The 115,343-nt window shown below is 68.0% G+C and carries 102 protein-coding genes, 3 tRNA genes and 2 pseudogenes (2 of these 107 running past the window's edge); 23 read left to right on the top strand and 84 right to left on the bottom strand.

Annotated elements, in window-relative coordinates:
• A protein-coding gene (locus QSJ19_RS03995) for a heme ABC transporter ATP-binding protein (protein ID WP_286318534.1) crosses the window boundary here: on the top strand, positions 1-411 show its 3' portion. The gene continues 393 nt to the left of window position 1, outside the view; 411 of the gene's 804 nt are visible here — the last part of the coding sequence; its start codon lies off the left edge, out of view; the stop codon is at positions 409-411.
• Positions 412-488: 77 nt separating this feature from the next.
• Here the strand turns inward: QSJ19_RS03995 and QSJ19_RS03990 are convergent, their stop codons facing one another.
• The 6 genes from QSJ19_RS03990 to puuE form a co-directional block, all read right to left on the bottom strand.
• Positions 489-2,327, bottom strand: coding sequence for a penicillin-binding transpeptidase domain-containing protein (locus tag QSJ19_RS03990; RefSeq protein ID WP_286318434.1), 1,839 nt, complete (start codon positions 2,325-2,327; stop codon positions 489-491).
• A gap of 96 nt (positions 2,328-2,423) precedes the next feature.
• Complete coding sequence (locus QSJ19_RS03985) at positions 2,424-3,260, bottom strand: GNAT family N-acetyltransferase (protein WP_286318432.1); 837 nt, start codon at positions 3,258-3,260, stop codon at positions 2,424-2,426.
• A gap of 75 nt (positions 3,261-3,335) precedes the next feature.
• Positions 3,336-4,517, bottom strand: a complete 1,182-nt coding sequence (gene ispG, locus QSJ19_RS03980) for a flavodoxin-dependent (E)-4-hydroxy-3-methylbut-2-enyl-diphosphate synthase (protein WP_286318429.1) — start codon at positions 4,515-4,517, stop codon at positions 3,336-3,338.
• Between the two features lie 80 nt (positions 4,518-4,597).
• Positions 4,598-5,833, bottom strand: coding sequence for a M50 family metallopeptidase (locus tag QSJ19_RS03975; RefSeq protein WP_286318427.1), 1,236 nt, complete (start codon positions 5,831-5,833; stop codon positions 4,598-4,600).
• Positions 5,830-7,005, bottom strand: a complete 1,176-nt coding sequence (dxr, locus tag QSJ19_RS03970) for a 1-deoxy-D-xylulose-5-phosphate reductoisomerase (protein WP_286318425.1) — start codon at positions 7,003-7,005, stop codon at positions 5,830-5,832. The genes QSJ19_RS03975 and dxr overlap by 4 nt, the downstream gene beginning before the upstream one ends.
• Positions 7,006-7,092: 87 nt before the next feature.
• The gene (puuE, locus tag QSJ19_RS03965) at positions 7,093-8,049 is read right to left on the bottom strand and encodes an allantoinase PuuE (RefSeq protein WP_286318424.1); all 957 of its coding nucleotides are present in this window, start codon (positions 8,047-8,049) and stop codon (positions 7,093-7,095) included.
• A 149-nt stretch (positions 8,050-8,198) separates the two neighbouring features.
• Here puuE and QSJ19_RS03960 point away from each other — a divergent pair, with 149 nt between their 5' ends.
• Positions 8,199-8,462: a DUF2631 domain-containing protein gene (locus tag QSJ19_RS03960; protein WP_286318422.1), complete on the top strand. Its 264-nt coding sequence runs from the start codon at positions 8,199-8,201 to the stop codon at positions 8,460-8,462.
• 68 nt (positions 8,463-8,530) lie between these two features.
• Here QSJ19_RS03960 and rlmN read toward each other — a convergent pair whose 3' ends face one another.
• On the bottom strand, positions 8,531-9,637 hold the full coding sequence (gene rlmN / locus QSJ19_RS03955; protein ID WP_286318420.1) for a dual-specificity RNA methyltransferase RlmN: 1,107 nt from the start codon (positions 9,635-9,637) through the stop codon (positions 8,531-8,533).
• 30 nt (positions 9,638-9,667) lie between these two features.
• Between rlmN and QSJ19_RS03950 the strand changes: the two genes are divergently transcribed.
• The gene (locus QSJ19_RS03950) at positions 9,668-10,051 is read left to right on the top strand and encodes a LapA family protein (protein ID WP_286318418.1); all 384 of its coding nucleotides are present in this window, start codon (positions 9,668-9,670) and stop codon (positions 10,049-10,051) included.
• Between the two features lie 7 nt (positions 10,052-10,058).
• Here the strand turns inward: QSJ19_RS03950 and QSJ19_RS03945 are convergent, their stop codons facing one another.
• The 5 genes and pseudogenes from QSJ19_RS03945 to QSJ19_RS03925 all read right to left on the bottom strand — a co-directional run bounded on the left by QSJ19_RS03945 (position 10,059) and on the right by QSJ19_RS03925 (position 14,421).
• Complete coding sequence (locus QSJ19_RS03945; protein ID WP_286318417.1) at positions 10,059-10,952, bottom strand: phosphatidate cytidylyltransferase; 894 nt, start codon at positions 10,950-10,952, stop codon at positions 10,059-10,061.
• A gap of 35 nt (positions 10,953-10,987) precedes the next feature.
• A complete protein-coding gene (gene frr, locus QSJ19_RS03940; protein WP_286318415.1) occupies positions 10,988-11,545 on the bottom strand; it encodes a ribosome recycling factor in 558 nt (185 codons plus the stop codon).
• 53 nt (positions 11,546-11,598) lie between these two features.
• Entirely contained in the window at positions 11,599-12,339 is a 741-nt protein-coding gene (gene pyrH / locus QSJ19_RS03935; RefSeq protein ID WP_286318414.1) for a UMP kinase, read from the bottom strand.
• A 143-nt stretch (positions 12,340-12,482) separates the two neighbouring features.
• Positions 12,483-13,438 (bottom strand): annotated as a pseudogene (locus QSJ19_RS03930) (glucosyl-3-phosphoglycerate synthase).
• A 20-nt stretch (positions 13,439-13,458) separates the two neighbouring features.
• Positions 13,459-14,421 carry an alpha/beta hydrolase gene (locus tag QSJ19_RS03925; protein ID WP_502876092.1) on the bottom strand — a complete coding sequence of 321 codons (963 nt, stop codon included), beginning with the start codon at positions 14,419-14,421 and terminating at the stop codon, positions 13,459-13,461.
• Between the two features lie 420 nt (positions 14,422-14,841).
• Between QSJ19_RS03925 and QSJ19_RS03920 the strand changes: the two genes are divergently transcribed.
• On the top strand, positions 14,842-16,266 hold the full coding sequence (locus tag QSJ19_RS03920; protein ID WP_286318412.1) for a condensation domain-containing protein: 1,425 nt from the start codon (positions 14,842-14,844) through the stop codon (positions 16,264-16,266).
• Positions 16,263-18,065 carry an MFS transporter gene (locus tag QSJ19_RS03915; RefSeq protein WP_286318410.1) on the top strand — a complete coding sequence of 601 codons (1,803 nt, stop codon included), beginning with the start codon at positions 16,263-16,265 and terminating at the stop codon, positions 18,063-18,065. The genes QSJ19_RS03920 and QSJ19_RS03915 overlap by 4 nt, the downstream gene beginning before the upstream one ends.
• Here the strand turns inward: QSJ19_RS03915 and tsf are convergent.
• Positions 18,056-18,880, bottom strand: a complete 825-nt coding sequence (tsf, locus tag QSJ19_RS03910; RefSeq protein WP_286318408.1) for a translation elongation factor Ts — start codon at positions 18,878-18,880, stop codon at positions 18,056-18,058. The genes QSJ19_RS03915 and tsf overlap by 10 nt on opposite strands.
• A 95-nt stretch (positions 18,881-18,975) precedes the next feature.
• Complete coding sequence (rpsB, locus tag QSJ19_RS03905; RefSeq protein ID WP_286318406.1) at positions 18,976-19,794, bottom strand: 30S ribosomal protein S2; 819 nt, start codon at positions 19,792-19,794, stop codon at positions 18,976-18,978.
• A gap of 365 nt (positions 19,795-20,159) precedes the next feature.
• On the opposite strand from rpsB, the gene QSJ19_RS03900 reads away from it, so the two are divergent.
• Positions 20,160-20,714 carry a M23 family metallopeptidase gene (locus tag QSJ19_RS03900; protein WP_286318531.1) on the top strand — a complete coding sequence of 185 codons (555 nt, stop codon included), beginning with the start codon at positions 20,160-20,162 and terminating at the stop codon, positions 20,712-20,714.
• Here the strand turns inward: QSJ19_RS03900 and QSJ19_RS03895 are convergent.
• On the bottom strand, positions 20,662-21,606 hold the full coding sequence (locus tag QSJ19_RS03895) for a tyrosine recombinase XerC (protein WP_286318404.1): 945 nt from the start codon (positions 21,604-21,606) through the stop codon (positions 20,662-20,664). The genes QSJ19_RS03900 and QSJ19_RS03895 overlap by 53 nt on opposite strands.
• A gap of 129 nt (positions 21,607-21,735) precedes the next feature.
• Positions 21,736-22,599: a siderophore-interacting protein gene (locus QSJ19_RS03890; protein ID WP_286318402.1), complete on the bottom strand. Its 864-nt coding sequence runs from the start codon at positions 22,597-22,599 to the stop codon at positions 21,736-21,738.
• A 146-nt stretch (positions 22,600-22,745) separates the two neighbouring features.
• Here QSJ19_RS03890 and QSJ19_RS03885 point away from each other — a divergent pair, with 146 nt between their 5' ends.
• Positions 22,746-23,303, top strand: coding sequence for a TetR/AcrR family transcriptional regulator (locus tag QSJ19_RS03885; protein ID WP_286318400.1), 558 nt, complete (start codon positions 22,746-22,748; stop codon positions 23,301-23,303).
• Between the two features lie 40 nt (positions 23,304-23,343).
• On the opposite strand, the gene QSJ19_RS03880 is transcribed toward QSJ19_RS03885, so the two are convergent.
• The 32 genes from QSJ19_RS03880 to rsmD all read right to left on the bottom strand — a co-directional run bounded on the left by QSJ19_RS03880 (position 23,344) and on the right by rsmD (position 54,848).
• On the bottom strand, positions 23,344-24,618 hold the full coding sequence (locus QSJ19_RS03880) for a saccharopine dehydrogenase family protein (RefSeq protein ID WP_286318398.1): 1,275 nt from the start codon (positions 24,616-24,618) through the stop codon (positions 23,344-23,346).
• A 47-nt stretch (positions 24,619-24,665) separates the two neighbouring features.
• The gene (gene dprA / locus QSJ19_RS03875; RefSeq protein WP_286318397.1) at positions 24,666-25,802 is read right to left on the bottom strand and encodes a DNA-processing protein DprA; all 1,137 of its coding nucleotides are present in this window, start codon (positions 25,800-25,802) and stop codon (positions 24,666-24,668) included.
• Entirely contained in the window at positions 25,799-27,331 is a 1,533-nt protein-coding gene (locus tag QSJ19_RS03870; protein ID WP_286318396.1) for a YifB family Mg chelatase-like AAA ATPase, read from the bottom strand. The genes dprA and QSJ19_RS03870 overlap by 4 nt, the downstream gene beginning before the upstream one ends.
• Positions 27,328-27,750 (bottom strand): YraN family protein, encoded by a 423-nt coding sequence (locus tag QSJ19_RS03865; RefSeq protein WP_286318395.1) that lies wholly within the window; start codon positions 27,748-27,750, stop codon positions 27,328-27,330. Before QSJ19_RS03865 ends, QSJ19_RS03870 begins: the two co-directional genes overlap by 4 nt.
• A gap of 121 nt (positions 27,751-27,871) precedes the next feature.
• Complete coding sequence (locus tag QSJ19_RS03860) at positions 27,872-28,183, bottom strand: DUF2469 domain-containing protein (RefSeq protein WP_124706974.1); 312 nt, start codon at positions 28,181-28,183, stop codon at positions 27,872-27,874.
• On the bottom strand, positions 28,173-28,865 hold the full coding sequence (locus QSJ19_RS03855; protein WP_286318394.1) for a ribonuclease HII: 693 nt from the start codon (positions 28,863-28,865) through the stop codon (positions 28,173-28,175). The genes QSJ19_RS03860 and QSJ19_RS03855 overlap by 11 nt, the downstream gene beginning before the upstream one ends.
• Before the next feature lie 46 nt (positions 28,866-28,911).
• The gene (gene lepB, locus QSJ19_RS03850) at positions 28,912-29,793 is read right to left on the bottom strand and encodes a signal peptidase I (RefSeq protein ID WP_286318393.1); all 882 of its coding nucleotides are present in this window, start codon (positions 29,791-29,793) and stop codon (positions 28,912-28,914) included.
• An 18-nt stretch (positions 29,794-29,811) separates the two neighbouring features.
• Positions 29,812-30,153, bottom strand: coding sequence for a 50S ribosomal protein L19 (gene rplS, locus QSJ19_RS03845; RefSeq protein WP_187583705.1), 342 nt, complete (start codon positions 30,151-30,153; stop codon positions 29,812-29,814).
• 78 nt (positions 30,154-30,231) lie between these two features.
• Positions 30,232-31,206: a hypothetical protein gene (locus QSJ19_RS03840; RefSeq protein ID WP_286318391.1), complete on the bottom strand. Its 975-nt coding sequence runs from the start codon at positions 31,204-31,206 to the stop codon at positions 30,232-30,234.
• A gap of 95 nt (positions 31,207-31,301) precedes the next feature.
• Positions 31,302-32,360 (bottom strand): hypothetical protein, encoded by a 1,059-nt coding sequence (locus tag QSJ19_RS03835; protein WP_286318389.1) that lies wholly within the window; start codon positions 32,358-32,360, stop codon positions 31,302-31,304.
• Positions 32,357-32,707 carry a hypothetical protein gene (locus QSJ19_RS03830; protein ID WP_286318388.1) on the bottom strand — a complete coding sequence of 117 codons (351 nt, stop codon included), beginning with the start codon at positions 32,705-32,707 and terminating at the stop codon, positions 32,357-32,359. The genes QSJ19_RS03835 and QSJ19_RS03830 overlap by 4 nt, the downstream gene beginning before the upstream one ends.
• Positions 32,700-33,053, bottom strand: coding sequence for a YbaB/EbfC family nucleoid-associated protein (locus QSJ19_RS03825; RefSeq protein WP_286318387.1), 354 nt, complete (start codon positions 33,051-33,053; stop codon positions 32,700-32,702). Before QSJ19_RS03825 ends, QSJ19_RS03830 begins: the two co-directional genes overlap by 8 nt.
• 25 nt (positions 33,054-33,078) lie before the next feature.
• Complete coding sequence (gene trmD / locus QSJ19_RS03820; protein ID WP_286318386.1) at positions 33,079-33,816, bottom strand: tRNA (guanosine(37)-N1)-methyltransferase TrmD; 738 nt, start codon at positions 33,814-33,816, stop codon at positions 33,079-33,081.
• A 2-nt stretch (positions 33,817-33,818) separates the two neighbouring features.
• Positions 33,819-34,334, bottom strand: a complete 516-nt coding sequence (gene rimM, locus QSJ19_RS03815; RefSeq protein ID WP_286318385.1) for a ribosome maturation factor RimM — start codon at positions 34,332-34,334, stop codon at positions 33,819-33,821.
• A 17-nt stretch (positions 34,335-34,351) separates the two neighbouring features.
• Positions 34,352-34,594, bottom strand: coding sequence for an RNA-binding protein (locus tag QSJ19_RS03810; protein WP_286318383.1), 243 nt, complete (start codon positions 34,592-34,594; stop codon positions 34,352-34,354).
• On the bottom strand, positions 34,591-35,052 hold the full coding sequence (gene rpsP, locus QSJ19_RS03805; protein WP_286318382.1) for a 30S ribosomal protein S16: 462 nt from the start codon (positions 35,050-35,052) through the stop codon (positions 34,591-34,593). Before rpsP ends, QSJ19_RS03810 begins: the two co-directional genes overlap by 4 nt.
• A 508-nt stretch (positions 35,053-35,560) precedes the next feature.
• On the bottom strand, positions 35,561-36,655 hold the full coding sequence (locus QSJ19_RS03800) for an amidohydrolase family protein (protein WP_286318380.1): 1,095 nt from the start codon (positions 36,653-36,655) through the stop codon (positions 35,561-35,563).
• 105 nt (positions 36,656-36,760) lie between these two features.
• Positions 36,761-38,335, bottom strand: coding sequence for a signal recognition particle protein (gene ffh, locus QSJ19_RS03795; RefSeq protein WP_286318379.1), 1,575 nt, complete (start codon positions 38,333-38,335; stop codon positions 36,761-36,763).
• Between the two features lie 78 nt (positions 38,336-38,413).
• Positions 38,414-40,987 carry a [protein-PII] uridylyltransferase gene (locus tag QSJ19_RS03790; protein ID WP_286318378.1) on the bottom strand — a complete coding sequence of 858 codons (2,574 nt, stop codon included), beginning with the start codon at positions 40,985-40,987 and terminating at the stop codon, positions 38,414-38,416.
• 93 nt (positions 40,988-41,080) lie between these two features.
• Positions 41,081-41,419 (bottom strand): P-II family nitrogen regulator, encoded by a 339-nt coding sequence (locus tag QSJ19_RS03785; RefSeq protein ID WP_005176661.1) that lies wholly within the window; start codon positions 41,417-41,419, stop codon positions 41,081-41,083.
• A 49-nt stretch (positions 41,420-41,468) separates the two neighbouring features.
• Positions 41,469-42,812, bottom strand: coding sequence for an ammonium transporter (locus QSJ19_RS03780; RefSeq protein ID WP_286318376.1), 1,344 nt, complete (start codon positions 42,810-42,812; stop codon positions 41,469-41,471).
• 164 nt (positions 42,813-42,976) lie between these two features.
• Positions 42,977-44,527: a signal recognition particle-docking protein FtsY gene (gene ftsY, locus QSJ19_RS03775; RefSeq protein ID WP_286318374.1), complete on the bottom strand. Its 1,551-nt coding sequence runs from the start codon at positions 44,525-44,527 to the stop codon at positions 42,977-42,979.
• Positions 44,528-44,621: 94 nt separating this feature from the next.
• Positions 44,622-48,272 carry a chromosome segregation protein SMC gene (smc, locus tag QSJ19_RS03770; RefSeq protein ID WP_286318372.1) on the bottom strand — a complete coding sequence of 1,217 codons (3,651 nt, stop codon included), beginning with the start codon at positions 48,270-48,272 and terminating at the stop codon, positions 44,622-44,624.
• Positions 48,273-48,345: 73 nt separating this feature from the next.
• On the bottom strand, positions 48,346-48,627 hold the full coding sequence (locus tag QSJ19_RS03765; RefSeq protein ID WP_286318370.1) for an acylphosphatase: 282 nt from the start codon (positions 48,625-48,627) through the stop codon (positions 48,346-48,348).
• A 2-nt stretch (positions 48,628-48,629) separates the two neighbouring features.
• On the bottom strand, positions 48,630-49,103 hold the full coding sequence (locus QSJ19_RS03760) for an OsmC family protein (protein ID WP_286318369.1): 474 nt from the start codon (positions 49,101-49,103) through the stop codon (positions 48,630-48,632).
• A complete protein-coding gene (mutM, locus tag QSJ19_RS03755) occupies positions 49,100-50,062 on the bottom strand; it encodes a bifunctional DNA-formamidopyrimidine glycosylase/DNA-(apurinic or apyrimidinic site) lyase (protein ID WP_286318367.1) in 963 nt (320 codons plus the stop codon). The genes QSJ19_RS03760 and mutM overlap by 4 nt, the downstream gene beginning before the upstream one ends.
• A 13-nt stretch (positions 50,063-50,075) precedes the next feature.
• Positions 50,076-50,747, bottom strand: coding sequence for a ribonuclease III (rnc, locus tag QSJ19_RS03750; protein ID WP_286318530.1), 672 nt, complete (start codon positions 50,745-50,747; stop codon positions 50,076-50,078).
• Positions 50,748-50,924: 177 nt separating this feature from the next.
• A complete protein-coding gene (locus QSJ19_RS03745) occupies positions 50,925-51,587 on the bottom strand; it encodes a YceD family protein (protein WP_286318365.1) in 663 nt (220 codons plus the stop codon).
• 75 nt (positions 51,588-51,662) lie between these two features.
• On the bottom strand, positions 51,663-52,487 hold the full coding sequence (locus QSJ19_RS03740) for a DivIVA domain-containing protein (RefSeq protein WP_286318363.1): 825 nt from the start codon (positions 52,485-52,487) through the stop codon (positions 51,663-51,665).
• Between the two features lie 167 nt (positions 52,488-52,654).
• The gene (gene coaD / locus QSJ19_RS03735) at positions 52,655-53,143 is read right to left on the bottom strand and encodes a pantetheine-phosphate adenylyltransferase (protein WP_286318362.1); all 489 of its coding nucleotides are present in this window, start codon (positions 53,141-53,143) and stop codon (positions 52,655-52,657) included.
• A gap of 36 nt (positions 53,144-53,179) precedes the next feature.
• Positions 53,180-54,298 (bottom strand): NAD(P)H-dependent flavin oxidoreductase, encoded by a 1,119-nt coding sequence (locus tag QSJ19_RS03730; protein WP_286318361.1) that lies wholly within the window; start codon positions 54,296-54,298, stop codon positions 53,180-53,182.
• Positions 54,291-54,848, bottom strand: a complete 558-nt coding sequence (gene rsmD / locus QSJ19_RS03725) for a 16S rRNA (guanine(966)-N(2))-methyltransferase RsmD (protein ID WP_286318360.1) — start codon at positions 54,846-54,848, stop codon at positions 54,291-54,293. Before rsmD ends, QSJ19_RS03730 begins: the two co-directional genes overlap by 8 nt.
• A gap of 189 nt (positions 54,849-55,037) precedes the next feature.
• Between rsmD and ectA the strand changes: the two genes are divergently transcribed.
• From ectA to QSJ19_RS03705, 4 genes are all read left to right on the top strand, one after another.
• Positions 55,038-55,565, top strand: coding sequence for a diaminobutyrate acetyltransferase (gene ectA / locus QSJ19_RS03720; protein WP_286318359.1), 528 nt, complete (start codon positions 55,038-55,040; stop codon positions 55,563-55,565).
• A 137-nt stretch (positions 55,566-55,702) separates the two neighbouring features.
• On the top strand, positions 55,703-56,974 hold the full coding sequence (ectB, locus tag QSJ19_RS03715) for a diaminobutyrate--2-oxoglutarate transaminase (protein WP_286318358.1): 1,272 nt from the start codon (positions 55,703-55,705) through the stop codon (positions 56,972-56,974).
• Positions 56,971-57,408, top strand: coding sequence for an ectoine synthase (locus tag QSJ19_RS03710; protein WP_187583750.1), 438 nt, complete (start codon positions 56,971-56,973; stop codon positions 57,406-57,408). Before ectB ends, QSJ19_RS03710 begins: the two co-directional genes overlap by 4 nt.
• A 118-nt stretch (positions 57,409-57,526) precedes the next feature.
• Complete coding sequence (locus QSJ19_RS03705; protein ID WP_286318356.1) at positions 57,527-58,423, top strand: Sir2 family NAD-dependent protein deacetylase; 897 nt, start codon at positions 57,527-57,529, stop codon at positions 58,421-58,423.
• Here QSJ19_RS03705 and QSJ19_RS03700 read toward each other — a convergent pair.
• The 12 genes and pseudogenes from QSJ19_RS03700 to QSJ19_RS03645 all read right to left on the bottom strand — a co-directional run bounded on the left by QSJ19_RS03700 (position 58,407) and on the right by QSJ19_RS03645 (position 73,156).
• Positions 58,407-58,979, bottom strand: coding sequence for a class I SAM-dependent methyltransferase (locus QSJ19_RS03700; protein WP_286318354.1), 573 nt, complete (start codon positions 58,977-58,979; stop codon positions 58,407-58,409). The genes QSJ19_RS03705 and QSJ19_RS03700 overlap by 17 nt on opposite strands.
• A gap of 37 nt (positions 58,980-59,016) precedes the next feature.
• Entirely contained in the window at positions 59,017-60,132 is a 1,116-nt protein-coding gene (proB, locus tag QSJ19_RS03695; RefSeq protein ID WP_286318352.1) for a glutamate 5-kinase, read from the bottom strand.
• On the bottom strand, positions 60,129-61,601 hold the full coding sequence (obgE, locus tag QSJ19_RS03690; RefSeq protein WP_286318350.1) for a GTPase ObgE: 1,473 nt from the start codon (positions 61,599-61,601) through the stop codon (positions 60,129-60,131). Before obgE ends, proB begins: the two co-directional genes overlap by 4 nt.
• A 92-nt stretch (positions 61,602-61,693) precedes the next feature.
• Positions 61,694-61,957, bottom strand: coding sequence for a 50S ribosomal protein L27 (gene rpmA, locus QSJ19_RS03685; RefSeq protein ID WP_187583760.1), 264 nt, complete (start codon positions 61,955-61,957; stop codon positions 61,694-61,696).
• A gap of 36 nt (positions 61,958-61,993) precedes the next feature.
• Complete coding sequence (gene rplU, locus QSJ19_RS03680; protein ID WP_286318349.1) at positions 61,994-62,305, bottom strand: 50S ribosomal protein L21; 312 nt, start codon at positions 62,303-62,305, stop codon at positions 61,994-61,996.
• Positions 62,306-62,626: 321 nt separating this feature from the next.
• Positions 62,627-66,178: a translation initiation factor IF-2 N-terminal domain-containing protein gene (locus tag QSJ19_RS03675; protein ID WP_286318348.1), complete on the bottom strand. Its 3,552-nt coding sequence runs from the start codon at positions 66,176-66,178 to the stop codon at positions 62,627-62,629.
• Between the two features lie 417 nt (positions 66,179-66,595).
• Positions 66,596-67,012, bottom strand: a complete 417-nt coding sequence (ndk, locus tag QSJ19_RS03670; protein WP_286318347.1) for a nucleoside-diphosphate kinase — start codon at positions 67,010-67,012, stop codon at positions 66,596-66,598.
• Between the two features lie 49 nt (positions 67,013-67,061).
• Positions 67,062-67,478: a hypothetical protein gene (locus QSJ19_RS03665; protein WP_286318346.1), complete on the bottom strand. Its 417-nt coding sequence runs from the start codon at positions 67,476-67,478 to the stop codon at positions 67,062-67,064.
• 176 nt (positions 67,479-67,654) lie between these two features.
• The gene (locus tag QSJ19_RS03660; RefSeq protein WP_286318345.1) at positions 67,655-68,074 is read right to left on the bottom strand and encodes a DUF4233 domain-containing protein; all 420 of its coding nucleotides are present in this window, start codon (positions 68,072-68,074) and stop codon (positions 67,655-67,657) included.
• Positions 68,071-69,477 (bottom strand): bifunctional tetrahydrofolate synthase/dihydrofolate synthase, encoded by a 1,407-nt coding sequence (folC, locus tag QSJ19_RS03655; RefSeq protein WP_502876091.1) that lies wholly within the window; start codon positions 69,475-69,477, stop codon positions 68,071-68,073. The genes QSJ19_RS03660 and folC overlap by 4 nt, the downstream gene beginning before the upstream one ends.
• A gap of 300 nt (positions 69,478-69,777) precedes the next feature.
• Positions 69,778-72,471 (bottom strand): annotated as a pseudogene (locus tag QSJ19_RS03650) (valine--tRNA ligase); the annotation flags it as partial.
• Between the two features lie 76 nt (positions 72,472-72,547).
• Complete coding sequence (locus tag QSJ19_RS03645) at positions 72,548-73,156, bottom strand: molybdenum cofactor guanylyltransferase (protein ID WP_286318344.1); 609 nt, start codon at positions 73,154-73,156, stop codon at positions 72,548-72,550.
• 49 nt (positions 73,157-73,205) lie between these two features.
• Here QSJ19_RS03645 and QSJ19_RS03640 point away from each other — a divergent pair, with 49 nt between their 5' ends.
• Positions 73,206-75,578 carry an FdhF/YdeP family oxidoreductase gene (locus QSJ19_RS03640; protein WP_286318343.1) on the top strand — a complete coding sequence of 791 codons (2,373 nt, stop codon included), beginning with the start codon at positions 73,206-73,208 and terminating at the stop codon, positions 75,576-75,578.
• An 84-nt stretch (positions 75,579-75,662) separates the two neighbouring features.
• Here QSJ19_RS03640 and clpX read toward each other — a convergent pair whose 3' ends face one another.
• The 5 genes from clpX to QSJ19_RS03615 form a co-directional block, all read right to left on the bottom strand.
• On the bottom strand, positions 75,663-76,943 hold the full coding sequence (clpX, locus tag QSJ19_RS03635) for an ATP-dependent Clp protease ATP-binding subunit ClpX (RefSeq protein ID WP_187583771.1): 1,281 nt from the start codon (positions 76,941-76,943) through the stop codon (positions 75,663-75,665).
• A gap of 323 nt (positions 76,944-77,266) precedes the next feature.
• Complete coding sequence (locus QSJ19_RS03630; RefSeq protein ID WP_286318342.1) at positions 77,267-77,971, bottom strand: ATP-dependent Clp protease proteolytic subunit; 705 nt, start codon at positions 77,969-77,971, stop codon at positions 77,267-77,269.
• 43 nt (positions 77,972-78,014) lie between these two features.
• Positions 78,015-78,629 (bottom strand): ATP-dependent Clp protease proteolytic subunit, encoded by a 615-nt coding sequence (locus QSJ19_RS03625; protein ID WP_286318341.1) that lies wholly within the window; start codon positions 78,627-78,629, stop codon positions 78,015-78,017.
• A 298-nt stretch (positions 78,630-78,927) separates the two neighbouring features.
• Positions 78,928-80,301 carry a trigger factor gene (gene tig / locus QSJ19_RS03620; RefSeq protein WP_286318340.1) on the bottom strand — a complete coding sequence of 458 codons (1,374 nt, stop codon included), beginning with the start codon at positions 80,299-80,301 and terminating at the stop codon, positions 78,928-78,930.
• Between the two features lie 77 nt (positions 80,302-80,378).
• Positions 80,379-80,452, bottom strand: a tRNA-Pro gene (locus tag QSJ19_RS03615).
• A 211-nt stretch (positions 80,453-80,663) separates the two neighbouring features.
• On the opposite strand from QSJ19_RS03615, the gene QSJ19_RS03610 reads away from it, so the two are divergent.
• The 4 genes from QSJ19_RS03610 to QSJ19_RS03595 all read left to right on the top strand — a co-directional run bounded on the left by QSJ19_RS03610 (position 80,664) and on the right by QSJ19_RS03595 (position 83,317).
• Positions 80,664-80,734: transfer RNA gene (locus QSJ19_RS03610), tRNA-Gly, on the top strand.
• Positions 80,735-80,853: 119 nt separating this feature from the next.
• Entirely contained in the window at positions 80,854-81,039 is a 186-nt protein-coding gene (locus QSJ19_RS03605; RefSeq protein WP_286318339.1) for a hypothetical protein, read from the top strand.
• A gap of 138 nt (positions 81,040-81,177) precedes the next feature.
• Positions 81,178-82,362 carry a lipase family protein gene (locus QSJ19_RS03600; protein WP_286318528.1) on the top strand — a complete coding sequence of 395 codons (1,185 nt, stop codon included), beginning with the start codon at positions 81,178-81,180 and terminating at the stop codon, positions 82,360-82,362.
• Between the two features lie 286 nt (positions 82,363-82,648).
• Positions 82,649-83,317 carry a L,D-transpeptidase gene (locus QSJ19_RS03595; RefSeq protein WP_502876084.1) on the top strand — a complete coding sequence of 223 codons (669 nt, stop codon included), beginning with the start codon at positions 82,649-82,651 and terminating at the stop codon, positions 83,315-83,317.
• Positions 83,318-83,408: 91 nt separating this feature from the next.
• On the opposite strand, the gene sthA is transcribed toward QSJ19_RS03595, so the two are convergent.
• Positions 83,409-84,863, bottom strand: a complete 1,455-nt coding sequence (gene sthA / locus QSJ19_RS03590; RefSeq protein WP_286318336.1) for a Si-specific NAD(P)(+) transhydrogenase — start codon at positions 84,861-84,863, stop codon at positions 83,409-83,411.
• A 278-nt stretch (positions 84,864-85,141) separates the two neighbouring features.
• Entirely contained in the window at positions 85,142-86,089 is a 948-nt protein-coding gene (locus QSJ19_RS03585) for a PE-PPE domain-containing protein (protein WP_286318334.1), read from the bottom strand.
• Between the two features lie 173 nt (positions 86,090-86,262).
• On the opposite strand from QSJ19_RS03585, the gene QSJ19_RS03580 reads away from it, so the two are divergent.
• Entirely contained in the window at positions 86,263-86,397 is a 135-nt protein-coding gene (locus QSJ19_RS03580; RefSeq protein WP_286318332.1) for a hypothetical protein, read from the top strand.
• A 28-nt stretch (positions 86,398-86,425) separates the two neighbouring features.
• On the opposite strand, the gene QSJ19_RS03575 is transcribed toward QSJ19_RS03580, so the two are convergent.
• On the bottom strand, positions 86,426-87,244 hold the full coding sequence (locus QSJ19_RS03575; protein WP_286318331.1) for an Fpg/Nei family DNA glycosylase: 819 nt from the start codon (positions 87,242-87,244) through the stop codon (positions 86,426-86,428).
• A gap of 20 nt (positions 87,245-87,264) precedes the next feature.
• Positions 87,265-87,741, bottom strand: coding sequence for a ribose-5-phosphate isomerase (locus QSJ19_RS03570; protein ID WP_286318330.1), 477 nt, complete (start codon positions 87,739-87,741; stop codon positions 87,265-87,267).
• A gap of 22 nt (positions 87,742-87,763) precedes the next feature.
• Here QSJ19_RS03570 and QSJ19_RS03565 point away from each other — a divergent pair, with 22 nt between their 5' ends.
• Entirely contained in the window at positions 87,764-88,774 is a 1,011-nt protein-coding gene (locus QSJ19_RS03565) for a M48 family metallopeptidase (protein WP_286318329.1), read from the top strand.
• Between the two features lie 60 nt (positions 88,775-88,834).
• Here QSJ19_RS03565 and QSJ19_RS03560 read toward each other — a convergent pair whose 3' ends face one another.
• A complete protein-coding gene (locus QSJ19_RS03560) occupies positions 88,835-89,467 on the bottom strand; it encodes a DsbA family oxidoreductase (protein ID WP_286318328.1) in 633 nt (210 codons plus the stop codon).
• Positions 89,468-89,583: 116 nt separating this feature from the next.
• On the opposite strand from QSJ19_RS03560, the gene pepN reads away from it, so the two are divergent.
• Positions 89,584-92,184: an aminopeptidase N gene (gene pepN, locus QSJ19_RS03555; RefSeq protein ID WP_286318327.1), complete on the top strand. Its 2,601-nt coding sequence runs from the start codon at positions 89,584-89,586 to the stop codon at positions 92,182-92,184.
• Between the two features lie 45 nt (positions 92,185-92,229).
• Here pepN and QSJ19_RS03550 read toward each other — a convergent pair whose 3' ends face one another.
• Together QSJ19_RS03550 and QSJ19_RS03545 are read right to left on the bottom strand one after the other, a co-directional pair.
• Positions 92,230-92,925: a response regulator gene (locus tag QSJ19_RS03550; RefSeq protein WP_286318326.1), complete on the bottom strand. Its 696-nt coding sequence runs from the start codon at positions 92,923-92,925 to the stop codon at positions 92,230-92,232.
• Complete coding sequence (locus QSJ19_RS03545) at positions 92,922-94,568, bottom strand: sensor histidine kinase (protein ID WP_286318527.1); 1,647 nt, start codon at positions 94,566-94,568, stop codon at positions 92,922-92,924. Before QSJ19_RS03545 ends, QSJ19_RS03550 begins: the two co-directional genes overlap by 4 nt.
• Positions 94,569-94,715: 147 nt before the next feature.
• Here QSJ19_RS03545 and QSJ19_RS03540 point away from each other — a divergent pair, with 147 nt between their 5' ends.
• Complete coding sequence (locus QSJ19_RS03540) at positions 94,716-96,161, top strand: cation:dicarboxylate symporter family transporter (protein WP_286318325.1); 1,446 nt, start codon at positions 94,716-94,718, stop codon at positions 96,159-96,161.
• A 124-nt stretch (positions 96,162-96,285) separates the two neighbouring features.
• Here the strand turns inward: QSJ19_RS03540 and QSJ19_RS03535 are convergent, their stop codons facing one another.
• The 3 genes from QSJ19_RS03535 to QSJ19_RS03525 form a co-directional block, all read right to left on the bottom strand.
• Positions 96,286-96,783 (bottom strand): DUF5130 family protein, encoded by a 498-nt coding sequence (locus QSJ19_RS03535; RefSeq protein ID WP_286318324.1) that lies wholly within the window; start codon positions 96,781-96,783, stop codon positions 96,286-96,288.
• Positions 96,770-97,018, bottom strand: a complete 249-nt coding sequence (ctaJ, locus tag QSJ19_RS03530; protein ID WP_286318323.1) for an aa3-type cytochrome oxidase subunit CtaJ — start codon at positions 97,016-97,018, stop codon at positions 96,770-96,772. Before ctaJ ends, QSJ19_RS03535 begins: the two co-directional genes overlap by 14 nt.
• A gap of 121 nt (positions 97,019-97,139) precedes the next feature.
• Positions 97,140-97,784, bottom strand: coding sequence for an HNH endonuclease (locus tag QSJ19_RS03525; protein WP_286318322.1), 645 nt, complete (start codon positions 97,782-97,784; stop codon positions 97,140-97,142).
• A gap of 177 nt (positions 97,785-97,961) precedes the next feature.
• Between QSJ19_RS03525 and QSJ19_RS03520 the strand changes: the two genes are divergently transcribed.
• Positions 97,962-98,402 carry a globin gene (locus QSJ19_RS03520; protein ID WP_286318321.1) on the top strand — a complete coding sequence of 147 codons (441 nt, stop codon included), beginning with the start codon at positions 97,962-97,964 and terminating at the stop codon, positions 98,400-98,402.
• A gap of 452 nt (positions 98,403-98,854) precedes the next feature.
• On the top strand, positions 98,855-100,705 hold the full coding sequence (locus QSJ19_RS03515) for a glycoside hydrolase family 13 protein (protein WP_502876090.1): 1,851 nt from the start codon (positions 98,855-98,857) through the stop codon (positions 100,703-100,705).
• Between the two features lie 10 nt (positions 100,706-100,715).
• On the opposite strand, the gene QSJ19_RS03510 is transcribed toward QSJ19_RS03515, so the two are convergent.
• From QSJ19_RS03510 to QSJ19_RS03480, 7 genes are all read right to left on the bottom strand, one after another.
• Positions 100,716-101,411, bottom strand: coding sequence for a DUF8010 domain-containing protein (locus QSJ19_RS03510; protein ID WP_286318319.1), 696 nt, complete (start codon positions 101,409-101,411; stop codon positions 100,716-100,718).
• Positions 101,408-101,869 carry an acyl-CoA thioesterase gene (locus QSJ19_RS03505; protein ID WP_286318318.1) on the bottom strand — a complete coding sequence of 154 codons (462 nt, stop codon included), beginning with the start codon at positions 101,867-101,869 and terminating at the stop codon, positions 101,408-101,410. Before QSJ19_RS03505 ends, QSJ19_RS03510 begins: the two co-directional genes overlap by 4 nt.
• 81 nt (positions 101,870-101,950) lie before the next feature.
• Entirely contained in the window at positions 101,951-104,182 is a 2,232-nt protein-coding gene (locus QSJ19_RS03500) for a molybdopterin-dependent oxidoreductase (RefSeq protein ID WP_286318317.1), read from the bottom strand.
• 79 nt (positions 104,183-104,261) lie between these two features.
• On the bottom strand, positions 104,262-109,112 hold the full coding sequence (locus tag QSJ19_RS03495; RefSeq protein ID WP_286318316.1) for an NAD-glutamate dehydrogenase: 4,851 nt from the start codon (positions 109,110-109,112) through the stop codon (positions 104,262-104,264).
• 222 nt (positions 109,113-109,334) lie between these two features.
• Positions 109,335-111,008 carry an energy-dependent translational throttle protein EttA gene (ettA, locus tag QSJ19_RS03490; protein WP_187583830.1) on the bottom strand — a complete coding sequence of 558 codons (1,674 nt, stop codon included), beginning with the start codon at positions 111,006-111,008 and terminating at the stop codon, positions 109,335-109,337.
• A 200-nt stretch (positions 111,009-111,208) separates the two neighbouring features.
• The gene (locus QSJ19_RS03485; RefSeq protein WP_286318526.1) at positions 111,209-111,673 is read right to left on the bottom strand and encodes a single-stranded DNA-binding protein; all 465 of its coding nucleotides are present in this window, start codon (positions 111,671-111,673) and stop codon (positions 111,209-111,211) included.
• Between the two features lie 257 nt (positions 111,674-111,930).
• Positions 111,931-113,958: a bifunctional copper resistance protein CopD/cytochrome c oxidase assembly protein gene (locus QSJ19_RS03480; protein WP_286318315.1), complete on the bottom strand. Its 2,028-nt coding sequence runs from the start codon at positions 113,956-113,958 to the stop codon at positions 111,931-111,933.
• Positions 113,959-114,013: 55 nt separating this feature from the next.
• On the opposite strand from QSJ19_RS03480, the gene QSJ19_RS03475 reads away from it, so the two are divergent.
• Positions 114,014-114,087, top strand: a tRNA-Arg gene (locus QSJ19_RS03475).
• A gap of 20 nt (positions 114,088-114,107) precedes the next feature.
• Here QSJ19_RS03475 and QSJ19_RS03470 read toward each other — a convergent pair.
• Together QSJ19_RS03470 and QSJ19_RS03465 are read right to left on the bottom strand one after the other, a co-directional pair.
• Positions 114,108-114,425: a hypothetical protein gene (locus QSJ19_RS03470; protein WP_286318314.1), complete on the bottom strand. Its 318-nt coding sequence runs from the start codon at positions 114,423-114,425 to the stop codon at positions 114,108-114,110.
• Between the two features lie 212 nt (positions 114,426-114,637).
• A protein-coding gene (locus QSJ19_RS03465) for a uracil-xanthine permease family protein (RefSeq protein ID WP_286318313.1) crosses the window boundary here: on the bottom strand, positions 114,638-115,343 show its 3' portion. 566 nt of this gene lie beyond the right edge of the window; the window shows 706 of its 1,272 coding nt (coding positions 567-1,272); the start codon falls outside the window, past its right edge; its stop codon occupies positions 114,638-114,640.

Below are 115,343 nucleotides of genomic sequence, written 5' to 3'. Positions count from 1 at the left end.
GCCATCCTCGCGTGCGACCTCGCCGACATCGTCGACCGACCGTTCTCGCAGCTGTCCGGCGGGCAGCAGGCCCGGGTGTCGATCGCGCGGGCGATCGCCCAACAAGCACCCGTCATGTTGCTGGACGAACCCACGGCGGCACTCGACATCCATCACCAGGAATCCGTGCTCGACATCCTGCGAGGTGCCCGGGACGGCGGATCGGCGGTGCTGCTCGTCGTGCACGACCTGTCGCTGGCCGCGGCCTACGCCGATCGCGTTGCGCTCATGAAGGACGGGCACCTGCTGGCCGAGGGACCCACGCGTGAGGTGATGACCGCCGATCTGCTCTCCGACACCTACGATCACCCGGTCGAGATCCTCGATCACCCGGAGTCCGGTCAGCCGATCATCGTGCCTCGCCGCACCTGACCCCGGCGAGCCTGCCGATCCGCCTCACACCGATCGGGTCACGTCCACTGGCCACCGGGCGGCCTCCGACGCGCCGGTCAGGACCGCGCAGCCGCGTAGTACCCGGGTGGCAACGACCCGAAGAAGTCACGCGTCACCGCGACGGCGTTGTTCGAGTCGCCGCCCCCCACCACGAGCGTGGCGAAGGCCAGGTCGCCGCGGTAGCCCGCGAACCACGCATGCGATCCGCCGGCGAACTCGGCCTCACCGGTCTTCCCGAGCACATCACCCTGCCCGGCGATCACGGTGCCGGTGCCCTGCTGGACGACGGCACGCATCATCGGCCGCAGTTCGGACACCACCCCTGGCGACAGCGATGGCTGCGGCCCGGTCACCTTCGTCGGCTTACCCAGGATCAATTGCGGGACTGGGGCTTTGCCATTGTGCGCCACAGTGGCGGCGACCAGGGAGAGGCCGAGCGGACTGACCAGGACCTTGCCCTGACCGAAACCGTCTTCGCTGCGCGCCACCAGCTCCGGCGCGATCGGCACCGACCCGGACACCGCGTCGAGACCGGCGATGTCGTACTGCTGCCCGATCCCCATCGATGCCGCGGTGTGAGCCAGGTCCGACGGCCCCATCTCGCTGGCGAGCTTGGCGAACGTGGTGTTGCACGAACTCGCGAAGGCCTGCAGCATCGGCACGGTTCCCAGGGAGAAGCGATCGTAGTTCGGGATACGGCGTGGACCGATCTCGATCTCGCCCGGGCACGGCACCATTGTCTGCGGGTGGGCGAGGTTGCGACTGATCGCCGCCGCGGCGGTCACCATCTTGAACGTCGAACCGGGCGGGTAGAGGCCGGTGGTGGCGATGGGACCGCTGCGGTCGGCGGCCTTGTTCTGCGCGACCGCCAGGATGTGACCCGTCGACGGCTGTACCACCACCATCGCGATCTGGAAGCGATTGGTGGCGTCGACGGCGCGCTGGGCCGCCGTCTGCACCTGCCGGGACAGGCTCAGCGAGACGGCGGGCGCCGGCTCGGGCGCGTGATCGGCGAGTACGTCGGCGTCGAGACCGTTGGGGTTGACGGTCACCACACGCCAGCCGACCCGCCCGTCGACCTCCTTGTCGACGACCTTCTTCACCTCGGTCAGCAGCGCGGGAGCGAAACCGGGGTTCTTGGCGACGAGTTCGGCCTGTTCGTTGTGCACCACCCCGGGGATCGCCAGCTGATCGCGGAGTCGATCGAAATCGCGCTGCGAGAGACGTGCGATCGGGTACGGGGCGCCCGATGCGGTGCTCTCCTCGGCGATCTTCTGGGCGGACAGGGCGGGATCGAACGGGCGCAGGACCGAGACGAGCCGGGTCACCGAGTCGGCGACCGAACCACTCGCGGCTGCGGTCGAGGCGTCGAAGTTGATTCCGACGACCGTTCCGTTGACCATCACCTCCGACCCGTCGGCCTCGTTGACGGTGGCCCGCGGCGCTTCCAGGATTCGCAGTGAAAGACGTTGGTTGGCACCGAGATCCGGATGGATGTCGGTCGAGGTCCAGCGCACCGTCCATCCGCTCCCGGACGACCGGATCATCTTGACCCGTGCCGGATAGGTCCACTCCCGACCCCGCGGCAGATCCCAGCGATAGGTGACGTCGATGTCGGCGGTGTCGCCGGACACGGCAGCCTTGCCGGTGCTCACGGAGAGTTTCTCCGCGGCCAGTCCGTCCCACGCGGCGGCGAGGTTCGCCCTCGCCTGCGCCGGATTGTCGGTGAGGCCGGCGGCCGAGGCGATGTCCTTGGCGCCGTAGGCCGCCAGGAATCGTTCGACGGCCTGACGTGGACCGTCGTCGGCCGTGGCGCATCCGGCCACCCCGAGTGCCACGACAGCACTCACCGACACACAGGCCACGTTGATCACACGCCGTCTCATCTGCAACATCGTTCTCGATGATATGGGGGACAGACGCGAAAACCCGTGCGCCACGCGCGCACATCGGCGAACCAGGCCGGTGATCTGCCGGTGATCCGCAGCCGTTCAGTCGACGAGAACCGTCGCGAAGGTGCCGACCTCGCTGAAACCGACCTGGCGATATATCGCGCGGGCCGGCAGGTTGAAGCTGTTGACGTACAGGCTGGGGGTCCGTCCGTGCGCCATGATCGCGGCGGCGACCGCGGCCGTGCCGCTCGCCCCGATCCCCTCACCGCGCCGGGCGGGGGCCACCCAGACACCTTGGATCTGGCCGACTTTGCGTGAGAGCGAACCGATCTCGGCCTTGAAGACCACCTCGCCGCGATCGAACCGGGCGAACACGCGCTGCGCGGTGATCAGCGACGCCAGCCGTCGGCGATAGGACCGGCCGCCGTCGCCTGCGCACGGATCGACACCGACCTCCCCGATGAACATGTCGATGGCGGCGGGCAGGTAAGCATCCATGTCCTCGAGGGTCACCAGCCGCACCAGCGGGTCCGGAGCGACGGCGGGGGCGTCGGTCAGCGCCATCAGCGGCTGACTGTCACGGATCTCACGGGCCGGGCCCCAACACGGTGCGATGCGTTCCCAGAACGGCAACACCATCTCCGCGCGCCCGACGATGGAGGAACACACGCGCGGGCCAGAGGCGGCACGGTCGGCGAAACCCTCCATGTCGCCGGGCGCACCGAGCAGCGGGATGAGATTGGCGCCGGAGAAGCAGAGGGAACTGGTGGGGTCGTCGGTCGTCCACAGCTCACCGCCGAGCAGACGTGGGTTGATGCCGTGCGACTCGAACCGGGCGGCGACCATGCACATGGCGACGGGATCGGAGGTCAGCACACGTTCGACCACCGGCGCGTCACGCGCCCCGAGTGGCCGGTCGCCCAGCAGCTTCAGCACCAACGCTCCTCCGCAGTAGTCGGGCCCGAACGTGTCCTGGAGCTCGCGGTCGGCGGCTACCCGCTGCGTTCCGCCTCAGCTGACCGTGACGACCGGTGAACCCACTTCCCTGTCCTCACCAGTGTCACCCGACTCACCCGCGATCCGCAGCGCTTCTTCGATCAAGGTCTCCACGATCTCGGCCTCCGGAACAGTCTTGATGACCTCGCCCTTGACGAAGATCTGCCCCTTGCCGTTGCCGGATGCGACACCGAGGTCCGCCTCGCGCGCCTCGCCGGGACCGTTGACGACGCAACCCATCACGGCGACCCGCAGCGGCACCTCCATGCCCTCGAGCCCGGCGGTCACCGCGTCGGCCAGTTTGTAGACGTCCACCTGTGCGCGACCGCACGACGGGCAGGACACGATCTCGAGCTTGCGTGGACGCAGGTTCAGCGACTGCAGGATCTGGTCGCCGACCTTGACCTCCTCTGCGGGCGGCGCCGACAGGGACACGCGGATGGTGTCGCCGATGCCCTCGGAGAGCAGCGCGCCGAACGCGACCGCCGACTTGATGGTGCCCTGGAACGCCGGCCCCGCCTCGGTCACACCGAGGTGCAGCGGATAGTCGCACTGCGCGGCGAGCTGCCGATAGGCCTCGACCATGATCACCGGGTCGTTGTGCTTGACCGAGATCTTGATGTCGCCGAAACCGTGCTCCTCGAAGAGGCCGGCCTCCCACAACGCGGACTCGACGAGCGCCTCGGGGGTGGCCTTGCCGTACTTGTCCATGATCCGTTTGTCGAGCGATCCGGCGTTGACGCCGATGCGGATCGGAATCCCGGCGGCGCCGGCGGCCTTCGCGACCTCCTTGACCCGGCCGTCGAACTCCTTGATGTTGCCCGGGTTGACGCGGACGGCGGCACACCCCGCGTCGATGGCCGCGAAGATGTACTTGGGTTGGAAGTGGATGTCGGCGATGACCGGGATCTTCGACTTCTTCGCGATGATCGGCAATGCCTCGGCGTCCTCCGGACGCGGGCAGGCGACGCGGACGATGTCACATCCGGAGGCCGTGAGCTCGGCGATCTGCTGCAGCGTCGCATTGATGTCATGGGTCTTGGTGGTGGTCATCGACTGCACCGAGATCGGGAAGTCGCTGCCGACCCCGACCGAACCGACCTGGATCTGGCGGGTGGTGCGACGCGGGGCGAGTACGGGCGGTGGTCCGGCGGGCATGCCGAGGCCGATCGGGATCGCGTCTCCTGGGGAGTTCATCTGATTCACCTCGAAGGACGAAGGGCTGTGGTGTGTCGACGTGTCCGGTCGCCTCGCGCCGTCCGGACGATCGGGGCCGGTCACTGGAAGAGCTGGATCGGGTTGATGATGTCGGCGGTGACGGTCAGGACCATGAAGCCCCCCATGATGATCACCACCGCGTAGGTGATCGGCATGAGCTTCAGGTAGTCGACAGGTCCGCCGGCGGCGCGACCGAACCATCCGCGCACCGTGTTGCGGGCCTTCTCGTACCCGACGATGGCCATGTGCCCACCATCCAACGGTAATAGCGGGACGAGATTGAAGAGGCCCAGGAAGAAGTTGATGCTGATAAGCAGCAGCAGGAAGGTGTCCCACGCGCCGCGTTCCACGGCCTTGCCGCCCATCACCGACGCGCCATAGACACTGACGGGGGTGTCGGCTGCGCGTTCTCCCCCGGTGACCGCGGTCCACAGTGCGCTGACCTTCGTCGGGAGCGACAACAACGCATCCCAGGTCGCCACGAACAGGTCGCCGGTGAACGAGAACGACCCCGGGATCACTGCGAGACCGTCGTAGTGGTTGATCGACGGCGGTGGGCTGAACTCGATGCCGACCTTGCGGGTCTGCTGGGTCTCGGTGCCACCGTCACGCGTCGGAGCGGTCACCTTCGATGGTTGCGGTGTGATCGTGAACTCGCGCTGCGTACCGTCGCGGTCGACGGTGAGCGCAACCGGACCGGTCGAGTCCGCGATCTTCTCGGAAACCTGCGAGTAGTCCGACACCGACTCCCCGTTGACGGCGACGATCGTGTCGCCGGCCTGCAGTCCGGCGATCTGAGCCGGGCCGGCGGCCGCCGTGCACGGCGTCGACTGCGGAGCCTTGTCGGTGAAATACGTCGTACTCCCCGGCACGCAATCGACCTTCGACACGGTGGCCGGAACCGGGTCGTTGCTGATGTTGGGCAGCCCCAAGATCGCACCGACGATGACCACCAGTACGAATCCGAGGATGAAGTTCTGCGCGGGGCCGGCGAACAGCACGACCAGTCGCTTCCACGGCTTCTGCAGGTACATCGCCCGTGGGCGATCCTCGTCGGAGATCTCGTCGTAGGGGGTCATGCCGGCGATGTCGCAGAAGCCGCCGAGGGGCAATGCCTTGACCCCGTACTCGGTCTCGCCGCGCCGGGTCGACCAGACGGTCGGTCCGAAGCCGACGAAGTAGCGTCGCACCTTCATGCCGGTCGCCTGGGCCGCCCACATGTGGCCGCATTCGTGCAACGCCACCGACAACAACAGCGCCGCGGCGAACAGCGCCACGCCGAGCGCAAAACTCACTGACTCACTCCATCCGCATATGTCTTGACCAGACGCGCAGCATGATCGCGTGCCCACTGATCAGCAGCCAAGACCTCCTCCACAGTACCTGGCGTGGCACGCCACTGATCGGCCTCGACGAGCACCTCACGGATGATCTCGACGATCCGCGGAAATCTGATCGCGCCGGCGAAGAAGCCCTCGGCGGCCGCCTCGTTGGCGGCGTTGTAGACCGCGGTGAGTGACCCGCCCGTCTTCCCGGCCTCACGGGCGACATCGATCGCCGGGAAGACGATGTGGTCCACCGGTTCGAACGTCCACGACGATGCCGTCGAGAAGTCGCAGGCGCTCGAGGAACCCGGGACACGGTCCGGCCATCCCAGTGCGACGGCGATCGGCAGTTTCATCGACGGCGGCGACGCCTTCGCGATCGTCGCGCCGTCGACGAAGGTCACCATCGAGTGCACGATCGACTGCGGATGCACGGTCACGTCGATCCGGTCGTAGTCGACGCCGAAGAGCAGGTGCGCCTCGATGACCTCGAGTGCCTTGTTGACCAGCGTCGCCGAGTTCAGGGTGATCATCGGACCCATCGACCACGTGGGGTGCCGTCCGGCCTGCTCGGGGGTGACGTCGGCGAGGGCGTCGGCCGTCCACCCGCGGAAGGGGCCGCCGGACGCCGTCAGGATCAACCGGTCCACCTCGTCGGCCGTCCCGCCGCGCAGGCACTGGGCGATCGCCGAGTGTTCGGAGTCGACCGGGACGATCTGACCCGGCGCCGCGGCGTCGAGGACGAGGGAGCCGCCGGCGACCAGCGACTCCTTGTTGGCGAGCGCCAGCCGGGCACCCGACCGCAGCGCCGCGAGACTCGGGCGCAGCCCGATGGACCCGACCACGGCGTTGAGGACCACATCGGTGTCGACCGCGTCGATCAGGTCACACATCGCATCCGGTCCACCCAGCACGCTCGCGCCGAGGTCCCCGGACAGGGTCTGCGCGGCTGCGACATCGGCGACGGCCAGCGCCTCCGCGCCGATGCGGAACGCCGCAGCCTGCTCGCGCAACAGCCGGAGGTTGCCGCCGCCCGCACCGAGACCCACCACCTGGAAGCGGTCCGGGTGTTCCGCGATGACCTCGAGGGCCTGGACGCCGATCGATCCCGTCGATCCGAGGATGAGTACGCGTGTCGTCACCCGGCCATTGTCGCGCCTGCGACGGGCACACCCAAACCCGCGGACCGGGCCGCACCGGCGACGCCGGCGAGGGCCACCCGGTGGTGACTATCGCGGCGGGTGGACCGCGCGCCAGTGGTCGGCGATGTCGATGCGACGGGTCACCCAGACGTCGTCGTGCGACTGCACGTGATCCAGGAAGCGTTCGAGCGCGGCCAGCCGGGCGGGCCGACCCACCAGGCGACAGTGCAGCCCGACCGACAGCATCTTCGGTGAGCCCTCGGCACCCTCACGGTAGAGGACGTCGAACGCGTCCCGCAGATGCGCGAAGAACTGCTCGCCGGACGGGAACCCGCCCGGCGAGGCGAACCGCATGTCATTGGTGTCGAGCGTGTAGGGCACGACCAGATGGTCGACGACGTCCTCGCCGCGCGGGACCTCCACCCAGTACGGCAGATCGTCCGCGTACGAGTCGGAGTCGTACGTGAACCCCCCGTGCTCGACGACGAGGCGCCGGGTGCTGGGTGAGTCGCGTCCGGTGTACCAGCCCAGCGGCGCCGAACCGGTGATCTCGGTGAGCAGGTCGACCGCAGCCGCCATGTGCTCGCGCTCGACCGCGGAGTCGACGAGTTGGTAACTGAGCCAACGGTATCCGTGGCACGCGATCTCGTCGCCGCGCTCGATGAAGGCCGCGGCGACGTCGGCATTACGGGCCATCGCCTGGGCCACGGCGAACACGGTCAGCGGCAGTCCACGGCGCGAGAAGGTGCGCACGATGCGCCACACACCCGCCCGGGATCCGTACTCGTAGAGCGATTCCATGCTCATGTGCCGGTTCGGGAAGGACTGTGCGCCGATCATCTCCGACAGGAAGGTCTCGCTGCCGCGATCGTTTTCGAGGACGTTGTTCTCCGACCCCTCCTCGTAGTTGAGGACGAACTGCAGGGCGATCTTCGCCCCACCCGGCCATCGCGGATCCGGTGGAGTCGCACCGTATCCGACCATGTCGCGGGGATAGTGTTCGGAGCGGTAGTCGGCCAGCGTTCGGTGGGCGATCTCGGACATGGCCGCATTCTGTCACCGAACGCCGTCGGACGCGTGGTGGCAACGCGCCGTCGGCGGGACCCTACCGCTATGCTGTTCGAGAACTACTACCGATCGTCAGACTTCCGGCCCGCCGGGTCGGGACTCTGGCCGCGCAGTGAGGAGCCACCGTGGCAAGCACCGAGGTTGAGCAGGTCGACACCGGTTGGGTTCGCGAGCCCGCCGACGCGCCGTCGGCTCGGTTCGGATGGCACGGTCGGGCCCGCAAGTCTTTCATGATCGCCGGCTGGTTCTGCGTGATCGCGCTCCTCGCGATGTTCATCGGTAACCACCGCGGCCACGTCGAGGACATCTGGCTCGCCGCCTTCGCCGCCGTCCTCGCGTATTTCCTGCTCAAGCCCATCTGGGACAAACGCGGTCGCTGGAAGAACTGACCGGCCCCGCCGCAGGTGACGATCGCCGGTCATCACCGGCCACGGATTGGTGTCACCGCGGCGGCACCTCACCCTTCCTCGGCTGCCAACTGACCGCACGCGGCGGCGATCTCCTGTCCGCGGGTGTCGCGGACGGTGCACGACACACCCTGTTCGCGGACCCGACGGACGAACTCCCGCTCCACCGGTTTGGGACTGGCGTCCCATTCTGAGCCGGGTGTCGGGTTGAGCGGGATCAGGTTGACGTGGACCAGCGAGCCGAGCGCACGATGCAGCTTCTGCCCCAGCAGATCCGCACGCCACGGCTGATCGTTGACGTCACGGATGAGGGCGTACTCGATGGACACCCGCCGTCCGGTGGTGTCGGCGTAGTAGCGCGCGGCCTCGAGCACCTCGGCGACCGACCACCGGTTGTTCACCGGCACCAGCGTGTCGCGGAGTTCGTCGTCGGGGGTGTGCAGCGACACCGCCAGCGTGACCGAGAGGCCTTCGTCCGCGAGGCGCCGGATCGACGGTGCCAGCCCCACCGTGGAGACGGTGACCGACCGGGCGGAGATGCCCAGCCCGTCCGGCACCGGCGAAATGATCTGCCGGACTGCGCTGACCACCCGCTGGTAGTTGGCGAGCGGCTCCCCCATCCCCATGAACACGACGTTCGACAACCGGCCGGGCTCACCGAACTCGCCGTCGCGCAACGCGCGGGCGGCGGCCCTGACCTGATCGATGATCTCGGCCGCCGAGAGATTGCGGTCCAGTCCCCCCTGCCCGGTGGCGCAGAACGGGCACGCCATGCCGCAGCCGGCCTGGCTGGAGATGCAGAGGGTGTTGCGATCGCTGTAGCGCATGAGCACGCTCTCGAGGAGCGTGCCGTCGTGCAGGCGCCACAGGGTCTTGCGGGTGTCACCGTCGTCGCACGCGATGTGTCGGACCGGGGTGAGCAGTGACGGGAACAGCTTCGCGCCGACGGCATCGCGCGCCGACGACGGCAGGTCGGTCATCTCGTCGACGTCGCCGGTGAGCCGACCGAAGTACTGGCGGGCGAGCTGATTCGCCCGGAACTTCGGGAGTCCCAGGTCGGCGAGCGCGCTCACGCGTCCCTCGGCGTCGAGGTCGGCGAAATGGGTCGGCGGACGCCCCCGCTTGGGAGCGTCGAACACGAGCGGCAGTGACGACATGATGACATTGTCGCATGTCATGATAGGTGCATGACGACACCAGATCCGCACCAGCCGGAGTTCGAACCGATCGAGCCGACCGAGGCGGGCGCGGGCGATCCGACGGATCCAGAACACCAGGCACTCCTCGCCGAACGCGACAAGTTGCGCACCCAGGTGAAGAAAGTCGAGCACACCAGAGCCCGGGCGACGTTCTTCGGCCTCGTCATCGGCGCGATCATCACGATCTTGTTGCTTGTGTTCATCTTGCAGAACATGGAGTCCCAGCGGATCGAGCTGCTCTTCTGGGAGGTCAATCTGCCGCTCGGTGTGAGCCTTCTCATCGCAGCCATCGCCGGCGCACTGATCGTCGCGCTCGCCGGAGGTGTCCGGATGGTGCAGATGAGCCGGGCGTTGCGCAAGGCCAAGAAGTAAAACGGCTCTACAGGAGAGCCGTCAGGACCGCCCACACGATGAACGCCGACGGCAGGAGTGAGTCGAGGCGGTCCATGATCCCCCCGTGCCCGGGCAGTAGGGTTCCCATGTCCTTGATCCCCAGGTCCCGCTTCACCTGCGATTCGACGAGATCGCCGAGCGTAGCGCACACCACGAGCACCGGCCCGAGGATCGCGCCCACCCACCAGTGGGCGTCGAGCAGGAAGATCCCGCACAGCACCGCGCCCGTGGTGCCGACGACGAGCGAGCCGACGAGTCCCTCCCAGGATTTCTTCGGGCTGATCGCGGGCGCCATCGGGTGTTTGCCGAACAGCACCCCGGCCGCATAGCCGCCGACATCGGAGCAGACCACGACCACCATCAGGGTGGCCACCCGGGCGGCGCCGTGGTCCTGGACGACCATGTGGGCGCCGAACGACGCGAGCAACGGCAGCCACGAGAGCACGAAGACGCTCGCGGCCAGATTCGGCAGATAGTGCTCCGGCGCCCGGCTGATGCCCTGGGCCAACAGCATCCACACCATCACCACCAACACGGTGCCCGCGAACGCGGTCAGTACCCCGGTCTGCCCCCAGGGCCAGCCGGACCAGATGATGGCCTGGCCGCCGATCAGCAACGGCCAGAAGGCCACCTGATACCCGCCGTCACGCAGACGTTTGGCGACCTCCCACGTCGCGATGGCGAACGCCACGGCGACCACGCCGTACCAGATCTTCGGTGCGAACAGCAGGATGAGGATGATCGAGACCCCGAGCGACACCCCGACTCCGATGGCGGCCGGCAGGTTACGACCGGCGCGGGACTTCTTGTCCCCGTTCTCGGGCGCCCCGGCACCGGCGGAGGAGTCGGCCGGCTCGGGGGCGGACGCGTCGGTGGCCATCGGTTCGGGCGTGGGCGATCGGGTCGGATCGACGCTCACACTTCGAGCAATTCGTTCTCTTTGTGCTTGACCAGGTCGTCGACCTGCGCGACATAGCCGGCCGTGGTCTTGTCGAGTTCCTTCTCCGCGCGCGACACCTCGTCCTCGCCCGCCTCGCCGTCCTTCTGGATCCGCTTGAGCTCGTCGACGGCCTTGCGGCGCACGTTGCGGATCGCGACCTTGGCGTCCTCGCCCTTGCCCTTCGCCTGCTTGACGAGTTCCTTGCGGCGATCTTCGGTGAGCTGAGGGATGGCCACCCGGATGATGGAACCGTCGTTGGTCGGGTTGACGCCGAGATCGGAGTTGCGGATCGCGGTCTCGATGTCGCGCAGTGATGACGCCTCGTACGGCTTGATCACGACGAGGCGAGCCTCGGGCGTCGTGATCCCGGCGACCTGCGTGATCGGGGTGAGGGCACCGTAATAGTCGATCGTCACCTTGTTGAACATGGCGGGGTTCGCGCGGCCCGTCCGGATCGATCCCATGTCGTCCTTGGCGACACCGACCGCCTTCTCCATCTTCTCCTCGGCGTCCAGCAGCGCATCGTCGATCATCGTCGTCCTACTTCTTCTCGTATGGGGTTCATCGGTCGGTTCTCCTGCAGCGGTCAGGTGGAGACGAGGGTGCCGATCCGTTCGCCCGCGACCGCTCGGGCAATGTTGCCCTCTTCCAGCAGATTGAACACCAGGATCGGCATTTTGTTGTCCATACACAGGCTGAAGGCGGTGGCGTCGGCGACCTTCAGTTCCTTGTCGAGCACCTGGCGATGCGTGATCTCGCGGAACAGCGTGGCGTTCGGTTCCACTCGGGGATCCGCGTCGTATACCCCGTCGACGGCCTTGGCCATGAGCACGACCTCGGCCTTGATCTCGAGGGCTCGCTGCGCGGCGGTGGTGTCGGTGGAGAAGTACGGCATCCCCATCCCCGCACCGAAGATGACGACACGCCCCTTCTCCAGATGGCGCTGTGCCCGCAGCGGGAGATAGGGTTCGGCCACCTGCCCCATCGTGATGGCCGTCTGGACTCGCGTGCTGACCCCGCGCTTCTCCAGGAAGTCCTGCAGGGCAAGGCAATTCATCACCGTTCCGAGCATGCCCATGTAATCCGACCGCGACCGGTCGAGTCCCCGCTGCTGCAGCTCGGCACCACGGAAGAAGTTCCCGCCGCCGATCACGACGGCGACCTGGACACCGGATCCGACGACATCGGCGATCTGATCGGCCACCGTCGCCACGACATCGGGGTCGAGTCCGACCCCCCCACCACCGAACATCTCACCGCCGAGCTTCAGGAGAACACGGGTGTAGCCGTGACGCTCGGACTCTCGGGGATCCGGGGATGCGCTCATCTACTTCCTCACTGGTCGGTTCGGTGAACATCGTACGTCCCACCCGGACCGACACACCGGACATGCTCCGCACGCGGGTCGTCGGGAGTAGGTGCACCGACCCCGACCTGGCCATTGTCGCGCCGGGGAGACGCCTGCCACCGTCAGATCGCGGAGCTGCCCACCGCCGCCGCGAGAACCGTCGACATCGGCGGACGGTCGTCGAGGACCGGATAGCGACGACGCAGGCTGTGACCGCCGTCGTCGTCCATGACGAACTGGGTGAGGGGACTTCCCGAGTCGTCGAGGCCGAGGCGTCCCAGCAGTGTCGCGACGATCTGCCGCGCCATCGGCCCGAGCTCGTGCAGCGGCCGGTTGCGGTGTATCCGGGTGCCGAGGTCGACCTGGCCGATCGCGTCGATCCCGTGCCGTTCGAGCGTGTCGAGCACGATGCCGATCTCCACCCCGTATCCCGCGGCGAACGGGATCGACGTCAACAGTTCTCGGGTTCCGGCGTACTCGCCCGCCAACGGCTGGATGATGGCCGACAGCTGAGGGGCCAGGGCCGCGACGAGTGGTCAGACCACCAACTCGGTCACCCGTCCCCCACCCGCTGGGTCGACGCCACCGGCCGCGACCAGCGGCCGACGGTAGTAGCCCTTGACCAGGTGCAACTCCGGCACAGTGAGGAGCGGCGCGACGAGACGCGGCACGTAGAGGGGATCGGCGTCGACGACGTCGCTGTCGACGAAGACGACGATGTCACCCGTCGTCGCCGCCAGCGAGCGCCACAGGACCTCACCTTTTCCCGGACGACCGGGACGCCGGGCAACGCGGACTCCCGGGTCTCCACCCGGGCCCCGGCCCCGGTGGCGCTTGTGATCGTGTCGTCGGCGGACCCGGAATCGACCACGACGAGTTCGTCGACGAGGTTCCCCACCAGCGGGCGGATGCTCTCGACGACCGAGCCCACGGTCGCCTCCTCGTCGAGCGCGGGCAGGACCACCGAGATCGTGCGGTCCCCTTTGCGCGCGAGGACGTCGGCGACCGTCCACCGCGGCCGCTCCCAGGTGTTGGTCTCCAGCCAAGTCGCCGACCCCTCCATCGATGCGATGGTCATCTCCTCGCGCGGATCGGTGGTCACGATGCCAACGCCGCCCGGAACTGCGGCCACGCCCGGTGCAGTTCGTCCTGCCAGTAGGGCCATGAGTGGGTGCCGCCGTCGTAGAGGTGGAACGTCGCCGGTACGCCGCGCTCGGCCATCCGCCGCTGGAGGTTACGTGTGCACTCCGCGGTCGCCGTCTCGATGACCGCACCGACGGCGACCTGATCGAACAGCTTGCTGCCGTTGCCGCCGATACCCGGTCCGTCGATCGTGTCGTAGCGCCCGGGTGTGCCCGAGCCATTGGAGACATAGATCGACTTGCCGCGGAAACTGTCGACGTGGAGATAGGGATCGTTGTCCCGCCACAGCGGGTCACCGGGCGGCCCCCACATGTTGAGGGTGTTGCCGCCACCCCGGCCCTCGACCACCATCCGCACCACGGCCAGACCTGTCGGGTCACTGGTCTGTGCGCATCCACTGAACGAACCGAGCGCTCGGTAGAGCCGGGGCGCGTGCAGTGACAACTGGAACACCGAGGTGCCGGCCATCGAGATCCCCGCAATCGCGTTGCGCCCGTTGCCGTCGAACCGCTCGTCGATCGTCGCCGGGAGTTCCCGGGTCAGGAACGTCGCCCATTTCTGCCGACCCAGTTTCGGGTCCGTGTGACGCCAGTCGGTGAAATAGCTTGCCGCGCCGCCCATCGGAACGACGACGTTGACGTGCTGATCGGCGAAGAACGAGCGGATGTCGGTCTTGTCGAACCAACTGCTGCCGCCCTCGCCTCCGGCCGCCCCGTTGAGCAGGTACAGGGTCGGCGCCGGACCGACACCCTTGGCCGGGATCACCTTGACCGTCACGGTGTTTCGCATGGCGAAGGACTTCACCGACAGGTCGATCTCCCGCGACGGCCGGACGTGCTCAGACACGATCGTGGCCCCTGCCGGCGCCGCCGCCGACAGGGCCGGGACGAGCGAGCAGACCATCCCGATCCCGGCCATGAGCACCGCGACCAGCGCCGATCGCCGTATCGCGCCCGTCGACGTCGATACCCACGCGACCGACGTCGACGATGATGATGATGATGATGATGTCGACCGTGTCGACGGTGTCATTCCAGGCATGCCCACCCCTGTAGCCACATGCGCACAGCGCTGCACCGGATGCACAGCACGATCTCCACCCCCGACGCAAGGGAGTGTGCCCGACGTCATGCCGCACTGTCCAGCGAACCGCGCACGTCACAAGTGGGACCATTGTCCAACTAAAGAGGTTGACGGACAACGATTTCCATGGCAGCTTCCGTATCGGACAGGGGGACGGAACGGTAGGTGTCCATCTCGTTGCGCAACTTCGCACACATGACGCGGTGGCCAGTCGGGGGGTTCCACGTCCGAGACCAGAGATTTCGAGGGAGAACCATGGTCAGTTTCGGACTCATCGACGAGTGGCAGCCCCGTCCGGGGCGGCTCACCAGTTGGACCGCCGCACCGTCGGCCCTCGCCGCAGCCGCGCAGGCCACTGTTCATCCGGTGCCGCCGTCGCACCAGCAGGAGGAGTATCTGCGTGCCGCGCGACGCAACGAGTCCGCGGGATTCCGCTTCTCGCGCCTGTGCCTGATCGCCTTCGACATCCAGGCGCCCCTCGACCCGACCGCCCTGACCACCGCGTTGACCGCGTTCCTCCGCCGTCATGACACGTTCTCGACCTGGTTCTCCTTCGAGGACGACGGATGCGTCGTGCGCCGGGCGTTCGATCCCCAGGACATCGACCTGGTGTTCACCGAACACGGCGAGTTCACCACGTCAGGGCAGATCCGCGACCATGTCCAGGCGCAGACACCGGGACCGTCGCAGTGGGACTGCTTCACGTTCGGGGCGATCGAGTGGGACGGCGGCTTCACCGTCTACTGCGCGGTCGATCACCTCAACACCGATGGCATCTCGCAGGCCATCACCTGCGTGGACCTGATGACCCTGTACATGAATGCCGCGTTCGGCATGGACACCCCGGTGTCACCGGTCGGCAGCTATCTCGAGTACTGCGATCGCGAACGCACCATCTCCCGCGAGTTGTCCTGGGACTCACCACATGTGCAGCGATGGATCGACTTGGTCCGGGGCCAGGGCGGCCGACTCCCCCGATTCCCACTGCCCCTGGGCAAGGAGGATTCCGACACCCACACGCGCAGTGCGCATCTGACGACGACCGTTTTCGATGAGGCTGCCGCACAACGTTTCGAGAGCGTGTGCCGCGACAACGGTGCCAATGTCACCGCCGGCCTGATGGCGGTCGCGGCGCTGGCCTACCTCGAGTTCACCGGCGACTCCGAGTATCTCGGGATGACCCCGAAGAGCACCCGGCAGGCAGGTCCCGAGCTGAATTCCGTCGGCTGGTTCACCAGCCTGATCCCCGTCCCGCTGACCGTCGGGCGCGACGCCCGGTTCACCGACGTGGCCGCCGCAGCGGCCCGGAGCTACGACGTCGGCAAGGAACTCACCGAGGTGTCCTTCCATCGCGTGCTGGAACTCGTCCGACCCGGCGACGGGATCAGCGTGGCACCGGGCTGGTCGGTACCGATGATCTCCTACATCGACGTCCGGAAGCTGCCCGGGGTGGAGATGTTCGACGCGATCAACGGCTGTCTGTACGGCAATCGCGGGAGCAGCGAGGAGGTGTTCATCTGGATCAACCGCTTCCAGGACGCCACGTCGATGACCTTCCTCTACCCCGACACCGCGATCGCCACCGACTCAGTGCGTGAATACACCGAGAAGTTCATCGGCATCATGGAAGCAGTTGCCAGCCAAGGTGATTACGATCCCGTCATCGCAGTCCTGACGTGACCGCGGACGCCGATCGCGCGCCGTCGGGTGCGGTGGGCGAACCCGAGGTGACCGACCGCGCAGCCTGGGTCGCGCTGGCGGGGTGCCTGCTCGGTGTGTTCATGCAGATGCTGGACACGACGATCGTGAACATCGCCCTGCCGGATCTCACGGTCGACCTCGCGGCGTCGACATCGCAGCAGTTGTTCGTGCTGACGGTGTACACCCTGGCGTTCGCCTGCACGCTGCTCACCGCCGCCATCGTCGGTGGGCGTCTGGGGCGGCGGCGGGTGTTCATCGCTTCCGTCGTCGCGTTCACCGTCACTTCCGTGCTGTGTGGCCTCGCCCAGACGCCGCTCGAACTCATCGTCTGTCGTGGCGCGCAGGGCGTCAGTGCGGCGATGATGTCGGCGCAGACGCTCGCGCTGATCGCCGCGCTCTTCCCGAAAGCACGCCACGGTCTGGTGTTCGGCATCTATGGCGCCGTCGCCGGTCTCGCCGCCATGCTCGGGCCGGTCGTCGGGGGTGTGCTGGTCACGTCGGACGTGTTCGGCTGGGGCTGGCGCACCATCTTCTTCGTGAATGTGCCGATGGGTCTGGCCGCGTGTGTGCTGGCCCGGCATCGGCTTCCACAGCTGAGGCAGGCGACGCGGACCCGGCTCGACGGTCCTGGAGTCGTGTTGTCGACTGCGGGTCTGTTCCTCCTGCTCTACCCGCTGGCCGTCGGCCGCGAGGAGGGCTGGCCGGCCCACCTGTGGGTGATGATGGCGTCGGCGGCGGTGCTGCTGGCGGCCTTCGTGGTCGTCGAGCGCTGGACCCTGCATCACGGCGGAATCCCGCTCCTCCGGGTGGATCTGTTCAGGTCGCGCCGCTTCTCCATCGGTCTGACCCTGTCCTTGCTCTTCTTCAGCGTCTTCGCCGGGTTCTTCTTCACGGTGTCGGTCTCGGTCCAGTTCGGGCTCGGCTACTCGGCCCTCACGACGGGACTGCTGGCGCTGCCCTTCGCGGTCGGTGGAGCCGCGGGCTCGCTCATGTCGCCCCTGGTGGTGACGCGCGTCGGCGCCGCCGTCACCCTGTGTACCGGTGGCGTCGTCCTCGCCGTCGGTCTGGCGTGGCTGGCGTGGACGCTGGATTCGTCCTCGGTCTCGCTGTCGGTGCCCGCGGTGATCGCACCGCTCATCGTCGGAGGTGTCGGCACGGGGCTGTTCGTCGCGCCGCTGCAGACGGCGATCCTCTCGGACACCGAGCCGTCGAACATCGGATCCGCGTCCGGCTGTGTACCCACCGTCCAGCATATCGGGGCATCCCTCGGCCTCGCTGTCGTGACACTGTTCTTCTTCGGTCAGGTCGCGACACAAGCGCAGTCGGCGGTCCCGGCTGTTCGCGCCGAGTTGTCGGGGAACCTCGACGACAGCACCGTCGATCCGCTGTTCCGCGGTGCCGTTGCCGACCGGTTCGCGGACTGCGCGACCGGCCAGCTGACCTCGGCGCATCCCGACCGGCCGGCCCCCGGGTGCGCCGCCGACGGGACCGCCGACGGCGGGATGGCCGCGGACATCGCGCGTGCGGCCTCCGATGACCTGCGGTCGGCCGCCCGCTCGGTGGCCGCGTGGACCTTCGTCGGTGCGTTCCAGGTCACCCTCTGGGTCTTGTCCGGGATGTGCCTGGTCATCGCCGGGCTGTCGTTGGCGCTGGGTTGTCGGTGGCGATGGATTGTCGGTGGCGCTGGGCGAACGAAGCCGGGCCGACAACGAACGACCCCGCCTCACCAAAACGGTGAGACGGGGTCGTCGGTGGTGTGGTCAGCAGATCAGGACTGACCGACCTCGAAGCGCTCGAAGCCCTTGACGGTCGCGCCGGCCTCGTCGAGAAGAGCCTTCACGGTCTTCTTGGAGTCCTGCACCGACGGCTGATCGAGCAGCACGACGTCCTTGTAGAAGCCGTTGACACGGCCTTCCACGATCTTCGGCAGTGCCTGCTCCGGCTTGCCCTCTTCCTTCGCGGTCTGCTCGGCGATGCGACGCTCGTTCTCGACGACGTCGGCGGGCACCTCGTCGCGGGTCGCGTACTTCGCCTTCAGCGCGGCGACCTGCATGGCAGCGCCGCGGGCGGCCTCGGCGGCCGCCTCGCCGTCACCGGCATAGGACACCAGCACGCCGACGGCCGGAGGAAGATCAGACGCGCGCTTGTGCAGGTAGACCGCGACCGGCCCGTCGAAGTAGGCGACGCGACGCAGTTCGAGCTTCTCGCCGATCTTCGCCGACAGCGCCTGCACGGCCTCGTCGACGGTGCCATCACCGAGCGGAGCGGCCTTCAATGCCTCGATGTCGTTGGTCTTCGCTGCCGCGGCGGCGTCGACGATCTTGTCGGCCAGTTCCTGGAACTCGGCGTTCTTGGCGACGAAGTCGGTCTCCGAGTTGATTTCCACGAGGGCGCCGTCCTTGGCGGCCACCAGGCCTTCGGCGGTCGAGCGCTCGGCGCGCTTGCCGACATCCTTGGCACCCTTGATACGCAGTTCCTCGACGGCCTTGTCGAAGTCACCGTCGTTGTTGGCGAGGGCGTTCTTGCAGTCCAGCATTCCTGAGCCGGTGAGCTCGCGGAGACGCTTCACATCGGCTGCGGTGTAGTTCGCCATCGTTGGCGAGCCTCCTTAGAGAGAGTGTGTCGATGTCGATGCCGGACGGGTCGCCCCGTCCGGCATCTCCAACCGGGTGAGGTGATCCGAGCCGACTACTGCGCGGCCGGCGCGGTGCCGGCCTCGCCACCCGCGGGCGCGGTGGCCTGGGTGAGCAGCTCCTGCTCCCACTCGGCCAGCGGCTCGCCGCCGCCCGCCTCCGGCTTGGAGTCGTCCGACGACTGGCCGGCCCGTGCCTGCACGCCCTCGGCGACGGCCGAGGCCACCACGCGGGTCAGCAGCGCGGCGCTGCGGATGGCATCGTCGTTGCCCGGGATCGGGTAGTCGACGAGATCGGGATCGCAGTTGGTGTCGAGGATCGCGATGACCGGGATGTTGAGCTTGCGTGCCTCACCGACAGCAATGTGCTCCTTGTTGGTGTCCACCACCCAAACAGCAGACGGCACCTTGGCCATATCCCGGATACCACCGAGGGTGCGCTCGAGCTTGTTCTTCTCACGCGTGAGCATGAGGATTTCCTTCTTGGTGCGACCCTCGAAGCCACCGGTCTGCTCCATGGTCTCGAGTTCCTTCATGCGCTGCAGGCGCTTGTGGACGGTCGAGAAGTTGGTGAGCATGCCGCCGAGCCAGCGCTGGTTCACGTAGGGCATGCCCACGCGGGTGGCCTCTGCGGCGATGGATTCCTGGGCCTGCTTCTTGGTGCCGACGAACAGGATGGTGCCGCCGTGGGCGACGGTCTCCTTGACGAACTCGTATGCCTTGTCGATGTAGGTCAGCGTCTGCTGCAGGTCGATGATGTAGATGCCGTTGCGGTCGGTGAAGATGAATCGCTTCATCTTCGGGTTCCAACGGCGGGTCTGATGCCCGAAGTGTGCGCCGCTGTCCAGCAGCTGCTTCATGGTCACGACTGCCATGTCGTAGTTCCTTCGTGTGTGCAGTTGACATCGACACCGGCGGTGCCGATCCTGGCGTCTGCTCCGTGACGGACCCGGGTGTCCGGGACCGCCCGCCACGGGTGTGGATTCCGCTCTCACCAGGTGGGAACGGCGTCGCTGTGCAGGCGCGCGAAGTCACCCCATCGAAGTCGACGAGGTGCGGAAGCGAGTTTACGCCGGTCACCTGCGGAAAACCAAAAGGCCGTCGGGACGGCAATCGGCGGCCTGTCTCCGCGGGGACACGCCGATCCACCGATCCGATGGATCCGATCGGCGCGCTCGTGCGTCTGATGGATATGACCCCCACTCCGGATCGACCGGCCCACGTCGTCATCGTGCGGCGCATGCTCTGCGCGATCGCCGAGTTGTCGGTGGTGGCACTCCTGGTGTGGGCGGTGCCGGCAGTCGCCGTCGGCGAGCCCTCGCGGTTCCGTCTGCCAGTCCCGCGCCCCTCCTCCGTCGTCCGCGGATTCGATCTCCCCGAGCAGCGGTGGCAGCCGGGGCACCGCGGGGTCGACCTGTCGGCATCACCCGGGACCGTGGTGTACGCGGCCGGCGCGGGTCGGGTGCAGTTCTCCGGTACGGTCGCCGGCCGCCCCCTGGTCTCGATACGGCACGCCGCCGATCTGATCACCACCTACGAGCCGGTCGAGCCGACGGTGCGAACGGGTGCCGCGGTGCGTCGTGGTGACGCGATCGGGACGGTGGTTTCCGGGCACGAGGGGTGTCGGGCCACGGCATGCCTGCACTGGGGTGCGCGTCGTGGACGCGGACGGGCAGCCGTCTACCTGAACCCTCTCGCACTGCTCGGCGCGGTCCGGGTGCGACTCAAACCGGTCGAACCGGTCAGGCCCGGGGGTGCGCCTGCCGATGCACGGCCCGCAGGCGCTCCACGCTGACATGGGTGTAGAGCTGCGTCGTCGCCAACGAGGAATGTCCGAGCATCTCCTGCACGATCCGCAGGTCGGCACCTCCCTCGAGGAGGTGGGTGGCCGCACTGTGCCGCAGACCATGGGGCCCCATCGCCGGACCGCCCGCGGCCTCGACCGCCCGGTGAACGACGCTGCGGGCCATCCGCTGATCGAGTCGTCCACCCCTGGCGCCGAGCAGCAGTGCCTCCCCCGAACGGTCGGTGGCCAGCGCCGGGCGCCCATCGCTCAACCACCGCCGGAGCGCCTGCGCCGCTGGTCGGCCATACGGCACGGTGCGCTGCTTGTCCCCCTTGCCGATGACACGCAGCACGCGGCGGTCGACGTCGATGTCGCGGAGGTCGAGTCCACAGAGTTCGCCGACGCGGATGCCGCTGGCATAGAGCAGTTCGACGATCAGCCGGTCACGCAGCGCGAGCGGGTCGTCGGGGTGGTCGTCGTCGGGGTGGTCGTCGACCTCGGACACGCCGGCAGCGGCCCCGACGGCGGCCACCACCTGCTCCGGAGCGAGCACGGCGGGCAGGGTGCGGTGCGCCCGGGGCGCCTGCAGACGCGCCGACGGGTCCGTGCCCATCAGACCATCGCGGACCGCCCAGGCGCAGAACGACTTCGCCGACGACACCTGACGTGCGATCGACGTGCGGGCAGCCCCGCGCCGCGTGTGATCGGCCAGCCACGACCGCAGGAGTGGCAGGTCGATGTCGCCGACGACCACACCGCGCGCTCCGGCATACGAGACCAGGCCCCGGACGTCACCGAGATACGCGCGCACGGTGTGCACGCTGTGCCCCTTCTCGAGGCGCAGGAAGTCCGCGTAATCGGCAAGGACGCCGGACTCGGCTCGTCCGGCAACGTCGGTCATGTCGTCGACCCAAGCCGCCGACGCCCGCATGCGCAATCAGCCACGCGGGTCGTTGTCGAATCGTGGTGTCTCCTGTCGGTGAGGTCGGTGGGCGGGGATTCCCCTCCGTCCGAGGATGACATCGACCGACTACGCGGAGACGCCCGCCGACTCCTCGGCCGCCCGGAGGTCGGATTTCCATTGGCGGAACCCCTCTTCGGTCCTTCCACGACGCCAGTACCCGGATATCGAGGCGCTCTTCGCTCCGACACCACGTTCCTTGCGGACATATCCACGGAGGTTGTGCATGACGGCCTGCGCCTCGCCGTGGATGAACACGTGCGGTTCACCGTCGAGCCACTCCGCTCCGCGCACGGCCGCGATGAGCGGAGAGTTGTCGCCGGCGATGTCGTCGCCCACCTCACCGGCCGGTCCGCCGCGGTGCACCCACGTGATGTCCGCGCCGGTGGGCGCGGTCAGCGGCAACTCGTCCTCGGGCCCGGCCACCTCCAGGAACACCTTGGCGACGGCGTCGGCCGGGAGTGCCTCCAGCGCCGCCGCGACGGCGGGAAGCCCCGCCTCGTCCGCGGCGAACAGATGCCACGGTGCAACCGGGTTCGGCCGGTATCCGCTGCCCGGACCGAGGAAACGCACCGCGGTACCCGGCTCGACCGACGCCGCCCAGGGCCCGGCGATGCCCTCGTCACCGTGCACCACGAAATCCACCGCGATCTCCCGTCGGTCGACGTCGACCGACCGGACCGTGTACGTCCGCAGGACCGGCTGACTCTCTGGCGGGAGCTGCGCGATCTGCCTACGGTCGAAATCGGCCCCGGCGTACGGGGCACCATCGGGACCGAAGGCGAGTTTGATGTACATGTCTGTATCCCACCCGCCGGCATCGCCAGCCGGGGTGAAGTCGCCGAAGCCGTCGCCGCCGAGGAACAGGCGGACGAAATGCGGGCTCAGCTGTTCGCGCCTCAGCACGGTCAGCGCGGTCAGTGTCTTGGCCATGAAGCCTCCTCTCGGACACCACAGTACGCCTCGTTAGGTAAACCTAAGAACGCCCTGATTACCACACCTGTTGTAGGAGTCATCTAAACTCGGTCTTCAGTTCGCTGAATCGTCATCACTGTCGTCCACATCATTCGAGGTCAACCATGCCGGACACGTCATCCCGACGGGGCTCTCGCCTCACCGTCGATGACTGGCTCGAGGCCGCCATGCAGGTGCTGGTGAGCGAGGGCGTCGGCGGGATCAAGATCTCGCGGCTCTGCGACCGGCTCGGCGTCACCAAGGGAAGCTTCTACTGGCACTTCACGGACATCGCGGCGTTGATGTCGGCCCTCGCGGAACACTGCCGACGAGTCGAGGAGTCGGCGCGTCGGACCCTGGCCGACCTCGCGTCCCGTCCCCCGGCCGAACGCATCGAGGCGATGGTGGTCCTCGTGTCCGACCCTCGACGCTGGACGGTCGAGTCCGCGGTGCGCAAGTGGGCGGAGACGGATGAGTCGATCGCGGCCACCGTCGCCGCACTCGACGAGCAGGTCTTCGCGGTGGCGCTCGCGGCGATGCGTGATCTGGGCTTCGACGAACTCGAGGCACACGCGCGGGCGACGACCCTGCTGTACGCAGGGATCGGGTATCTGCACTCGGCACGCGGTCCCGCGAACGAGAGCGACAAGCGACTGTTCATCGATCTGCTGACGCGGCGCTGATCGCCGCCGGCAGACCGGTCGTCCATCCGCGACCGCCGATTCAGTGCGGCTCGTCCTCCCGTAGTCCCCATGGCTGGCCGTAGCCGCCGTCGGACTCGTCGGCCGCCATCAGTTCGAGGAACGGTTCCGACGCGAACGCCTCCGGCCCGAGGACCCCGGTTGCGCTCCACACACCGGCGGCGAGGAGTTCGAGCGCGATGACCGGACCGAGTGCGGTCTGCCAGACCACACATTGCGTCCCGTAGTTGCGCATCGTCCACTCGTTGTCGCTGACGTGATAGAGGTACACGCGCCGGGGCCTGCCGTCTTTGGCCCCCGTCACCGCGAGTCCGGCACAGGTCTTGCCGGTCATGATCGGGCCGATCGTGGCCGGGTCGGGCAACGCGGCGGCGACCACGTCGCGGGGCGCCACACGCACCGGGCCGTCGGCAGACCGTACGGTCAGCGGTTCCGTCGAGTCGAGTCCCAGCGTGTTCAGCATGCGGAGCACACCTATGAACTCCTCTCCCAGCCCGTATTTGAACGTGACCCGGCGGGCCCGACACCACCGCGGCATCAACAGCACCTCCTCGTGCTCGACGTTGACGCACTCGACGGGACCGATCCCCTCAGGGAACTCGAACACCTCGGGCTCGGAGAACGGCGGCGTGGTGAAGAAGCCGCGGTCCCGCTCCCAGATCACCGGAGGATTCAGACACTCCTCGATCGTGGTCCAGATGCTGAACGAGGGTGCGAAGATCTCCTCGCCGTTCTCGTTGCGCACCACCAGGTTTGCGCCGTCGCGTGTGCCGAGCTCGTCGACGTCGTCGAACAGGTTGTCGCAGGCGTACCGGGCGAAGACGTCCGACAGGCCCGGTTCCACGCCCATCCCGACGAGTGCGAGTCGTCCCGCGTCTTCCCACCGGGCGCTCATCGCGAACTGCTCGTCGCCGAGCTTGACGCCGGTCTCGGTGTACGGATCGGTGGGGTGTCGTTGTGACAGGCTCATCGCCATGTCGAGATAGTCCGCACCACCGGCGAACGCGCCGGCGAACACCGTCGGGACGAATCTCGGCTCCACCGCGTTCATCACGTGCGTGGCGGCGTGATCGCGGACCGCCTGCAACACCGCGTCGGCATCGCCGGCGTCGATCGCGGCGGCGCTGAATCTCGCGCCCGCGTCGGCACCGAGGGCATCGACGATCGCGGCGACCGTGCGTTCGGCGCGCGCAGGGTCGTAGTCGCAGACGACCATGTGCTCGAAGAACTGTCGTCGCGCCGCGATCTTGGCGATCGCATCACCGACGCCGCCGGCACCGACAAGAAGGATTCTCATCGGACGAGCCTATGCGCGACACGGCCACCGCAGAAGACGAACAGCCATCACGGCAATCGCCACATCCCGTCGACACATGCGACATGGCCGGACACGTCCATGCACGCGAGAGCCGTGCGAACGGTGGGGATGTCGAGGCCCGCAGAGAACGCGATCTCCTCGATCGTCACCGATCCGCGTCCCGGCAGTGCGTCGTGGACCCGCTTCTGCTCTGCGGTCAGCGAATCAGTCGTCCGTGTGCGGCCGCGGCCGATGTCGCCGCCGCCATCCGGTGCGGCCAGCGCGATCACCGACCGCGTGTCCGTCACGAGCACCGCGAGGTCGTCGGCGATCATCCGGTGACAGCCGACCGAGGTCGCCGACGTCACCGGCCCCGGCACAGCGCCGAGGGGACGCCCGAGCTTGCGCGCCCATGCCGCGGTGTTCGCGGCACCGGATCGTCGCCCGGCCTCGACGACGACGACCGCGTCCGACATCGCGGCCACCAACCGATTTCGGGTCAGGAAGCGATGTTTGGCCGCCGTCGTCCCCGGTGGGTACTCCGTCACGATCAGACCGTGCTCGGCGATCTCGGCGAGCAGCCGGGCGTGTCCGGCCGGATAGTCGCGGTCGATGCCGCATGCCATCACCGCCATCGTCGCACCACCTGCCGCGAGAGCGGCCCGATGGGCCACGCCGTCGATTCCATACGCCCCGCCCGATGTCACGGTCCAGTTCTCGAGCGCCAGACCGGAGGCCAGGTTCGACGCGACCTGCTCGCCGTATCCGGACGCCGCCCGGGAGCCGACCAGTGCGACCCCGGTGGTGGCCATCTCGTCGACGCGTCGCGGTCCGCGTACCCACAGGGCCAGCGGCTCGCCCCCGCGGGCCGCGGTGTCGGACTGCGCCAACACCATCAGCGGCCAGCCCGGCCACTCGTCGTCGTCGCGGGTGACCAGCCGCCCGCCCACTCGGTCGGCGACATCGAGATCGGCCGCCGATGTGTCGGTCGCCGCCCGCGCGGTGGTCACCGCGAGGGCCTGCTCGTGGCCTGTCGGCACCGATCGGGCGCGGATGGCTGCCGCAGCCTCCTCCGGGCCGACGGCGTCGACGAGCAGTTCGACTGCGGAACAGGGTGATTCGGCCACCCGGGACAAGTACGCCCAGGCACGGCGGCGGTCGTCGCCGACCTCACCCGCTGTCACCGCGCACCTCTGTCCCGGTAGAGCAGCGCCTCGGCCACATCGGCCTCCTCCGGCCGATCACGCCCCGTGAGGTCGGCGAGGGTCCACGCGAGCCTGATCGCGCGGTCCGCACCACGTGCGGTGACCCGACCGTCCCGGAGGAACAGCTCGACCGGCCGCAGCGCGGACGGGCTGAGCCGAAAACGCTGACGCAAGGCCGAACCCGGCACCTCGGCGTTCGTGAGCCAGCCGTGGTCGCGCCATCGTTCGACGGCGGCCGCCCGTGCGGCACCCACCCGATCACGCATCACCGCGCTCGACTCCTCCACGCCGTTCATCAGCGCTGTGTTCCCCGGCGGATCCATCCGGACACGGATGTCGACGCGGTCCATCAGCGGGCCCGACAGCTTCCCGAGATATCGGCGGCGTGCCACCGCGGAACAGATGCAGTCGATGTCGTGAGCGGGGGCGCACGGACACGGGTTTGCCGCCATGATCAGTTGGAACCGGGCCGGATAGGTGGCCACGCCGTCGCGCCGCGACACCCGCACCTCCCCCTCCTCGAGCGGCTGGCGGAGCGAGTCGAGGACCTTCGGTCCCATCTCGGCGCACTCGTCGAGGAACAGGATGCCGCGATGTGCACGACTGACCGCACCGGGGCGGGCGAGCCCGGTGCCTCCGCCCAGGAGCGCGGTCACCGACGTGCTGTGATGCGGTGCGATGAAGGGCGCCTCGGTCATCAGCGGGTGTCCGGTGCGCAGGGTCCCGGCGATACTGTGGATCGCGGTCACCTCCAGCGACTCCTCCGGGCCGAGTGGCGGCAGGATGCCCGGCAACCGACGGGCCAACATCGTCTTGCCGATTCCCGGCGGTCCGGTCATCAACACGTGATGCGCTCCGGCGGCCGCGATCTCGAGCGCGTGACGCGCCTCCGCCTGACCGGCGACATCTGCCATGTCCGCCACCTGGGGCGGAGGCGGTGGCACCTCGTCACCACTCACCGTGTCGAGCACATGATCCCCGTCCAACCAGCGCACCACCTCTGCGAGGGTGTGTGCCCCGCCGACGTCGAGATCCGCCACCAACGTCGCTTCCGCGACGTTCGGCATCGGGACGACCGCATGGGTGTATCCACGATCGCGTGCACATTTGAGCGCAGGCAACACTCCCCGCACCGGACGAAGGACTCCGTCGAGCCCGAGTTCACCGAGGAACACCGTGCGGTGCATCCGACCCACCTGTGCCTGATCGGTCGCCGCCAGGATCGCCAGCGCCATACCGAGATCGAACGACGAGCCCGACTTCGGGAGGTCCGCGGGCGCCAACGACACCGTCACCTTCAGATCCGGGAACGTCAGCCCGCTGTTGGTGATGGCCGCCCGCACCCGGTCACGCGCCTCACGCAGCGATGCGTCGACCTTGCCGGCCACCGTGAACGCCGGTAGCCCCTGCCCGACGTTCGCCTGGATCTCGATCTCCTTGGCGGAGAACGCGTTCAGACCGACAGAGTGAGCACGACCGAGCCCGGTGGCCGCGCGCTGACCGCTCACGCGAACACACCCCGATGGTGCCGCACAACGGCACGCTCGGTCGCGCACGGATCCCGCGAATCCAGTTGCACCGACACCACATCGAAACGGATGGCGACCCACCATCGGTCGCGGTTGTCGGCCAGCCACTGCCGGATCAGCCGACGCATCCGGGCCAGCTTCTCCGGGGTGACCGCCGCGACCGGGTCGCCGAAGACACGCGACGCCCGCGTTTTCACCTCCACCACGACCAACACCGTCGCATCCGCGGCGATGAGGTCGAGTTCACCGAAACGGTTGCGCCAGTTACGATCCAGCACGGCCCAACCGAGACCGCGGAGGTGATCGGCTGCGATGTCCTCACCGATGCGCCCGATGTCGGCGGCACTCGGACGGGAGGGCGGATCCGGCAGCACCGGCCGGGAGACGTTGTCGCTCATGCCCATCAGCATCACCGCGACACACGACCGTTGCGGCCCGGATCACCCCGGACGCCGACATCTGTGGATCACATCGCGACTGTGCACAACCGTCGGCGGGCTCGCGGCCGACGGTCGGCGATCACGGTTCGTCCGGGAGCCGCAGCTCCGGCTTCTCCAGCTCCTCGATGTTGACGTCCTTGAACGTGATCACCCGGACCTGCTTGACGAACCGCGCCGGCCGATACATGTCCCACACCCACGCGTCGGACATCCGCAGCTCGAAATAGATCTCGCCGTCGGTGTTGCGGGGAACCATCTCCACCGCGTTCGCCAGATAGAAGCGCCGTTCGGTCTCCACCACATAGGTGAACTGACCGACAATGTCCTTGTACTCGCGGTACAGGGAGAGTTCCATCTCGGTTTCGTACTTCTCGAGATCCTCAGCACTCATTCGACAAGCCTATCGTGGTCGGGTCGGGGTCGGTGGCCGCGCGGGACGCGACGTTGCGGTAGGACATCCGGTGTTGCGCGGACGGTCCGTGCCGGTCGATGCAGGACATGTGGTGAGCGGTGCTGTAGCCCTTGTGGACGGCGAAATCGTAGCCGGGCAGTTCGGAGTCCATGGCCACCATGATGCGGTCGCGGGTGACCTTCGCGATGATGCTGGCCGCCGCGATGCAGGCTGCGGCGCCGTCCCCGCCGATGACGGGCAACGACGGTACCGTCAGCCCGGGGACCACGAATCCGTCGGACAGCACGTAACCGGGGGTGACGTCGAGACCCGCGACCGCACGCCGCATCCCCTCGATGTTCGCCACGTGGACACCGATCCGGTCGATCTCCGCGGCCGGGATCACCACGGCTTTCCAACTCGCCGCGTACTTGGTGATCGCCTTGTACAACGTCTCGCGGGTGGCCTCGGTGAGGCGTTTGGAGTCGTCGAGGTCGGCGAGCGAGCTGAGCTGGGTCGGCTTGAGGACGCAGGCCGCCACCACCAGCGGCCCGGCGCACGCGCCGCGTCCGGCCTCGTCGACACCGGCGACCGGCCCCAGGCCGTTGCGGTGCAGTGCGAATTCATAAGTGCGCAGGCTCGCTGCCCGGCGGATCGGGAAACGCGGCGGCCATCGACTCATCGGTCATCTCCCCGGATCGGGACACCGCACGGTGTCGTCCGCGGGGTCATGACTGGGGGTTGTCCGAGGACACACCACCGATCCTCGAGAAGGGATAGATGATGAACTGGACCTTGCCGCGGATGTCACTGATCGGCACCGTGCCGGTGAACTCGTCCTCCATGTGGAAGCGGGAGTCGGCCGAGTTGGCCCGGTTGTCACCCATCACCCACACGTTCCCCTCGGGAACCTTGACCGGGCCGAAGTCGGGCCCGTAACACGCGTTCGGCGTCCCGTTCGGCGTGGCGGCGATCTCGTTGCCTGCCGCGACGTCCTGGGCCTGCAGCGTCTTGTCGACGTAGGGCTCGTTCAGCGGCTTGCCGTCGACGGTGACCCCGACGTCGTCCGAGTTCTTGCACGCGACGGTCTGACCACCGGTGGCAATCACCCGCTTCACCAGATCGTTCTCGTCCGGAGGGGCGAATCCGAACCAGGACAGGCCGTCCTGGATGCCGTGCACCACCGGGTTGTCCGATCGCGGCGACAACCATGCGCCGTCCCAGGACTCGCTCGGCGCCTTGAAGACGACGACGTCACCGGGACTCGGGTCACCGAAGCGGTAGGACAACTTGTCGATGACGATCCGGTCGTTCGTGCACCCCGCACAGCCGTGCAGTGTCGGTTCCATCGACTCCGATGGGATCACGTACTGCCGGCCGACGAAGGTCTGCAGCAGCCACGTGAGCAGCAGGACACAGCCGATGATGATGACGGCTTCCCGCAGGAGCGAGCCGCGCTTCTCCGGCTTGTCGTCCTTGGTGCGCCAAGGGCGCTCGTCGGGATGGTCGTCGTCCGGATCCCAGCCGTAATCGCGGGAGCGGGACGACGCGGCGTCCGAGTCCGGCGCACCGGAATCCGGGCCGCTGCCCGTGGAGTGTGAGTCGGCCACGTCGTCAGGGTAGACGCGTCAGCGCTTTTCCTTGATCTTGGCTGCCTTGCCGCGCAGATCGCGCAGGTAGTACAGCTTCGCGCGACGGACGTCACCGCGGGTGACGACGTCGATCTTCGCGATGTTCGGGCTGTGCACCGGGAAGGTGCGCTCCACGCCGACGCCGAAGGACACCTTGCGCACCGTGAAGGTCTCCCGCACGCCACCGCCCTGGCGGCGGATGACGACGCCCTTGAAGACCTGGACGCGTTCCTTCGAGCCCTCGATGACCTTGACGTGGACGTCAAGGGTGTCGCCGGGGGCGAACTCGGGGATGTCGTCGCGCTGCGACTGCTTGTCGAGGAAGTCGAGGGTGTTCATGGTGGTGGGTCCAATCTGGCGTTTCGCGTGAACAGAGGAACCTGGCGGCCCCGCACCCGACCACCCGATCATCGGGGATCATGTGTGAGGTTCGACCGGTTCGTGCTCCGAGTCATGGTGTGTGTCCGGGCCACCGCCCGCAGGGGGCACGTCGTCGCCAGGCAACCCGACTATTGTGCCAGACAGACCCCGGTGCGGCGAAATCGCCGGTGGCGGAGGTGCCGGGTGGACGACGCGGTCGAGGTGGTCCTCAGTCGCCGCCCGCACGTGCGGCAGCACATCGGGACGGCCAGCGACGAGGTCCTGGACGAAGATCTTCGCCTGGATGAATGGCCGGCGCAGCGTCCGTTCACGTTCGATGGCCCGCTCCAGCTTGCGGGGCCTGGACAGATAGCGCCAGCGCGCCCATGGCGACGTCGGCCGGGCGAGCCGGATGACGCCGACGATGAGCAACGGCCACGCGAACACCCCCACCACGCCCGTCCAGATCTTGCCCTTCAACACCACGATCGCGGCGAGGATCAGGTTCAGCACCGCGGCCACCGTGTCGACCAGGAACGTGCGCCCGACGCGCAGATCATGGAGTGCGTCGAAGTACAGGTCGAGCGGCCGGAACCCGAGCAGGATCATGCCGGTGGCGGCGAGCGCGATGAACACGGCGTCCACCGACGTACGGCCTTCCTGCGACCAGTAGACGTCACGCAGGTAGAAGATGAGGGCGAACTCGTCGAGGATGAGGGCGGCACCGATGCCGAAGAGCCCGGCCAACACGGACATGGCGACCTGGTCCCCGCTCAGCGAGAACGCTATGAGCCCCAGCCCCGACAGCAGGGTGAGCACGACACCGAACACGACATGATGGATGTGGGTGTCGCCGGCACTCACGTTGGAGAACCACCACCGCACGTCCGCGCGGATCAGTCGGACGCTGATCCGGATGGCGACGAATCCGATGACCAGGCCGAGGAAGAACACCAGAAGCGGCAGCAGCCCACGATCGATGATGTCGTGGTTCAACCAGTGGGAGGCCCGCGCGGAGAGCCAATGGTGCACGCCGCCCAGAGTAGACCCCTGCCCACCGGTGTCCCGGGGCTCGCGCAGAGCCGTTCCGAACGGCCGGGGCCGGAGAGGGTGACCGCGGCAGTGCCCTACGCCGAGTCGTCGCCCGCATCGGCGTGCAGCCATGCCGGGCCGATGGGGTCGGCATCGGTCGGCGCGAACACCTCCGCATCCGTCGCACCCAGAGCCGCGACGGTGTCGGGGGCCATCGGCGTGGCCGCGGCGATCGCCCGCGGCTCGGCGCCGGCGTGGGCCATGTGATCGAGCACGGCGAACTCGGCGGCACGTCCGTTGCCGGCCAAGACCTCACCTGGTCCCAGTTCGAGGCCCGCTCGTTGGTAGGGGTGCGGATCGCTGGTCCCGATGACGACGGCGCGCGATCCATCGGCACTGCGACCGATGCCCACTGCCATCCGGACGAACCCGGCCACCGCTGACGGAAGAGACGCCTGCAGTTGCTCGGCGCGGCGCCGCAACCAGTCGGCGTCGGCCTCGTCGAGAGCGTCGTCGCCGGCGGCGGAACCTGCCCCCCGGGGACCGGCGATCATCCCGGCACCCGCCGCCGCCAGCCCGCCGAGCGCGGAGAACGGCATCATCCCGCTCGTCGCGGCCGGCGTCGGCTGCGGATCGTCGTGGTCCCGTCGGCCGGCATCATCGGCCCGGTCGGTGTAGTCGTCGCCCGCCGCGGTCAAGGCCATGCGCCCGGCACCGGCGGCGACGACCTGCGCGGAGTCGTCGCCGAGCGTGGTCAGCAGATCGGCTCGCAGTCGTTCGCGGTCGGCAATCGAGGCGATGACGGTCATCTCGTTGTGCGTCTCGACGGATGCATCGGCGTAGGCCTCCGCCGCCGTGGCGGCGGCCTCGAGGCTGCCGATGGTGCGGCCGAGATCCGCGCCCGCCGAGGCGAGCCGTACACCCGCGTCCACCATGCCGTCGTGGAAGGCGCCTGCTCCACCAGAGATCGCGTGTGCGCGGTGGGCGCCGACGATCGTGTCAGCGACCGTCGCGAGGCGGGCGGCGACGTCACGACACCTCGCCGCGGATTCCCGGAGGGCGGCGACATCCGCCGTGGGCCATCGACCGGGCGCGAGCTCCTCGGCCAGTGCGCGGACCTCCGGTGGCGTCGGCAACAGCTCGACGGGCGTCACCGGCCGCCGTCCGAGAGTCGCAGCGCCACATCGTGATCCGCCTCGCCGACGATACGTGCACCCCGTCGGAGCCGGGCGCGGTGATCCTCGAGGTGGGCCAGCGCCGTCTCAGCGGACGCCCTGATCGCGTGGTTGCGCAGGGAGAACCCGGCACGGAATGCCTGCGCGGCGGCGTCGACCCCGATGGCCGCGTCCACCGCGTCGAGCGCCGTATCCGCGTCGGTGATCAGCCGGCTCAGGTACGCACCCGCCGACGCCAACACCTCGTCGAGGCCTGCGACGGCGGCGGGATCGACTGCCAACTCCCGGGGCCACACGCCCGCGGCCGGTCCGTCGGTGTCAGTCATCACTTGCCTCCGTCGGTCCGTCGCCACACAGCCGGACATCGGCATAGTCCGGTACTGGTTGGACGGCTGCGGCGAGGATCTGGTTCCGTCGGTCGGTCAGCTGCCGGTCGGCGTCGCGGACGAGCACGGTGATCTGCTCGGAGAGCTGATCGGCGCGCAACCGGCGCATGGCGCGCTGATCGATGCCGAGATCGACGAGCAGACCGCGGGCGTCCACGGTCACCGACACGAGCCGGTCCGGACTCACCGCGTGCGCCGTCAGTGTGCGCAGCGCATCGCCGACGCGTGCCACTTCGGCCCGCTGCCGCGACAGTTCGTCGAGCATGTCCGACCACCGATCCGCCATGGGTCCCCCTCCCGGTGCGCCGATCCTATCGGGCGGTGTCCGTCGCGGGCACGTCGTCGCCGCCCGACGATCGCCCGGTGGCGCGACCGTCCAGGAGATCGGGCCGCCGCTCCCGCGTTCGCGTGAGGGACTGTTCGCGACGCCATGCGGCGACCTTCGCGTGATCGCCCGAGAGCAACACCGGCGGGACGTCGAGATCACGCCACGTGACCGGACGCGTGTAGCTGGGACCTTCGAGGAGTCCGTCGGAGAACGAATCCTCTTGGTGCGACTGCGGATTGCCGAGCACTCCGTCGATGAGCCGCACCGTCGCCTCGATCATCGCCATCGTCGCGACCTCGCCGCCGATCAAGACGAAGTCGCCGAGAGAGACCTCCTCCACGTGTACGCGGCGGGCGGCGTCGTCGAACACACGCTGGTCGATGCCCTCATAGCGGCCGCAGGCGAACACCAGATGCCGTTCGGCGCTCCACCGCTGCGCGGTCGCCTGGGTGAAGGGACGTCCTGCCGGCGTCGGTACGACGAGCACCGCGTCGTCGGGGCACACGTCGTCCAGGCACGGACCCCAGACCTGCGGTTTCATCACCATGCCGGGCCCGCCGCCATAGGGCGAGTCGTCGACGCTGCGATGGACGTCGTGTGTCCAGTCGCGCAGGTCGTGGACGTCGACGGTGATGGTGCCGGCGTCGATTGCCTTGCCCAGCAACGCGACCCGAAGCGGTGCGAGGTACTCGGGGAAGATGGAGACGATGTCGATACGCATGATCAGTCCTCATCGAGGAGACCGTCCGGCGGATCGATCTCGATCCGCTCGGCGGTCACCGTCGGCACGATCTCGCGGACGAACGGGATGAGGACCTCACCGCCCGCCGGTGTGCGCACCGCGAGGACATCGTTGGCCGGCAGATGCAGCACCGACGACACGATCCCCACCTCGACGCCGGAGATCGTGGACACGGGCAGGCCCTCGAGTTCGTGGTCGTAGAACGCGTCCGGGTCCGGCCCCGAGTCGACCTCGGAGCTGTCGATCAGGAACAGCGTGCCGCGCAGGGCGTCGGCTGCGGTCCGGTCGGCGACGTCGTCCAGGGACAGCAACAGCCGCCCGGCATGATTCCGGGCGGCTGTCACCGTGAAGGTCTTGTCACCGCCGCCATGAGGGAGTCGCCCGCGCAGGGATGCCCCCGGCGCGAAGCGCACCTCCGGCTCGTCGGTGCGGATGTCGACCACGACCTCGCCGCGCACACCGTGCGATCTGGCCACACGGCCCACCACGAGATCCATCGCGGAGTCGGTGTCGCTCAGCGATCGGTGTCGACGATGTCGACACGCATACCCCGGCCTCCGATGCCGGAGACGAGGGTGCGCAGAGCGGTCGCGGTACGGCCGTTACGGCCGATGACCTTGCCGAGGTCGTCCGGGTTGACGTGGACCTCGACCAGGCGCCCACGACGCCCGGTGATCATCTCCACCCGGACGTCATCGGGGTTGGCGACGATGCCGCGGACGAGATGCTCGACCGCGTCGGCGACGACAGCGCTCACGCGTCGGCCTTGTCACCCTCGGCGGCCGGAGCGGCGTCGGCGGTCTCGGCCGGAGCCTCGTCGGCCTTCTTGGCGGCCTTCTTCTTGGGGGTGACGGCCTCGGCGACCGGCTCACTGTCGGCGGCGGCCAGTGCAGCGTTGAACAGGTCGAGCTTGGACGGCTTCGGCTCGGCGGTCTTCAGAGTGCCCTCGGCGCCCGGAAGGCCCTTGAACTTCTGCCAGTCGCCGGTGACCTTGAGGATCGCGGCGACCGGCTCGGTCGGCTGCGCGCCGACGCCCAGCCAGTACTGTGCGCGCTCGGAGTCGACCTCGATCAGGCTCGGCTCCTCCTTGGGGTGGTACTTGCCGATGGTCTCGATCACCCGGCCGTTGCGGCGGGTCCGAGAATCGGCGACGACGATGCGGTACTGCGGGTTACGGATCTTGCCGAGCCGCGTGAGCTTGATCTTGACAGCCATGTCTTCTACTTCTTCCTCGAGTGGTCACTGCGCAATTCGGCGATCCGCCCGTACGGCGAACCCGGTTTTGCGATCTGTATCGGTGTGACCGTCGGTCGGTACGTGACCGGCTCCGACGAACCAGCGTGTCATTCTGCCAGACGGGTCGGCCCTCGCGAAATCGCGGGACGGACCGGGCGCACACGATGCATGGTCACCCGCAACCCCGGGTGGACGGCCAGGTCGGGTTCGACATGTGGTTACCCACCCCGCTGAAGGTAACCACATGTCGCGTACATCGGGCGCGCTCCGCCGCCGGTGTACCGCATGGTCGCGCGGCCCTCCCCTGACCTGCTGCGACGCGATTGCCGATGGGGTGCGCACGCCCGCGAACCCTTGCAACGCGACGGCTACTTTACCAGCCGGTAAGTTAGCGATACCAGCGTGGAGGGCGTGGAATACGTCACACAAACGGCTCACACCGACGGGGCTGAACTGGGTTTTTGTCCGAGTCCCACTCAGGAGACCGTTAGCCCACAGTTAGCCCGGAGCAAACGATCTCGCGTGGCCGACGCAATGTCGTCAGGTCCTCACCCGGGTCGTCGTCGAGGACGATGAAGTCGGCGCGGTCTCCCTCGGCGAGCAGTCCCCCGGCGTCGAGCCAGGTGCGCGGCGCGACCGTCGCGGCGTGCAGCGCGCGCCGGGCACCGAACCCGATCGCGGCCATCGCCTCGATCTCGTCGACGATGCGCCCGTGCCCGACGAATCCGCCCGCATCCGTGCCCGCGAACATCGCCACGCCGGCCTCCCGGGCGGCGTCGAACACCGTGCCGGCGTTGTCGTACAACGCGCGCATGGTGGCCTGATAGCGCGGGAAACGGTCGGCGCCGTCGGCGATCCCGGGGAAGTTCTGCACCTGGATGAGTGTGGGCACCAAGCCGATCGAGTGCTCGACCATCTGATCCATCAGGTCGGTCGTGAGTCCGGTGCCGTGCTCGATGCAGTCGACGCTCGCCGCGATCAGATCGGGCAAGGCGTCCGCGCCGAACACGTGCGCAGTGATGCGGGCACCCTGCTCGTGCGCCGCGGCCACGGCCGCGTCGAGTTGGGTTCGGGTCCACAAGGGGGTGAGGTCACCCACCTCGCGGTCGATCCAGTCCCCGACGATCTTCACCCAGCCGTCACCGCTGCGCGCCTGTCGTCGGACCTCGTCGGCGAGTTCGTCGGGATTCTCCAGGTCGACGCCGTAGTCGCGCAGATAGCGCTTGGGCCGCGCGATGTGCTTACCGGAGCGGATGAACCGAGGGCACGCCGGATCGTCGTCGAGTGGATGGGTGTCCAGCGGTGAGCCGACCTCGCGGATGAGCAGCGTCCCGGCCCGCGCATCCTCCATCGCGTACCCGCGCGCACGATCGATCGTCACCCCCAGCCCGGGGGCGATGCCGACGTGATTGTGTGCATCCACCAGTCCGGGGATGATCCAGCCGCCGTCGACGACCGTTCGCGCCGACGCCACCGGTTCCCGGGTGATCCGGTCGCCGACGACCCACAGGTCGATGCCCTCGTCGGTGAACGGGTCGCGACCGCGGTAGTGGCGGACCTCGCCGGCCGGCCCCGAGGACATCGAACGGGAATCGGTTGAGGCGGAATCGATCTGGTCGGTATCAGTCTGGGCGGAATCGGGCATGCTGCGGTCAGGGCCTCCCGTGTCGCGTGGTGCTCGGTCGGACTACTTCTTCTTCTTGGGCTGCTGGAACTGCGAGACGTCGAGACCTTCGAGTCCGGGTGGCAGCTCGTCGAGCCCCGCAGGCATGTTCGAGAGATCGGGGAAGCCGGCGGGCATCCCACCGGGCATACCCGGCATCCCCATGCCGGGGAACCCGCCGCGTGCCTTCGGTGGCGTGGGTCCGCGGTTCTTGCCCTTCTTCCCCTTGCCCTTCTTGCGGTTCGACTTCCGGCCGCCACCCATGCCCATGCGCCCGGACATCTGCGACATCATCTTGCGTGCGTCGAAGAATCGGTCGACGAGCTGGTTGACCTCGCTGACGGTGACGCCGGAGCCGTTGGCGATGCGCAGGCGGCGCGACGCGTTGATGATCTTCGGATTCTCGCGTTCGGCAGGGGTCATGCCCCGGATGATCGCCTGCACGCGGTCGAGTTGGCTGTCGTCCACCTGCGACAGGGCGTCCTTCATCTGACCGGCGCCCGGCAGCATGCCGAGTATGTTGCCGATCGGGCCCATCTTGCGGATCATCAGCATCTGCTCGAGGAAGTCCTCGAGTGTGAGTTCGCCCTGCGTGATCTTCGCCGCGGCGGCCTCGGCCTGCTGTGCGTCCCAATGCTGTTCGGCCTGCTCGATGAGCGACAGCACGTCACCCATGCCGAGGATGCGGCTCGCCATCCGGTCGGGATGGAACACGTCGAAGTCGTCGAGCTTCTCCCCCGACGACGCGAACATGATCGGCCTGCCGGTGACCTCGCGGACCGAGAGGGCGGCACCGCCGCGGGCATCGCCGTCCAGTTTCGTCAGTACGACGCCGGTGAACCCGACACCCTCCTGGAACGCCTCGGCCGTCGTCACCGCGTCCTGGCCGATCATGGCGTCGACGACGAACAGGACCTCGTCGGGGTCGGTGGCCTCCCGGATGTCGGAGGCCTGACGCATCAGCTCCTCGTCGATGCCGAGTCGGCCCGCGGTGTCGATGACGACGACGTCGTAGTGTGCGGCGATCGCCTCGGCGACACCGGCGCGCGCGACCTCCACCGGGTCGCCGGAGGTGACACCGAGTTCGCCCTCACCACCGATGCTGGTGCCGGGGTGCGGCGCGAACACCTTCACGTCTGCGCGCTCGCCGACGATCTGGAGCTGGGAGACCGCGCCCGGACGCTGCAGGTCACAGGCCACGAGCAGAGGGGTGTGTCCCTGCTTCTTCAACCAGTGACCCAGCTTGCCGGCCAGGGTCGTCTTACCGGCGCCCTGGAGGCCGGCCAGCATGATGATCGTCGGAGGCTTCTTGGCGAAACCGATCCGACGCGTCTCTCCGCCGAGGATGCCGACCAGTTCGTCGTTGACGATCTTGACGACCTGCTGCGCCGGGTTGAGCGCACCGGACACCTCGGCACCCTTGGCGCGCTCCTTGACCTTGGCGATGAAGCCCCGGACCACCGGGAGCGAGACGTCGGCCTCGAGCAACGCGAGCCGGATCTCCCGGCACGTGCGGTCGATGTCGGCGTCGGACAGCCGCCCTTTGCCCCGCAGGTCCTTCAGCGCATCGGCCAACCGATCGGATAGCGAATCGAACATTCCCCTAGTCTTCCATGCTCGTGGCCGGTACCCACCGCGCCCTCGCGAGAATCGCCCGCCGATGGCGCCGCGCGGCGCTCAGCTGATCGGCACCCCGGACCGTGCCGTTCCCCCGGCTGCCTGCGGGCCGTCGCCGTCGGACTCCGCCCGCGGCTGGGGCGGCGGGCACACCGTGAGGACGTCGTCGGCGAGTGCCTGTCGCGCGGCCGCCGTGTCGTCGGGCAGGAGCAGGCAGAACGTGTCGACGACGGTACTGCCGAGGGTCGCCACCTTCGCCCACCGAACCTGCGCGCGGTGGCGCTCGATGACCGCGCTGACGCGGCTGAGCAGCCCGATGCGATCGTCGGTGCGCAGTTCCATCAGCACCTCCGCGGACGGCTCATCCGAATCGGCCGTTGCCGAATCGGCGTCGGTTCCGGTGACCGGGTCCACCCAGATGATCCGCGGGGGCGCGACCGCGAACAGCGCCGGCACCGCGGTCTTCGGATGACCCGCGCCGTCGACGGCGGGGTCGGTGCTGCCCGCCGACGCACCCGTCCCGGCAGCCGCGCCCGGCGGCACCATGATGGAGCCGATTGTCGGGATCGGGGAGTCGGCCTCGCGGGCGTCGAGTCGTGCGAGCACGTCGACCTTGCCCTCGACGGCAGCCATCAGCTGCTGGCGCATCAGGCCGGCTTCTGGCGGACTGCCGAACATCGGCACGACGATGAACGTGTTCACCGCACTCGCCGCATGACATTGGACGGTCGCCGAATGTGACCGCAGGCCGTTGAGCCCGAGCACGCCGGCCATCTTCGACAGCAGACCGGGCTGATCGGGCGCGACCATCGTGACGCGGTAGGTGTGCGGGCCGTCCGCAGGCACGATCTCGACGGAGAAACCACCGGCCTCGGCGAGACGGATCTGCTCGGGGTCCAACGGCTCCGGGCGCGCCAACTCACCGCCGTCGATCAGCCGCAGCGCGCGTCGGACGAGCTCGCTGATCAGCGAGGCCTTCCACTCACCCCAGACCCCCGGACCGGTGGCCAGCGAATCGGCCTCGGCCAGGGTGGCCAGCAACTCGAGCAGAACGCGGTTGTGGCCCAACGTCTCCGCGACCATCTCGGCGGTCGCCGGGTCGTCGAGGTCGCGTCGGGTCGCCACGGTCGGCAACAGCAGATGATGACGCACCATCTCCGACAACACCGTGACGTCCTGCGGCCACAGGCCGAACCGGTTGCCGATCTGGATGGCCAGTTCGGCCCCGACGATGCTGTGGTCGGCGCCTCGGCCTTTACCCAGGTCGTGGATCAGCGCCCCGAGCACCAGGAGATCGGGGCGCGACACCCGGGTGGTCATCGAACCGGCATGCGCGGCGGTCTCGACGAGGTGGCGGTCGACGGTCCAGGTGTGGATCGCGTCGCGCGGCGGCAGGTCTCGCACGGCACCCCATTCGGGCAGCAGCCGGCCCCATAGCCCGGTGCGGTCGAGCGCCTCGACCGGATCCACCATGTGATGTCCGGAACCGAGCAGGACCAGCAGATCGCTGAGCGCCTCGGACGGCCATGGTTCGCGGAGTTCGGGCGCGTAGTCGGCAAGACGGCTCAGGGTCGACGCGCTGATCGGCAGTCCGGTCCGCGCCGACGCCGACGCCACGCGCAGGATCAGGCCGGGGTCTTTGCTCGGAATAGCGTTGCGCGCCAGCACGATCTCCCCGTTGTGTTCGACCACGCCCTCGTCGAGCGGACGACGGATGGGCGATCGACGCAGCTTCGCCAGGCCGCGCCGCGGCAGCGCATTGCCCGCGGTCCGCAGGCCGACGTCGATGGAATAGCTGACGGTACGGGCCGAATCACTGATCACCCGGGCGAGGTCGAAACGGTCGCCGATGCGCAGGGCGGCGCCGATCTCGTCGGCGTCCTGAGCGCGGACCTGCTCGCGTGGCCGCCCGGCAATGCGGTGCAGTTCGGTGCGGATGTCGAGGAGACGGCCATAGGCCACCTGCGCTCCGGCACCCGGTGAGTCCGGACGCAGGCTCGCCATGCCGTCGGTCAGTTGCGCCATCGCGAGAGCGCCGAGGAGCTGGACGTCGCGCAGCCCGCCGCGGCCGTTCTTCAGATCCGGTTCGGCACGATGGGCGATGTCACCGGCTCGGCGCCACCGGTCCTGCGCGTGGGCCACGACGTCGGGGAAGCGATCTCGGATCTCGGTGCGCCACTGCTGACGGACTCCCCCGATCAGCAAGGTCGACAGATCCTCGTCGCCCGCGATGTGGCGGGCCTCGAGCAGGCCCAGTGCGGCGCTGACGTCCTCGGACGCCACCTGCAGCGCCTGCGGGACCGTCCGGACACTGTGATCCAACGGGATGTTGGCGTCCCACAACGGATACCAGAGCCCGTCGGCCACCTCCGACACACGATCCGGTGCGATGTCGTCGTGCAACAGGATCAGGTCCAGATCCGAGAACGGGAGCAACTCGCCACGCCCGAGCCCGCCCACCGCGACGATGGCGAATCCACTGTCGGAACGGATTCCGAGCTCGGCCGCCTTGCTCGTGAGCCAGAACTCGTGGAGATCGACGAGCACCTGCCGGAGGCCGGCCGCGTCGAGTTTGCCGCTCTTCCCCGACTCCAGGAGCTGTCGGCGCGTCGCCGCGAGATCTGTTGCTGCCACGAGGGTTTCGTACTCCCTATGCGATGGACACGGCCCCGCGCCTGAATCGTCAGACGCGGGGCCGTGAGATGGATTCGAAAGGTGCGCGCCGGGTCAGAGCGCGTCGGCGCCCCGCTCACCGGTGCGGACGCGAACGACCGACTCGACCGGCGAGACCCACACCTTTCCGTCACCGATCTTGCCGGTGCGTGCAGCTTCGACGATGACGTCGACGACCTTGTCGACCGCGGCGTCGTCGACCACGACCTCGACCCGGACCTTGGGGACGAAATCGACGGAGTACTCAGCGCCGCGATAGACCTCGGTGTGACCTTTCTGTCGGCCGTAACCCTGGACCTCACTCACGGTCATACCCAGGATTCCGGCTTGTTCCAGTCCGGCCTTGACGTCCTCAAGCGTGAACGGTTTCACGATTGCGGTGATCAGCTTCATCAGTTATCCCTCTCCACAGGAATCAGCGTAGTAGCGAAAGTGCAGGGTTTCATGCCAGTTCGTACGCGGTCTCGGCATGCTCTGCCTCATCGATACCGTTGTGCTCGTCTTCCTGACTGACCTTCCAGCCGAGAGGCTTGAGGATCAAGGCGATGACCAACGTGAGGACACCGGTGAACACGAGGGCGAACAGGGCGATCACGATCTGCACCACGAGCTGCTTGTAATCGTGGCCGTAGAACAGTCCGGTCTCCTCGGCGAGGAGGCCGATCGCCACCGTGCCCCAGAGCCCGGAGACCAGGTGGACACCGACGACGTCGAGCGAGTCGTCGTAGCCGAACTTGTTCTTCAGGCTGATCGCGAGGGCCGACAGGACACCGGCGACGACACCAAGGATGAGCGAACCGACCGGGGTGAGTGCGCCACACGCCGGGGTGATCGCGACGAGACCCGCGACGATGCCCGATGCGGCACCGACGCTGGTCGGATGACGGTCGCGCACCCATTCCACGGCGAGCCAGCCGATCATCGCGGCAGCGGTGGCGGCGGTGGTGTTGATCCACACCTTGCCGGCCACCATGTCGGCGGCGAGCTCGGAACCGGCGTTGAAGCCGAACCAGCCGAACCACAGCAGTGCGGCACCCAGCATGACGAACGGGATGTTGTGCGGACGGTAGGCCGTCTTGCCGAATCCGGCACGGGTGCCGACGACCAGGGCGAGGACGAGCGCTGCCATACCCGCGTTGATGTGGACGACCGTGCCACCGGCGAAGTCGATCGGTGCCACCGTGGCCGCGCCGTCGGTGGTGCCGAACATCCATGCGGCGAAGCCCTCCTCGGCCCCGGACATGATGCCGCCTCCCCAGACCATGTGCGAGAGCGGGAAGTACACGACGGTCGCCCAGATGACCGAGAACACCAGCCAGGTGGAGAACTTCACGCGCTCGGCCAGGGCACCGGAGATCAGGGCCACCGTGATGACCGCGAAGGTCAGCTGGAAGGCCAGGAAGACCGTGGACGGGATCGTCAGCCCGCCGGTCACGACCTGTTCGACGGCCTCTCCGTTCTGCGTGATCTCCTTCGTCTCCACCAATTGGTTGGAACCGAAGAGCGCGAACGGGTTCGAGAAGACGCCCCAGATGTCGTCATCACCGGTGATGCCGTTGCCGAAGGCCATCGAGAAGCCCCACAGCACGTACACGACGCTGACGGTCGCGATCGAGCCGAAGGACATCATCATCATGTTCAGAACCGATTTACCCCGTGCCAACCCCCCGTAGAAGAAGGCGAGTGCCGGCGTCATCAACAGGACCATCGACGCGCTGGCGAGCATCCATGCGGTGTTACCGGCATCTGGTACTGCGAAAGCATCGTCTGGCAGTGCCAAAACCACTGTAGAAACCTCCCTAGAGTGCGCCGACCTCTCGGCGCCTGCAAAGACTCTGGCGGGACTCGGTTTCATCCGTGGTGCTCGGACGTTTCGGACATGTGAACCCGTGGCGGTTTTATATTTCGTCCGCGTAACGACCCAGGTCGCGCCTCAGGAGGTTCTCAGCTCTACAGCAGGGCGTCGACGAACGCCTCCGGCTCGAACGGTGCCAGGTCGTCGGCGCCCTCGCCCAGGCCGACCAGCTTGACCGGCACGCCCAGTTCCTCCTGGACGTGGAACACGATGCCGCCCTTGGCCGTCCCGTCGAGCTTCGTCAGCACCACGCCGGTGATGTCGACGACCTCGGCGAACACCCTCGCTTGGGTGAGCCCGTTCTGGCCGACCGTGGCGTCGAGGACGAGCAGCACCTCGTCGACGGCGGCCTTCTTCTCGACGACGCGCTTGACCTTGCCCAGCTCGTCCATCAGGCCGGTCTTGGTGTGCAGCCGGCCCGCGGTGTCGATCATGACCACGTCGACGCCGGTGTCGATGCCCTTCGACACCGCATCGAATGCCACCGACGCCGGATCCGCCTGCTCCTTGCCCCGCACGATATCCGCCCCGACCCGCTCACCCCAGGTCTGGAGCTGATCGGCGGCGGCGGCGCGGAACGTGTCGGCGGCACCGAGGAGGACGCGACGGCCGTCGGCCGCCAGGACGCGGGCCAGCTTGCCGGTCGTCGTGGTCTTACCGGTGCCGTTCACGCCGACGACGAGGATCACCGACGGTCCGCCGGCATGCGGGAGGGCGCGCACCGACCGGTCGAGTTCCGGGCGGACCTGGGCGATCAGGACCGAACGCAGCAGTGCGCGGGCCTCGTCGGCGGTCCGCACGTTCGACGTGGCCAGTTCCGACCGCAGGCGCTCGACGACGGCCATCGTCGACGCGGTACCGAGGTCCGCCATCAGCAGCGTGTCCTCGATCTCCTCCCAGCTCTCCTCGTCGAGGTCGCCGGCACCCAGCAATCCGAGGACGCTCTTGCCGATCGCACCCTGCGAGCGCGACAGACGCCCCCGCAGCCGGTTGAGACGGCCGGCGGTGGGCGCGATCTCCTCGCGCGGGGCCGCGTTCGGTGCGGACTCGGTGGCCGCCGGTTCCGGCTGGGTGACGGTGTCGCGCCCCGCGTCGACGAGTTCTGCCGCTGTGTCGGGGATCTCCGGCGCCTCGACGGGTTCGGCCGTGGCCGGTCCGGTCGGGGCTGGTTCGGTCGGGGCTGGTTCGGTCGTCGGTTCGGCGGTCGGCGCCTCCGGTGCGGACGTGTCGGTGACCGCGGGAGTGTCGGTGTCGGTGTCGGTGTCCGGTTCGGTGTCGGGTAGTGCGACGTCCTTGATGCCCCGCTGCGCGGAGTCACGCGGGACGGAGGCGTCGTCGCCGACTCCCGGTTGCCCGTCGACCTCGGTGCGTTCGGGCGCCGGATGGGCGGTGCCGGGCCGGACGACCGGCTCGGGCGGTTCGGCGAGGCCGACTCCCCCGGCCCCACCCTGACTGAAGCTGAACCCGGAGCCCGCCTTGTACCCGCCGGACTTGTCCACCTGCGGCGTCGTGCCGTCCACCGGCTTCTGTGCGGTCGAGTCGGTCAGGGAGATCCGCCGACGACGCGACAGCACGATCCCGACGACGATCAGTGCGATCAGCACCACCACCGCGACGACGATGCCGATGACCAGTTGGGTGTTCACTCAGGTTGCCCCTGTCGGTTGTCGGGCACGATGGCGGCGGCCGGAGCCGACGATCGCGCCGTGTTCATTTCTGCCCGGACATCACATGTCCCGGTCAGGTGGCCTCTGCGGTGCCGGTGTCCGGGCTCCCGGCGTCGGGCGCGACGACACCGGCCTTGGCGACCGGGATGTCCACGCCCCGCAGACGCTGCGAGATCACCGTGGTGATGCCGTCGCCGCGCATGCTCACGCCGTACAGCGCATCGGCCACCTGCATGGTCGGCTTCTGATGGGTGATCACGATCAGCTGCGACCGCTCGCGCAACTGCTCGAAGAGCGCGATCAGTCGGCGCAGATTCGTGTCGTCGAGCGCGGCCTCGACTTCGTCCATGACGTAGAAGGGCGACGGGCGCGCCCGGAAGATCGCCACCAGCATGGCGACAGCGGTCAGCGACTTCTCTCCGCCCGACAGCAGCGAGAGCCGTTTGACCTTCTTCCCCGGAGGCCGCGCCTCGACCTCGATGCCGGTCGTCAGCATGTCGGCCGGGTCGGTCAGGACGAGCCGCCCCTCACCACCGGGGAACAGCGTCCGGAACACCTGCTCGAACTCCCGCTCGACGTCGGTGTAGGCCTCGGTGAACACCTGCAGGATGCGTGCGTCGACCTCCTCGACGACCGACAACAGGTCGCGTCGGGCCGCCTTCACGTCCTCGAGCTGGGCGGACAGGAAGTTGTAGCGCTCCTCGAGCGCCGCGAACTCCTCCAGCGCGAGTGGGTTGACCTTGCCGAGGGTGTTGAGATCTTTCTGCGCCTTCTTCGCGCGGGCCTCCTGAGCGGCACGGTCGAAGGGCACCGGTGCGGGTGCGACGACCTGTTCGCCCCGCTCCTTGGCCTGCTCGTACTCGGCCATCTCCAGCGCCGACGGCGGCATCGGCACGTCCGGTCCGTACTCGGCGACGAGGTCGTCGGGGGCCACCGCGAACGATTCGAGGATCTGCTCCTCGAGCTGCTCGATGCGCAGCGCGGCCTGAGCGCGCGCGACCTCATCCCGGTGCACGGTGTCGCGCAACGAGTTCAGCGTCGCGGTGAGGTCCGCGGACCGGCTCTTGAGCTCGTCGACCGCCGATGTCCGCTCGACCCGGATCTGTTCGAGTTCGTCGCGTCCCGCCTGGGCGGAGCGCACCGACAGCGCGAGACGCTCGGACACCTCAGCGGCGGCCTCGGCCACGGCTGTCGCCACCGCGGCTGCCCGACGACGCGCGAGATCCTGCTTCTCCGCACGGATCCGCGCCTCGCGTTCACGCTGCGCGGCCCGGCGCAATGACTCGGCCTTTCCGCGCACCGACGCGAGTCGTTCCTCGGCGGTGCGCAGCGCCAGGCGTGCCTCCACCTCGGTGGCACGCGCCGCGGCGACCGCCGCGGCGGTGGCGGCGCGCGACGTCTCGTCGCCGACCTCCTCCTCGGGCGCCGCCTCGGACTCGTCGCGGGCATACCGCAGCCGTTCTTCGAGTTCGGCCAGCCTGGCCAGGGACTCCGCGCGCCCGCCCTCGACGAAATCACGTTGTCGCGTGAGTCGATCGCTCTCGTTGCGAGCCGCCCGGATCTCCTGCCCGAGCCGGGCCATCTGCTCGTAGGTGCCCCCGACAGTCGCGTCGGACTCGTGGAGGGCGGCCAGCGCCTCCTCCGCCGCCTCGCGACGCGCCTGTTGCTCGGCGACGGCACCGTCGAGCGCGGCCTCGATCTCCTCGGCGCGACGGCGTGCGGCCGCCAGATCCGCAGTGGCGGTGTCGATCGCGGATTGCACCTCCAAGGACGACGGGCGCCGGGACGATCCACCTTCGATGGAGGCCGGACCGATGCGGTCACCGTCGCGGGTGACGGTCCGGACCCGTAGTCGCTGGGCGATCTCGAGTCCCTGATCGGCGTCGTCGACCAGCACGGTGTCGGCCAGCATCAGGTCCACGGCCCCGCGCACCGACGACGGACAGGTCACCACCGACGCCGCCCAGCGCGCGCCCGGGGGCAGTTCGCCCGTGTCCTGCCGCGGCGCATCGGGCAATCCACCGAGAATCAGCGCGGCGCGGCCGCCGTCGCCGGACTTGAGAGCGTCGAGCGCACGGACGGCAGTGAGGGCGTCGACGGTGGCGATCGCGTCGACGGCGGGCCCGAGGGCGCCCGCGATCGCCGTCTCGAAGCCGTCGTCGACGGTGATCAGATCCGACATCGGGGCGAGCAGACCGTCGGGCGCGTTCTCCTGCAGCCAGGCACCGCCGTCGTTGCGCTCGAGCCCGACCTCGAGCGCCTCGATACGCGCGGACAGGGACGCGACGCGCCGCTCGGTCTCGCGCTGCCCGGACTGCAGTGCGGCGACGCGCTCGTTCGCCTGGTTGAGTGCGGTGACCGACCGTTCGTGGTGCTCATCGAGGCCCTGTTCGGCGGCCTCGAGCTCGCCGAGGGTCGTGGCCATCGCGTCCTGACGGGTCTGGGCCTCCTCGGCCCGCGTGTTGGCCGCGGCGATGGCCGAGGTCAGCCGGCCGGTCTCGGCATCGACGGATTCGCTCTTGGTCCGGAGGTTGTCGACCTGCCCCTCGAGGCGGGCCAGTCCCTCGCGCCGGTCGGCGACGGCCCGGACGGCAGCCATGTGGGCCTGCTCGGCGTCGGCGGCGGCGCCTTCACAGCGCGCCAACTCGCCCTTGGCGGCGTCCAGGTACTCGGCTGCCGCGTCGACCGCACCTTCGAGTTCGGCCTCGGTGAGAGCGGCTTCCTCGGCCTGACGTTCCAGATCATCAGGATCGGGTCCAGCCGGGGCGGACGTGGGTTCGCGGAGGTAGCGGCTGCGTTCGGAGGCCACGCGCGCGGTGGCGTCGACTCGTTCGGCGAGCGCCGACAGGCGGAACCAGGTCTGGCCCGCCGTGGCAGCGGCGGGCGCGACCTCGGCGAGGCGCTGCTCGTGCTCGGCCAGTTCGGCGGTGACGACGTCGAGGGTGGCGGTCACCTCGTCCTGACGACGGCGGACCTCGTCCTCGACCGCCGTGTGCTCGGCCATCTCGGCGCGCCGGGTGACCAGGTCGTCGGCCGCCAGCCGCAGCCGCGCGTCCCGCAGGTCGGCCTGCACGGTCTGGGCGCGACGTGCCACCTCGGCCTGCCGTCCGAGCGGCTTGAGTTGGCGACGGAGCTCGGCGGTCAGGTCGCCCAGTCGTGCGAGGTTGGCCTGCATCGAGTCGAGTTTGCGAACCGCCTTCTCTTTGCGTTTGCGGTGTTTGAGGACTCCGGCGGCCTCTTCGATGAATGCCCGCCGGTCCTCCGGTCGCGACTCGAGGATCGCCGAGAGCCGGCCCTGCCCGACGATGACGTGCATCTCGCGGCCGATGCCGGAGTCGCTGAGCAGTTCCTGGACGTCCATCAGGCGGCACGAGTTGCCGTTGATCTCGTACTCGCCGGCGCCGTCGCGGAACATCCGCCGGGTGATCGACACCTCGGAGTACTCGATCGGGAGGGCGCCATCGGAGTTGTCGATCGTCAGTGTGACCTCCGCGCGGCCCAGCGGAGGCCGTCCGGATGTGCCCGCGAAGATGACATCCTCCATCTTCCCGCCGCGCAGCGCCTTGGCCCCCTGCTCCCCCATCACCCAGGTCAGGGCGTCGACGACGTTCGACTTGCCCGACCCGTTGGGCCCCACCACACAGGTGATGCCGGGCTCGAATCGCAGCGTCGTCGACGACGCAAACGACTTGAAGCCCTTCAGGGTGAGGCTCTTGAGGTGCACGACGGTACAGAATACTCACCATCGCGGGCCGGTCGTGGGCCCCACGCGGACACCGGTGGTGTGCTCGGCCGGTCTAGCGCTCGACGAATCCGGTGAGGTCTCCGCGTGGTTCGTCGAACTGTTCGACGACGAGATCGACCGATCCGGGCGTCTCGCCGGAGCGCAGGGCGCCGAGCAGGGCCTGCACCTTGTCGCGGGGGCCCTCGGCGACGACCAGCACCCGCCCATCGGACAGATTCGCGGCGTGCCCGACGAGCCCGAGCTCCAGCGCGCGGGCTCGCGTCCACCACCGGAACCCCACCCCCTGGACACGGCCGTGGACGTGCGCGGTGAGTCGGACCGAGTCGCCGGACATGGTCAGTCGGTCTCGATCGACAAATCGACCCGGGCGCCGGCCTTGATGGTGCGGCCGACGGTGCAGACCGCGTCGATCGCGCGCTCGACGACGACGAGCAGTCGCGCCGCCGCGTCCTCGTCGAGTTCGGAGAAATCCACCTCGAGGATCTCCTCGAGGACGGGGTACACCTCGTTCTCGCGGTCGGCGGTGCCGCTGACGCGCACGGTGGCGTCGTAGTCGTCGCCCAGCCTGCGTGCCAGCGGGCGATCCGACGACATGCCCGTGCATGCCGCCAGCGCGATCTTCAGGAGTTCGCCAGGGGTGAAGACGCCGTCGACGTCCTCGGATCCCACCAGCACCTCGGCGCCCCGGGAGCTGCGTCCGGTGTAGCGCCGCACGCCGGTGCGTTCCACCCAGAGCTCGGTGTGCGGCCGGGAGTCGACGGTCTGCTGGTCGACGGTCTGCTGGTCGACGGTCTGCTGCTCGGTCGTCATGGGCGCTGAGTCGATCCTTCTCGTGGGGTTCCGCCATCGATGGGTGCAGCAGCCACAACGCGCCGGGGCCCGGATTGCTTCCGGGGCCTGGCGGGCTCACGCCGCTGGCACCGCGGGCAATAGTACGAGCTACGGTTCATGAACTGCTCACGACGCATGATCGCGCCACACCGGCGACACGGCTGCCCCTCCCGCCCGTACGCGTTGAGCGAGCGCTCGAAGTAGCCGGATTGCCCGTTGACGTTCACGTACAGCGAGTCGAAGGACGTGCCGCCGACCGACAGCGCCTCGCCCATCACCGCGGTGACGGCCGCGATCAGCTCGGTGAGCTTTGCGCGACTCAGTCCGTCGGTCAGGCGGCAGCCGTGAATCCTGCTGCGCCACAGAGCTTCATCGGCATAGATGTTGCCGACACCGGAGATGACGGTCTGATCGAGGAGGGCTCGCTTGATCTCGGTGTGCCGGGATCGGATCACGGAGACGACCCGCGCGGCGTCGAACTCGGGATCGAACGGATCCGGGGCGATGTGCGCGATCGATTCGGGCAGTCGCGCCGACGTCGGCCCCACCTGTGCGGTGTACTCGTCCACGTGCCAGCCGCCGAACGTCCGCTGGTCGACGAACCGGAGTTCGTTGCCGTCGTCGAGCGTCACACGAATGCGCAGGTGGATGTGATCCGGCGCCCCCGAGCGCGATATGAGCATCTGCCCGCTCATCCCGAGGTGCACGACGAGCGGGAACGGCGCGGTGCCGTCGTCGAGGTCGATCCAGAGGTACTTGCCGCGGCGGTGGACATCGGTGATGCGCACCCCGATCAGGCGTCCGGCCATGTCGACACCGCCGCCGAGGTGCCGTCGTGTGGAGCGGGGATGCAGCACCTCGACCGCCACGATACGTCGATCGGCGATGTGGTCGGCGAGGCCGCGGCGCACGGTCTCCACCTCGGGCAGTTCGGGCACGTCGGTCTCGCCGTCAGTTCGAGGCGGCGCGGTCGGTGAGTGCCTGCCAGGCCAGCGCCGCCGCTTTCTGCTCGGCTTCCTTCTTGGTGCGTCCGGTGCCCTCGCCGAGATGCTCTCCGGCGACCACGGCGATCGCGGTGAACTCCTTGTTGTGGTCGGGCCCGGTCGAGGTGATCTGATAATGCGGCGGCCCGAACCCACGTTCGGCCGACAGTTCCTGCAGCGAGGTCTTCCAGTCCAGACCGGCGCCGAGATGTCCTGCGTGACCGATGATCTCGTCGAACAGCCCGAGGATGATCCGCTTGCACTCATCCAGGCCGTGGGCGAGATACAGTGCGCCGAATACGGATTCCAGCCCATCGGCGAGGATCGAGTCCTTGTCGCGACCTCCGGTCAGCTCCTCACCGCGTCCGAGGTAGAGGTGCCTGCCGAGGCCGCCGGGCCCGAGATCGCGTGCGACCGCGGCCAACGCGTGCATGTTGACGACGCTCGCCCGGATCTTGGCGAGTTCACCCTCGGACTTGTCCGGGTAGCGCAGATACAGACGTTCGGTGATGATCACGCCGAGAACCGAGTCCCCGAGGAACTCCAGGCGCTCATTGGTGGGCAGGCCACCGTTCTCGTAGGCGTAGGACCGGTGGGTCAGCGCCAGGGTGAGCAGTTCACCGGACAACTCGGCCGCCAGCGCGTCGAGAAGATCTCGGAACCGGTCGTCACCCGTCTGCGCGGCGAGTGTCGCCGACCGACCGGGAGCGTCCCGATCATGCGCGACCGTCGCGTCCTCGACAGCCGACCCGTCGACGGCCGCAGGCTCCGTCACGGTCGCGGGTTCCGTCACGCCAGATCGCTCCTCCACGTCGGTTCAGTCACCACCCTTGTCCGACGCGCCGGCCCCGTCCTCCGGGGTCGCGCCGAACTTGTCCCGCAATGCAGCCCACCGGGGATCGATGATCTCGTGCGCGTGACCGGGCTCGGCGACCGCGAGGCGGACACCGCACTCGGGACAGAGCCCTTCGCAATCCTCCGAGCACAGCGGCGACATGGGCAACTCGAGTGCCACCGCGTCGATGATGGGCTGTTCGAGATCGAGGTGGTCGTCGACGACCCGGTGGACGTCCTCGGCATCGGTCGTCTGCTCGGTGGCGCTGTCGGGGTAGGCGAAGAGTTCCGTGAGGAACACGGTGACGGTGCCGTCGATCGGCTCGAGACACCGTGAGCACTGGCCCTCGGTCTCGCCACTCACGGTGCCCGTCACGAGGACTCCCTCGCTCACGGACTCCAGCCGCAAGTCGAGGTCGACCTCGGAATCGGCGGGGATGCCGATCATGTCGACACCGATGCGGTCGGGCGCGACGACGGTGCGATGGACCTCCGACATCGTCCCGGGACGCCTGCCCAGGGACCGGACGTCGAGGACGAACGGATCACGGACGGCGCCGGTCTTGTCGGAGGTCGAACGGGCGGGCTGACCGGGGGTTCCCCTGTCGCCCGCCGCGGCACTCCGGCTCATTGCTTGATCAGCCACAGTTGCACGATACGCCCGACCTGCGGCGTCTTCGAACGAGATCCGCTCGGCGACCGCGAAGTCGTGTGTGCCGGATCAGACCGCCAGCGGTGGACCCTGGTTGTCGGCACGCTCGCGTCCGTGGCCCGCGCCGCGGGGGGCGGGCTGCTCGTCGACGCTACGCGGGTACTCGACATAGTCGTGCATGCCGGCCCCCGTGCGCAGCTGGTGACGCCCGCGATTCACCGAACGCAGTGTGCCGGTGAGGATCTCCTCGAACTGGGCGAGCTTCTCGTCGACGTAGACGTCGCAGTCTCCCCGCAGGCGGTCCGCTTCGGCGTGGGCCGCATCGATGATCCGCTCGGCCTCCGACTTCGCGGCCGCGACGACCTCCGCCTCCGACACGAGCCGTTGCTGCTCGGCGATGCCGTCTGCCACCGACTTGTCGTAGGAGTTGTTGGCGGAGTCGATGGTGCGCTGCGCCTCGGCACGGGCGCGTCCTGTCACCGCCTCGAATTCCCGCGCGGCGCTGGTCGAGAGTCGATGCGCCTCGGTGGTCGCGTCGTCGACCAGTTGGCGACCGTGGGTGCCGGCCTCATCGACCATCCGATCGGCCTGCGCCTTGGCATCCGACAGGATGCGGTCGGCCTCGGCACGGGCGTGGGCGATGACCGCCTCCGACTCCGAGTCGGCCTTGGTGATCACGTTCTCGGCGTGCTCGCGCGCGTCGCCGACCAGCGAATCGCGCTGATCGAGGACGTCCTGGGCGTCGTCGAGCTCACCCGGGATCGAATCCTTGATGTCGTCGAGGAGTTCGAGGACATCCCCGCGCGGAACGACGCAGCCCGCGGTCATCGGGACGCTTCGCGCTTCCTCGACGATCGCGGCGAGTTCGTCGAGCGCTTCAAAAACCCGGTACACAGCTACCCCAATCCGGCGCTTGCCTTCGGTCTGCCACTGAAACAACTGTGACTATTGTGCCGAATGGTGTGCTTGTGACTCGTGAGGCGACAGGGGTGTGTCGCGCCTCGGTAGGTGTCGCCGACGTCGGGCGAGATGAGGCGGACGCGGCACGATCTCTCGGGCGATCAGATCTGTCGCTCGCCTGCCAGCCGTGCGCGGACTCGTTCGTGGATGGCCGCCGACAGGAACGGTTCGACATCCCCGCCGAGCTTGGCCACCTCCTTGACCAGCGAGCTCGAGACGTGCGCGTAGCGAGGATCGGTCAGCAGGAACATCGTCTCGGCGTCGGTGAGGTCGCGGTTCATCTGCGCCATCGGCACCTCGTAGTCGAAGTCGGTCCCCGAACGCAGACCCTTGACGATCGTGTCGATCCCCTCGGCGCGGAGGTAGTCGACGAGCAGTCCGGTCCAGCGGTCGACCCGCACGTTGGGCAGATCGGCGCAGTCCTCACGGATGAGGTCGATACGCTCGTCGACCCCGAACAGTCCGTGCTTGTTCGGGTTGACGACGACGGTCACCACCAGGGAGTCGAATCGGGCGGCCGCACGCTCGACGATGTAGCGGTGACCGACGGTGAACGGGTCGAAGGATCCGGGGAAGACGGCTGAGGTCATAGCCGAAATCTACGCGAGCGGACGCGACCGCCGACCTCACGGCCCGTCGATCAACTCCGCGGTCAGTCTGGCCATCAGATCAGCGGCGGGCCCCTCGGTCACCGCGCGCCAGCCGGTGCCGGCCCAGAGGTTGATGCCGTCGGGGTCATCGGCCGCGGTGGCCGCCGCCCGCAGCGGCTTGGTCAGGTGATGGACGTGCGGATACAGGGCCGGTGCGGCAGTGTGCCGGGTGGCGAAGTCGTTGCGCAGCGACCGCGCCGACCGGCCGGAGAACGCACGGGTGATCACCGTGTCGGAGAATGTGCGGTCCAGCAGGGCATGCCGGTGGGGTGCCGACGTCCCCGCCTCGTCGCAGCAGAGGAATGCGGTGCCCAGCTGAGCGGCGGCGGCGCCGAGCGACATCATCGACCGAATCGCTGCGCCATCGGTGACACCACCCGCGGCGATGACGGGGACGTCGACGGCCGCACCGATGATGCGCACGAGGTCGGCGGTGGGCACCCGCGGGCCGCCGGCGACCTGTGCCGGATCGTCGGTCCACAGCCCGCGATGACCGCCCGCCTCGATTCCTTGCACGATCAGCGCGTCGGCCCCCGAGCCGATCGCCGCTCCCGCCTCGACGAGGGATGTCACGGTGACCGCGACCGGTACACCCACGTCACCGTGGATGCGCGCGACGAGCGCACCACCCGGATCGCCGAACGTGACGCTCACCAGAGCGGGCCGGTGTGCCGCCAGGACCGCGATCTTGTCCGCGACCTCCTCGTCGGACCACCGCGGTTCTCCGGGCACTGCGCCGTGGCGTGCGTCGGCGGCGAGTTCGGACCGATAGTCGGCGAGTGCGCGGGCGCGGAGTCCGGTCGGGTCGTCGGCGAGCGGATCCGGCCCGGACAGGAAGAGGTTCACGCCGTAGGGCCGGTGGGTACGTCCTTCGACGTCATCGAGCAGTCCGGCGACTGCCGAGGCGCCGAGATACCCGGCCGCGAGCATCCCGAGTCCGCCCGCCGCCCCGACCTCGGCGACCAACGCGGGTGTCGTCGGCCCGCCGGCCATCGGGGCACAGACGATGGGGAGCGGAACAGTCAGATCACCGATCCGCAGCGGCGGGATTCCGGTGTCGGGTCGAGTCGGGTCGGTGACGTCTCCATCAACCACGCGCGGCCACCTCCACTCTCGTGTCTCCGTATCTCTTCTCGACCTGCACTGCGAGACCGTCGGGCCACACGGTGTCCGGGGATCGGGTCCCGCGCTCGACGATCACGATGCTCTCCGGCGCCAACCAGGCGCCGTCGGTCAGACTCGCCAGCGCCGACGTCACGGCCGCGTTGTCGATGTCGTACGGCGGATCGAGGAAGACGACGTCGAACGTCGACGACGGCGCCCCGGCGAGATAGATCGCGACCGGTCGTGACACCACCGACGCCCGGTCCGCGACGTCACATGTGCCGATGTTGGCCGCGATCGCGTTCACGGCCCGACGCGCGGAGTCGACGAGAACCGCGCCGCGGGCGCCTCGGGAGAGGGCCTCGAGTCCGAGCGCCCCCGACCCGGCATAGAGGTCGAGGACGTGCGCGCCGGCCAGGTCCGCCCGTGCCTCGACCATGTTGAACACGGCCTCACGGACACGATCAGACGTCGGACGGGTCCCTTCGTCGGGCACCTTCAGTCTGCGTCCTCGCAGACGGCCCGCAATGATCCTGGTCATCGCCACCCATTCTGCGTCACGATCCGGACGTGACGCGCGGGCCCCTTTTCCCAGTTGAGTCGGGAACGCGCAACACTTTGTGATTCACTTCACAAACAGTAGCTGAACTGGGGATAAGCGGGGGTTTCGACCACCAGTTTCGGCAGCTGCATGACTTCGGCGATACGCGTTGTTAACGTCGAAAAGGTCATGAGCCCGTCCCAAACAAGCACGGCCCCAACAACTGTCCTCGCTGTCGATTATCGGCAGCCCACCGCGGACGATGGCGCGAGATTGTGGGAAATCGCCGCGGACTCAAAGGTTCTCGATGTCAACTCGAGTTACTCCTATGTCCTCTGGTGCCATGATTTCGCCACCACCTCCATCGTCGCCGAGGTCGATGGTCGCCCCGTCGGCTTCGTCACCGGTTACCGTCGTCAGACCGATCCGTCGACCCTGATGGTCTGGCAGGTCGCCGTCGACGATGATTACCGTGGTCACGGTATCGCCGGGACCATGCTGCACCGCCTCTTCGACCGCGGTCAGCGCTCCGGTGTGGTGGCGATGCACACCACCATCAGCCCGGACAACACTGCCTCGCAGCGTCTGTTCGCGTCCGTCGCGCAGCGTCGCGGACTGCGCTTCGAGCGCCGAGATCTGTTCGGCGAGGGACAGTTCCCCGATTCCCACGAGCCCGAGGACCTCTACATCCTCGAGCCCGACCTGATCGAACCGTAGACCGCACGGCTCACGCCGCGCACCACTCACAGCCTTTCGACGGCATTCCCATCCGTTTCCCAGGCCATCCACGTCATCGTGGGCCGACCACGCCGTCGATTCTCCATGATCGTCACACCAGAATAGGGGGCGTAACGATGCAACTTCTTGATCAGTCAGTCGACGATTCCATCTTCACCCAACACGAGTCCGAGGTCCGCAGCTACTGCCGCAGCTGGCCCACCGTGTTCACCCGTGCGAGCGGGTCGTACCTCACCGACACGTCGGGCCGCGAATACCTAGACTTCTTCGCCGGCGCGGGCTCGCTGAACTACGGCCACAACAATCCGATCATGAAATCCGCTCTGCTGGATTACATCTCGGACGACGGCATCACTCACGGCCTGGACATGGCTACGGTCGCCAAGGGCAAGTTCATCGAGGCCTTCACCCAGAAGATCCTCGAGCCGCGCGGCTTGGACTACAAGATCCAGTTCCCCGGACCGACCGGGACCAACGCGGTTGAGGCTGCGCTGAAGTTGGCACGCAAGGTGACCGGCCGCGAGTCGATCATCAGCTTCACCAACGCATTCCACGGTATGACCCTCGGTTCGTTGTCGGTGACCGGCAACTCGATGAAGCGCGCCGGCGCCGGCATCCCCCTGGTGCACGCGACCCCGATGCCGTTCGACAACTACTTCGGCGGCGTCATGGAGGACTTCGCATGGTTCGAGCGTGTGCTCGACGACTCGGGTAGCGGACTGAACCGTCCCGCGGCTGTGATCGTCGAGACCGTCCAGGGCGAGGGTGGCGTCAACGTCGCTCGCGCGGAATGGCTTCGCGCACTGTCGGATCTGTGCCAGCGTCGTGACATCCTGCTGATCGTCGATGACGTGCAGATGGGTTGCGGCCGCACCGGCGAGTTCTTCTCCTTCGAGGAGGCCGGCATCAAGCCCGACATCGTGACGCTGTCCAAGTCGATCAGCGGATACGGCCTGCCACTCGCGCTGACCCTGTTCCGTTCGGACCTCGACGTCTGGGCCCCGGGCGAGCACAACGGCACCTTCCGCGGCAACAACCCGGCGTTCGTCACCGGCACCACGACCATCGACCACTACTGGAGCGATGGCTCGCTGACCAAGGATGTGCACGCCAAGGGCGACCGCATCCACACGGTGTTCAGCGAGCTCTGCGACACCTACTCGGGCATCTCCACGCGCGGTCGCGGCATGGTCCAGGGCCTCGTGTTCGACGAGGCGACCGCCGCCGGGAAGGTGTGCGCGCGTGCCTTCGGTGAGGGTCTACTCGCCGAGACGTCGGGCCCGTCCGACGAGGTGGTCAAGCTGCTGCCGCCGCTGACCATCGCCACTGAAGATCTGGATCGCGGACTGGCGATCCTCAGCGATTCCGTCAAGGAGGTGATCGGATGATCGTCCGCACCACAGCCGAGATCACCGGGACCGACCGCGATGTCGCCGACCCGAAGGGCAACTGGGTCTCCAAGCGCATCGTCCTCGGCGGGGACCGGGTCGGATTCTCGTTCCACGAGACCACGATCAACGCGGGCTCGGTCAACGAGTTCCACTACGCCAACCACGTCGAGGCCGTCTGGCTCGTCGAGGGTGAGGGCACGCTCCTCGACCGGGAGACCGGCGAGACCTATCCTCTCGCCCCGGGCACGATGTATCTGCTGAACGGCCACGAGCGGCACACGGTCACCGCAGACACGCAGATGCGCATGCTGTGCGTCTTCAACCCGCCCGTCGTCGGTACCGAGGTCCACGACGAGAACGGCGTCTACCCGCTGGTCACGGTTCCCGAACTGACCGGCCGGCACACGCCGGAGGCGGTCACCGCAGACTGACCTGCGAAAGGTCGGATGGGAAACGGCCCGGCAGAACCTGTTTCTGCCGGGCCGTTCCATGTCTGTACACGTCTGTGCGCAGCTGTGCGCGTCCCGCGGCCTCGGTACCCTGGGTGGGGTGCGTACCCGACTGCAGATCGGCTGGACCCCGGCTGAACCCACCCCGGTCGACGGCGACATCGCCGAGCGGATCGAGCGGGCCCACGAACTGCTGGACGGCAAACGTGTCGTCGCACTGACCGGCGCGGGGATCTCCACCGAGTCCGGTATCCCCGATTACCGCTCGCCCGGTGCGCCGGCACGGACCCCGATGACCCTCGAGATGTTCCTCTCCTCGCCCGAGTTCCGACGGCATTACTGGGCACGCAATCACGTGGGGTGGCGCCACATGGACGCGGCCCAACCGAACGTCGCCCATCGGGCTCTCACCGATCTACAACGGCAGGGACGTCTCAGTGGGGTGATCACCCAGAACGTCGACATGCTGCACACCAAGGCCGCCACCCGACGCGTCCTCGAGCTGCACGGATGTTACGGGCGCGTCCGATGCCTCCACTGCGACTGGCGGATCTCCCGCCACCGCCTCGCCCACGAACTCGAGGCGTTGAACGCCGACTTCGCCGCCCGTGTTGGTGGGCGCGGTGCGATCGAGGTGGCTCCTGACGCCGACGCCGCAGTGCAGGACACGAGCGACTTCACCATGATCGACTGTCCGCAATGCGCGGGGATCATCAAGCCCGACATCGTCTACTTCGGCGAGAGCGTACCCAAACAAACTGTGCAGCAAGCCTTTTCGATGGTCGATGATGCCGATGCCCTACTCGTGGTCGGGTCGTCTCTGACGGTGATGAGCGGCCTGCGGTTCGCTCGGCATGCGCATCGCACCGGCAAGACGCTGGTGATCGTCAACCGCGGCGCCACCCGCGCCGACGACATCGCCGATCTCACGATCGATCACCTGGCGTCGGTGGTGCTCCCGGCACTGACCGGCGCCGACATCACCGTCCGCGCGTGACGGCACGCCAGCGTTGATGGACGGGACCGGTGGCGACCTCGACATCATCGAAACCCGCGGTGCGCAACCGGTCCGCGAGATCCTCGGGGAATACCGGATTGTACGTGTCGCCGATGTGCATGGCGCGAAACGCGCGGGAGTGTCGGCCGTCGCTCCCGGCGAATACACCGCCGGGTTCGAGCATGCGAGCGGCCTCGGCGAACAATCTGTCCTGCAGCGCGACCGTCGGCACGTGGTGCAGCATCGTGAAACACACGACGGAGGAGTACGAACCGTCCGGCAGACCCGCGTCGGTCCCGTCCGCGGCGATGATCCGTGCCCGGTCGCCGAATCGGTCGGTCAGGCGTGCGGCGCTGGACCTATCGATCTCGATGGCGGTGAGGTGGCCGGTGCGCTCGAGCAGAGACGCCATGTTCGCGCCGTAGCCGGGCCCTATCTCGACTGTCCGGACGCCGAGCGTGACGTCGCCCAGCGTCCAGGGGACCAACGCGCGTGATGTGTAGGCGGCCCAGGGCCGCGAGCTGCAGCAGACCCGATGGAGCAGATTCATCGCCATGAGATAAGGGTACCCTCAGTTAGCGCTGGCACCCAGATCACACGGCGACGAGGTCGTCCGCGTGGATGACAGGTCGCCGTAGCTCCGGGGGCAGGTCGGCGGTCGAGCGTCCCACGGCCAGGGCGATGTCGTCGGAGTCGTAGGCGACGACCCCGCGGGCACGAACGGCACCGGTGGGATCCACCAGCTCGACGACGTCCCCACTGTAGAAGCGGCCGTTCACGCCCACGATCCCGGCTGCGAGGAGGGAGCGGCGTCTCCGGGCCACCGCGGTCACCGCGCCGTCGTCGAGGACGAGTTGTCCCCGTGCGTCGGCGGCGTGACGGACCCAGAACCGTCGAGCGGACAGTCGTTCGTCACGGGCGGCGAACACCGTGCCCACGGATGCATCGGCGAGCGCCTGGGCAGCCTGGTCGGCAGCCGCCAGCAGCACCGGGACGCCCGCATCCGCGGAGAGGCGTGCGGCGGCCAGTTTGGACGCCATACCGCCGGTGCCGAGCGCACCCCCGGAGCCGGCGATCACCCCGTCGAGATCTTCCGGTCCGTGGACCTCGGAGATGAGACGTGCCCGCTGCCCGTCGGCGCCGACCCTGCGCGGATCACCGTCGTACAGCCCGTCCACGTCGGACAGCAGCACGAGGGCGTCGGCGCCGGCCAGATGGGCCACCAGCGCGGCCAGACGGTCGTTGTCACCGAAACGGATCTCGGTGGTCGCGACCGTGTCGTTCTCGTTCACCACCGCCACGGCCCCGAGAGATCGCAGACGGTCAAGTGTCCGTTGGGCATTCGCGTGATGTGAGCGGTTCGAGATGTCGTCGGCGGTGAGCAGGACCTGACCGACGGTCCGTCCGTACCGGTGGAACGACGTCCCCCACGCATGTGCCAGCGCGAGCTGACCGACGCTCGCCGCCGCTTGCTTGGTCGCCAGGTCGGTGGGTCGTCGGCGCAACCCGAGCGGCGCTATACCCGCACCGATGGCCCCCGACGACACCACGATGACATCCGATCCCGCCCGCATCCGTGCCTCGAGGGCATCGGCGAGCCGGTCGAGTCGGTTCCGGTCGAGGCCTTCGTGCAGATCCGTGAGGGCCGACGATCCGATCTTGACGACCACGCTGCGAGCGCGGGCGATCCGTTCCCGGACGTCGCTCACCGGAGATCCTGCTCGCCGTCCTCGCCGGTCTCCGGCATGCCGCGGCGCAACCGGCGGGCCTGCTTGCGCTCGGCCGCCCCGACGCGGTCGTTGCGATCGAGCCGGATGTCGGTGCCGCGACCGGTCACCGGGACGTCGTCGCCCATCGGGGTCATCGGCTCCCAGTCGAAGCTGACCGCACCGATCGTCACCGGCGCACCGGGTTCGGCGCCGAGGCGGACGAGTTCGTCCTCCACCCCGAGACGGTTCAGTCGATCGGCCAGGTAGCCGACGGCCTCGTCGTTGTCGAACTGCGTCTGGGCGATCCAGCGTTCCGGACGGGTGCCGCGCACGATGAAACCGCCGGGCACCTCGGGATCGGGCACGACGCTGAACTCCGCCTCGTCGATCGCCTTGGGGCGGATGATCTGACGGCGCGGTTGAGGTTTCGGGTGGCTCTCGCGGTACTCCGACACCATCCGGGCGAGAGCGAATCGCAGTTCGCGCAGCCCCTCGTGCGACACCGCCGAGATGCGGAAGATCGGCCAACCACGTTGCGCGAGTTCTGGTTCGACGAGATCAGCCAGCTCTGCGGCGTCCGGGACGTCGATCTTGTTGAGGATGACGACGCGCGGTCGCGACGCCAGGTCGCCGAGTCCGTGGTCGGCGTCGAGGGCCGGTCGATAAGCAGCCAGTTCGGCTTCGAGGGCGTCGATGTCGGAGACGGGATCGCGACCGGGTTCCAGGGTCGCACAGTCGACGACATGGGCCAGCACGGCGCACCGCTCCAGATGCCGCAGGAACTCCAGGCCCAGCCCCCGACCGGTCGATGCGCCGGGGATCAGTCCGGGCACGTCGGCGATGGTGAACACGTCGCCGGCGGTCTGCACCACGCCGAGGTTGGGCGCGAGAGTGGTGAACGGGTAGTCGGCGATCTTCGGCTTGGCCGCCGACAACACCGACACCAGCGATGACTTGCCCGCCGACGGGAATCCGACGAGACCGACGTCGGCGACGGACTTCAACTCCAGGACGAGGTCCCGGTGCTGACCTTCCTCCCCGAGCAGCGCGAATCCGGGAGCCTTGCGCGCCTTGGAGGCGAGAGCGGCGTTGCCCAGTCCCCCGCGGCCACCCTGTGCCGCCTCGAACGCCGTGCCGTCACCGACCAGGTCGGCCAGGATCCGTCCGCTCTCGTCGAGCACGACGGTGCCTTCCGGGACCTGCAGGATCAGATCGTCACCGGTGGCGCCGTCGCGGTTGTCGCCGGCCCCGGGCCTGCCGTTCGACGCCTTCGCGTGCGGACGGAAGTGGAAGTCGAGCAGCGTGTGCACCTGGGGGTCGACGACCAGTCGGACCGATCCACCGTTGCCGCCGTTGCCGCCGTCGGGTCCACCGAGCGGCTTGAACTTCTCTCGATGCACAGACGAGCAACCGTGCCCGCCGTTGCCCGCCGCGACGTGAATGGTCACGCGGTCGACGAACCGGGACATCGGTACTTCCTCTCGTACGAAAAACAATCAGGGCGGGCCGGGTACGCCATGACCCTTGCCCGCCCTGAGTAGAGCTGTGAACGTGCGTCCGGTCAGACCGCTGCGGTCTCCGGGACGATGTTGACCGTCTTGCGGCCACGCTTGCTGCCGAACTCCACCGCGCCGGCGGCCAGTGCGAACAGCGTGTCGTCGCCACCGCGTCCGACGTTGACGCCCGGGTGGAACTTGGTGCCGCGCTGACGGACCAGGATCTCACCGGCGCTGACCTGCTGCCCACCGAACCGCTTCACGCCGAGGCGTTGTGCGTTGGAATCACGACCGTTGCGCGAGCTGGACGCGCCCTTCTTGTGTGCCATCTCTGCAGTCCTCCTGAGGTATGTGCGGAAATCGAGTTACTTGATACCGGTGACCTTGAGGACCGTCAGCTTCTGACGGTGGCCCTGACGCTTGTGGTAGCCGGTCTTGTTCTTGAACTTGTGGATACGGATCTTCGGACCCTTGACGTGCTCGACGACCTCACCGGTCACCGAGATCTTCGCCAGCTTGTCCGCGTCCGTGGTGAGGTCGGAGCCGTCGACGACCAGCGCCACCGGCAGGCTCACGGTGCTGCCCGGCTCGCTGTCGATCTTCTCGACCTTCACAATGTCGCCCTCAGCGACCTTGTACTGCTTACCGCCGGTCTTGACGATCGCGTACGTTGCCATCGAAGCTGTCCTCTTTAACTCGTCTGTCGGACCCGCGATGCCGGTTGGCGCACCGTGGGTGTGTGGGTGGTGCGTGCCTGGTACGGGCCGCACTCGTTCCTCGACACGTTCGCCGGGGACTCACTACGGATCACACCAGATGCCTGCCGACGGGTTTCGCGTGTTGGATCGGGTCCCCGAGCATCTCGGGGCATTCCGGGCACAGCGCTGACCCTCCGCGGAAGGCGACCAACCAAGATTACGGGACCGTCGGCGGTCGGGTCAAACTCACCCGTACCCTGCCCCACCTGCTCGTTGGCCCGATTGCCGTCGATGCCGCTCTCACTGTTCGGCCGGCGGCGGTCCGGCCGGGCGACCGGCGGTGCGGCGGCGTGGCCGCCGGCGCACCGCGACCGTCGCCTCCGACGACCCGTCATCACCCGCCGGACCGAACGTGGTGAGCGGTTCGGACCGCGTGGGGTCAGCGGCAGCCGTGATCACGACCGGCTCCGCGGCGGCCGGCGGTGCCGCCGCCTGGCGCACCACCCGCCGACGACGTCGTGCCGCGGTCGGCTCGGCGCCGGCCGGTGCCTCCGTGTCGGTTGCCGTGGTGTCGGTTGCCGTGGTGTCGGTTGCCGTGGTGTCGGTTGCCGTGGTGTCGGTTGCCGTGGTGTCGGTGTCCCCCGATGCCGTGTCCTGCGCGGTCGGCGCCGGATGATCAGCCTCGCCATCCGAGGCCTGTGGAGCGATCTCGGCGGTCGACGACTCCGGCACCGATTCCCTCGAGGTCTCGTCCGAGGCCGCCGTGGACTCCTGCTCGGCACGCGCCGCCCGGGACTGCCGGGACGCACGGCGTCTCGTCTCCCGACGATTCCCGCCGCGGTTCGCCGAATCGGACGTGGACTCGTCACTCGACACAGCACCCGAGGTCTGCACGGCGCCCTCGTCGGAGGGTGTCACGTCCCCGGCCGTCGCATCCTGGGCCGTCGACTCCTGGGCGGTCACATCCGGTGCCGCCGCGTCGGCGCCTGCCGCTCCCGGCTGTTCACCGTGCGCCTGTACCTGTCCATGAGCGTCACCGTGGTTCGGATCATCATCGTGGGAGTGGGCTGCCATGGCCCGGAACATGGGGTGCTCGGCCGGTTTGTGGGCCGGCTTCTGCTGCTCGGTGGGCGCGTCGTTCTTCTTGCGGTTGCGTCGCGAACGCTTCGAGCCGCCGTCACTCTGACCGGAGTCGTCTCCGCGCACCTCCACCGGGTTCGCGTGCACGATGATCCCGCGGCCACCGCAGTGGGTACAGGTGGTCGAGAACGCTTCCAGCAGACCGGTTCCCAGCCGTTTCCGGGTCATCTGCACCAGACCCAGCGACGTCACCTCGGACACCTGATGGCGGGTGCGGTCCCGGGCCAGCGCCTCGGTGAGACGGCGCAGCACCAGATCACGGTTGGATTCGAGCACCATGTCGATGAAGTCGACGATGATCATGCCGCCGATGTCGCGCAGACGCATCTGCCGCACGATCTCCTCGGCCGCCTCGAGGTTGTTGCGGGTGACCGTCTCCTCGAGGTTGCCACCCGAGCCGGTGAACTTGCCCGTGTTGACGTCGACGACGGTCATCGCCTCGGTGTGCTCGATGATGAGCGTGCCGCCCGACGGCAGCCAGACCTTGCGGTCGAGCGCCTTGGCGAGTTGCTCGTCGATGCGGTGGACGACGAACGAGTCCGGTGCGTCGGCATTCGCCTTCTCGAACCGCTCGACCCGCTCCATCAGGTCCGGCGCCACGGCCCCGACATAGCGCTCGACGAGATCCCACGCCTTCTGACCCTCGACGACGAGCTTCTTGAAGTCCTCGTTGAACAGGTCACGCACGACGCGCACCAACAGGTCGGGCTCCTCGTAGAGGGCCTGCGGTCCGGTCGAACCCGAGCCCTTCTTCGCCTTGCCGACCGCGGCGTCGATCTCCTTCCACTGTCCTTCGAGGCGTGCGATGTCGGCACCGAGATCCTCGGCACTGACACCCTCGGAGGCGGTCCGGATGATGACACCCGCGTCGTCGGGGACGAGTTTGCCGAGAATGCTCTTGAGACGCTTGCGTTCGACGTCGGGAAGCTTGCGGCTGATCCCCGTCGACGACCCGCCGGGTACGTAGACCAGATACCGGCCGGCCAGCGAGATCTGGGTCGTCAGACGCGCACCCTTGTGGCCGACAGGATCCTTGCTGACCTGCACCAGCACGTTGTCGCCGGGTTTGAGGGCCTGCTCGATCTTGCGCGAGCCACCGTCGAGTCCGGCTGCATCCCAGTTGACCTCACCGGCGTAGAGCACACCATTGCGGCCGCGTCCGATGTCGACGAAGGCCGCCTCCATACCGGGCAGCACGTTCTGCACCCGGCCGAGGTAGATGTTGCCGACCATCGACGACGACGTCTCGGTGGTGACGAAATGTTCGACGAGAACACCGTCCTCGAGGACCGCCACCTGCGTGTAGTCCTCGACAGGCACCGCGTGCTCGTGCCCGTTCGACCCGTGCGAGTCCACCGTGATGGCACTGTTCGCGCTGCGTTCGCGCACCACCATCACCCGGTCGACGGCCTCGCGGCGTGCGAGGAACTCCGACTCGCTCAGGATGGGTGGCCTGCGGCGTCCTGCGTCGCGGCCGTCGCGGCGGCGCTGACGCTTCGCCTCGAGCCGTGTCGATCCCGAGATCCCCTGGACCTCGTCGCGCGCCCGCTTGCTCCGCGGTTCGCGTTCGTGCACGACAGTGTTCGGCGGATCGTCGGGCGAGCTGTCGTCGGCGTCGGAGCCGCCCTTGCGACGACGACGGCGACGACGGCGCTTCGACGACGACTGATCGCCGTCGTGGCCCGACTGATCGTCGGAATCGTCCGAGGATTCTGCGTCGCCCGTGTCCTCCCTGGCGTCCGCATCCTCGGTCGTGTCGCGGTCGTCGTCCTTGTCGCGGTCCTTGCCCTTGGACTTCTTGGTCTTCTTCCCGGACGGCCGGGTCGACGTCTCGTCGTCCGATGCGGTCTCGTCGGCGTCGTCGGAACCGGTCGACGACTCGTCGCCGTTCTCCGCCTGGTCCCCGCGACCCCGACCGCGCCCGCGGCGTCCCCGCCGCCGGCGGCGCGATGTCCGGTCACCGTCGCCGTTCGAGTCGTCGCCGTTCGAGTCCTCGTCGGACGACTCGGCACCGGACGACTCGGTGTCGGCATCGGTCGGTCCGCCCTCGGCGCGGGGGGAGTCCGCACGTGTGGGGCCGGAACCGGTGGACCGCGACCCGGTCGACCCCGCGTCGCCCGACTCCGTGTCCGATTTCGACCGGGCAGGACGCTTGGGCGCCTCCACCGATTGCGGTGACAGGAACAGCGGCTGCGCGGCCACCGGTTCCGCGGCGGACGCGATCGGATAGTGCTGATGCTCGTCGGCCGCCGAGAACAAGGTGGGCGGCTCGTGGGCCGCGGGTCGTTCCGCGGGCTCGGCGGGCGCGTCGGTGGCGGACTCCGCTGTGGCAGTGTCCGCGGTTGCCGGTTCTTCGGCTGGCGTCGCTTCCTCGGCCGTCGTCGGCTGCGGCGCAGGTGCCGTCGTCGGCTCCTCGGCGGCCTTGGTCTCCTGCGTCCCGGCGCGGTCCGCGGCGTCGTCGGTGGCCTCGACGGCCGCCTCGTCCACCTCGACGTGCGCGCGGACACGGTCGGCAACCGCCTGTGCGGTCTCCCGGTCGATGCTCGACTGGGGGCTGCGTGTCTCGATGCCCAGCTCGGTCAGATGCGCTAGCACTTGCCGGCTGGTCAGGCCCAATGTCCTGGCCAGAGCGTGCACACGAAGCCTGCTGGGAAATTCTTCCGCCGGTTCTGATGCTACGTTCGCGTCAGTCGGCGACCCGTTGTCGGTCACTCAATCTCCTCGAGCCCCCGGGCGCGTCGGGCTGACGCGGCCACGCGAGGGCTTCACTCTGTGTCCCGGTCACGGCGGACCGGTGTTGTGTGGTCTTCGCGCCGTCTCTGCGACTCGACGAACTCTGATCGCGAGGGGCGCCTTGCGTTGTCGATGACCTCATCCGGTCGGCGTCTTCCACACCATCGCATGGACGTCATGCCCACTGTCCGGGCTGCCGGGGCAGGTCGGACCGCGTTGGGGAGGACACGGTGATCGGGGTGACCGATTCCGGAGGCGTCATCCGGCTGCCGGAGGCAAAGTGTGCCGCCGACAACTGTGCAAGTATCCCACACGACGACGCGTTCCCCGCACAGTACGCACGTTTGAGACGTGCGAGACCGTACGGGGAACAGTGTCAGACGGGGTTCTCCAGGTTCAGACGCCCAGCTCAGGGAACCACAGCGCGATCTCGCGTTCGGCGGACTCCGGCGAGTCCGATCCGTGCACGAGGTTGTTCTGGGTGCTCAGCGCGAAGTCACCGCGGATGGTGCCCGGCACCGCCTTCTCCACTGGATCGGTACCACCGGCGATCTGGCGGAAGGCCGCGACGGCCCTCGGGCCCTCGAGCACGGCCGCCACGAGCGGACCCGAGGTGATGAACTCCAGCAGCGACGGGTAGAAGGGTTTGCCCTCGTGCTCGGCGTAATGTCCGCGGGCGACCTCGTCGCTGACGGTCGTCAGCTCCAGCGCCACCAGCGCCAGACCCTTGCGTTCGATCCGGGCGAGGATGTCGCCGACCAGGGCGCGGGCGACTCCGTCGGGCTTGATGAGTACGAGAGTGCGTTCAGTCACGAGCACACCTTAGCGAGTCCACGGGCGGTCACGATCGCGGAGCAGGCGCTCACGGGCAGTATTTGCCGACGACCGGGAAGAAGCCGTAGTTGAACAGGTTGCCCGACCGTGACCGAGGGTCGACGACGATCTGCACGCAACCGCCGGGCGCGGCCAGAGCGCTCTGCAGCGCGATGTCGAACTGCGCGGCGAGCGCGAGGTTCGCCGGCCGGTACTGCTGCGGCACCGGGAGCGACGCGATCGCCTCGGGAGCCTTCATCGTCGCGGCGCGCTGGGTCACCGCGTGGGTGGCGATGTAGCTGTACTCACCATCGCTTGTCGGCACCGGAGCACCGGCCACGGGAAGCTGCGACGGTTCGACCGCAGGTTCGGCGGTCGCGACACCCGCGGCCAGCGACGAACCGATCACGGTCAGCGCGAGAGCGGCGGTGGCCCAGGGGCGGCGAAGGCACGGGATGACAGACAAGCGGTTCCTCACGTCACGGGGATGTACTCCACAGCGCAGGCATCACCCATACGAGCGAGCCCGGCAGCGACATTCTCACAGTCAGGCGGAGCCGAAAGCGAGGGCTCGGGGGTCACAGTCCGGCATCAGCTGTTGCAGGACACGAACCGTGGGTGGCCGTTGCCGAAACCGCCAGGTCAGTCCTCTGCCGAGTCGCGGTCGGTGATCGGCTCCTGGCCGGGAAGCATGCCCTTGGAGATCCGGACCTCGACGTCGTGCTTGATGTAGGCGATGTACACCCACACGCACAGGAAGATGACACCGATCACCGCGACGGACCAGTGCAGGAGTCCACCGGCGATGACCAGGATCTGCAGTCCGATGTCGAGACGCAGGGCGTAGGGACGGCCCTGCAGGCCGGCGGCCACGATGTGCGCGAGCACGACCAGGCCCAGGTACCCACCCGACAGCCACGTCAGTCCCGACCCGATGTTGGCGACGATCGGGAAGGCCAGGCCGAGGACGATGACCTCGAGGATCAGCGTCCCGGCCATGACGCCCCGCAGGCCTTTCCACGGATCGGTGGCCGGCGGGCTGTAGCGAACCGGTTCACTCATGTGGGCTCCTTGCCGAACAGGGTGCGGGCGGCGCCGGCGGTGACCACCGATCCGGTGATCACCACCCCGGCCCCCGAGACGGGTTCGCCGTCGGACTGTTCGGCGGCCCCGATCGCGGTCTCCACCGCGTCCGGCAGAAACGGTGTGACGGTCACCCGATCCTCGCCGAAGACCGGTCGCGCGATCTCCGCGAGCGCCTCGGTGTCGAGTGCACGCGGTGAACCGTTGTTGGTCAGCACGATCTCGTCGAACACCGGCTCGACGGCCTCCAGGAAACCTTCGGCGTCCTTGTCGCCCAGCATGCCGATCACGCCGACGAGCCGACGGAAGTCGAATTCCTCGGTGAGCGCCTGCGCCAGAGCCGCACCGCCATGCGGGTTGTGGGCGGCATCGATGAAGACGGTGGGTGCGCTGCGCACCCGTTCCAGCCGGCCCGGACTCGACACCGACGCGAAACCCGCCCGGACCGCCTCGACGTCGAGCTGGCGATCGGCTCCGGCACCGAAGAACGCCTCCACCGCCGCGAGCGCGAGCACGGCGTTGGATGCCTGGTGCGCTCCGTGTAGCGGGAGGTAGATCTCGTCATACACACCGCCGAGTCCCTGCAGCCGGAGCATCTGCCCACCGACGGCGGTCACCGACTCGAGAACGGCGAACTCCGAATCCTGGCGCGCGACAACGGTGTCCGACTCGACCGTCTGCCTCAGCAACACGTCCATCACCTCGGGCTCCTGCACCGCGATGATGGTGACCGGGTCGGTCACGACGAGGTCGTCGGCGTTCGCCTTCTTGATGATCCCGGCCTTCTCCGCCGCGATCGCACCGAGCGTGTCACCGAGGTAGTCGGCGTGGTCCATCGCGATCGGCGTGATCACGGCGACGGTGGCGTCGACGACGTTGGTGGCGTCCCAGCGACCACCCATCCCCGTCTCCACCACCGCGACATCCACCGGCGCCTCGGCGAACACCGCATACGACATCGCGATGAGCACCTCGAACTTGCTCATGCGCGGGCCACCGGATGCGGTCGACGAGTCGTCCACCATCGTGATGAAGGGTTCGAGCTCGCGGTAGGTGTCGATATAGGTGCGGGCACTGATCGGCCGGTCGTCCACCGAGATCCGCTCGGTGACCCGCTGCAGATGCGGGCTGGTGATCCGGCCGGTCCGACGGTGCAGGGAGGTGAGCAGCGCGTCGATCATCCGCGAGACCGACGTCTTGCCGTTGGTCCCGGCGATGTGGATCGCCGGGTACCCGTGCTGCGGCGACCCGAGCAGGTCCATGAGTGCCGCGATGCGCGTCAGGGACGGTTCGATCCGCGTCTCAGGCCAGCGCGTGTCGAGCTCGGCCTCGAGCTCGGCGAGTTCGGCGAGGGTGGCGGCGTCATCGCGTGGGGCCGCCACCGCCGCCGACGACGGGTCGCCGACGGACGACCCGTCTCCGTCAGCGTCGTCGTAGGGGTCGCCGTAGCCCTCCTCGTCGGCGGCATCGTCGGCGTAGAGGTCATCGGGGGCACCGCCACGACCTGCCAGCAGCGACCCGAGGTCGGTGGGCAGCGGCGCGGCGCCGAGCGGATCGACGTCGAACTCGTCGCGATCTCCGGGATCATCGCCGAGGTGGTCGCGGTCGAGCGCGTCGACCTCCTCATCGTCGGCACTGCCGTGCCCGGTGTCGCGCCGGCTCACGAGCCGCTCAGTGCGGTTGAGGGCGGCGCCGAGCCGTTCGACCTCCTCGGTGGCCACCTGCCGGCGGTCGCGGATTTTCGCGACGACGTGGTCGGGCGCTTTCGACAGGAACTGCTCGTTGCCGAGTTTGGCCGTGGTGCCGGCCAATTCCTTCTCCGCGGCCGCGAGGTCCTTGGCCAGTCGTTTGCGCTCGGCCTCGACATCGACCGTGCCGGAGGTGTCGATGCGGACGGTCACCGTCGCCGACGACAGCCGCACGTCGATGGTCGCCGTGGCCGCGAACGACTCACCGGCCGGTTCGAGCCGTGCCAAGGAGTCGAGATAGGCGCGCGACGGGGCCAGACCCGCGACGTCGAGTCCATCGATCTCGGCCTCGACGCGCTGTCCCGGCTTGAGTCCCTGGTCGCTTCGGAACCGGCGGACCTCGGTGATCAGACGCTGCAGATCGTCGATGTGCCGGGCGGCCGCCGGATCGGCGGTCGCGTCGCCGCGCTGTGGCCAGTCGGCCACCACCACCGACTCCTTTCCGGTCAGCGCGGTCCACAGAACCTCGGTGACGAACGGCATCACCGGATGCAGCAGTCGCAGCAGGGCGTCGAGGACGGTCCCGAGTACCAGCGAGGTGGATCGTGAACGGGCCTCGTCGTTCTCGGCGTACTGAACCTTCGCGAGTTCGAGATACCAGTCACAGACCTCGTCCCAGGCGAAGTGATACAGCGCCTCGCAGGCCTTGGAGAACTCGTACGCCTCGTATCCGGCGTCGGCGTCGGCCAGGACCTCGTCCAGGCGATCCAGGATCCAGCGATCCGCCTCGGTGAGCGACGCCCGATCCGGCAACTCCCCGGCTCGCTCCCCTCCCGCCACCACAGCACCCACGTGGCCCGCTCGCTCCGCTCCCGGCACCACAGCACCATTCATCATCGCGAACTTGGTCGCGTTGAAGAGCTTGGTGGCGAAGTTGCGTGACGACTGGGCATGGTCCTCGCCGACCGAGATGTCGCTGCCCGGGTTGGCGCCGCGCGCCAGGGTGAACCGTAGGGCGTCGGCACCGAACCGCTCGACCCAGTCCAACGGATCGATCCCGTTACCCTTCGACTTCGACATCTTGCGCCCGTGCTCGTCGCGGACCAGGCCGTGCAGGAACAGGTTGTGGAACGGGACCTTCTTGTCGTCGCCGGACCCGTCCTCACCGAACTGGGGCGCGACGTAGGTGCCGAACATCATCATCCGGGCCACCCAGAAGAACAGGATGTCGTAGCCGGTCACGAGCACCGAGGTCGGATAGAACTTCGCCAGGTCATCGGTCTTGTCGGGCCATCCGAGGGTGGAGAAGGGCCACAGTCCGGACGAGAACCAGGTGTCGAGGACGTCGGTCTCCTGCACGTAGCCCTCGGGGATGTCGTCATCGGGCCCGGCACAGACGATCTCACCGTCGGGGCCGTACCAGATCGGGATCCGGTGGCCCCACCACAGCTGACGTGAGATGCACCAGTCGTACATGTTGTCGACCCAGCCGAACCAGCGCGGCTCCATCGACGCGGGGTGGATCACGGTGTCGCCGTTGCGAACCGCGTCGCCCGCGGCCTTGGCAAGAGATTCGACCTTCACCCACCACTGCATCGACAGCCGGGGTTCGATCGGCTCGCCGGTGCGCTCGGAGTGGCCGACACTGTGCAGGTACGGACGCACCTCCTTGATGATGCGGCCCTGTTCTGCGAGCGCCTCGCGGACCTTGGCGCGCGCCTCGAAGCGGTCCATCCCGTCGAACTGCGTACCGGTGTCGGCGATGCGGGCCTCGTCGTCCATGATCGTCGGCATGGGCAGGTCGTGGCGCTGCCCGATCGCGAAGTCGTTCGGATCGTGCGCCGGGGTGATCTTGACTGCGCCACTACCGAATTCGGGGTCGACGTAGTCGTCGGCGATGACGGGGATCAGACGGTCGACGAACGGATGCGCGAGCTCGGTCCCGATCAGATGGGCGTAGCGCTCGTCGTCGGGGTGGACCGCGATGGCGGTGTCCCCGAGCATCGTCTCGAGGCGTGTCGTGGCGACGACGATATGCGGTTCGGCATCGTCGAGACTGCCGTACCGGAAGCTGACCAGCTCGCCTTCGACGTCGGCGTAGCTGACCTCGATGTCGCTGATCGCGGTCTTGAGGACCGGCGACCAGTTGACCAACCGTTCGGCCCGATAGATCAGACCGTCGTCGTACATCTGTTTGAAGACGGTCTGCACCGCGCGGGACAGTCCGTCGTCCATGGTGAATCGCTCACGCGACCAGTCGACGCCGTCGCCGAGCCGACGCATCTGCGTGCCGATGTTGTCGCCGATCTCCGCCTTCTCCACCCAGACGCGTTCGATGAACGCCTCGCGGCCGAGGTCGTCGCGGGTGAGTCCCTCGGCGGCCAGCTTGCGCTCGACCATCGTCTGCATCGCGATCGCCGCATGATCCATACCCGGCAGCCAGAGCACCTCGTAGCCCTGCATGCGCCGCCGGCGCGACAGCGCGTCCATCAGGACGTGCTCATAGGCGTGGCCCATGTGCAGTGAACCGTTCACGTTGGGCGGCGGGATCACGATCGAGAACGCGGGCTTGTCACTCGATGCGTCGGCCGTGAAGTATCCGGCGTCCACCCAGCCCTGATAGAGCCGGGACTCGTGCTCGGCGGGATCCCAGGACTTCGGCAGCTCGCGGGTGGGGTCGGGTGTCATCACCCCACAATCTTAGGGAACGGGCCGCGCCCGACTGCAGCCCGGACGGCTTTGCCGACGCACGTCCCGGGCGAGCTCAGACGCGCAGGCGGTGGACGTCCTCCGGCGCGTTGACGTTCGTGAGCCAGTTGACGTCGCTGACGGCCACCCGGTGGGTCATCAGTGCGTCGAGCGCGGCGAGCATCCTCCGCTCTCCCGAGGCGGTCAGCTCCCCGACGACGGTGGCCGCATCGGTTCGGTACACCCCGGCCATCGGATGGTCACGGTGGGCATCTGTCGCGATGACCGCCTGCGTCGACTCCGTGACCCCACGCAGCAACTCGTCGATCAGTTCCGCCGTGATCAGCGGCATGTCCGTGGCGCACACGAACGCCCACTGCGCCCCGGCCGCGGACGCGCGCGACAACCCGACGGCGAGGCCGCCGAGGGGTCCGGTTCCCGGCGCCTCGTCGGTGACCCAGCGGGCCTCCGGGCCGCCGCTGCCGAACAGTGTGCGATAGGCCGCCGACTCCTCGGGCGCGACGACGAACACGGGTTGGCACCGTTCCCCGACGACCCGCACGACCCGGGCGAGCATGGGTTCGCCCTCCCAGTCCAACGCCGCCTTGTCCTGCCCCATCCGACGGGAACGACCGCCCGCGAGCACGATTCCCGCCACCTGCTGACCTGCATGCTGTTGCGCCATGGGAACCAGTCTCTGTGAAGGCCGTGGCGTCTGGGGGCAAGATGGGGATATGAGTTCTGTGCCGCCCCGCGACGAAACACCCATCACCGAACCGGACGACGTCCACGTCGGCCATGTGAAGGAATACGCGGCGGGTGTCCCGGCGGTCGCGGTCGCACTCGCGCGCGGGATGGAACAGATGGGGCCGCTGCGCACGGCCCGCACGCTGAGTAAGCTCAATCAGCGCGACGGTTTCGACTGCCCCGGATGCGCCTGGCCCGAGACCCCGGGTCACCGCAAGCATGCCGAGTTCTGCGAGAACGGCGCCAAGGCCGTCGCCGAGGAGGCGACCAAGCGGCGGGTGACACCCGAGTTCTTCGCCACGCACTCGGTCGACGACCTGCGGGAGAGGTCCGGCTACTGGCTGTCGCAGCAGGGCCGGCTCACTCATCCGGTCTATCTGGCCCCCGGGGACACCCACTATCGTCCCGTGACCTGGGCCCAGGCGGACAGGATCATCGCCGACGAGTTCGCCGCGATGTCGTCACCGGACGAGGCGGTCTTCTACACCTCGGGCCGAACGAGCAACGAGGCCGCGTTCGTGTATCAGTTGTTCGCGCGCAGCGTCGGCACCAACAATCTCCCGGACTGCTCCAACATGTGTCACGAGTCGTCGGGAGCGGCCCTGGGCGCCTCGATCGGCATCGGCAAGGGATCGGTCACCGTGCCCGATCTCGAGGCCGCCGACCTGATCATCATCGCGGGTCAGAATCCGGGGACCAACCACCCGCGGATGCTCTCCACCCTGGAGAAGGCCAAGCACAACGGCGCCCGGATCGTCGCCATCAACCCGCTGCCCGAGGCGGGACTGATGCGGTTCAAGGACCCGCAGAAGGTCGGCGGCGTCGTCGGGCACGGCGTCAAACTCACCGACGAGTTCCTCCAAATCCGTCTCGGCGGCGACATGGCGCTGTTCCGCGGTGTCGCCCGCCTGTTACTCGACGCCGAGCGCGCCGCGCCCGGAACCGTGTTCGACCGGGACTTCCTCGACGAGCGCTGCGCCGGCGTCGACGACTACCTCCGGCTCCTCGAGGACGTCGACTTCGCCGACATCCTCGCCGCCACGGGACTCACCTACGAGGCGATCGCCGACCTCGCCGATGCGGTCGCGCGGTCGGAGCGGATCGTGCTGTGCTGGGCGATGGGGCTGACGCAGCATCGGCACGCGGTGGCCACGATCGGTGAGGGCACCAACGTGCTGCTGTTGCGCGGCATGATCGGCAAGCCGGGCGCCGGATTGTGTCCGGTGCGCGGACATTCCAATGTCCAGGGCGACCGCACCATGGGCATCTTCGAGAAGATGCCCGAGTCGTTCCTCGCCGCTCAGGACGCCGAGTTCGGCATCGTCAGCCCACGCGAGCACGGCTTCGACACGGTCGCGTCGATCGGCGCGATGGCCAGGGGCGAGGTCCGGTTGTTCGTCGCGATGGGCGGGAACTTCGTCGCCGCGACACCGGATACGGAGGCCACGCGGACGGCCTTGGCACGGTGCGCCCTGACCGTGCAGATCAGCACCAAACTGAACGAGTCGCATGTCGCGACAGGCCGTGCGGCGTTGATCCTGCCCACCTTGGGACGGACCGACAAGGACGTGATCGGCGGTGTGGCCCAGCAGGTCTCGGTCGAGGACTCGATGTCGGTGGTCCACCTGTCGCGCGGGTCGTTGCCGCCGGCGTCGTCGGAGTTGCGCAGTGAGGTCGCGATCGTCTGCGACCTCGCCACCGCTGTGCTCGGGGCCGACCACGCCGTGCCCTGGCAGCGGCTACGGGGCGACTACGACGCGATCCGCGATCACATCTCTCGCGTGATCCCCGGTTTCGAGAATTTCAACATCCGGGTACGGATGTCCGACGGGTTCGTTTTACCGCACCCTCCGCGGGATCTCCGCGAGTTCACGACACCGAATCGACGCGCGAACTTCGCGGTCAACCCACTGGAGTGGGTGGAGGTGCCGGAGGGGCGGCTGATCCTGCAGACGCTTCGAAGCCATGATCAGTACAACACGACGATCTACGGCCACGACGATCGTTACCGGGGCATCAAGGGCAATCGTCGGGTCATCATGATGAACCCTGCCGACATCACCGCCTTCGGATTGCGGGCGGGCCAGCAGGTCGACATCATCTCGGAGTTCGCCGGCGCCGGGAGCGAAGCGAGCGGGCCGAATCGCGCCGGCGCCGGGAGCGAAGCGAGCGGGCCAGATCGTATCGAGGAACGGCGGGTGACCGGTTTCGAGATCGTCGAGTATTCGACGCCTCGCGGAAACGCCGCCGCGTATTACCCGGAGACGAACCCGCTGGTGCCGCTGGGGTCGGTGGCGAAGGACTCCAACACCCCGGTGTCGAAGGCGGTGGTGATCCGGCTCGAACCGGCCACCACGTAGGCGCACCCACCTGGGCCGATCAGACGAGAATCCCGGCCACACCGCGTGAGTATGGCCGGGATTGGCGTGTCTACGATGCCCGGGTCAGGCGGTCTTGTCGCGCCGTTCGTCGCGGCTGTCCTTGCGAGGCACGATGGTCGGAAGGACGTTGTCGCGCACCGTCTCTCCGGTGACGACGACCTTCTCGACGTCGTCGCGGCTCGGGATGTCGTACATCACCGGCAACAGGACCTCTTCCATGATGGCCCGCAGTCCTCGCGCTCCTGTACCGCGGTGGATGGCCTGATCGGCGATGGCCTCGAGGGCGTCATGGGCGAACTCGAGTTCGACGTTGTCCATCTCGAACAGCTTGGTGTATTGCTTCACCAAGGCGTTCTTCGGCTCCGACAGGATGCTGACGAGCGATTCCTTGTCCAGGTTGGTCACCGATGCGACGACCGGCAGGCGGCCGATGAACTCGGGGATCAGGCCGAACTTGATGAGGTCCTCGGGCATGACCTCGGCAAAGTGGTCGGTGGTGTCGACCTCGTCGCGGCTGGTGACCTCGTTGCCGAAGCCGATGCCGCGCTTGCCGATCCGTTCGGAGACGATCTTCTCCAGCCCGGCGAACGCACCCGCGACGATGAACAGCACGTTGGTGGTGTCGATCTGGATGAACTCCTGATGCGGGTGCTTACGACCACCCTGCGGCGGCACCGACGCCTGCGTGCCCTCGAGGATCTTCAGCAGAGCCTGCTGAACTCCTTCTCCGGAGACGTCGCGGGTGATCGACGGGTTCTCGCTCTTGCGCGCGATCTTGTCGACCTCGTCGATGTAGATGATGCCGGTCTCCGCACGCTTGACGTCGTAGTCGGCCGCCTGGATCAGCTTGAGGAGGATGTTCTCGACGTCCTCACCGACGTAGCCGGCTTCGGTCAGTGCCGTGGCGTCGGCAATGGCGAAGGGCACGTTGAGCATCTTGGCCAGCGTCTGTGCGAGGTAGGTCTTGCCGCAGCCGGTGGGTCCGAGCATCAGGATGTTCGACTTGGCGAGTTCGACGGTCTCGCCGCTGCGCGAGTCCTTCTTCTCCCCTGCCTGGATGCGCTTGTAGTGGTTGTAGACGGCCACAGCGAGTGTGCGCTTGGCGGTGTCCTGCCCGATGACGTAGTTCTCGAGGAAGTCGCGGATCTCCATCGGCTTGGGCAGCTCGTCGAGTTTCACGTCGCCGTTCTCGGCGAGCTCCTCTTCGATGATCTCGTTGCACAGGTCGATGCACTCGTCGCAGATGTACACGCCGGGACCGGCGATCAGCTTCTTGACCTGCTTCTGACTCTTTCCGCAGAAAGAGCACTTCAACAGATCGCCACCGTCTCCGATTCGCGCCATCTCGTGCTGCACCTTCCTTGTTGCTCCGGTCGTACCGACGGACCATCTCCGCGCGCCCGGGCATGGGTCACCGTTCGGCAATCGGATCGCCCAGTAACTCGACGGTACCCGCGTGCCGCCCGAACTTCGACCGATAAGGCCAAATGTCGTGCGGGTAGTTTCGGGCCGTCCGGCCGTGTGGCCGAACGGTCTGTGGATTGTCGTGGCCGCCTTGCCTGCCGCCCGCGCCCGACCATGGACACAGACGTCAAGGATGACGCCGGCCACACTTCGGGGCACGCACATCGACCCGGCGTGTCGGGCCGATGCGCGATCTGCGCCTCCTAGGAGGAGGCCTTCTTCATCGACTTCTTGCGGTACTCGAACACCTCGTCGATGATCCCGTACTCCTTGGCCGCCTCTGCGGTGAGGATGTTGTCGCGGTCGGTGTCCCGGCGGATCTTGTCCGTGTCCTGACCCGTGTGATGCGACAGGATCTCGTCGAGCCGGTTGCGGATGCGCTCGATCTCCGCGGCCTGGATCTCCAGGTCGGACACCTGTCCCTGATAGGCGCCGCCGGTGCGCGGCTGGTGGATCAGGATCGTCGCGTTCGGCAGCGCGGCGCGCTTGCCCGGAGTGCCGCCGGCGAGCAGGATCGCCGCCGCCGACGCCGCCTCACCGAGACACACGGTGACGATGTCGCAGTGGACATACTGCATCGTGTCGTAGATCGCGAGCATGTCGGGAACGCTGCCGCCGGGCGAGTTGATGTACATCGTGATGTCGCGGTCGGGGTCCTGCGACTCGAGGACCAGCAGCTGGGCCATCACGTCGTTCGCGACGGTCTGATCGATCGGCGTACCCACGAACACGATGCGCTCCTCGAACAGCTTCGCGTACGGGTCGTACTGTCGCTGCCCGTTGGGGGTGTGCTCGATGAACTGCGGGAGGATGTAGCGCGCCTCGATGCTCTTGAGCGCCAGCGCCGACGCGGGGATTCCGGCCGCGACGTCGGCGGGCAGCGTGTCGAGCGAGAGGGAGTTGGTCATCGTCTGCTCCGTGGTGTTGTGGTGGCGAGGGATGGACACGAGATCAGGACGCGGGCGTGACCGTGGTCGCGCGGCTGACCACGTGGTCGACCAGTCCGTAGTCCTTGGCCTCCTGGGCGGTGAACCACTTGTCGCGGTCCGCGTCGGCCTCGATCTTCTCCAGCGGCTGACCACTGAACTCGGCGTTGAGCCGGTTCATCTCCTTCTTCGTGGCGGCGAACTGCTCGGCCTGGATGGCGATATCGGCGGCGGTGCCCCCGATGCCGGCCGACGGCTGATGCATCATGATCCGCGCGTGCGGCAGAGCGTGCCGCTTGCCCTTGGCCCCGGCGGCGAGCAGGAACTGCCCCATCGAGGCGGCCATGCCCATGGCGTAGGTCGCCACATCACACTCGGCAAGTTGCATGGTGTCGAAGATCGCCATGCCCGCGGTCACCGAGCCGCCGGGCGAGTTGATGTAGAGGTTGATGTCGCGCGTCGGGTCCTCGGCGGCGAGCAGCAGAATCTGCGCACACAGTCGGTTGGCGATGTCGTCGTCGACCTGGGTGCCGAGGAAGATGATGCGCTCCCGCAGAAGCCGCTCGAAGACCGAGTCGGTCAGGTTCAGCCCGGCCACTCCCGAACTCAGCGTTGGCGTGTGGATGGTCGGCTCGCTCACTGTTCCTACCTTTGCCTGTCGTGGTGCCGTTGCGGCCGTGGCCGCGTCAACGGTGTTTCGGGGGTCTAGCTTATTGACCCGCCCGCGCGCTCCGCCCGCGGCGCCGGTCGTCTCGTGGATTCCCCGCGTCTCGTCCGGGTTCACTCTGTCTGCCCCGGGTTCATCGCGATGTCCTCACCGACACTAACCAATGGCGTCGGACGGACAGTCCCGATGGCACCGGTCTTCGCTGAGAGCAGAACAGCCGGCGTCGGGCGCAGGGCCCGGCTCCGGCTGCTCGGCGATGCAGGTCGTCGGCTCAGCTCTCGGCGTTCTCGTCGTCGGAGGCGTCGGTGCCGGCCGAGTCGTCGTCACCGGAGCCGAAGAATTCGCCGGTGTCCACCGCGGTGCCCTTGCTGTCGGTCACACTGACCTCGGATACGATGCCCGCCAAGGCCTTTCCGCGACGGACGTCGGCGTAGACCGCACCGACCTGGCCGGCGTTCTGGAGCTGCTGGATGAACTCCTGCGGCTGCATGCCGTAGCGCTGGGCCTGGAACAGGATCTGCTGGGTCAGCTCGTCCTGATCGACCTCGGTCTCCTGCTGGTCGGCGATGGCGTCCAGGAGCAGCTGGGTCTTGACCGACTTCTCGGCTTCCTCGCGCGCCTCGGCGTCCCACTCCTCGCGGGTCTTGCCCTGCGCCTCGAGGAACCTGGCGACCTGCTCGTCGTCGTGGCCCAGTGCATGCACGATCTGATGCTGCTGGCCCTCGATCTCCTCCGCGACAACCTTCTCCGGCAGTGGGATCTCGACCTTCTCCAGCAGCTCCTCGAGGACCTTGTCGCGGATGGCGTTGGCCTGCTCGAGTTTCTTGGACTGTTCGACGCGCTCGGCGAGACTCACCCGCAGCTCGTCGACGGTGTCGAACTCACTGGCCATCTGAGCGAACTCGTCGTCGAGATCAGGCAGCTCGCGCTCCTTGACCGAGTTGACCGTCACGTTGACCTGGGCATCTTCGCCGGCGTGGTCGCCGGCGACGAGCGTGGTGGTGAACTCCTTGGAGTCGCCGGCGGCCAGGCCGATCAGCGCCTCGTCGAGGCCGTCGATCAGCTGACCGGAACCGACCTCGTGCGACAGCCCCTCGGTGGAGGCCTCGTCGACGGGCTCGCCGTCGACGGTGGCCGACAGGTCGATGGAGACGAAGTCGCCGTTCTGGGCGCCGCGGTCGACCCCCTGCAGGGTGCCGAAGCGGGCACGCAGACCGTCGAGCTGCTCGTCCACGGCCGCGTCGTCGATCTCGATGGCATCGACCTCGACGGCCAGGCTCGAGTAGTCCGGAAGCTCGATCTCGGGGCGCACGTCGACCTCGGCGGTGAAGGCGACGGTCTCGCCGTACACGAGTTCTGCGAGGTCGATCTCCGGCTGGCCGATGGCTTTCGTCTCGGTCTCGGCGACCGCCTGCGAATACTTCGACGGAAGCGCGTCGTTGACGACCTGGGCCAGGATCGAGTCACGTCCGACACGGGCCTCGATCAGCTTGGCCGGGGCCTTGCCCGGACGGAAGCCCGGGATCCGGATCTGCTGTGCCAACGACTTGTAGGCCCGGTCGAACTCACCGGACAACTCCTCGAACGGCACTTCGACATTGAGCTTCACTCGGGTCGGGCTCAGTTGCTCGACGGTGCTCTTCACGCCTGCTCCTCACATCTGCATCTCTGCGTCGGGTCGATGACAAGTCGTTCGGCGGCGATCAGCGACCGCCACCCGAGTCGGGATGACAGGATTTGAACCTGCGACCCTCCGCTCCCAAAGCGGATGCGCTACCAAGCTGCGCCACATCCCGGCGACCCCTCCGAGGGCACGCCGGAGACCGGCGAGAACGCGGAGAAGGGCCAACAGCAGATAGTACGGGTCGGCGCGCCGCCGACCCAACCGGGTGCGCTCCCGGTCGCCCCACGAACCGGTCGGCGAGGCGATTTCGGGTTCACTCGCACCACCGGGTACAGTCTTGTCCGCACGCGACGCCGGTGGCGATCCCACCGGTGACGCGGCACGCGGGTGTAGCTCAATGGTAGAGCCCTAGTCTTCCAAACTAGCTACGCGGGTTCGATTCCCGTCACCCGCTCGTTCTGACGAGATGCCCCGGCCACGACGGCCGGGGCATCTGTCGTCCACCCCCGGGCCAGGCGCACAGGGGCCTCCTGGCAACTGTGATCCAGGTCATAGGCGGCGTACGCTGAGGGCATGTCATCCAGCCACAGCAAGAGTCAGCGCAAGTGCCCGAGCTGCGGGGCCAACCTCTACGTCCGCAAGGATGTCACCCGATCCGAATCGGGTACGGACCGGGTGGATGTGATGCTCGTCTGCCGGGACGAGTCGTGCTCCGAACCGTCGCGCCATCTCCGCACCGAGCACACCCAACCCGCCTAGCGATCCCCGGGAGCACCCCGGCTTGTCGAGCACCGCTTCCACAACAGGTGTTGATTTTCTCCGAAACCGGACCATGATGGACTGGTGCAACGGCCGAGGCGACCGCGTCACCACCTCGTGGTGGTTGCCGTCGTCACGCTGGCGCTGGCCCTCGGTGGTGTCGTCGCCGGCGCCGGAGATTCCGTCGCGGACGACGTGGCCCTGCCGACTCCCCTGGCCGACTCCTTCTACGCGTCGCCGACGAACCTGGATGCCCGCCGACCGGGCGACATCATCTCCGTGCGCGCCCGCCCGAATCCTCCCGCGTTCTTCGACGTCCGGACCTATCAGATCAAATTCCGGTCGAGCGACAGCCGCGGCACGCCGATCGCCGCGATCACGACCCTCCTCGTCCCGACCCGCAAGCAGACCGATGGGCCACTGCTGTCGTTCCAGCACATCATCAACGCGACGGGCCTCAAATGCGCTCCGTCGCAAGCGCTGTGGGCCCAGGACCCGAATCTGACGATACGCGAGGCCCCGGGTCTCAACGTCGCGCTGCAGCGGGGGTGGACGATCGCGATCCCCGACCACCTGGGGCCGCGGAGTTCCTACGGTGCGGCGAAGCTGGGGGGCCAGATCACGCTCGACGGCATCCGGGCCGTGCAGCACTTCGCGCCCGCGAAGGTGCCGAAGAGCCGGGTCGGACTCGCCGGCTACTCGGGCGGCGGGATGGCGACCGCCTGGGCCGTGGCGCTCGCGCCCGCGTACGCCCCCGACCTCGACATCGTCGGGGCCGCATACGGCGGCGTGCCCATGAATCTCCTGCGGATGGCCGAGGGCCTCGGCTACGACACCCCCCATCCGGCGTTCGGACTGGCGTTCGCGGCGGCGATCGGTGTCGCACGCGAGTATCCGGACGAGATCCCGATCCAGAGGTATCTGTCACCGTTGGGCCGCCAGATGTACGCGGGCATGCGGGACGCCTGCACGAACGACATCCTCCGACTGGGCGCCGGCCACGACGCCCAGCAGGTGACCGTCGGCGGTCGTGCGATCTTCGACGACCCGAAGGCTCGTCGGGTGGTCGAGGAGAACAGCCTCTCGATGTACCCCGGCATCCCGGCGACACCGATCTTCGAGTGGCACAGCCCGTCGGATGTCCTGATCCCGGTGTCGTCGATCGACGTCACGATCCGTCGATACTGTCGCGCCGGCGTCCGGGTCCAGCAGTTGGCCACGCCGTCGCCCGACCACCTCTCCGCAGCGATCATCGGCCTGCTGCCGGCGTTCCGATATCTGACCGACCGCTTCGACGGTCATCCCGCGCCGAGCACCTGCTGATCGGCGCCACCCACTCGATCGCCGGGTCCGGGCAGGTCGGCGCGCCGACCTGGCATTGTGACGGTTGTCACAATTAGCGAGCTCGGCGACCCGCCCACCACGGGCTTCGACCCGGCCTCGACACCGACGGCTGCCGTTCGTCCAGTATTCGACATCTGAGCTTTGGCCCGAAGGCAACGTTTGTGTAACGATGGTCGGGCGCTCCGGGGGATGCGCTCGGCGTAACTCAAACTGCAAAGGTCTCTCCGTGTTGACTTCGAAGCCTTCACGTCGCGCACGTCGCGGCATGACTCGTCGCGCCGTCACCGTTCTCGTCGGTGTCGTCGCGGTGTCGCTCGCGCTGCCCATGGCCGCGAGCGCCGCACCCGTCACCGTGATCCCGGGGCTCCCCCCGGTCGAGGTGCCCGAGGTGCCCGGTGTTCCGCAGATCCCGGGTGTCCCGTCGACCCCGAAGACGACCACTCCTCCTCCGCCGCCGTCGACGACGACGACCCCCGAGGCCCCCAAGGGCCCGGCGATCCCGAACGTCAAGACGTCGACCGGCTGGGTCGCCCTCGCCGACGACGCGACCCACCAGATCACGTGGTGGCGCAACGGCAAGCAGGTGAAGACCATGCCGATCTCGATGGGGTCGAACGACCATCCGACCCCGAACGGCGTCTACCACACCAAGGAGAAGTACCGCGACATGTACATGGACTCGTCCACGTACGGTGTCCCGGTCGATTCCGCCGAGGGGTATCGCACCTACGTCGAGTACGCGACCCGCATGTCGTGGGACGGCATCTTCATCCACGCCGCTCCGTGGTCGGTCGCCCAGCAGGGCCGCAGCAATGCCAGCCACGGATGCATCAACATCAGCACCGAGAACGGCAAGTGGGTCTTCAACACCATCCCGCGCGACACACCGATCGTCGTCCGAGGCACCATCGGACCGAAGTACACCGGCGACTGATCACCTCCAGACCTCGTCGTGAGTCACGAAGGGCCCGGTCCGATGGACCGGGCCCTTCGTCGTCGTCGGGGGCAGGACCCGCGATCGTCCTTCAGCCGACGACAGTGGTGGCCCCGACATCGAGGTCCAGGCGATGGCCCTCGGCCCGGACGCGGGCGATCGCGCGCATCTTGTTCACGGCGTCCAGCGCAGCGACCTTGTAGCCCTCGGCGAGGGTCGGGTAGTTGAAGACCGCGTCGACGAGGTAGTCGACGGTGCCGCCGAGTCCCATCACGGTCTGACCGATGTGCACGAGTTCGGCCGCGTTGCTACCGAAGGCATGCACTCCCAGCAGGGTGCGGTCCTCCGCATGGACGAGGAGTTTGAGCAGTCCGTAGGAGTCACCCATGATCGCGCCGCGGGCCAGCTCCCGGTACCGGGCCACGCCCACCTCGAACGGGATGGTGGAGGTGGTCAACTGATCCTCGGTCCGCCCGACGAAGCTGATCTCCGGGATGGCGTAGATGCCGATGGGCTGGAGATCCTCGTCGGTCGCTCCGACGGGCTCGCCGAAGGCGTGGTAGGCCGCCCGCCGACCCTGCTCCATCGAGGTCGCAGCCAGTGCCGGGAACCCGATGATGTCGCCGACGGCATAGATGTGGTCCACGGCGGTGCGGAAGTGTTCGTCGACCTTGAGCCGGCCACGAGCGTCCGCTGTCAGCCCGGCCGACTCCACCCGGAGCTCGTCGGACACACCTTGTCGCCCAGCCGAATACAGCACGGTGTCGGCGGGGATCTTCTTGCCCGAGGCGAGGATCGTCAGCGTTCCCGACGGATGGGTCTCCACGGTCTGCACGGTCTCGCCGAAGCGGAAGGTGACCCCGCGCTCCCGGAGCTGGTACTGCAGCGCCTCGACGATCTCCCGGTCACAGAAGTCCAGCATCGTCGGCCGCTGCTCGATGACGGTCACCTTGGTCCCGAGCGCGGCGAACATCGATGCGTACTCGATTCCGATGACCCCGGCGCCGACGACGACCATCGACCCGGGGACTCGATCGAGGTCGAGGATCTGATCGGAGTCGACGACGGTGATCCCGTCGAAGTCGACCGTCGACGGCCGGGCCGGTCGGGTGCCGACCGCCACCACGAAATGGTCGGCGGTGACGTGCTTGAGGTCGCCGGTGGCGTCCTCGATGGCTATCTCGTGCGGATCGATGAAGTAGGCGCTCCCGATCAGCATCGTGACGCCGTTGCGCGCCAGCTGATTCTGGATGACGTCGATCTCCTTGCCGACGACGTGCATGGTCCGCGCCGACAGATCGGTCACCGTGATATCGGTTTTGAGCCGGTACGACTGCCCATACAGCTCACGCTGATTCAGCCCGGTCAGATAGAGAACCGCCTCCCGCAACGTCTTCGACGGGATGGTGCCGGTGTTGATGCACACCCCGCCCATCATGTCGCGACGTTCCACGATCGCCGCCCGCTTCCCCAGTTTGGCCGCGGCGATCGCCGCCTTCTGTCCGGCCGGGCCGGACCCGATGACCACCACGTCGAAATGATCCACGGTGCTCTCCACTCGATCGTCGTCGGCGCGACAGTCGCGCCGACACTGCAGATGTCCACCGCTCAGTGTCATCCACCCATGAGTGGCAGTACGCCCCGGAAGCGCACTGTTCGACAGGATTTAACACGGGCGCATCATCGCCCACGTGCCAGGCCCACGGCCGCCCTCGAGTTCTCACCGAGCGTGCCCTGAATTCTGCCGATCGTGCCCTCCCGTGGGCACACTCGACGAAATTCTGGACACGGTCGACGCAGAGGCATCGGGACGAGATCGTGGTGTCAAGCCGCGAGCTCGACGGACGACACCGCGCCGCCGACCGGCGAGAACGTCGCGCACACCTGCAGCCAGGCCGCGAGTGCCTGACAGCCGGTGGTGTCCGGATCGGTCACCGATCCGCGACGGTACGGCTCGCTCGCATACGACGTGTGCCGACCACCATGACGGTTGCGGACACGTACACCGCGCCACACGAGAGTCCCGGGCAGATAGCCGATCACCTCGCGCGCGGCCGACGACAGTCTCCCGACGTCGCGACGCACCTGCGCCGGCCCGGGTGAGGTTCGTCGTGCGTTCTGAAAGGTGTTGCGGCGAAGCGTCGTCCACATGTCGCCCACCCAGTCCCGAACGCGGCCGACGGCCAGCGCAGTGGTGAGGTCGGCGATGTCGCGAATGAACGAGTCGGCGGCCGCATTGCAGATCATGTCCTCGGCTGCACCGACCCAATAGGTCGCCACCCCGTCCGGCAGATCAGGCCCGGGTCCGGCGACGCCCCATCCGTGACATCCTGCGACGGCACCGGGTGGTTGATGCGGGTCGGCGACGAAACCAATGGCAAGGAGACGTTCGACGATCCCCTCATCGGACTCGGGCCCGTTGAGCCCGTTGAGCGCAAGGTGGTTCAGGGCCGTCCGGATGACCACGGCCCCTTGCGAATAGCCGATGAGGACGATCGGGCCGGGGGTGTCTCGGAGGGCGTCGGTCAGCGTACGGGCACCGATGTCGACACTCCTGCGGTAGCTCATCCCGTCCAGATGCGGAGCCGGGCCGTAGCTCGCGGGATAGCCTACCCACCGGCTGACGAATCGGTCGTCGAGGCCGGCGGCGACCTCGCACAGCAGTCCGGTCACCGCGGTCCTCCGGTCGCCGGCGTAGGACTCCCCTGTTCCGCCGACGGCGAGCACGGTGACCTGTGGCCGATCGCGTCTGTGGTCGTCGGAGGTGTCCATGACTCCATGGTGCGGGCGTCCGGTAGGAGAAATCGAGGGCGCACCTGAGGGTTTGCTGTGATTGCGTGTTCCAACGTAAGCAGCATCACCCCAGGTCGGATTGATTAACCTGGATGTAACACGGACAATGGACAAGCGTAAGCATCATCACTGTTCAGAAAGCCGTAACCGTCATGTCCCTCGCACGCCTACGTGCCCGTTTCCTCCCCGTCAGCCAACGCAAGCTCTACGAGCAGATCCACGGCGTCGCCAGTCGCAGTCAGCGCGACGAGTTGCTCGTCATGGCGCAGCGCGCCGATCGACGCTGAGCGCGACGCGGCGCATCTCGATCAGTCGTCAGACCTGACACACAGGACACCAGAACAGATTTCGGCCGTCGAGTTGGGCGATACGGACATCGGTGCCACAGATCCGGCACGGCTCGCCGGCGCGGCGGTAGACATAGGTTCTCGGCCGGTCCGGTGCATAGGAACCCGGTCCGTGGTCGTCCTCCGGTCGGATCACGTGAATCCGCCCGCGCCGCACACCGATTCGCATCAATGACACGAGATCGAGCCACAACACCTCGACCTCGTCCTCGCCGATCGACCGACCCTCGCGGTAGGGGTCGATGCGTGCGCGGAAGAGGATCTCGGCCCGGTACACGTTGCCCACGCCGGCGATGACGCGCTGGTCCATCAGCAGGGCGCCGATCGGACGCCGCGATCGGTGGATCGCCGCGAAGGCACGCTGCGGGTCGGCGTCGGCACGCAACGGATCGGGCCCGAGTCGGGACACGAGCTCGTCGAGATCCGCGGGCGTGAACAATTCGCATGCGGTCGGACCACGCAGATCGGTACCCACGTCGTCGCCCTCGATACGCAGCCGCACCTGACCGGTCGGCGGGTCCATGGGGGCAGGAGACTCGGCGAAGGCGCCGTACAGGCCGAGGTGCACGTGGATCATCCGGCGCGCACCGCGGCGACGGTCATCCGCCGGCCGGTAGTGCTGGACGAGATGTTTGCCCCAGGCCTCGGCGGTGGCGAAGACCATGCCGTCGACGACGGCAGCGCCCTCGGTGAACCTCCCCTGCGGGCTGCTCACCCGGACCTGGTGGCCCCGGAACACCCGTCGCTGGCGGCGCGCCAGCCGGTGCAGGGTGTGGCCTTCGGGCATCTCCTATCGGCGCCGGTCGGTCAGTTCTGGCCGGGAACGGCCGGTGCCTCACCGGTGCGCTCGTACTCGGCCAGGATGTCGATCCGTCGTTGGTGTCGTGCCTCGTCCGACCAGGGGGTCGCGATGAAGGCGTCGACGATGGCCAATGCCTCCTCCGTGCTGTGCATGCGCCCGCCGATGCCGATGAGCTGGGCATTGTTGTGCTGACGTGCGAGTTGGGCCGTCTCGACACTCCATGCGAGGGCACACCGCGCGCCGGGCACCTTGTTCGCGGCGATCTGCTCGCCGTTACCGCTGCCGCCCAGCACGATTCCGAGGCTGCCCGGGTCGGCGACCGTGCGCCGCGCGGCGTCGATGCAGAAGGCCGGATAGTCGTCCCGCGCGTCGTAGGTGTGCGCGCCGCAGTCGACGACGTCGTGGCCCGCCGACCGCAAGTGGTCGGCGATCTGGTTCTTCAGTTCGAATCCGGCATGGTCGGCACCGAGGTAGACACGCATGCCGTCACTATAGATTGGTCGCGTGGACGCTCATTCGCCGATACCCAACGTCCCCGGGGTCGCCGGCTCCCCCTCGGCGGCCGACCGGCCCGCGCCGCCTCCGGATGCGTACTGGCTGCCACCGGCACCGTACGCCCAGCGCCCACGGCTGCATCCGTGGGAGATCCCGATGCTGGTGCTGATCGTCGCGATCACCGTCATCGGATATGCCGCGATCGTAGCGCTGGTGGTGTCCGGACAGTTCAGCGAGTACTTCCTCGCCCTGTTGGCCGCTCCCCTGCTCTTGCTGCTGGTCCGAGGTCTGACCTATGCCCAACCCCGGGTCAACGGGGTCCAGATGACGCCGAGCCAGTTCCCCGACGGCTATCGGATGGTCGTCGAGGCGGCCGCTCGCTACGGCCTGGAGTACGTACCCGACGCCTACGTGGTGCTCGGCAACGGCATGATCAACGCCTTCGCCTCCGGACACGGCTTTCGTCGGTTCGTGGTCGTGTACTCCGATCTCTTCGAGGTCGGCGGACGCGCCCGCGATCCGCAGGCCCTCGAGTTCATCATCGGCCACGAGGTGGGACACATCGCCGCCGGTCACACGTCGTACTGGCGCCAGCTGGGCACCGGCGTCGGCATGAACATCCCGTTCCTGGGCGCGGCGCTGTCCCGCGCCCAGGAGTACACCGCCGACAACTACGGCTACTACACGCAACCGTCGGGCGCGCCCGGGGCGATCGGCGTGCTGTCGGCGGGCAAGTACATGCTGTCGGCCGTCGACTTCGATCAGTTCGCCGACCGCGCCACACACGAGCGGGGGGTCTTCACGTGGGCGGTCAACGCCCTCGCGTCCCACCCCGTCCTCACCTGGCGGGCCGCTGCCTTGCGGGACCGGACCCGGGCGGGTGCCATGCTCTTCCGCCCGAAGACGATCGTCCGCGGTGCCGGCAGCGGGAACGCCGTACCGATTCCGCCGCCGCCGCATCCCGCCGCGATCGCTCCGGGCACCCTGCCCAACGGGCTGGAGATGCCACCCAAGATCTGACGTCTCCCGACGATGCCCCGCGACCGGGCACCGTCGGGATCGATCCGGTGGGGATGGAGCTCAGTCGAACTGCGGGTCCTCGTCGCGGCTGCGCTTGAGTTCGAAGAAATGCGGGTACGACGACAGCGCGACCGCGCCGTCCCACACCGTTCCCGCGGTCTCGCCGCGCGGGATCCGCGACAACACGGGACCGAAGAACGCCACGCCGTTGACGTGGATCGTGGGTGTGCCGACGTCGTCGCCGACCTTGTCCATGCCCTCGTGATGACTGGTCCGGATCCATTCGTCGTACTCGTCGGAGTCGGCGGCGGCCGCCAGACCCGGATCGAGATCGACCTCCGCGAGCGACTCGGCGATCACCTGATCGAAGTCCTTGACGCCCTTGTTGTGGATGAGTGTGCCCATGGCGGTGTACAGAGGCGCCAGGATCTCGTCGCCCTTGCTCGCCCGGGCCGCGGCGATCACCCGGACCGGGCGCCACGCGTGCTTGAGCCCCTCGCGGTACTCCTCCGGGATGTCCTTGCCCTCGTTGAGCACGGCAAGGCTCATCACGTGGAAATTCACGTCGATCGGCCGCACCTGTTCGGCTTCGAGAATCCAACGGGAGGTGATCCAACACCAGGGACACAGCGGGTCGAACCAGAAGTCCACCCGGTCCCGCTTCTGCTGATCTGACTGCGCCTCTGCTGCCATCGCTGACCCTTCCCGTGTTGTTACGAGTCACTCCCGAAACTACAACCAGATTCCCTCGCGGTCATTCCCGTTAAGCTGGCCAGCGACCGCGATTCGAGAGGTGGAAGAACCCGACTGTGACTGCTCCCAACCTGACCCGAGACCAAGCACGTGAGCGCGCCGCGACCGTCGACGTCGGCGCGTACGAGATCGACCTGGACCTCACCGACGGCCAGGGCGCGCCCGGGACCGAGACGTTCCGGTCGGTGACCACGGTGACGTTCACGGCCACCCCCGGATCGGAAACGTTCATCGACCTCGTGGCGCCCGGCCTGATCTCGGCCACGCTCAACGGCACCGATCTCGACGTATCCGACTTCGACGAGTCGGTCGGCATCACCCTGCCGTCGCTGACCGCCGACAACACGCTCACCGTGGTCGCCGACTGCGCGTACTCCAACACCGGTGAGGGCCTGCACCGCTTCGTCGATCCCACCGACGACTCGGTGTATCTGTACTCCCAGTTCGAGACCGCCGACGCCAAGCGCATGTTCGCGTGTTTCGATCAGCCCGATCTCAAGGCGACCTACACGATCACCGTCACGGCACCCGAGGACTGGAAGGTGATCTCGAACGCAGCTGTGGTGAACGCGCTCAAGGCCGAGTCCGGGCCGAACGGGGGCACGGTGCACCGCTTCCGCGAGACACCGCTGATGAGTACCTATCTCGTCGCCCTGATCGCCGGCCCGTACGCCGAGTGGACCGACACCTACTCCGATGACCACGGCACCATCCCACTGGGCATCTACTGCCGCGCATCGTTGGCCGAACACATGGACGCCGATCGTCTCTTCACCGAGACCAAGCAGGGATTCGGCTTCTACCACAAGAACTTCGGTATCCCCTACGCCTTCGGCAAGTACGACCAGCTGTTCGTTCCCGAGTTCAACGCCGGCGCGATGGAGAACGCCGGCGCGGTCACCTTCCTCGAGGACTACGTGTTCCGGTCGCGGGTGACGAAGTACCTCTACGAGCGGCGCGCCGAGACCGTCCTGCACGAGATGGCGCACATGTGGTTCGGCGATCTGGTCACCATGGGTTGGTGGGATGACCTCTGGCTCAACGAGTCCTTCGCCACCTTCGCGTCGGTGCTGTGCCAGTCCGAGGCCACGGAGTACACCAACGCCTGGACCACCTTCGCCAACGTCGAGAAGTCCTGGGCATACCGGCAGGATCAGCTGCCCTCCACCCACCCCGTCGCCGCCGACATCCCCGACATCGCCGCGGTCGAGGTGAACTTCGACGGGATCACCTACGCCAAGGGCGCATCGGTCCTCAAGCAGCTGGTCGCCTACGTGGGTCTGGAGGACTTCCTCGCGGGCCTGCGCGACTACTTCGACGCGCACAAGTTCGACAACGCCGGGTTCACCGATCTCCTCGCCGCACTGGAGAAGTCGTCGGGCCGCGATCTGTCGGACTGGGGATCCCAGTGGCTCAAGACCACCGGTATCAATGTCATCCGACCGGACTTCGAACTCGACGCCGACGGCGCCTTCACACGCTTCACCATCGTGCAGGACGGTGCTGCGCCGGGCGCCGGGGAGACCCGCGTGCACCGGCTCCGTGTCGGTGTGTACGACGACAACGGTTCGGGCACACTGGAACGCACGCGCAGCGTCGAACTCGACGTCGAGGGCGAACGCACCGATGTCACCGAGCTGGTCGGCGTTGCGCGCGGCGCACTGATCCTGCTGAACGACGACGACCTCACCTACGCCTCGGTGCGGCTCGATCCCGACTCGCTGTCCACCGCGACCTCCCGCGTCGGCGACATCGCCGACCCGATGCCGCGCACGCTCGTGTGGTCGGCGGCGTGGGAGATGACCCGGCAGGCCGAGATGGCCGCCCGGGACTTCGTCGAGCTGGTCCAGCGCGGCATCGCCACCGAGTCCGAGATCGGTGTCGTCCAACGTGTCCTGCTGCAGGCGACGAGCACGCTGGAGGCCTACGCCGATCCGGCATGGGCAGCCGACACCGGATGGCCGGCGTTCAGCGCGCGCCTCCTCGAGCTCGCACGATCCGCCGAGGCCGGGTCTGATCATCAACTCGCCTTCGTCAACACGCTGCTGGCCGGTCGGGTCACCGATGACCAGGTGCCCGTGATCCGTGGGCTGCTCGACGGCGAGGATCCGTCGGGGCTCGGGTTGGCCGGTCTGGTCGTCGACACCGACATGCGCTGGAAGCTGGTGCGCGCGCTGGCCTCGGCGGGCGCGATCGACACCGACGCCGCGACGACCCCGGTGATCGATGCCGAGGCGACCCGGGACAAGACGGCCACGGGCGCCCGTCAGGCCGCCGCGGCGCGCGCGTCACGGCCGTTGGCGGAGGCCAAGGCCGATGCCTGGACGCAGGCGACCGAGGACGACTCACTGTCGAATGTGTTCACCCGCACGATGATCGAGGGCTTCGCCCGGCCCGGCCAAGCGGATCTGCTCTCGTCGTACGTCGCGAAGTACTTCGACGCGGTCCCCGACATCTGGGCGCGACGGTCCAGCGAGGTCGCCCAGACCGTCGTCGTCGGCCTCTATCCGCACTGGGCCATCGACGAGGACGGTCTGGCCGCGGCGGACGCGTTCCTCGCCGGTGACCATCCGCCGGCCCTCCAACGTCTCATCGCCGAGGGCCGCGACACCGTGGCCCGCTCGCTGCGTGCACGGGAGTTCGACGCACGCCGCTGACGGACGCACCACCGACGCCGGACACATCTCACCGGGCGGCCCGGGTCAGCGACTGCGCCAGCGGTAGCGGACCTGGGGCCGTCCGGTGTTGCCGTATTCGGTGACCCGCTCGACGGTTCCGTCATCGGCGAGTCGCTCGAGGTAACGCCAGGCCGTGACCCGCGAGCTGCCGAGCACCCCGGCCACCTCGGAGGCCGTGAGCCCGCCGTCGCTGTCGCGGACCGCGCGGCCGACGGCGTCCTCGGTCTCAGGCGCGGCGCCCTTCTTCGCGGTGCGACGAGTGTCGGTGGTCCGCAGTTCGGCCAGGGCCCGATCGACATCTCGCTGGCTCACGGCGTCCTCACCTGCGGTGAGCGCCTCACGATAGCCGAGATACTGCCGGATCTTCTCGGCGAACGCGGCAAAGGTGAACGGCTTCAACAGATACAGCAGCACCCCGTGCGACATCGCGCTGCGGACCGTCGCGAGGTCGCGGCGCGCGGTGATCGCGATGATGTCGGGGACGGGGCGGATGCCCGAGAGCGCCGACGCGAGGTCGACCCCGTCGGCGTCGGGCAACCCGAGATCGAGCAGCACCAGATCGACGGCCGCTCCCGATCCGGACGCCGCCGTCGCGGCGCGCAACGCCTCCTGGGCCGTGGACACCGACGCCACGATGTCGAATCCGCCGATGCGGCCGAGGAATTCGCGGTGTGCCTCGATGATCAGCGGATCGTCCTCGACGATGAGCACACGGATCACCGTGGTGTCCCCCTCTCCACCTCGTCATCGGACACCCCGGCGGCCCCGCCGACGTCGAGCTCCGCGTCGCCGGGCACATCCCGGGTGCCGCCGATCGTCACCGAGACGACTGAACCATAGGTGTTCTCGGCGGTCAGTGTGCCCTCGTGGCGCGCGACGACCTGGGCCACAAGGGCGAGTCCGAGTCCACGTCCCGCGGCGTCTCCACCCGGCTTGGTGGTGTAGCCACGTTCCTGTGCCCGGGTGAACTCATCCGGTTCCATCCCGGGTCCGCTGTCGGCGACGACGACATGCAGGACCGAGGAATCCCCGATCACCGTCACCTCCACCCATGGGTCGTCGGGGTCGCAGGCGTCGAGGGCATTGTCGATGAGATTGCCGACCACGGTGATCATCTCGCCGGTCGGCAGCAGGTGATCCGAGTCGTCGCCGGACAGTTCGGAATCCTCGGTCAGGGTGAGCGCGATGCCACGTTCGGCCGCCTGTGCGCTCTTGCCCAGCAGCAGGGCGGACAATGCGGGCTCTCCGACGGCCTCCGTCATCCGGTCGATGAGACGTTGGGACAGTTGGAGTTCGGTCGTCGCGAGCCGCGCAGCGTCAGCGGTACGCCCCATCTCGATCATCGCGACGATGGTGTGCAGACGGTTGGCCGACTCGTGCGCCTGTGACCTCAGCGCCTCCACGAATCGTCGGGTCGAGTCGAGCTCTCCGACCGCCTCGGACAACTCGGTGCGATCGCGGATGGTGACGACAGCGGCATCACGGTCCGACGGCACCGGCGATCGGTTCACCAGCAGGATGCGGCCGCTCTGCGCATAGGCCACGTCGACGAGCGTCTCGTCGCCCTGTGCGAGGAACTCCGGCAACCGGACCGGTTCCCGCGAGGTCCTTTCACCGTCGTCGTCGACGAGCAGGCGCCGCGCCTCGTCGTTGACGAGCACCGGTCGTCCGTTCTCGGTGACCACGAGACCTTCCCGCACGGCATGGAGCACGGCGTCGTGGTGTTCGTACATCAGGCGCAGCTCGCTGGGCGCCAGCCCGCCCGTCTGCCGCAACAGACGCCGCCGGATGAGCCACAGTCCGGATCCCGCGGTGGCCAGCGCGGCGGCGGCGATCCCGATGATCAGCGGCAACTGTTCGAGCCAGTTGTCGGTGAGGGTGTCGAGGGTGATCCCGGCGGCGACGAGACCCACGATGCGTCCGCCGGGTGCCCGGACCGGCGCGATGGTGCGGATCGACGGTCCCAGCGATCCCGTGTAGGTCTCGGTGAACACCCGGCCGGCCAGCGCCTGATCGACCGATCCGATGTAGCTCAGTCCGATCAGCGTCGGGTTCGTGTGCGTGTACCGGGTGCGGTCGACGGCCATGATGGTGATGAATGCGACGCCGGTCGCCGCACGGACCTGCTCGGTGACCGGCTGCAGGACAGCGGCCGGATCGGCCGAGACGAGCGCGGCAGCCGTCGAAGGGGCGTCGGCGAGGCTGACGGCCACGGCGGTCACCTGCTGCCTCGCCGTGCGCTCGGCGTCGTAGCGCGCATCGAGCACCGCCAGAACGCTGCCGCACACGACGATCATCACGACCATCGCGAGCAGCCATGCGACGGCCTCCCCCGCGAGTGTTCGCGGCCTCGCCCACGGCATCCTCACGACCCCACTCCTTGTCGACCAGCCCCGCCCCGATGAACGAAACGAACACAAACGTGACCCCCGTCACGGGTCTGCTCCACAATCCATACACCGACCTGCCACCCGCGGTCCAAGTGACGCGGCGACCACGAGAGGACTGTCATGAACATGCGACGAAAGCCCGGGCCGAATGAACCCGGCGCCGGGGGCGGAGCGAGCGGGCCCGACGGCCCGGTGTCCACGGCGGAGATCCCCGAGACACCGAAGAAGCGCGACCGCACCCACTGGCTGTACATCGCGGTGATCATCGCGGTGGTGGCCGGTGTCATCGTCGGACTCGTCTCGCCGCAACTGGGCAAGGACCTGGCATTCCTGGGCACCATGTTCGTCAACCTGATCAAGATGATGATCGCGCCGGTCATCTTCTGCACGATCGTGCTCGGCATCGGGTCCGTCCGGAAGGCGGCGACCGTCGGCAAGGTCGGCGGCCTCGCGTTCGTCTACTTCCTGGTCATGTCGACCATCGCCCTGGCCATCGGTCTGGTCGTCGGCAATCTGATCAAGCCGGGAGAGGGTCTCAACGTCACCGCCACCGCGGGAATCGGCGCCGAGCAGGCGGCGAAGGCCGGCGAATCGGGCGGCACGCTCGACTTCCTCGAGGGCATCATCCCGACGTCGTTGCTGTCCGCGCTGACCGAGGGCAACGTGTTGCAGGCGCTGTTCGTCGCCCTGCTCGTCGGTTTCGCGATCCAGGCGATGGGCCGCACGGGCGAGCCGATCCTCACGGCCGTCTCCTACATCCAGAAGCTGGTCTTCAAGGTGTTGACGATGATCTTGTGGGTCGCGCCGATCGGCGCGTTCGGCGCCATCGCGAACGTTGTCGGCCAGACCGGCTGGGCCGCGGTGCAGCAGCTGCTGATCCTGATGTTGGCCTTCTACATCACCTGCGTCCTCTTCGTCTTCGGCGTCCTCGGGGTGCTGTTGCGGACGGTCGCCGGGGTCTCCATCTTCCGCCTGGTCCGGTATCTGGCCCGCGAGTACCTGCTGATCTTCGCGACGTCGTCATCGGAGTCGGCGTTGCCTCGGCTCATCGCCAAGATGGAGCACCTCGGAGTGGAGAAGACCACCGTCGGTGTGGTGGTGCCGACCGGCTACTCGTTCAACCTCGACGGCACCGCGATCTATCTGACGATGGCCTCGATCTTCATCGCCGACGCGATGGGCGATCCGCTGTCGATCGGCGAACAGATCGGCCTGCTGGCGTTCATGATCATCGCCTCGAAGGGTGCGGCGGGCGTGAGTGGCGCAGGCCTGGCCACCCTGGCCGGCGGACTGCAGGCCCATCGGCCAGAGCTCCTCGACGGTGTCGGTCTGATCGTGGGGATCGACAGATTCATGTCGGAGGCGCGCGCGGTCACCAACTTCTCCGGCAACGCGGTGGCGACGCTGCTGGTCGGCGCCTGGACGTCGACCGTGGACAAGGGGCGTGTCGACGACGTGCTGAGCGGGCGCAATCCGTTCAACGAGTCCGACATGGTCGACGACGATCCGGTCGACCACGTGCCCGGGGAGGAGTCACGCACGGGCAAGGTGCTGGCGGGACACTAGCGGCCGTATCCGGTCCCTCGACGACGAGAACGGCCGCGCACCGTATGGTGTGCGGCCGTTCTCGTATGTCGTTCCGGTCACCGACCGGATGTGCGCGGTGAATTGTCCGTGGCGACGCGGCAGATCAGGAGACCGCGGCGGCGGTCGACATGACACGCAGTGCGGCGATGAGTCCGTCGATCAGATCTCCCTGGCGGAAGCTGGTGACCGCCGCCGTCACGCCGAGCTGCGCGACGCGATCGTTGACCCGGTCGGCGACGTGCACACCCGAGACGACGACGACGTCATGGGTGTTGGGCGACACCGCGATCAGCGTGCCGTCGGCGGGCTCGGGGGCGCGCAGCAATGCGGCGCGTGCATCGGCCACGGCATCGGTGCCGAGTTCGCCGATGTACACCGAGAACCGCACGTGCGCCTTCTCGCTGGCATCCTTGAGCGCCTCGTCGAGGCCGATCAATTCCTCACGCGTGAACGGCGGTGTCGACGGCGCCTGCCCCGGGAAGCGGGCCGCCGACACCCGGCCGCCGTTGGTGACGACGGTGCCGACGGGCAGTGCGCTCGACGCACCCGACGAGACCTGGATTCCGCCGTGGGATCCTTGGACCACCTCACCACTTGCCACTTGCCGAGCCTCCGTCCACGTCGGTCGATTCCGAATGATGCGCCAGCGTCATCGGCTGGATGTCGGTGGCGCTGAACAGCAATGGCTGATGATCCCACTGCTGGTCGAGGGTGTAGTTCGCCACCTTCGGGTACTTGACCCCGCCGGAGAACCCCATCGCGACGACGCACACCACGACGGACAGAACACAGAGGATCGTGACAGGCACGCCGATGACGACGATCAGGTTGTCCATGTCACCCTTTCGATCGATAGCTGTGGTAAGCCTGCACCCGGCTGCGGCGCAGGTCGTGTGATCAATCTAGCCCACCGGAGACGGCATCGGGCATCGACCCCTACGACGCGTCGTAGACCTCTCAGGCGGCGCCCGCGTCGATGTACTGGGCCCACGTCGGATCGATCTCCTTGACGGTGGCCAGGAGTCGCCAATGCCGTCCTTTGGGCGGTGACGGGATGACCCGCAGGGTCCAGCCGAGCTCGGACAACAGGTGATCGGCCTTGCGATGATTGCAGCTCGCGCAGCAGGCGACGCAGTTCTCCCAGGTGTGTCCACCCCCGCGCGAGCGTGGGATCACATGGTCGATCGTCGTCGCCTTGGCGGCGCAATACCCGCAGCGGAACCGGTCGCGATGCATCAGCGCGGCCCTCGTCATCGGGATCACGGCGCGGTACGGGACCTTCACATAGGAGCGCAGGCGGATGACCGACGGCACGGGGACCGCCCTGTCGGCGGAATGCACGGCGAGACCGTTGTCGTCGGCGTGGATGACATCGGCGCGCTCCCGCAGCACGAGAACGATCGCGCGGCGCAACGAGATGGCGGTGAGCGGCTCGTAGGTGGCGTTCAGCAGCAGGACGCGGCGACGCCCCCACAGCAGACCCGACCGCGTCGGCGGTACGGTCGACGTCGGCGCGAGACCTCCGGGCACCGTCGTCAGGACGGGAACACGCGGCAGTCCGTCGTCGGTGGTTGCCGTCTTCCGTGTGTTCCTGCTCGTCATACGCGTCTCCCGCCGCAACATTCGACCGTCTGAATATTCGACGAGGTCAAGTGGACCACGGAACGACGACGATTGCACGACAATTCTGCATGTCGCCGCAGGTCGCCCGGGTGAACAATCGGTTGCCGGCAGAGCGCCTGACCTGGGCTGTTGAGCGGTGCACGGATGGTCAGGACAATGGGCACAGTGAGCCCCGAGGTCCCCGGCGGAATCGAGCCGAGCACGCCCCCGACAGAGCGCACCTTCTATGAGGAGGTGGGCGGCGCCGAGACGTTTCGCAAGCTCACGGCCCGGTTCTACCAGGAGGTGGCCGTCGACGAGATCGTCCGGCCGCTGTATCCGGAAGAGGACCTCGGGCCGGCCGAGCGCCGGATGCGGATGTTCCTCGAGCAGTATTGGGGTGGCCCACGGACGTACTCGGACGAGCGCGGCCATCCGCGCCTGCGCATGCGTCACAATCCGTTCCGCATCGGCCCGCTCGAGCGGGATGCCTGGCTGCGCTGCATGCACACCGCGATCGCCTCCATCGACGAGCAGACCCTCGACGATGCCCATCGGCGGGCCCTGCTCGACTACATGGACATGGCGGCGAACTCGATGATGAACTCACCGATCTGACCTCGGCCGACACGCCGCGCGTGGAGTCACGACGCGCCGACCTCACCTGTAGTTCTCACCGAAAACACAGGTAGGGCATAATGACGACGGTGAGCGATGAGACATCTGACGTTCTCCCCGCCGAGCCGGATCCCGACGGTGCGCACGACACGGCACAACCGCTCGCCGACGGGGACACCGCAGCCGGCCAGGAGTCCGGTACAGAGGCCGACTCCGGCGAGACCGCCGATGACGCGACCGGCGATGCAGCAGCGGTCGACTCGACCACCGGCGACTCGACCACTGCCGACGCCGACTCGAGCACCGGGGATCTGACCCTCGATGGCTCGGCCACCGACGAGACCGCCGGTGATTCGACCGACACGGATGACGCAGACACCGACGGCGAGAACCAGGACCCTGCAGGGACTTCCGAGAACGGCGCACACGATCCAGCCGACGAGGACTCCGAGATCGTCGTCGAGGACACCGATCCCGCAGTCGTCGACGACTCCGCGACCGACGCGACCGAGACCGACGGATCTGCCGCGGCGCCGGACGTCGCGGAGGACGCAACGGAAGCCGGTCCAGCGGAAGGCGTTGCAGCAGAAGGCGTTACGGCAGAGGATGATGCCGACGAGAACGGCGGCACCGAGGACATCGCTGACGACACCGCTGACAGCACCGAAACCATGCCCGCGATACCGGCGGTCGCCGCGTCCCAATTGGACCCGACCGACGACACCTGGTGGACGTCGGCCATCTTCTATCAGATCTATCCCCGGTCCTTCTCGGATCTGAACGGTGACGGCGTCGGGGATCTCGCCGGTGTCATCGACAAGCTGGGGTATCTGGAACTCCTTGGTGTCGACGCGATCTGGCTGAGCCCGATCATGCGCTCCCCGATGGCCGATCACGGATACGACGTCTCCGATCCCCGCGACATCGATCCGCTGTTCGGCGACCTCGCGACCTTCGACGCGCTCGTCGCCGAGGCCCACGACCGCGACCTGCGGGTCACGATGGACCTGGTGCCCAATCACACCAGCGATCAGCACGAGTGGTTCGTCGAGGCACTCGCCTCCGGACCCGGCAGCGCGGCACGGGAACGCTACATCTTCCGCGACGGCCGCGGCGACAACGGTGACGAGCCGCCCAACAACTGGCTGAGCATCTTCGGCGGTCCGGCCTGGACGCGGGTACCGGATCCCGACGGCACGCCCGGCCAGTGGTACATGCACATCTTCGCCGCCGAACAGCCGGATCTGAATTGGGAGAATCCCGAGGTCTTCGACGATCTCGAGGAGACGTTGCGGTTCTGGCTGGATCGCGGTGTCGACGGTTTCCGCATCGACGTCGCCCACGGCATGGCGAAGCCGGCGGACCTGCCCGACATGGATGTCGAGGCGGCCGGGTTACTGCAGAACAGCGACGACGACCCGAGATTCAACAATTATGCGGTCCACGACATCCACCGCAAGATCCGCAAGGTCATCGACGACTACCCCGGCGCGGCCAACGTGGGTGAGATCTGGGTCGACGACAACGAACGATTCGCCGAGTACCTGCGCCCGGACGAGTTGCATCTCGGCTTCAACTTCCGGCTGGCCAAGGCCGATTTCGACCCTGATGCGATCCGCGGCGCGATCGAGAACTCGCTTGACTCGGTGCTCTCGGTCGGTGGTACCCCGACCTGGACGTTGTCCAACCACGATGTCGATCGCGAGGTGACCCGCTACGGCAGGCTGACCGACGGCGCGACCGTCGACATCGACCTCGGCATCCTGCGCGCCCGCGCGATGGCCCTCGTGGAACTCGCCCTGCCCGGAACGGTCTTCATCTACAACGGCGCCGAACTCGGCCTGCCCAACGCCGACCTGCCCGATGAGGTGCTCCAGGATCCGGTGTGGGAACGGTCCGGCCACACCGAACGCGGGCGCGACGCCTGCCGGGTCCCACTGCCGTGGGAGGGATTCGAGCCGCCGTTCGGCTTCAGCTCGACGCCCGACACGTGGTTGCCGATCCCGGGGTCGTGGGGCAGGTTCACCGTCGAGGCCCAACTCGAAGACATCGGTTCGACTCTGTCGCTCTACCGTCAGGCCATCGAGATCCGTTACGAGAGACCTGAATTCGACGGCGACACGGTGGAGTGGTACGGCGCGCCCGAGGGCTGCCTCGCGTTCCGTCGTTCGGTCGGACACCTGGTGTGCGCATTGAACACCAGCGATGTCCCGGTTCAGTTGCCACCCGGCGAGGTGCTGCTGAGCAGCTATCCACTCATCGACGGTCAGCTGGCTCCGAACTCGGCCGCCTGGCTCGTCTGATCTCGTCCGGTCACAGCGCCATCATCGCGATGCGTTCGCGACGCTGGAACACCGAACCGTAACGGGCATCGACACGGATCCACGCGCCGGACACCCGGATTCGGACCGGTTCGTCGGCGGCGATCTTCTCGATCGGTGACGTCTCGGTGATCTCGTGCCCATCGGCGTCGCGGATGAATCCCATGGCGGTGAGGGCGAACAGGGCACGCATCGACACCGATGCGCGCTCGTCCCCGCTCTCCGACGACACCTCGAGCACATCTTGGTCCAGCAGTCCGGTCGCGGGTCCGTGCGCGCTGCCCTCGGTACGCGCGAGAGTCGCACCGCCGCGCGACAGTTCGACGACGGTGCGGGCAGGCACATCGTCCAGCTGGGTGAAGCCGGTGGTCGCGGGCAACGCGCCGCGCCAGGCGCTGTCGAGGCCGAACCCCGGATCCACCGGTGTCCCGGGGTCGGCGGCGGCGAGAGTAGTCCGCAGGGTGGCCGCGTCGGCGACGATGTCGTCGGGACGCATCGCACCGAAGACCGACCGTCCGGCGAGCACGTCGAACCCGGTGGTGGTCCAGAAGCCGATGAGCCCGTCGGGTCGGGCGGCGATCCGGACGACGGCGGTGTCGTCGAGACGAAGCGCGCGCCCGAGGAAGGCGACCGCATCCGACCGATCACCCGGGCCGGTGAGGGTGATGTGGCGCTCCGGCGTGGTCACCGGCCGACCGTGTCCGAGCGGATGAACGATGCGAGATAGTCCTTCTCCTCGGCGGTCAGCCGACGCAGGCGCTGGGCGTCGACGTCGAACGCCACCAGCTGCGTGGTGGCGGTGACCGCAGGCCCGGCATCCGGGTCGGCGTCACGGGGACGCACCTCGTAGCCGACGGTGAAGTCGACGGCCCGGAGCTGTTCGACGAACATCGTGACCGCGATCGGCCCTTCGTCGTGCCGGACCTGTTCTCGGTACTTGACGTGGAGGTCGGCGACGACGCAGCCCGCGCGCAGCGATGCGGTCGGGCGCTCGTCGTAGAAGAGCCACGGGATGCGTGCCTCCTCGATCAGGGTGACCATCCGAGCGTGGTTCACGTGGGCGAACACATCCATGTCCGACCACCGGACGGGCACCTTCACCACGTAGCCGGCGGCGGTCCTCGTTCCCTCGTCCTCGTAGAGCACGCGTGTCCTTCCGTGACGTCGTCAGCGTCCTCCGCGGCGTGGAGGGCGCGGCAACAACCCTACGCAAGCACTTCCGTGGGCTCAGCCGGGTGCAATCTCCACCGGCAGTCCGTTGAGCACGACGGTGCCCGACAGCGGGTCGAGCAGCGAGCCGTCGTTCAGCTGGTTCACGTTCGTGCCCGGCGCCTCGGCGGCGACCGTCATCCGGGTGTCGGCGAGATCGTGCCCCCAGCCGTGCGGCAGCGACGCCACGCCGGGACGGATGTCCGGGGTGACCTCCACCGGCACCTTCACCTCTCCCCCGGGTCCACGGACGATGGCGATGTCGTCGAGCCCGAGTCGCAGGGCGTCGTCGGGATGGATGTACAGGGTGCACCGGTTGGTTCCGCCCGTGAGCGCCGGGAGGTTGTGCATCCAGCTGTTGTTCGATCGCAGATTGCGGCGCCCGATGAGCACGAAGTGTTCGGGATCGCGACGCAGGGCCGAGCGCAGGCGGTCGACGTCGGCGATCAGGTCGTCGGCGGCGAGTTCCACCGTTCCCGACCCGGTGCGCAGGATCCCGGGCAGACGCGGCCGCATCGGTCCCAGGTCGACTCCATGGGGAGAGGCGAGTATCTGCGCGAGGGTGAGTCCGGCGTCACGCGCACCGAACGCGTCACCATAGGCACCGAGCCGCACCATCATGTCCAGACGGCGCTCGTGTCCCGGTCCGTCGGGGAGCATCGCGATCATCTCGTCCAGATCGCGGCCGGCCACGGGCGAGTGCGGATCGGACACCTCCTTCGACAGCGTCGCGGCGATGACCTGCTCGTCCACGAGCCGCTTGTCGGCGTGCACACCCAGACCGCCGAGGGCGAGCGTGAGCCGCGCGAGGATCTCCGCCTCGTCCGGCCGTCCGTCGGGCAGGGGCAGGACCGGCCGCGAGTACCGTGCCGTCGCCCGCACGGCCAGATTGTTGAGGATGAAGTCGAAGTGCGGAGTAGCCGACGGTGGCGGCGGCGGCAGGATCACGTCCGCGTGGCGGGTGGTCTCGTTCAGATACGGGTCGACGCTCACCAGGAAGTCGAGTCCGTCGAGAGCGCGCCCGAGGCGGTCGCCGTCGGGCGCGGACAGGACCGGGTTCCCGGCGATGGTGACGATCGCCCGGAGGCGTCCCTCTCCGGGGGTGTCGATCTCCTCCGCCAGGGCCGCGGCCGGCAGTTCCCCCGCGACCTCGGGATGCCCTGACACGCGGCTGCGCCACCGTCCGGTGCGGAATGTGCGACCCGGCCGGGGCGGTCGGGGAGCCGGAGCGGTCGGCGGAGTCGGGAACATGACCCCGCCGGGTCGGTCCAGATTGCCGGTGAGGATGTTGATGGCATCGATCAACCAGCTGCCGATCGTGCCGAATTCAACTGTGGTGGTGCCCATCCGGCCGTACACGGCTGCCGTCGGGGCCGCCGCGATCGACCGCGCGAGTTCACGGATGGCCGGTGCCGGGACATCGCAGAACGCGGCGATTGCCTCGGGCGAGAAATCCGCGGCCTCGGCACGCAGCCGGTCGACACCGGTCACGTGACGGCCGATACCGCCGAGGTCGGGGGCGGTCAGCTCCTCGTCGAAGAGTGTGTGCACGACGGCGAACAACAAGGCCGCATCGGTGCCCGGCCGCGGCGCGAGGTGCACGTCGGCGAGCTTTGCGGTGCGGGTGCGGGCGGGGTCGATCACGGTCAGTCGGCCACCACGCCGACGCAACGCCGCGAGTTTGCCCGGGAAATCTGCCGCGGTCGTCACACTTCCGTTGGAGACGACCGGGTTGGCCCCGATCACCACGAGATGATCGGTGCGATCGAGATCGGGTACCGCGAAGGTGCCGGCGTGTCCGAACAGGTAGCCGAGCGCGACCTGCTTGGGCATCTGGTCGAGCGTGCTCGCGCTGAACACGTTGTGGGTGCCGATCGCCCGAGTCAGCAGCGGTGCATAGAGGGCGCCGGCGACGGTGTGCGCGTTGGGGTTTCCGATGTAGACGCCGACCGACGGACCGCCGTGGTCCGCGATCGTCGCACCGAGCCGGTCGGCCACGAGTTGGAGCGCCTCGTCCCACTGGGCGTCGACGAGGATCCCGTCACGCCGGATCAGCGGTCCGGTGAGTCGATCCGGGTCGTTGTCGAGCTCGGGCAGGCTCGCGCCCTTGGGACAGATGTACCCGTGACTGAAGACGTCGTCGGAGTCGCCGCGTGCACTGAGCATGCGACCCTGGTCGTCGTCGACGGTGACGGTGAGTCCGCAGGTCGCCTCACACAGCGGACAGATTCGCAGAGCGGTCCGGGCCATGCCCCACCCTAGACCGGCGACCCGTGCCGGCGGCCGGATTCCCCACAGGTCAGCGGATCACCGGTCAGAGGATCACCGGTCAGCGGATCACACTGCGGAGCTGTCGGGCCGCCACCGACAGGGTCGCGAGATCGAGCGCGCCCGACTCGGTGATGTCGGCCAGCATCGTGCGCACACGCGACAGCCGCGACGCGTGCGAGAACTCCCACTCGTCGATCTTCTCGGCCGCGGATTCGTCGGGCTCCCCCACCTCGAGGATCTTGAGGGTGACCGCGCGTAGGGCACCGTGCATGTCGTCGCGGAGAGCCAGGCGCGCCAGCGCGTGCCAGCGGTCCCCGTAGTCCAGATCCGACACGGCGGTGAGCAGGTCCTCCAGCCCGAAGTGTTCCATCACCGCGAAGTACAACTCGCCGACCTCGACGGGATGCCGGTCGGCGATCTCCGCCGCGTCGATGATGTCGAGCAGACAGAATCGGTGCAGGCTCACCGCGACGTCATGGGCGAGATCCGGCGGCACACCGGAGTCCTGGTAATGCGCGATCCGCTGATCGACGTCGCGTGCGGAACTCGCGCCGAACCAGCTGTCGAGCAACGCGGTCAGTTCGGTGACGCGACCGGAGTAGCGGGTGACCTCGGCGCCCATCGCGAGTGGCTGCGGGCGGAACGCCAGCAGCCACCGAGAGGCGCGGAACACGAGCCTACGCGCGTAGAGCATCATCTCGTCGATCGCCGCCACCGGCGCGGGTGCGTGCAGGATCCGCTCGAAGACGTCGTCCATACCGAAGACGGCGCTCGACACGACGTACGCGCGGACACTCTCCTCGGTCGACGAACCGGTGGCCTCGCCCAGCCGGAAGAGGTGGGTCGTCCCTGCCTTGTCGACGACGTCATTGATCAAGGTCGTCGTCACGATCTCGCGGCGCAGCCGATGCGACCGGATCTGGGGGGTGAGCCGCTCGCGCAACGGAACCGGGAAGTAGGCGGCCAGCCGATGGTCGAACACCTCGTTGTCGGGGAGCTCGGTGACCAGAAGATCTGCCTTCGCCGCCAGCTTCACGTGTGCCATGACAGTCGCCAGTTCGGGAGAGGTCAGTCCGCGGTGCAGCTCGCCGGCGAACCTCTTGCGCAGCTCCGCGGGTTGCGGCAGTGCCTCGAGCCGAAGGTCGACGCCGTGATCGCGCGCGAGGTCGGTGAGCAGCCGCACGTGCACGTCCACCCGCTCCTGCGCGTAGGCACGGCAGAAGCCGAGCTCGGAGTTCTGCGAGATGTTGTCGGCGAGCACGAGATCGGCGACCTCGTCGGTCATCGATTCCAGGAGCGGGTTCCGGTCGTCCGCGCCGACCTCGCCCGACGACACCGCCGAGTCGAGCAGGATCTTGATGTTCACCTCGTGGTCGGAACAGTCGACGCCGGCCGAGTTGTCCATCGCGTCGGTGTTGACGCGCCCACCGGACAGGTCGAACTCGATCCGGCCGCGTTCGGTGACGCCGAGGTTGCCACCCTCCCCGATCACCTTCGCGACCAGTTGATCTCCGTTGACGCGGATGGCGTCGTTGGCCTTGTCGCCGACATCGGCGTCGGATTCGGTGGACGCCTTGACGTAGGTGCCGATGCCGCCGTTCCAGAGCAGGTCGACCGGCGCCAGCAACACCGCACGGATCAGTTCCGGTGGGGACAACTCGATCACGTCGTCGGCGAGACCGAGTGCGGCGCGCATCTCGCCGCCGACAGGGATCGACTTGCGCTCACGCGACCACACGCCTCCCCCGACACTGAGCAGTGAGGTGTCGTAGTCCGCCCAGGAGGACCGCGGTAGTGCGAACAATCGAGCCCGCTCCCGATACGACGTGGCCGCATCCGGGGACGGATCGACGAACACGTGGCGGTGATCGAAGGCCGCGACGAGGCGGATGTGTTCGGAGAGCAGCATGCCGTTGCCGAACACATCACCGCTCATGTCGCCGATGCCGACGACGGTGAAGTCCTCCGACTGGGTGTCGACGCCCATCTCCCGGAAGTGGCGTTTCACCGACTCCCACGCGCCACGCGCCGTGATGCCCATCTCCTTGTGGTCGTAACCCGCCGACCCACCCGAGGCGAACGCGTCACCGAGCCAGAAACCGTACTGCGCGGCAACGTCATTGGCGATGTCGGAGAACGATGCCGTGCCCTTGTCGGCGGCGACGACGAGGTAGGCGTCGTCCCCGTCGCGGCGGACCACCGACGGCGCGGGGACCACGGAGCCGCTGTGGTGGTCGATGTTGTCGGTCACGTCGAGAAGGCCGGCGATGAACGCGCGATAGCAGGCGATCCCCTCGGTCCGGATGGCGTCGCGGTCGGCGCCCGCGTCGCCCGTGGCGGCCGGTGGCCGCTTGACGATGAACCCGCCTTTCGCACCGACCGGCACGATGACCGCGTTCTTGACCGCCTGTGCCTTGACGAGACCCAGGATCTCGGTACGGAAGTCCTCACGTCGATCCGACCACCGCAGCCCTCCCCGGGCGACCATGCCGAACCGCAGGTGGACGCCCTCGACGCGCGGTGAGTAGACGAAGATCTCGTGCATCGGCGTCGGCTGAGGTGCCTGCGGGATCTCCTGCGGACGTAGCTTGAACGACATGACCGGGCGGTGCTCGTCGCCATCACCGGTTACGTAGTAGTTGGTGCGCGAGGTCGCCGTGACGACGGCGGCAAAGGCCGACAGGATGCGGTCCGCGTCCAGACTGATCACCTCGCCGACGTCACGCCGTAGTTGCTCGAGGACCTCGTCGCGGTGGGTGTCGTCGGCGGCGGACGGGTCGAATGACGCCGCGAACAGGGCGACGAGGCCGCGGGTGACCGATCGATGACCGCCGAGCACTGATGCGACATGTGTTGTCGTGTACGAGAAGCCGCACTGGCGGAGATAGCGGCCGTAGGCGCGCAGCATCGCGGCCGATCGCCAGTCCAGTCCGCAGCGGATGACGAGCTCGTTGAAGGCGTCGACCTCGGCATTGCGTCGCCATATCTGCGCGAACGCCTCGGTGAAGCGGTGCTCCAGATCGCCGACGGTGGCCTGGTCGACGGCCATCCCGGCCGACAGAGCCACCCCGAATTCATAAGCCCAGCAGGATAATCGGTCGGTACGGACCAGGTGATAGGGGTGTTCGTCGAGGACGTCGAGTCCGAGGCTGTGCAGGACCGGCAGCACATCGGTGAGCGTCGCCGACTCGTCGCACAGGTAGAGAGTGAACGTCCACCGCTCGTCGGCGAGGGCACCGTGCGCAGCGCCCTCGGCGATCGCGGCACCGTCGACCGCCGTGGCGGCGTCGGTGACCGCGTCGTCATCGACGTCGCGGGTCAGTGTGACGGTGACGCCGCCCGGTTCCAGTCGGGTGACGTGGATGAGGTCGGCGAGCGCGGCGGCCGGTGTCCGGAGGTCCTTGTAGTCGTCGGGGATCGATGGCAGGACGCGGAGCAGCGTGTCCACGCCGCCGTCGGGCCAACCGACCGGCGTCGTCGGCGCCGACGCGGCGGCCCGGCCGAGTTCACGCACGCGTTCGTCCCAGCTACGGATGGCGTCGGCGAGTCCGGCCTGCATCGCCTCGTGCCGGACACTGCCCGTGTCCAGCGGACCCAGCGATCGGGCGATCTCGGGATCGACGCGGACCAAGACCTGCAGCAGGGCCAGCGGCATCTCGCTGACCCGCGCGGTGTACTCGATGGCCGTCCCGCCGAGATGATCGAGCAGGGCTTCCTGCAACGTCAGCCGAGACTGCGTGTTGTACCGGTCGCGGGGCAGGTAGACCAGAGCCGCCGCCATCTCACCGTCCGGATCGGTGCGGACGAACAGGCGCAGCGATCGGGTGGCGACGGCGTCGAGCATCTCCTCGACGCGGCGGGACAGTTCGAGGTCCGAGGCGGCGAACATCTCCACCAGCGGATAGTTCTGCAGCAGTTCGAGAATCGACTGACCGGCGAACGAATCGTCGTCGAGGCCGGCCCGGCTGAGCACGCCGCGCACCTTGGCCCGCAACACCGGGATGTCGACCACGGTCTGATGCAGTCCTGACGAGGTGAAGGTGCCCAGGAACCGGTGTTCGCCGTCGTGCACGCCGGCGTCGCCGAAGGCGGGGATCTGCAGCAGCACCGGGAAGTCGGAACGCTGGATTCCGGTCTCGAGGTATACCCGCGAGACGCGCGGCAGCAGGGGCGGCTCGTCGGCGATCGGGAAGTCCGAGCGGACACGATCGGTCCGCCACACCCCGAGTCGGTCGCCGTCGACCGTGCCGTCGGCGGTGACCCGGGCATAGGCCAGTGGGAGGAAGTGATTGCCGGCGAACCAGGTCAGCAGGCGTGCGTATTCCTCACGGTCGCCTGCGAGCAGGCCCGATTCCAGCCCCACCGGGGCGTGCGCGCAGTCGGCGGCGCGCTCGGTCAGCCGGGTGCGCATCACGCTGACATCACGGTCGACGTCGGCGACCCGTCCGGTGACCTCGACGATGTCGGCCCGCAGCCCGGCGACGTCGACATCGGGTTGTCGGGACAGTGCCACCACGTAGATCCAGGATTCGACGGATGTCGAGTCCGTGTCGTCGCCGAAGTCCGACAGCGTGCCGTCGTCAGATCGGATGACCGGGATGACCGGGTGATCGATCCGCGTCACGGTGAGGTCGTGGGCCTCGACCGTCGCCAGAACGGCCTCGACCAGCAGCGGCATGTCGTCGTTGACCACCACGACGTCGATGCCGCCGGATTCGGTCGCGGCCACGTCGACGAGACGTTCGCCGGGATCGCGGCGCCGTGCGACCTCGAGATGTCGTCGGACCCGGGCCACATCCTCGGGCTCGACCTCCGCGGGATCAGGTGGCGGCACCTCACCCCCGAGCGACGACGACGAACTGAAGTAGCTCGCAATCGCTTGTGGCAGAAGCGAGGTCGTGTTCGGCAACGGTATTCACCCCATCGCGACAGGACCAGTGACCCGGGATCTCCGGCGTGTGTCCTTCTCTTGCGATGGTAGTGATCGCCGCCGCATCGCGGTCGGCCTTCGCCGTGGCGTGTCCTCCCGGCCTGTCACCGACTCGGCCCAGAGACCCGCCAGCCGGGTACAGACGTTCCACTGACCGGACCCGGCGGCTCGGCGACCGGGACCGATCCGAGAAACGAAGGGTCAGTCGCGGGTGAGTTTGCGGTGTGTGACGCGGTGCGGACGCGCGGCGTCGGCACCGAGGCGCTCGACCTTGTTGGCCTCGTAGGCCTCGAAGTTGCCCTCGAACCAGAACCATTGCCCCTCGGCCACATTGCCCTCCCACGCGAGGATGTGGGTACAGGTGCGGTCCAGGAACCACCGGTCGTGCGAGATCACCACGGCGCATCCGGGGAACTTCTCGAGAGCGTTCTCCAGTGAGCCGAGGGTCTCGACGTCGAGGTCGTTGGTCGGCTCGTCGAGCAGGATCAGGTTGCCGCCCTCTTTGAGGGTGAGCGCGAGGTTCAGTCGGTTGCGCTCGCCGCCGGAGAGCACCTCGGCGCGCTTCTGCTGATCCGGCCCCTTGAAGCCGAACGCGCTCACGTAGGCCCGCGAGGGCATCTCGTTCTGGCCGACCTCGATGTAGTCGAGTCCGTCGGACACGACCTCCCAGACGTTCTTCTTGGGGTCGATGTTGGCGCGGTTCTGATCGACATAGCTCAGCTTGACGGTCTCGCCGACCTTGACGGTGCCCGAGTCCGGCTCCTCGAGCCCGACGATGGTCTTGAACAGGGTGGTCTTGCCGACGCCGTTGGGGCCGATCACGCCGACGATGCCGTTGCGCGGCAGCGAGAAGGAGAGGTCCTTGATGAGGACACGGCCGTCGTAACCCTTGTCGAGATTGTTGACCTCGACGACGACGTCACCGAGGCGCGGCGGTGTCGGGATCTGGATCTCCTCGAAGTCGAGCTTGCGGGTCTTCTCGGCTTCCGCGGCCATCTCCTCGTAGCGGGCCAGACGCGCCTTGTTCTTGGTCTGGCGTGCCTTGGCACCCGACCGGACCCACGCGAGCTCCTCCTTGAGCCGCCGCTGCAGCTTCTGGTCCTTCTTGCCCTGGACCTCGAGGCGCTCGGCCTTCTTCTCCAGGTACGTCGAGTAGTTGCCCTCGTAGGGGTGCAGTTTGCCGCGGTCGACCTCGCAGATCCAGCCGGCGACGTGATCGAGGAAGTACCGGTCGTGCGTCACGGCCAGCACGGCGCCCGGGTAGGACGCCAGGAACTGCTCGAGCCAGAGCACACTCTCGGCGTCGAGGTGGTTGGTCGGCTCGTCCAGCAGCAACAGATCGGGCTTCTGCAGGAGCAGCTTGCACAGGGCGACGCGACGACGCTCACCACCGGAGAGATGGGTGACCGGCGAGTCACCGGGCGGGCAACGCAGGGCGTCCATCGCCTGTTCGAGCTGCGAATCGAGGTCCCAGGCGTCGTTGTTGTCGAGGTCCTCCTGGAGCTTGCCCATCTCCTCCATGAGCTCGTCGGAGTAATCGGTGGCGAGCTTCTCCGCGATCTCGTTGAAGCGATCGAGCTTGACCTTGATCTCGCCCATCCCCTCCTCGACGTTCTCCTTGACCGTCTTCTCCTCGTTGAGGGGCGGCTCCTGCAGGAGGATGCCGACGGTCGCGTCGGGATCGAGGAAGGCCTCGCCGTTCGACGGCTGGTCGAGACCGGCCATGATCTTCAGGATCGACGACTTGCCGGCGCCGTTGGGACCGACAACGCCGATCTTGGCGCCCGGGTAGAACGACATGGTGACGTCGTCGAGGATGACCTTGTCGCCGTGCGCCTTGCGAACCTTCTTCATCGTGTAGATGAACTCAGCCACAGAAAACTCCTTCAGACCTGCTCGGTGCCCGCTGGGATGGTCAGCAGTGGTTGCTCCGGTGCACGCGGGAAGCGTGCACACACGACCACCAGCCTAGTGGGCGGCGATCATCGGGCTGTCCCCCGGTGACTTCTCGGCCACCCGACGGCCCCGGCCCCGTCGGGTGGCGCCCCGACGCGATGCGCCACCCGACGCGTGCGTCAGGCCGCGGTCTTCTCCTCGGCGACCGCACGCTCGTCGGCGCGCACGGTCACCGGGGAACGTCCGGTGTCGACGGTCGCGATGGCCGGCGTGCGCTCGCCGCCCGAGGGCCCCTCGAAGGTCACGACACAACGACTCAGGTCGAGACCGACCGCGTTGGCCGTCATCTCGAGATCGGCACGACGCTCCCCGTCGGCGGAGGTGTACTCGTTGGTCTTGATCTGTCCGTGTGCGATCACCGGGCGACCCTTGGCGATCGCCGCGCCGACGCCGGCCAGTAGTCGGCGCCAGCAGCTGATGGTCAGGTAGAGCGTCGGTCCGTCGATCCATTCCTGAGTGCGTTTGTCGATGCGGCGCGAGTTGCAGGCGACCCGGAACGAGATCACCTCCTCCCCGGCGGCGGTCTGCCGGCGCCGCGGTTCGGACACCACGGTCCCGATGACGGTCGTATAGGTCTCGTACATGGTCGGCTCCTCGGGTTCTCCCTCGCCACGGGTTGTCGTGGCTGCAGCCAGCATCGACCACCACCGGCGCGATGCACGGCTCGCACGAACATCTGTGGACAACTCGATGACGACGCATGGCTTCGGGATGAGCGATCGGGATCATCGGTGCCTCGGGGGTCACCGCCGACCGACATCGCAGCGGGGACAATCCGGTGTGCCCGCTCGGCGAGATGCCGGACACGATCGGCGAGATCCAGGGCACGATCGGCGGCGGGTCAGGAGCGCTTGTTCAGCTCTTTCAGCATCTCGTTGTAGCCCTCGAGGTCGGCGTCGTGGTCACGCAGCGCACGCCTGTCATACCGTCGCGCCTGCCGTTCATCCTGCCGGCGCCACTGCACCAGCAGCGCGAGCATGATCACCACGAGCGGGATCTCGCCGGCGGCCCAGGCGATGCCACCGCCGACGCGCTGATCGTCGAACAGGTCGTAGTTCCACGGGAGATTCAGAGCGCGGTAGTAGGTCTCGGCGATGACCGCGCTCGTCATCATCAGGGCGACGCCGAAGAACGCGTGAAACGGCAGCGAACCCCACACGATGCCGAGTTTGGCGACCGGGGAGACCTGTCTCGGGGCCGGGTCGATCCCGATCACCAGCCAGTAGAACAGATACCCGCTGAGCAGGAAGTGCAGATTCATCAGCAGGTGCGCAGCGTGATACTGCACCACGGCGTCGAACAGACCACCCAGGTACAGCGCGTAGAAGCTGCCGACGAACAGCACCGCGGCGATGGCCGGATGGGTGAGCAAGCGCGACGGCGGGCTGTGGATCGCCGTCTGGATCCATTCGCGCGGACCCGGCGGATTGCCGCGGCCGGCTGGTGGCAGCGCCCGCAGCGCGAGTGTGACCGGACCACCGAGGACCAACAGCACCGGAACCATCATCGACATGATCATGTGCGAGATCATGTGGATGCTGAACATCGCCGGTGAGTAGCGTCCCAGGCCCGACGACGTCGCGAACAGCAGCAGTGCGCACCCCAGAATCCACGCCACCGTCCGACCGACCGGCCAGCTGTCGCCCCGGCGGCGCAGCCGCAGGACGCCCCGCAGGTAGACGACCGCGAGAACGATCGCGAGCGTGCCGAACATCAGGTCGAAACGCCAGTCGACGAGGATGCGGGCGAACGTGGGCGGTCCGTCGATGTCGTAACCGACGGTCGATTCCACCGCGGAGATGTCCGCACTCTCCCCGGCCGGCGGTGGCGTCCGCGACAGACCGACGGCGAGCCCGAACGTCACCGCGAACACCAGCGTCTCGACGATCCCGAATCGCACGAACACCGATCGCGCGGCGGACTCGCTCTCGAGGCGCGCGATCGTGACCCGACGGTGCCCGGCGCCGAGTCCGCCGAGAACGACCAGCGCGGCGACCTTGGCGAGCACCAGTTGCCCGTAGATGTCGGTGAACAGATCGCCCAGTGGCACGCGGACCAGCGCGTTGATCACGCCGCTGACACCGACGACGACGATGCACCAGAACGCCACTCGGGAGAACCGTCGCACGGCAAGGACCCGCCACCGTCCGTTCGCCAGCGCATAGGTGACCACGGCGAACAGTCCGCCCATCCACAGGGTGGCGCCGACGATGTGCAGGATCAGGCTGTTGGTGGCGATGTCGTGATTGCCGCCGGTCGACGAATGCCCGGCGAGCGCCGCGGGCATGAGGCTCAGCACGACGAGGCCGATCACCGAGACCGACCATCCCCAGCGCAGAATGACGCGGGCCACCGCCGCGGCCGCGATAGCGAAGATCGCTGTCCAGAGCCACGTGCGTGCGTCGGCCACCTGCGAGTAGGCATTGATCAGATTCGACGGCTGCAGCGACGCCGTCAGCGGCTGGCCGCTGACGTTCGAGATCGACAACGGGATCAGCAGGACCGCGCACACGCTCCACGTGAGCGCTGCCGTCGCCGCGATCCGGATGGCGCGATAACCGCCGACGTCGAGCACTCCGTCGCGCTGCGGCGGGACGAAGAACGTCGCGAACACCGCCGACCCGAGCGCGATCGCGGCACTGACCTCACCGATCGCGGTCACTGTCGGCACGCCGTAGGTCGTCAACCAGCCGGGGTCCGGGACGCCTGCCAGACGGACGGCCGAGGCCGCCGACAACGCGGTCACGATGATCGCCACGATCCCGGCGAGCCAACCGAGCGCCCACGAGAGGCCCGCCACGGCGCCGCGCTGCTCCTGCATCGCGTCCCGGCCGGGCTCGGCCGGGGCTGTCGGCGTCGCGCTGGTCATGGTTCAACTGTAGGACGGGATATACTCGCCTCCGCTGCCGCCCCGAGTGGCACATGCCTCCGTAGCTCAGGTGGATAGAGCAAGGGCCTTCTAATCCCTAGGTCGCAGGTTCGAGTCCTGCCGGGGGCACCCCAACCGACGGTCGGCGTCTACGCCCCGACGCCGCGATGACCCGACCACATCGCACCCGCCCGCGATGCGGCCCGATCGATGAGTGCGGTCAACTCGTGATCATCCGGTACCCGGAACGATGTGTAGGCCCCCCGCCCGCCCGCGGTGGGCCGTCCGTAGGCCTTCGCCGCCAGCCGCCCGTCGGGCAGCATGCGGACGTTCAGAGTCGTCAGTCGGAACTCGACATCACGTCGCGAGTCGGTCCATTGCAGATGTTCGGGGATCGCGACGTTGATCGCCAGCGCAGTGACCTCGAGGTCGGGCTCTATACCGTGCTCGCCGTCGTCCGCAGCCATGACACCGGAGACTACCGCCGCCGACCGAGGTCGGTCCTCGTGCGACGAAAGTCCCTCGCGGTCCGCGAAACCCGACATTCAGGCCACAGTCCTCGTAGCATCACACGCATGGATTACATGTGGGTGATGCCCGCCGTGGCCCTCGTCTCGTGCATCGTCATCGGCCTGGGTTTCGTGCTCGGACTCCCGGGCAACGACGACTGAGCGACGTCTCAGTCCGTCACCGTTCCGCGCCACCGGCCGATCAGCGTCATGGCGTGATAGATGGCGAGCGCCGCAGCGGCACCCAGGGCGATGCCACCGAAATTCAGGTCGCCGACGACCCAGGTGAAATCGGCGATGCCGATCACCAGCGGGATCGCCGCGGTGAACTGATTGACCGGTTTCGAGAAGTCCACCCGGTTGGTGACCCAGATGTGCACACCGAGGATGCCGACGAGACCATAGAGCGCCGTGGTCACACCACCTAGCACGCCCGGCGGCACCGCCGCGATCACCGCACCGACCTTCGGTGACAGGCCGAGCAGTACGGCCACTGCACCTGCGATCCAGTACGCCGCAGTCGAATACACCTTCGTCGCGGCCATCACTCCGATGTTCTCGGCGTACGTCGTCGTCGCCGAACCGCCACCGCTGCCGGCGAGCACGGTGGCGAGTCCGTCCGCGGCCAGCGCCCGACCGATGCGTCGGTCGTAGTTCGCCCCTGTCATCGTCGCCACCGACTTGACGTGACCGATGTTCTCGACGAGCAGCACCAGCACCACCGGCAGGAACATCGGGATCACCGAGAGGTGGAACGTCGGTGTGTGGAACTCCGGGAAGCCGACCCACGCCGCGTCGGCGATGCCGCTGGTGTCGACCTTGTCGACGACGAGCGAGATGACGTATCCGAGGATGACGCTCAGGAAGATCGCGAGG

This window comes from Gordonia sp. ABSL11-1 (assembly GCF_030315685.1).
In the GTDB taxonomy this organism is placed as follows: domain Bacteria; phylum Actinomycetota; class Actinomycetes; order Mycobacteriales; family Mycobacteriaceae; genus Gordonia.
The sequence above is the reverse complement of the archived record's forward strand: the minus strand, read 5'-3'. Positions and strand labels throughout refer to the sequence as shown.

Excerpts from the sequence above, each read along its gene's own strand:
- rimM (WP_286318385.1), bottom strand. The coding sequence starts at position 34,334 with ATGGATCTCGTGGTGGGCCGTGTGGCCAGATCGCACGGTGTGCGCGGC.
- QSJ19_RS03605 (WP_286318339.1), top strand. The coding sequence starts at position 80,854 with ATGTCATCCAGCCACAGCAAGAGTCAGCGCAAGTGCCCGAGCTGCGGG.
- rlmN (WP_286318420.1), bottom strand. The coding sequence starts at position 9,637 with ATGTCGTCACTGCCGCTCGTGTTCGACGCTCCCAAGCGGGGGCGTCCG.
- QSJ19_RS03595 (WP_502876084.1), top strand. The coding sequence starts at position 82,649 with ATGACTCGTCGCGCCGTCACCGTTCTCGTCGGTGTCGTCGCGGTGTCG.
- QSJ19_RS03855 (WP_286318394.1), bottom strand. The coding sequence starts at position 28,865 with ATGAGTCGATGGCCGCCGCGTTTCCCGATCCGCCGGGCAGCGAGCCTG.
- QSJ19_RS03500 (WP_286318317.1), bottom strand. The coding sequence starts at position 104,182 with ATGGCCCGGACCGCTCTGCGAATCTGTCCGCTGTGTGAGGCGACCTGC.
- ffh (WP_286318379.1), bottom strand. The coding sequence starts at position 38,335 with ATGTTCGATTCGCTATCCGATCGGTTGGCCGATGCGCTGAAGGACCTG.
- QSJ19_RS03895 (WP_286318404.1), bottom strand. The coding sequence starts at position 21,606 with ATGACCGACGTTGCCGGACGAGCCGAGTCCGGCGTCCTTGCCGATTAC.
- QSJ19_RS03570 (WP_286318330.1), bottom strand. The coding sequence starts at position 87,741 with ATGCGTGTCTACCTCGGTGCCGACCATGCCGGATTCGAACTGAAGAAC.
- QSJ19_RS03830 (WP_286318388.1), bottom strand. The coding sequence starts at position 32,707 with ATGACTGACACCGACGGACCGGCCGCGGGCGTGTGGCCCCGGGAGTTG.
- QSJ19_RS03545 (WP_286318527.1), bottom strand. The coding sequence starts at position 94,568 with ATGCCGTGGGCGAGGCCGCGAACACTCGCGGGGGAGGCCGTCGCATGG.
- QSJ19_RS03760 (WP_286318369.1), bottom strand. The coding sequence starts at position 49,103 with ATGACGACCGAGCAGCAGACCGTCGACCAGCAGACCGTCGACCAGCAG.
- QSJ19_RS03480 (WP_286318315.1), bottom strand. The coding sequence starts at position 113,958 with ATGACCAGCGCGACGCCGACAGCCCCGGCCGAGCCCGGCCGGGACGCG.
- rpsP (WP_286318382.1), bottom strand. The coding sequence starts at position 35,052 with ATGGCTGTCAAGATCAAGCTCACGCGGCTCGGCAAGATCCGTAACCCG.
- ectB (WP_286318358.1), top strand. The coding sequence starts at position 55,703 with ATGCAACTTCTTGATCAGTCAGTCGACGATTCCATCTTCACCCAACAC.
- rpmA (WP_187583760.1), bottom strand. The coding sequence starts at position 61,957 with ATGGCACACAAGAAGGGCGCGTCCAGCTCGCGCAACGGTCGTGATTCC.
- rpsB (WP_286318406.1), bottom strand. The coding sequence starts at position 19,794 with ATGGCAGTCGTGACCATGAAGCAGCTGCTGGACAGCGGCGCACACTTC.
- QSJ19_RS03640 (WP_286318343.1), top strand. The coding sequence starts at position 73,206 with ATGAGTTCTGTGCCGCCCCGCGACGAAACACCCATCACCGAACCGGAC.
- obgE (WP_286318350.1), bottom strand. The coding sequence starts at position 61,601 with ATGTCCCGGTTCGTCGACCGCGTGACCATTCACGTCGCGGCGGGCAAC.
- QSJ19_RS03950 (WP_286318418.1), top strand. The coding sequence starts at position 9,668 with ATGACGACACCAGATCCGCACCAGCCGGAGTTCGAACCGATCGAGCCG.
- ctaJ (WP_286318323.1), bottom strand. The coding sequence starts at position 97,018 with ATGGACAACCTGATCGTCGTCATCGGCGTGCCTGTCACGATCCTCTGT.
- QSJ19_RS03765 (WP_286318370.1), bottom strand. The coding sequence starts at position 48,627 with ATGTCCGGCGACTCGGTCCGACTCACCGCGCACGTCCACGGCCGTGTC.
- rplS (WP_187583705.1), bottom strand. The coding sequence starts at position 30,153 with ATGAACACCCTCGACTTCCTCGACAAGCAGTCGCAGCGCGACGACATC.
- puuE (WP_286318424.1), bottom strand. The coding sequence starts at position 8,049 with ATGTCCGAGATCGCCCACCGAACGCTGGCCGACTACCGCTCCGAACAC.
- clpX (WP_187583771.1), bottom strand. The coding sequence starts at position 76,943 with ATGGCGCGAATCGGAGACGGTGGCGATCTGTTGAAGTGCTCTTTCTGC.
- QSJ19_RS03990 (WP_286318434.1), bottom strand. The coding sequence starts at position 2,327 with ATGTTGCAGATGAGACGGCGTGTGATCAACGTGGCCTGTGTGTCGGTG.
- QSJ19_RS03660 (WP_286318345.1), bottom strand. The coding sequence starts at position 68,074 with ATGAGTGAACCGGTTCGCTACAGCCCGCCGGCCACCGATCCGTGGAAA.
- QSJ19_RS03630 (WP_286318342.1), bottom strand. The coding sequence starts at position 77,971 with ATGACCAACTCCCTCTCGCTCGACACGCTGCCCGCCGACGTCGCGGCC.
- tsf (WP_286318408.1), bottom strand. The coding sequence starts at position 18,880 with ATGGCGAACTACACCGCAGCCGATGTGAAGCGTCTCCGCGAGCTCACC.
- rplU (WP_286318349.1), bottom strand. The coding sequence starts at position 62,305 with ATGGCAACGTACGCGATCGTCAAGACCGGCGGTAAGCAGTACAAGGTC.
- ectA (WP_286318359.1), top strand. The coding sequence starts at position 55,038 with ATGAGCCCGTCCCAAACAAGCACGGCCCCAACAACTGTCCTCGCTGTC.
- QSJ19_RS03525 (WP_286318322.1), bottom strand. The coding sequence starts at position 97,784 with ATGACGAGCAGGAACACACGGAAGACGGCAACCACCGACGACGGACTG.
- QSJ19_RS03860 (WP_124706974.1), bottom strand. The coding sequence starts at position 28,183 with ATGAGTGCTGAGGATCTCGAGAAGTACGAAACCGAGATGGAACTCTCC.
- QSJ19_RS03880 (WP_286318398.1), bottom strand. The coding sequence starts at position 24,618 with ATGAGAATCCTTCTTGTCGGTGCCGGCGGCGTCGGTGATGCGATCGCC.
- QSJ19_RS03885 (WP_286318400.1), top strand. The coding sequence starts at position 22,746 with ATGCCGGACACGTCATCCCGACGGGGCTCTCGCCTCACCGTCGATGAC.
- QSJ19_RS03485 (WP_286318526.1), bottom strand. The coding sequence starts at position 111,673 with ATGTACGAGACCTATACGACCGTCATCGGGACCGTGGTGTCCGAACCG.
- QSJ19_RS03470 (WP_286318314.1), bottom strand. The coding sequence starts at position 114,425 with ATGGCTGCGGACGACGGCGAGCACGGTATAGAGCCCGACCTCGAGGTC.
- QSJ19_RS03785 (WP_005176661.1), bottom strand. The coding sequence starts at position 41,419 with ATGAAGCTGATCACCGCAATCGTGAAACCGTTCACGCTTGAGGACGTC.
- frr (WP_286318415.1), bottom strand. The coding sequence starts at position 11,545 with ATGATCGACGATGCGCTGCTGGACGCCGAGGAGAAGATGGAGAAGGCG.
- QSJ19_RS03920 (WP_286318412.1), top strand. The coding sequence starts at position 14,842 with ATGGTCAGTTTCGGACTCATCGACGAGTGGCAGCCCCGTCCGGGGCGG.
- QSJ19_RS03645 (WP_286318344.1), bottom strand. The coding sequence starts at position 73,156 with ATGGCGCAACAGCATGCAGGTCAGCAGGTGGCGGGAATCGTGCTCGCG.
- QSJ19_RS03580 (WP_286318332.1), top strand. The coding sequence starts at position 86,263 with ATGTCCCTCGCACGCCTACGTGCCCGTTTCCTCCCCGTCAGCCAACGC.
- pyrH (WP_286318414.1), bottom strand. The coding sequence starts at position 12,339 with ATGAGCGCATCCCCGGATCCCCGAGAGTCCGAGCGTCACGGCTACACC.
- ispG (WP_286318429.1), bottom strand. The coding sequence starts at position 4,517 with ATGAACTCCCCAGGAGACGCGATCCCGATCGGCCTCGGCATGCCCGCC.
- QSJ19_RS03825 (WP_286318387.1), bottom strand. The coding sequence starts at position 33,053 with ATGGCGGATCGGTGGTCGGACATGCTCGACGAACTGTCGCGGCAGCGG.
- QSJ19_RS03900 (WP_286318531.1), top strand. The coding sequence starts at position 20,160 with ATGCTCTGCGCGATCGCCGAGTTGTCGGTGGTGGCACTCCTGGTGTGG.
- coaD (WP_286318362.1), bottom strand. The coding sequence starts at position 53,143 with ATGACCTCAGCCGTCTTCCCCGGATCCTTCGACCCGTTCACCGTCGGT.
- QSJ19_RS03925 (WP_502876092.1), bottom strand. The coding sequence starts at position 14,421 with ATGGCCGGGATCGGGATGGTCTGCTCGCTCGTCCCGGCCCTGTCGGCG.
- QSJ19_RS03585 (WP_286318334.1), bottom strand. The coding sequence starts at position 86,089 with ATGGACACCTCCGACGACCACAGACGCGATCGGCCACAGGTCACCGTG.
- QSJ19_RS03945 (WP_286318417.1), bottom strand. The coding sequence starts at position 10,952 with ATGGCCACCGACGCGTCCGCCCCCGAGCCGGCCGACTCCTCCGCCGGT.
- rsmD (WP_286318360.1), bottom strand. The coding sequence starts at position 54,848 with ATGACCAGGATCATTGCGGGCCGTCTGCGAGGACGCAGACTGAAGGTG.
- QSJ19_RS03520 (WP_286318321.1), top strand. The coding sequence starts at position 97,962 with ATGGGCACAGTGAGCCCCGAGGTCCCCGGCGGAATCGAGCCGAGCACG.
- QSJ19_RS03700 (WP_286318354.1), bottom strand. The coding sequence starts at position 58,979 with ATGGCGATGAATCTGCTCCATCGGGTCTGCTGCAGCTCGCGGCCCTGG.
- QSJ19_RS03540 (WP_286318325.1), top strand. The coding sequence starts at position 94,716 with ATGAACATGCGACGAAAGCCCGGGCCGAATGAACCCGGCGCCGGGGGC.
- trmD (WP_286318386.1), bottom strand. The coding sequence starts at position 33,816 with ATGCGTATCGACATCGTCTCCATCTTCCCCGAGTACCTCGCACCGCTT.
- QSJ19_RS03800 (WP_286318380.1), bottom strand. The coding sequence starts at position 36,655 with ATGTCCTCGGGGCCGGCCGGCGAGGTCCGCCACTACCGCGGTCGCGAC.
- QSJ19_RS03890 (WP_286318402.1), bottom strand. The coding sequence starts at position 22,599 with ATGGCCAAGACACTGACCGCGCTGACCGTGCTGAGGCGCGAACAGCTG.
- QSJ19_RS03865 (WP_286318395.1), bottom strand. The coding sequence starts at position 27,750 with ATGAGCGACAACGTCTCCCGGCCGGTGCTGCCGGATCCGCCCTCCCGT.
- QSJ19_RS03560 (WP_286318328.1), bottom strand. The coding sequence starts at position 89,467 with ATGGCAGCAGAGGCGCAGTCAGATCAGCAGAAGCGGGACCGGGTGGAC.
- QSJ19_RS03710 (WP_187583750.1), top strand. The coding sequence starts at position 56,971 with ATGATCGTCCGCACCACAGCCGAGATCACCGGGACCGACCGCGATGTC.
- QSJ19_RS03575 (WP_286318331.1), bottom strand. The coding sequence starts at position 87,244 with ATGCCCGAAGGCCACACCCTGCACCGGCTGGCGCGCCGCCAGCGACGG.